The sequence below is a fragment of the Neisseria arctica genome (assembly GCF_022870905.1).
Classification (GTDB): Bacteria; Pseudomonadota; Gammaproteobacteria; order Burkholderiales; family Neisseriaceae; genus Neisseria; species Neisseria arctica.
The window spans coordinates 57,672-173,014 of record NZ_CP091510.1; the positions used below are offsets into that span (position 1 = coordinate 57,672).

Here is a 115,343-nt window from a genome sequence, read left to right on the forward strand (position 1 = left end):
ACAGATACCGGCTTGGAAAATTTTTTAGCAGTATTGGCCGAGCAGAAGCGTCTTCAGGTTTTGCCTGAAATTTATGCACAATACCAAGACCTAACCCTGGCATTAAACCGAACCAAACGTGCTATTATTTATAGTGCCTACCCTTTGGAAGCACAGCAATTAGCCGAATTAACAGCTGATTTGCAGCAACGTTTCAATACGGCACTTGAGGTTGGCACGGAAGTTGATCCGGAGTTGATCGGCGGTGTGAAGGTGGAAATCGGTGACCAGGTGTTGGACTTGTCGCTGCAAGGCAAATTACAAGCTTTGTATGCGGCTATGACAAATTAGGAGAGTTTTCATGCAGCTTAATCCTGCTGAAATTAGCGATTTGATTAAAGCCAAAATCGAAAATTTATCAGTTGATGCAGAAGTCCGCACTCGCGGTACCGTTATTTCTGTAACTGATGGTATTGTTCGTATTTACGGCTTATCAGACGTTATGCAAGGTGAAATGCTCGAATTCCCCGGCAATACTTTCGGCTTAGCCATGAACTTGGAGCGTGACTCCGTAGGCGCCGTTATATTGGGTGAGTATGAGCATATTAAAGAGGGCGATACAGTAACTTGTACCGGTCGTATCTTGGAAGTACCAATCGGTCGTGAACTGGTTGGTCGCGTTGTCGACGCATTGGGTCGTCCCATTGACGGTAAAGGCCCGATCAATACAGCACAAACTGCCCCGATTGAGAAAATCGCCCCGGGTGTAATCGCGCGTCAGTCAGTAGACCAGCCGATGCAAACCGGTTTGAAAGCGATTGATTCTATGGTGCCTATTGGCCGTGGTCAACGTGAGTTGATCATTGGTGACCGTCAAACTGGTAAAACCGCTGTGGCACTGGATGCGATCGTTAACCAAAAAGGTACCGGTGTTGTATGTATTTATGTTGCTGTTGGCCAAAAAGCTTCTTCAATCGCAAACGTAGTGCGTAAGCTGGAAGAGCATGGTGCCATGGAGCATACAATTGTTGTTGCTGCTACTGCATCAGAAGCTGCGGCTTTGCAATTTATTGCACCTTATGCCGGCTGTACCATGGGAGAATTCTTCCGTGACCGTGGTGAAGATGCTTTGATTGTATATGATGACTTGTCTAAGCAAGCTGTCGCATATCGTCAAATTTCTCTATTGCTGCGTCGTCCTCCTGGCCGTGAAGCATACCCTGGTGACGTTTTCTATTTGCACAGCCGCTTGCTAGAGCGTGCAGCACGTATTAATGCTGACGAAGTAGAGAAATTGACCAATGGCGAAGTAAAAGGTAAAACAGGTTCATTGACTGCATTACCGATTATTGAAACGCAAGCCGGTGATGTATCTGCATTCGTGCCGACCAACGTGATTTCTATTACCGACGGCCAGATCTTTTTGGAAACCGACTTGTTTAACTCGGGTATTCGCCCCGCTATCAATGCAGGTATTTCCGTATCTCGCGTAGGTGGCGCTGCACAAACTAAAGTCATCAAAAAACTGGGTGGTGGTATCCGGTTGGCATTGGCTCAATACCGTGAGTTGGCGGCATTCTCGCAATTTGCATCGGATTTGGACGAAGCAACCCGCAAACAGCTTCAGCATGGTGAAGTAGTAACCGAACTTATGAAGCAAAAGCAATTCAGCACATTGAATACTGCTGAAATGGCTTTGACTTTGTGGGCAATTAACAATGGTTCATATGCAGACGTACCTGTATCTAAGGCGCTGGCATTTGAGCGTGAGTTCCTCAGTTACGTACGTACCCAGCTGCCTGCAGTATTAGATGCAATCAATGCTTCGGGTGCGATGTCTGATGACAATGAAAAAGCCCTGACCGAAGCCATGAAAACTTTCAAAGCTTCTTATAGCTACCAAGCCTAAGAGCATTGATGAAAGGAGTCTGAAATGGCAGTAGGAAAAGAGATTCTCACCAAAATCCGTAGTGTTCAAAATACCCAAAAGATCACTAAAGCGATGCAGATGGTGTCAACCTCTAAAATGCGGAAGACTCAAGAGCGGATGCGCTTGGCGCGTCCGTATGCTGAAAAAGTACGCTCGGTAATGGGTCATTTGGCCCAAACCGACTCCGATCACGGCATCAAGCTGTTGGCGCCGCGCAAAAGTGTTAAGCGCGCAGGTTTCATTCTTATTACGACCGATAAAGGTTTATGTGGTGGTTTGAATGCAAACGTGTTGAAGAAATTCTTAGGTAAAGTACAGGAATATCATCAACAAGGCGTTGAAGTAGAAGTCGTATGTTTGGGTAGCAAAGGTTTGGCTGCATGCCAGCGCATTGGTATGAATGTGATTGCCAGTGCAACCAATTTGGGTGATACGCCTAAGTTGGAAATGCTGGTGGGCCCGCTTACAGAAATCTTTCAACGTTACGAAGATGAAAAACTTGATGTTATTCATCTGGTTTACTCTGGCTTTGTAAATACAATGCGCCAAGAGCCTCGTATGGAAGTATTACTGCCTATTGGTGCCGAAACATTGGAAGAGGGCAGCCTCAGCAATGAGTATAAATGGGACTATCGTTTCGAGCCCAGTGCAAGCACTGTGTTGGAATATTTGGTCCGCCGTTATTTAGAGTCTGTGGTATATCAGGCATTGAGCGACAATATGGCTTCTGAGCAGGCCGCACGTATGGTGGCAATGAAAGCAGCTACTGATAATGCGGGCAATGCAATTAAAGAGTTGCGCTTGGTATACAATAAATCGCGGCAAGCTGCGATTACCACAGAGTTGTCAGAAATTGTGGCAGGTGCCGCCGCTGTTTAAGGCGGGGCCTTGCACTTAAAATAGGATACGATAATGAGCCAAGGCAAAATCGTACAAATCATCGGTGCGGTAGTTGACGTGGAGTTTCCTCGTGATGCAATTCCGCGCGTATACGATGCTCTGAAATTAGTAGAAGGTGATTTGACGCTCGAAGTCCAACAATTGTTGGGTGATGGTGTGGTACGTACCATTGCAATGGGTAGTTCAGACGGCTTGAAACGTGGCATGGCTGTTGCTAATACTGGTGCGCCGATCACTGTACCTGTAGGTAAAGCTACTTTGGGTCGTATTATGGATGTGCTGGGTAACCCTGTTGATGAAGCAGGCCCGGTAAATTCTGAAAGCAAACGCGCTATCCATCAGGCCGCACCAAAGTTTGATGAACTTTCAGCAGCAACCGAATTGCTGGAAACAGGTATTAAGGTAATTGACTTATTATGCCCCTTCGCCAAAGGTGGTAAAGTAGGTCTGTTTGGTGGTGCCGGTGTAGGCAAAACCGTAAATATGATGGAATTGATCAATAACATCGCCAAAGCGCACAGTGGTTTGTCTGTGTTTGCTGGTGTAGGTGAGCGTACCCGTGAAGGTAATGACTTCTACCATGAAATGAAAGATTCCAACGTATTGGATAAAGTGGCCATGGTTTACGGTCAGATGAACGAACCTCCGGGTAACCGCTTGCGTGTTGCATTGACAGGTTTGACGATGGCCGAATATTTCCGCGATGAAAAAGACGAAAACGGTAAAGGCCGCGACGTATTATTCTTCGTAGATAATATTTACCGTTATACTTTGGCCGGTACCGAGGTTTCCGCACTGTTGGGCCGTATGCCTTCAGCAGTAGGTTATCAACCGACTTTGGCTGAAGAAATGGGTCGCTTGCAAGAACGGATTACCTCTACTCAAACCGGTTCTATTACTTCTATCCAAGCTGTATATGTTCCTGCGGATGACTTGACCGACCCGTCGCCGGCAACTACATTTGCCCACCTAGATGCTACAGTAGTATTGAGCCGTGATATTGCTTCTTTGGGTATTTACCCTGCTGTAGATCCGCTGGATTCTACTTCTCGTCAGCTGGATCCGATGGTGTTGGGTCAAGAGCATTATGATGTGGCTCGCGGCGTTCAATCTACTTTGCAAAAATACAAAGAATTGCGCGATATCATTGCAATTCTGGGCATGGATGAGTTGTCTGATGAGGACAAATTAACCGTAATGCGTGCACGTAAGATCCAACGCTTCTTGTCGCAACCGTTCCACGTTGCAGAGGTGTTTACTGGTTCTCCGGGTAAATACGTTCCATTACGTGACACCATTGCTGGCTTTAAAGCTATTCTGAGCGGTGAGTACGACCACTTGCCAGAACAAGCCTTCTATATGGTTGGCGGTATCGAAGAAGCCGTAGAGAAAGCAAAAACCATAAACTAAGGAGGTCGGCATGAGCATCATGCAAGTTGAGGTGGTTAGTAACGAGCAAAATATTTTCTCGGGCGAGGCATCTTTCGTTGTAGTGCCTACCGTGACTGGCGAGCTCGGTATTTACCCGCGACATGAGCCGATCATGAGTTTAGTACGTCCGGGTACTTTGCGTCTAACAGTACCCGGTTCAGCAGAGGAAGTATTAGTTGCAGTTTCCGGGGGAGTTTTGGAAGTGCAACCGAATAGACTGACTGTGTTAGCCGACGTGGCTGTACGTACTGCAGAAATGGATCAAGCGCGCGCTGAAGAGGCGAAGAAAGCGGCTGAAGCCAATATTGCTAAAGCCCAAGATGATGAGTCTTTGGCGAAAGCGCATGCGGCATTAGCAGCAGCAATTGCCCAGTTAAAAACGCTTGATTATATTCGCTCACAGAAAAACAAATAGTTGTTTGTTGATAAAAAGCACGGTTTTTACCGTGCTTTTTTATTTGAGCACGATTGATCAACGATATTTCCGGTTATGATGAACAATAGTTTTTGAGCTGATTCGGATAGGTCATAAATGAAAATTGTCAGCTTGTTATAAATTGGTCTAAGTAAGCTTAGGCATAGAATGTTTTAGCTACCCTTATTGATTTATTAATTATCGTGTAAAAATTGGGTACGGAGCTCGCTTATTACTTGTAAGTCGTAGAACATCATAGGGCTTACTCGTATTATGTATATTTGTTTTTTGGTAGCTATGATTTATGTTGCGAATATATTTAATCATCTAATATCATGAATATAATTTTTATTAGTATTGATATAGGGGCAACCAATTAGACAATGTAATTATTAAGATATTAGGCATAAAATATTAAATACATTTGGATTGTTATATATTGATTGCCGTGGCCGTCTGGAATTTCCAGACGGCTTTTATTTTTAGAGGGAATTGCCTACAAAGATAAGGAGGGGTGCGGTGTACGATTTGTTGGTTGTATAGGTAATATCGATAATGTATAGCTTATATTTGCAAGTGTTTAGGTAATTTCAATGGTTTTTCGGAGGTTTTATTAAATTTTATTTTAATAAATGAAAATAGCTGTATTTTATAAATTCAGATTGATAATAAAGAAATAAGATAAATTATTTAATAAATAAATTAATTATCAATAGGTTATTTATTATTGAGAGTTATTTTTGGTAAGTGAAATATTTTTGAATTTTTTTAAATAATTATATGACACCGATGTCATTTTTGTGATACGCTGCTGTTAATCTTATTCAATATAACTAATAGCTCATAAAAATGGTTACGATTTATGATGTTGCGCGCTTGGCAGGTGTTTCTCCTAAAACTGTTAGCAGGGTATTAAATCAAGATGCTGCAGTGCGTGATAAGACGCAGGCGTCAGTACGCCGGGCCATGGTTGAGCTTGGCTATATTCCTTCTTCCGCCGCTCGAACAATGCGCTCTAAAAATTCAGGTTTGGTTGGTTTGATTACAGGTGCGATTTCAAGGCCGTCCGAGGAAATTACCTCTGGTGGTTTGCCGGATATGTTTTTGATACAGGGTGCCCAAAAAGTAATGGCGGCTGCAGGTAAAATATTGATGATTGCCGATACGGGCGGGAAATCGGAGCAAGTCGAGCACTTAATCCGTACTTTTTTACAGTATCGGGCAGAAGGCATACTTTATGTAGCCGGTTCACACCAAAGGGTAGACTTGCCGAAAATTTCAGGCAAGTACCCAATTGTTCTATTGAACTGCTTCGATGATGAGGGAACTCCAGCGGTGATTCCCGATGACCGTTACGGTCAGTATCTGTTGACGCGCGAATTGTTAAACCAAGGGCACCGCCGCATTGCGTATTTGACTTTGCCGCCGGATGTTGTTGCAACCCGTTTGCGGGTGGCCGGCTACGGTGATGCTTTGCTTGAGGCTGGTATCGGGTCAGATGAGAGCCTGATTGTGGCAGGTTATCCTGATGCACAAAACCGTAGTGAGGATTTGCAGGCGGCAATTGAACGTGTTTTGTCGCTTGCGGAACCGCCTACGGTATTGTGCTGTGGTAATGATGAGATGGCTTTGCGGGCCTACGGTATTTTGCGTACACGTGGTTTGAAAGTTCCCGAAGATATCTCAATCACAGGTTATGACGATCAGAAGTCGATTACCGAAATGTTATTTCCGCCGTTAACTACGGCGGAGTTGCCTTATGTGCAAATGGGGGAGCAGGCAGCTGCTTTATTGCTGCAGCAAATACAAACCGAGACACCGGGTGCAGTTGGGCCCGTAGCTGTAAGAGGATCGGTAGTATGGCGGTCTTCTGTATTACCGAATGCGAAAGGCGGTAGCAGAACCGTAAAAGGTTAGGTCGGCCCGTATACTGTACAAGCCGAACCAATGCTTCAAGCAATTTGAGGAGAGTTATAAAATGAGAATCGATCAACGCCTAAGCATGACGCTGCGGCAGATTATGTTGATGAACTTTGGTTTTTTCGGTATTCAATATAGTTTCGGCTTGCAACAGACGGCTATCACGCCGGTATTCAGTTTTTTAAATGCAGATCCGGGTTCTATTCCGCTACTTCATATGGCAGGGCCTGTAACGGGCTTGATTGTACAGCCGATTATCGGCGCACTTAGCGACCGTACTTGGATTAACGGCCTGGGGCGGCGGCGGCCTTATTTTCTTATTGGCGCGATAGGTTGCAGTTTGTGTCTGTTTTTCTATCCGCATGTTACCGCGTTGTGGATGGCGGTTTTGCTGCTGTGGATGTTGGATATCAGTAACAACACTGCAATGGAGCCTTACCGCGCCTTTATCGCCGATAAGCTGCCTGCAAACCAACAGCCGACCGGTTTTTTGATGCAGAGTGTATTTACCGGGCTTGGTATCACTTTGGCCAATGTTTCCCTATATTTTTTCCAACAATTTATCGGGGGAACGACGGAATCCGGTATTCCTTATTGGGTATTCGGTTCATTCTATGTCGGCGCGGTTTGCTCGATTGGTTCTATTTTGATTTCCGTATTCACAACACCGGAAAACAAGCCTAGTGAAGAAGAATTAGCAGCTATGCGAGCCAAACCGAAGGGATTATTACCCGCTGTCAAAGAGATTGGAACCGCTATCAAAGAAATGCCCAAACCTTTGTGGCAGTTGGCTTCTGTATATTTGTTCCAGTGGTATGCGATGTTTATTTACTGGCAATATGTAACCCACAGTATTGCCAAATCGGTGTGGGGCGCTTTGCCTTCTGATAAGGTACTGTACGAACAGGCTGTGGGGTGGACCGGGTTAGTAAACGGTTTTTACAACATTGTTACTTTTATTTCTGCATTCGGTTTGATGTGGCTGGCGCGCAAATATCCGGCTAAAGTCGTACATGCTTTTGCGATTTCTCTGGCTGGTGCCGCACTGCTTATCTTCCCGCACATTACCAACAAATATCTGTTGTTTATTCCGATGATAGGTTTTGGTATAGCGTGGGCAAGTATTATGGCCGTGCCTTTCCTGATCGCCGTGGCAGAAGTGCCGAAAGAGCGTTATGGCGTATATATGGGCATCATCAATATGATGATTGTAATTCCTATGCTGATTGAAACCGTTACCTTTGGGTGGATTTACCGTCATCTCCTTGGTACCAACCCCACAAATGCGTTGATGTTCGCCGGTGTGCTGATGCTGATTGCGGCTATGGTAACCATGACGATACAAACACGTCAGAAAGCTGCCGCTGCATAATATTTTTGTAGATAGATATAAACAGGCCGTCTGAAAATTAATTTTCAGACGGCCTTTATCTAAGGGTAAGTTAAATTATGTTATAAATAGATTTTTTGTCGGTCTGCTTATGAAACCGCCAGTATCTATTTTCTCTCCTTCTTATTTTGCCGCTGCAATTGCCGCCGTGTTGGTTTCATACGGTAGTAGTGCGGTGATCATTTTTCAGGCGGCACAGGCATTGGGTGCCAGTGGTAGCCAAATTATTTCTTGGTTTACGGCCATTGCCTTGGCTTGCGGTGTGCTGACTTTAACACTAAGCCTGCGTTACCGTGTGCCGGTAATGATTGCATGGTGTACGCCCGGAGCAGCTGTGATGGCAGGTTTATCGGGTATCTCGCTGCCGCATGCGGTAACGGGCTTTATATTTGCCGGAGCTTTGATGTGGCTGGTATCGGCCAGTGGCTGGTTTGATCGTTTGGTACGGCTGGTACCACCGACCTTAGCTTCTGCAATGTTGGCCGGTATTCTGATGAATTTCGGCAGTCGTGTTTTTACTGCCATGCAGGGGCAAACTATTTTAGTGTTGTTGATGTTGGCGGTATATCTGTTGGCGAAAATCCGTATGCCGCGCTACAGTATTTTGCTTATGCTGCTGGTAGGGTTCGGTTATGCCGCTTGGCAGGGAATGATCAATACCCGGATGTTACAGTGGCAGCCGCCCGTGTTGGAGTGGGTAACGCCTGAGTTCCACTTCGGGCATATGATCAGTATCGGTTTGCCGCTTTTTATTGCCGCATTGGCGACGCAAAATTTGCCGGGAATGGCGATTTTACGCAGCTATGGTTATGACACACCAGCCAAACCCCTAATCAGCAGCAGTGCGGCGGCAACGACATTGTTGGCACCTTTGGGCGTATTTATGGTGAATTTGGCAGCCATCAGCTCGGCTATATGCATGGGTAGCGATGTGGATAAAGATCCTGCCAAACGTTATTTGGCTAATGTGTGGTTGGGAGTGCTATATTTGATTTTGGGCGCGGCAGGCGGTATGGTGGTGGCTTTGTTTAGTGCCTTGCCTCCTGAATTATTGGCTGCTTTGGCAGGTATTTCCATTTTCGGTACATTGTTGGCCAATTTGGTCGGTGCCTGGCAGGATGAAACTACGCGTGAGGCCTCTTTGATTACCATGCTTGCTTCTGCTTCGGGGATGACGCTTTTCGGTATCGGCAGCGCATTTTGGGGGCTGGTGTTGGGTGCGGCGGTTTACCATCTAAACCGCAAAACGGCGGTGCGTTAAGTTGGCTTTAAAATACGCGCGGGGCATGATCATTGAGGTTGGTTATGATTATGCAGGTTCTCGCCCGATAGCCTGGATAGGGTAAAAAAATATTACTTATAGTTATCCGAGGCCGTCTGAAACAGATTCAGACGGCCTCGGTTTTATACATGCACTATTAATAAAATTAGACCAATGGTTGTGGTTGAATAACTTTGATCATTATCACCTCAGGCTGGCCGGTGTTGTTTGCATAACATTCTTTTACCCATTTTGGCGAACATCTCCGGTATTTTATTGCCTGATAATTTTCATATAATTAAATGTTGCAGCAGGATTTATGCTCTTGAAACGATTTTCTTTGAAAAAAATCTTATTGTGTTTACTGGCCGTACCTTTATCGGCGGGGTTGCTCTTGTTTGCATGGGTGGTTTATACCGATGTCCGCCAAGCGCGCAAACCGGTAGAAGTATTGCACCATGCTGATTCGGCAGTGGTACTCAGTACGCTGGCTTATCCGGGCGGAAAACTCAATCCGTGTTTGGTTTCCCGCGTAGAGGCAGGCGTGGAGTTGTTGAAGGCGGGTAAAGTAGAGCGTCTGGTTATGTCGGGCGGCATGAGCCGGGATCATGTGGTCGGAGCCGAAGTGATGCGTGATTTGGCTGTGCGTATGGGAGTTTCTGCCGAAAAAATCAAAATGGAAACCCGCTCTTCTACCACTTATGAAAACATCCTATACAGTACGCCGCTGATTTGGGAGGATCACAGCGTAATACTGGTGAGTAACGGCTTTCATCTCAAACGTTCGCAGTGGTTGGCACGCGCGCAATGGCCCGGGAAGGATATCCAACTGTATTCCGGCAGTTATTGTTATCCCGATTTTCAAACCTATCTTTTTGACCTGACGCGAGAAGCTGCGGCAATTGTGAAAAACGGTTTATTGGGGCGTTATTGAACATGCCGTCTGAAAGCAGCTTGATGTATAATCAGCGGTTATTGCGACCTTTTGGCCTTATAGAAGGATATCCCACATGATCAATCCCATTTCCGCTTTATCACCGCTTGACGGCCGCTATGCCAAATCCGTAGAAAGTCTGCGTCCGATTTTTTCCGAATACGGCTTGATGAAAGCCCGTGTCAAAGTTGAATTAAGCTGGCTCAAGGCATTGGCTGCCGAGCCGAAAATTACCGAAGTGCCGGCATTCAGTGATTTCACCATTAAAGAAATCGATGAAGTGATTGCCGGTTTTTCATTGGAAGACGCTGCTGCGGTAAAAGCTATTGAGGCGACTACCAATCACGACGTTAAAGCGATTGAATACTGGTTGAAAGAGCGCTTTTCGGGTGTTCCCGAAGTGGCTGCCGTGAGTGAGTTCATCCATTTTGCCTGTACCAGCGAAGACATCAATAATCTGTCCCATGCTTTGATGCTGCAAGAAGCCCGTGAAACCGTATTGCTGCCGCAGTTGGGCGAAATTACCGGCAAGCTGACGCAAATGGCGCATGATTTGGCTACCGTGCCGATGATGAGCCGTACCCACGGTCAGCCCGCCACGCCAACCACGCTCGGTAAGGAAATCGCCAACGTAGTCTATCGTTTGCAGCGTCAAATCCAATCGCTTCAAGCACAAGAATTTTTGGGCAAAATCAATGGGGCGGTAGGCAACTATAATGCCCATATGGTGGCTTACCCCGATGTGGATTGGGAAGTGCATTGTCGTAATTTTGTAGAATCCGGTTTGGGTTTGACATTCAACCCTTACACTATCCAAATCGAGCCGCACGACTACATGGCCGAATTTTTCCAAACCCTCAGCCGCATCAACACGATTCTGATTGATTTCAACCGCGATGTTTGGGGCTATATCTCTTTGGGCTATTTCAAGCAGAAAGTCAAAGCGGGCGAGGTTGGCTCTTCTACCATGCCGCATAAAGTTAATCCGATTGACTTTGAAAACTCCGAAGGCAATTTGGGTATGGCCAATGCCGTATTGGGCTTTTTGGCGGAGAAACTGCCCGTTTCGCGCTGGCAGCGTGATTTGACCGACAGTACCGTTTTACGCAATATGGGCGTGGGTGTCGGTTACTCGGTGCTGGGGTTCGGCGCACATCTGCGCGGCTTGAACAAACTCGAGGCCAATCCCACCGCTTTGGTTGCCGATTTGGATGCCACTTGGGAGCTGTTGGCCGAGCCGATCCAAACCGTGATGCGCCGCTATGGTGTGGCCAATCCGTATGAAAAACTGAAAGACCTTACCCGCGGTAAAGACGGCATTACGCCCGAAGTGTTGAAAGTGTTTGTCGAATCGTTAGATATCCCGGCCGAAGCAAAAGCCGCATTATTGGCATTAACACCTGCGCTTTATGTGGGTAAAGCCGAAGAATTGGCAAAGCGTATTTAATGTTTGGTCATTAAAACAAGTGAAAATATGCCGTCTGAAAAATAATTTTCAGACGGCATATTTGTATGATAGCGCATACTACATTTCTACCGGATCAATATCCACCGACCACCGTATCTGAGAGCCTTTGTATTGTTGCAGCATTTGTACCCACAGGCTGACTGCTTGGTGAAGGGCTTTGCGGGAAGGGCTTTCCAAAAACAATTGGGCACGCTCCCGCTCGGCCAAGCGCGCCATACTCATCGGGACGGCGCCGAGTTGGGAAACCTCGGCAGGAAGCAGCGGGGCAAGGGTGTTTTTAATATCGTTCAGAAAGTCGGCGGCTTCTTGCATCTGCACGGCATCTGCACGAATAGCGGCTTGAAACCCGTGGGGCGGCATAGCGAACAGGCTGCGTTCGGCAAGCTCCTTGTCGGCGAAGTCGCGGTAGTTTTGCGAGCAAACGGCTTTGAAAACAGCGTGTTCGGGCAGTTGGGTTTGAATCAGCACTTTGCCTGCGGCTTCAGCTCTGCCTGCCCGTCCGGAAACTTGCATCAGTTCGGCAAACAGCCGCTCCGGTGCGCGAAAGTCCGCACTATACAGGCTGCCGTCCGCGTTTAATACGATTACCAAATTCAGTCGTGCGAAATCGTGGCCTTTGGCCAGCATTTGCGTACCGACCAGAATGTCGATTTCATTACCGGCAATACGCTGATAGAGAGACTGCCAATCGTTTTTATTGGCGGTACTGTCTCTATCCACCCGCTCAATAGCTGCCGAAGGCAGGGCGCGGCGCAAGGTTTCTTCGACACGTTGGGTGCCGTGGCCGACAGCAGTCAGGTCTTGGTTGCCGCATTCGGGACAGTGATGCGGTACGGCTTGGCGGTAATCACAATGATGGCAGCGTAATTGGCGTGCGCGCTGGTGTAAGACCATTTTTGCCGAACAGTGCGGACAGCCGAATGTATGGCCGCAGTCGCCGCAAAACAAAGCAGGGGCAAAGCCGCGACGGTTGAGGTAAACCAGTGACATCCCGCCTTGGCGGAAATTGTTTTGCAGCAACTTCAAAGCCGGCTCCGAAAAGCCGTTATCGAGTTTCAGACGGCGTACATCCAAAATCTGTACTTGCGGCGGTTGTGCCGCGTTGTGGGCGCGTTCGGCCAACTCAAGCAGACGGTAGTTGCCGTTTTGCGCCTTATGCCAACTCTCGAGAGAGGGGGTGGCACTGCCCAATACAATCGGGCAGCCTGCTTGTTGCGCCCGCCAAACCGCCAAATCACGGGCATGATAGCGCAATTCGTTATCTTGCTTGAACGAACCATCGTGTTCTTCGTCTACCACAATCAGGCCTAATTCTAGCAGCGGCGTGAATACTGCCAAGCGGGTACCGATAATCAGTTTGGCTTCGCCCGTGAGGGCGCGCAGATAGTCTTGCGTGCGCTTGCCTGCTGCGGTTTGGCTGTGCAGTACGGCTGTGGGTACTTCGCCGAAGCGTTGGGCCACCCGCTTGAGCAGTTGGGGGGTAAGGTTGATTTCGGGTAGCAGAAATAGAACTTGTTTGCCCAATGCCAGAATTTTTGCCATGGCATCGAAGTAAACTTCGGTTTTACCACTGCCTGTGATGCCGTAAAGTAAAAACGGCTGAAAACCGCCAAAAGCCGATTCAATGGCGTGGGCGGCTTGCTGTTGCGCCGGATTTAAGATGTGTGCAGACGGCTTGAGTGACGGTGTCTCCAGCGGTACCGATGTTATCCAGCCTTCCTTCTGCCATTGTGCCAGCAGTTTGCCCGCTTCCGAATGGATTTTTTTTAAGGCGGCGGTATCGGCGCTACCGTTTTGCAGGGCTTGCCATAGCGCGCGCTTTTTATGGTATCGGCCGGGCGGCGCTTCTTGGCGCCGGCCTGCTTCGTTAAGTGTGTAAAATACGGGCGGTTCAGGTTGGACTACGGCTTTGGTTTCTTTCAAACCTTGCGGTAGTGCGGCAAAAACGGCTTGCCCTGGCGGATAATGATAATAACGGGCAGTAAAGGCCAGCAGCTGTCGCCAGCTCTCAGGCAGTAAGGCTTCGTTTTCGAAGACTTCTTCTACCGCCAATATTTTTTCAGGCGGCAAATCACATTCGATACCGCTTGCCCAAACAATGCCAACCTGCCGCTTGTGGTTGAACCTGACGGCAACGCGCGTACCCGCCGCAAGGGTAACGGGGTGGCGGTAGGTGATAAGACCGCCGCCAAACGGGGTGTTGACGGCAATATGATGATAAATCATGTGGTTATACTTTATAGCGGCAGAAGCGTTTTATAGTTTCTTGAAATACGGATGGGGAAACGGGCAAATTTTATACGTTAAGGCTTGGTTGGCATGTATGGTTTTGAAGGCCGTCTGAAAGAATATGTTCGAATTATCTAAGTTACCGTATTTATCTGTAACGTTATTTCAGACGGTTTTTTATCTTGTGCTTATGTGTAGAGGCCGTCTGAACGTTTTCTGCAATTTTTTCGGGGTTGGCTATAGATATTATGATGCGTAATCATCCACACCATTGGTTTGGTAAGTTATCGATAATGCGGATATTTTTCAGACGGCCCCGATGTTTGCTACCAGCCTTGCGCCAGTTTGTCAGCCTCGGCCAAACGCTCGACCGTACCTACATCCAGCCACAAGCCGTGGTGGTGCTCGCCCGATACCAGCCCCTGATTCATGGCGTTACGCAGCAACGGAGCAAGCTTGGCAGCTTGGCGCGGCGGAGTGTCGGTAAATAAAGCCGGGCTGTATACGCCCATGCCGCTGAACGTTAGAGCTGTACCGCTGTCGCTGTGAGATAGGACACTGCCGTCTTCCTGTAGGGAAAAATCACCGTTCGGATTGTGTGGCGGATTGTCTACCAGCCATAAATGTGCTGATTTCCCTTGTTCCTGTAAAGCTTCTGCGGCAGAAAAAGCAGTGCTGAAATCAATGTCGGTCATCACATCGCCGTTAACCACCAAAAAAGGCGTATTTCCCAACAATGGTAAGGCGGTGGCAATACCGCCGGCGGTTTCAAGGCCGGTTTCGCCTTCGGGAGAATAAGTAATACTGAGGCCGTAGGAGCTGCCGTTGCCTAAAGCTTCTTCGATTTGGTAGCCCAGCCAAGCATGGTTGATGACGATTTCTTCGAACCCTGCGGCTTTCAGACGGCGCAGATGCCAACCGATGAGCGGTTCGCCGCCGGCTTTGAGCAGCGGTTTGGGGCAGCTGTCGGTCAGCGGGCGCATACGCTCTCCGCGACCGGCGGCCAAAATCATGGCTTTCATGGTGTCTCCGTAGGAAAAGGCGGGTTTGGATACCGCCTTTGGGGATTGCGAATCAGGCGTTTAATAAGTTTTCGTCAAGCTCGAGGTCTTCATTTTTATTGACGCGGATATCGCTTGATAACACTTTCTCGGCAATACTTTGCGCCTCTACCAGCGAGTGCATTTGGTAAGTGCCGCATTGGTATTCGTTGAGTTCGGGAATCTGGTTTTGGTTTTGCACGGCAAGTACGTCTTGCATCGAGGCACGCCATGCTTCGGCTACCCGGCTTTCTTCGGGTGTGCCGATCAGGCTCATATAAAAACCTGTGCGGCAGCCCATTGGCGAGATGTCGATGATTTCAACATCGCTGCTGTTGAGATGATCGCGCATAAAACCGGCAAACAGATGCTCTAAAGTATGAATGCCTTTTTCGGAGAGGATTTCTTGATTGGGCACGCAAAAACGCAAATCGTATACGGTAATGTTGTCACCCTTGGGTGTTTGCATGGTTTTGGCAATGCGGACGGCGGGAGCGTGCATACGGGTATGGTCTACTTTGAAGCTGTCTAGTAAGGGCATGGCTTTTCCTGTTTCGATAGGGTTGTGCGGGTATGTGCCGGCATTAGTTGCCGGTGCCCGTATCATAACATTTTTGCTTTTTAATGGGGTATGGGTGGTTTGCCCGTTATGCCGCAGGAGTGTTTGGAAGATACGCTTGCGGCAAAAGCGGAGCAAAGCTTGGGCGCTGGTATATAATGGCGGTTTTGCCGCAGTTTTAGCTGTGCGGCGGTTTTATTTGTTTATTTTCAAAGTGAACGTATGAATCTACTTGGTGCGCTGGCGAGAGTCGGCAGTTTGACTATGGTGTCGCGGATTTTGGGTTTTGTACGCGATACGATTATTGCCCGGGCGTTTGGTGCGGGCATGGCGACGGATGCTTTTTTTGTGGCGTTCAAATTGCCTAATCTGTTGCGTCGTGTATTTGCCGAAGGGGCGTTTTCACAGGCTTTTGTGCCGATTTTGGCCGAATATAAGCAAACCCGTTCCGAAGAGGCGACAAGGGCGTTCATACAGCATGTGGCGGGTATGCTGTCGTTTATTTTGGTGATTGTGACGGCTATCGGTATTCTGGCGGCACCTTGGGTAATTTATGCGTCTGCACCGGGTTTCCGTACAAACCCCGATAAGTTTGCTTTGTCGGTTGATCTGTTGCGCGTTACTTTCCCTTATATTTTCTTGATTTCTCTGTCGTCTTTTGTAGGGTCGGTATTGAATACTTATCATAAGTTCAGTATTCCTGCCTTTACGCCTACTTTTTTAAATATCTCTTTTATCGTATTTGCCCTGTGGTTTGCGCCGTATTTCGACCCGCCCGTGATGGCTCTGGCGTGGGCGGTATTTGTCGGCGGCGTGTTGCAGCTGGTGTTTCAACTGCCGTGGCTGTTCAAACTCGGTTTTTTGAAAATGCCCAAGCTGGATTTTAAAGATGCGGCGGTAAACCGCGTGATGAAACAGATGGCGCCGGCAATGCTGGGTGTGAGTGTGGCACAGATTTCTTTGGTGATTAACACTATTTTCGCTTCGTTTTTACAGTCGGGCAGCGTGTCATGGATGTATTATGCCGACCGTCTGATGGAGTTGCCGACCGGCGTGTTGGGCGTGGCTTTGGGTACGATTCTGCTGCCGACTTTATCCAAACACGTAGCCAGTGATAATACGAAAGAATTTTCGGCATTGCTCGATTGGGGTTTGCGGTTGTGTATGCTGTTGGCGATGCCGGCGGCTGTGGCCTTGGCGGTATTGGCGTTTCCGTTGGTGGCGACTTTGTTTATGTATCGTGAATTTACGCTCAATGATGCGGTGATGACGCAAAATGCGCTGATTGCTTATTCTTTCGGCTTGCTGGGTATGATTGTCGTGAAAGTATTGGCTCCGGGTTTCTATGCGCGCCAAAACATTAAAACCCCGGTAAAAGTAGCCATTTTTACTTTGGTGGTTACGCAGCTGATGAACTTGGCTTTTATCGGCCCTTTAAAACATGTCGGCCTGGCCTTGGCTATCGGTTTGGGTGCATGCTTGAATGCGGCATTATTATACGTATTGTTGCGTAAGCAAGGGTTATACCAGCCGGGAGCCGGTTGGGCAGTATTTTTGGTGAAACTACTTACTGCGCTTGCGATTATGGGTAGCGGCTTGTGGGCGGCACAAACCTACTTGCCGTTCCAGTGGGTGGGCGCACACGGTATGCAGAAGATGATACAACTTGGTGCTTTGGTTGTGTTGGGGATGGCGCTGTATTTCGGAGCCCTGTTTGCTTTCGGTTTTAGACCGCGCCATTTCAAACGCTCGGAAATGCAGTAATACTATCGGTATGAAAAAGGCCGTCTGAAAACAGTTTTCAGACGGCCTTGTTAGATTATCAGGGTTTTATAACACCATCTATAAGCAGTAGCCAAGTAATTGAATATTAAATAAACTGTATTTGTAACCATTCGGGCAGGATGCCGAAATCATTTTTATTGAAAAGGGCGATATATTGCCGGGCATATTTACCGGAATCGCTTCTAACGCATATTAAGCCTGCTATCGTTTATGGTTGCTGTTTGTAATTTTACGCTATTTCAAGATTCATCATTTTGAGGTCTTTATGACACTTCCCCGATTGTCGGCTACTTTTTTGATCGCATTACTGCCCGTCGGTTTTTTGATACTGATGGTGGTCGCGCCTTTGTTGGCATTGGCCGGTTACGGGCAGAGTGTGCCGGCTTGGCAAATGTTGGAAGACGATTATTTCCGTTGGCGGATCGGTTGGACGGTATTTCAGGCAGCCTTAACTTGTGGACTGACGGCAGTTTTGGGAATACCTGTGGCGTGGGTGTTGGCGCGCTTTCAATTTCGCGGGCGCAGCCTGGTTCTACGCTTATTGATGCTGCCTTTTGTGATGCCTACATTAGTGGCGGGTATGGGTGTATTGGCTTTGTTTGGCGCGCATGGTCTTTTATGGGCCGGCTGGCAGGATACGCCTTATTTATTGTTGTATGGCAATGTATTTTTTAATTTGCCGGTATTGGTGCGGGCTGCTTATCAGGGTTTTTTGCAAGTACCGGCAGAAAGGCTGCAAGCCGCGCGCGTACTTGGCGCAGGAACCTGGCAGCGTTTCGTATCGGTGGAGTGGCCGGTGTTGCAACCATGGTTGGCCGGCGGTACCTGCTTGGTTTTCCTCTATTGTTTTTCAGGCTTCGGGCTGGCTTTGTTGTTGGGCGGGAGTCGTTATACCACTGTAGAAGTGGAAATTTACCAGTTGATTGCTTATGAGTTGAATATTGCCGAAGCTTCGGTATTGGTATGGCTGGTGTTGGGGGTGACAGCTTTGGCCGGCGGGTTGTATGCGTGGATTAGCAGGCGTACGGCGTCCGGGAAAAGCATCCGTATATTGCAACCCGTTTCACCTCAAGGTTGGCGCCAGTGGTTGTTATTGGCAGCCGCATTAGGCATTTTGGCGGCTTGCTGCGTATTACCTTTGGCTGCCGTTGCTTTACAAGTATTCGGTGCTGGAGAATCGTGGGCGGTTTTATTGGAGGCTGAAACCTTACGTGCAGCATGGAATACCTTCCGCTTTACCCTTTCAGCCATGATATTGGCTGTAATATTGGGAGTGTTTCATGCTTGGTTGGCTAAAAGAGTCGTATGGGTGCGTGGCCTGACGTTTTTGCCTTTTATGGTATCGCCTGTTTGTGTGGCGTTCGGTATTTTGCTGCTGTATCCGCAGTGGACCGCTTCCTTACCGTTGTTGATCGCTACTTATGCTTTATTGGCTTATCCCTTTATCACTAAAGACGTTTTAGCCGCTTGGGACGGATTGCCGCTTCATTATGCCGCAGCCGCGCGAAGCATGGGGGCGAATCCGTTTCAGACGGCCTGGTTTGTTACTATTCCGCTACTGTTACCTGCTTTGCGCCGGGGACTGACTTTGGCGGCGGCTACCTGCATCGGAGAATTTGCCGCCACCTTGTTTCTCTCTCGCCCGGAATGGCAAACCCTTACAACGCTTATCTACTATTACTTAGGTACGGCAGGGGCGGATAATCATGACCGTGCGATGGTATTAACCTTATTCTTAATGCTTTTGGCATTGTTGGCATTTTTAGGCTTGGATGCGGCAGAAAAAAAGAATGGGGCCGTCTGAAAAAATAATAAAATTATGCTTGACTTTATACAATGTTTATTGTATATTTTCATTCTTCAGACGCGGGGTGGAGCAGCATGGTAGCTCGTCGGGCTCATAACCCGAAGGTCGTAGGTTCGAATCCTGCCCCCGCAACCAAATTTTTAAAACCCCAGAAGAAATTCTGGGGTTTTTTCTTTATTTGCTCTTCTGAGCAAACAATTTGATCATATGAGTGAGTCTGTATTAATGATGAGTTGTGTGCAGATTTTTTATCCGTGTCGGTATTTGCCGCTATTTTCAAAGTTTTTGCCACACTCTTTTGGATAAAGTCAGTATGATAGTTAATATTTTAATTTGCAAAACAAATTGATTTTTAACTTTTAATATTTTATTGCTAAATTTCGGTAGTTTATTGATAAACGGGTGAAATTTTCCATTGATAAGCAAAAGTATTCATCATATTATATGCCTGATGATAACCATAAAAATTGATAACATATTATGCCGAGTGCGATAATTGTCGAAGATGAAGTGCTGGCTTCCGAACGGTTACGGGTATTACTGGAAGAATGTAATGTTGTGTTGCTGAAGACTTTCTCACATGCGCGTCCGGCATTGGACTGGCTGAGCATGCATGAAGTTGATATCGTATTTGCCGATATCGGCTTACCCGAAATCGACGGCTTGGAGTTTATCGAAAGAATTAAACGACTGGCCAAAAAGCAGCCCGAAATTATTTTTACCACCGCCTATGAAGAACATGCGTTGAGGGCTTTTGAATTGGCTGCGGCAGATTATCTGTTGAAGCCTATCAAGCTCGCACGCCTGCAAACTGCATTATCACGTGTAAGCGAGCGGATACAAGAGCAGGTGGATGATTTTACCCATTTCAAAGTATTTAGCCGTGAGCGGATGGTGGAGATTCCTTGGCAACAGGCACGATATCTGTTGGCCGAGCAGAAAACTGTATTCCTTTTTACCGGTGACGGCCAATGCTATGAATTACCTAAAACACTGGTGTATTGGGAAGAACTCTTGGGTGAGAAAATTATCCGTATCCACCGTAACGCTTTAGTGTTCCGCCATACGCTTGACTGCTTGATCAGACTGGATGGTGGTGATGAAGAGGATACCAATGCCAGTTGGGCTGCCAAAGTATTGGATGTGCCGGAGCCTTTGGCCGTTAGCCGCAGACAGCTTTCGGCAATTCGTAGAATTCTGCGTCATGGCATGTAGGTTTGTTAAAGCCAAACCGATTGGGAAAAATTGTTTTAATACAACCTGATGAGACTGTTTGGGTACAGACCAAGAGGCCGTCTGAAAAATATCAGGTTAAGATTTAAATTGATTGAAATGCCGTTTGGAAAAATTTCAGACGGCATTTTTATTGGCTGCTGCAAGCGTAGGGTTAGAAAGCTCAGTGTGGCTCGTATGGTTGGGATTTGGTTACTTGGAGTTTAACTTCGAAAAATGTGTTGATGCTTGCTAAGAATAAAACCAATAAAAAAACGCCCGTAAGCTGCGGGCGTTTTTTTATTGGGCCAATAATTTACCAAATATCCGATTTGATTTTGCGTTTCAAACCGGGGTGTTCGGATAATTTGAATTCCGGCTCTTTACCCATTTTCAGCTTAGCCGTGTAGTCTTTCAACAAGAGGAATACCAAGGGTGAAAGTGCCAAAATGGCAACCAAGTTAATAACGGCCATGATACCCATGCTGAGGTCGGCCATATCCCATACCAAAGGTACGCTGTTTACCGAGCCGAAATATACCATTGTCAATACAATCATGCGGAAGACGGCCAAAGTCATTTTGCCGTTTTTAATGAATTGCATATTGGATTCGGCATAAGCATAGTTGCCGATAATAGAAGAAAAGGCGAATAAGAACAGTAAAACCGCCAAGAAGTCTGCTCCCCATGCCCCTACATGGCTGACGATAGCGGCTTGGGTTAGCTGTACGCCGCTCAGTTCGCTGGTGCCGTGTACATCGGAAAGCAGCAGGATAAACGCAGTACATGAGCATACGATCATGGTATCCACAAACACGCCCAGCATTTGGATCATACCTTGGGATACCGGATGTTTGACATCTGCCGCCGCTGCCGCATTCGGTGCCGAGCCCATACCGGCTTCGTTTGAAAACAGGCCGCGTTTAATCCCCAACATCATGGCTTGCGCCGCCGCCGCCCCTAAAAAGCCGCCTGCTGCCGCTTGGAAATCAAATGCTTTTGAGAAAATCAGGCTGATTACAGCAGGTACGGCCGATATGTTGGTAATAATCACATAAACCGCCATAATCAAATATAGCAGAGCCATGACAGGTACCACGGTTTCCGCGACTTTGGAAACACGACGGATACCGCCGAAAATAATCGGAGCGGTCAAAATCACTAAGCCAACACCGACCAAATGTTTGTTCCAGCCCCATGCAGCTTCGGTGGCGGCGACGATAGAGTTGGCCTGTACGGCATTGAAAACAAAGCCGAACGCCAAGATCAGGCTGAATGCGAAAACGATGCCCAACCAGTGCTGCTTCATACCTTGGGTAATATAATATGCCGGGCCGCCGCGGAACTGGCCGGTTTGCGGATCACGTATTTTAAACAGCTGGGCCAACGAAGATTCTGCGAATGCGGAACTCATACCGATAAGTGCGGTAATCCACATCCAGAAAACGGCACCCGGACCGCCGACTGAAACGGCAATCGCAACACCGGCGATATTGCCGACGCCTACGCGGCTGGCCAAGCCTGTTACGAAGGCTTGAAACGGGGTGATACCGCCTTTGTCTCCCCCCGCCGAACGACCGCCGAGCATTTCTTTAATACTGCGGCCGAACAGGCGGATTTGGACGATACCTGTTGCAAAGGTAAAAAATAGGCCGACACCGATCAGCAGATATACCAGACCGTTCCACAGCGGGCCGTTCAGGTCATTGATAAGTTCGTGAAATTGTTCCATGTTTGAGATAACTCCGATTCGGTTTTTGTCATTATGTAAAAAGAAAGGCGCTATTTTAATTCATAGGTAACAAAAAATATAATTTTTTTACAATTAAAATTACATAAGAATCATTTGCTTAATATTTTTCCAGGCGCGAATGTAAAGTAAGGAGAGAGGGTTTGGACTTAAAAATCAAACCGCTTCCAAAGCTTCGGCAATCCTTTCCGCCATTCGTTTGCTGGCACCGCGGTGCTTATTGATAAAGCTTTCGGCTTGTTCTTGATATGGGCGCATTTTTTCGGGATGGGCAAGCCAGTCGGATACGGTTTGCCGCCATTCTTCCGCATTAGGGATTTGTACGGCCGCACCGGCTGCTAATGCGCCCGAAGCCGCTTCGGTGAAATTGTAGGTTGAAGGGCCGAACAAGGTAGGTAATTTGCAGGCAATCGGTTCGATTATGTTCTGGCTGCCGGTGTTGACAAGGCTGCCGCCCACAAAAGCAATATCCGCCGCTAAATAATAAGCAAACATCTCCCCCATGCTGTCGCCGATCCATACTTGAGTATCTGCTGCAACCTTTTGCTCCTCACTACGTTTTTGGGTTCGGAAGCCATATCGTATTGCCGAATCATAGGCCGTCTGAAAACGCTCGGGGTGGCGGGGCACGATAACCAATAATGCATCGCCTTTATAGGAACGCCAGGCATTGAGAAGCAGCTCGGCCTCGTCTACGCCTTGATGGTCGCGGGTGCTGGCACATACCACTACAGGTCGCTCGCCGATGTGTTGGCGGAAAGTTTCGGCCAAATGAGACATTTCCAAGGGCGGGGTAATATCGTATTTGCTGTTGCCGCATACATGGACGTGGGAGGCGCCGATAAAGTGTAAGCGTTCGGCATCTGCGGCGGTTTGTGCATAGCAGCCGCTCAATCCTTTGAGAGCCGAGGCAACTAAAGGACGTATTTTCAAATAGCCTTGTTGGGATTTTTCCGACAAACGCGCATTGGCGAGAAATAGCGGAATATTCTCTTTACGGCAAGTATTCATCAGATTCGGCCAAATTTCTGTTTCCATCAGTATCCCGAAGCGCGGGCGGTGCTCATTAAGAAATTGGCGTACATAGGCAGGTTTGTCGTAAGGCAGGTAGCGGCATTGTGCATCCGGAAACAGATTTTGTGCGGTAGCTCTGCCTGTGGGAGTCATTTGAGTGAGCAAAAGGGGCGCATCGGGGAAATATTGCCGCAGTTCGGTGATTAAAGGTTGGGCAGCCCGCGTTTCACCAACGGATACGGCGTGAATCCAAATCGGATGAAGAACGGGATTGGCTAGAGGCTCTCCGAAGCGTTCGCCCCAATGTTCCAGATAAGCCGGGGCTTTTTTTGCGCGGCGGCGGAGATAGCGGCGGATCAGCGCAGGTGCGAAATACCATAGGGTACGGTAGAGGGTATGTAACATCATAGACACATAGGCCGTCTGAAAAAGATTTGGGTTATTGTAGCCGAATATGCCGGTTGCACATAACGTATCGGGAGAAACAGTGGTTAAAAGGTTGTTGTTGAGGTTGTGTAAAGCTTTTGCCCTTACTTTAACTTAATCCCGCTATGGTCTCAGGAATAGGCGCGGATAAGCGGTTTTATTTAACACCACTGCGGACATGATTTACGCCATGAAAACAGGGATTAACATATTTAATAGTTATTATCCGGTTATTGCGAATTACGCTTGTTTTTCCATATTTTTAATTTTAAGGAACAAATTTATGAAAAAAGTAACCGTTGTTTCAGGTGCCGTATTAATGGGCTTGGCTTTGGCTGCCTGCTCTTCCGACAAACCGCAACGAGAAGGTTTCAAACACGAGCAAGGCATGCACCATTTCGGTAAAGAAGCGAAGCGTGGTGATATGATGCGTGGCTTGCGTGATTTGAATCTGACTGATGAGCAAAAAGCCCAAATCAAAAAGATCATCGAGCAAAATCGCCCGCAGCATACACAGCCTGATCAAGCCCAACGCTCAGAGTTCCAAAATCAAATGGCCCAACGCCGGGCTGCCGAAAACAGCTTGATTACCAGCCCTACTTTCGATGAGGCGGCCGCCCGCGAATTGATTAGCCGGCACAGCCAACAGCATACCGAGCGTATGCAGCGCCAAAGCGAGATAGAATTGCAAAAACTCAAAACCCGTCACGCGATCATGCAAGTGTTAACTCCCGAGCAACGTCAACAATGGCTGGAAAAGCAAGAAAAAATGCGAGAAGGCCGTAAGCCGCGCTAAAATCCGTCATATATTCATATATAAATAAAAAGCCCGAAAAATATCAACTTCGGGCTTTAAGGCCGTCTGAAAGGTTATTTTCCGTTTTCAGACGGCCTGTCTGCTATCTGGCAACCGAATCTGCTACAATCATGCCTACTTAAAGGCATTAAAATTTTATGAATATTTTCTATGAAGAATCCGGCCAATTCAAAGTGGCCGCCATCGTACAAAAAAACGACTCAACCTATCAAGTAGATACACAGCACGGCAAACGTACCAAAGTTAAGGCAAACAACGTATTTGTCGAATTTGATACGCCTATGGCCGATTTTTTGGATAAAGCCCAAGCCGAAGCGGTCGAAATCGATACGGATTTACTCTGGGAAGTATGCGGCGAAGAAGAGTTTTCCGCCGAAGAGATCGCTACCGAATATTTTGGCCGCCGGCCTGGTAAAATCGAATTGGCCGCTACGCTTATCGCCCTTTATGCGGCGCCCATGTATTTCTACAAAAAGGCCAAAGGTGTTTTCAAAGCCGCACCGGAAGAAACCCTCAAGCAGGCATTGGCCGCCATCGAACGCAAAAAGCAGCAGGAAGCACAGGTAGAAGCTTGGGTAGAAACATTGCAGCAAGGCGGTTTGCCCGATGAAATAGCTGCCGACTTACGCACGATTCTCCATGCGCCCGACAAGCAGGCACTTACTTACAAAGCCTTTGCCAAGGCAGCTGATAATCTCAAACTTTCTCCGCTGGCATTGGCACGCCGTAACGGCGGAGTTGCCTCAATACCGCAATATTTGCGCGACGGCTTTGAAATGAAATATTTTCTACGTGGTACAGGCTTTGCCGATATTCCTGTTCCGCCGCTTGCAGAACTTCCGCAAGCAGACGTTGCCGCCTTTTCCATTGATGATGAGAGCACGACTGAAATAGACGACGCAATCAGCCTGACCGATTTAGGCAACGGCGGAAAAAGGGTAGGCATACATATTGCCGCTCCCGGTTTGGCAGTAGCGCGCGGCAGTGAAATGGAAAAAACCATTTTAAACCGTTTGAGTACGGTTTATTTCCCGGGCGACAAAATCACGATGTTGCCCGAAAACTGGATTACCGCCTTCAGCTTGGATGCCGGCGCGCACCGCCCGGCCGTCAGCATTTATTTTGATGTGGATGCCGAATTTAATCTGAGCGAACCCGAATGTAGAATCGAAGCCGTTTATATTGCCGAAAACTTGCGTATCCAAGCCATCGAGCCTCATTTCAACGCTCAAAACGGCTTAGAGGCCGGCAGTTCTCCTGCGTTTGCCCACCACAACGATTTGATCTGGTTGTATCAATTTGCCGTCGCCCTTCAAAAAGCACGCGGAAAATACGACCCCAACCGTGCTCCGCAATACGATTACAGCATTGATTTGGCAGACGACGGCACGGTATCAGTAAGCCGCCGCGAGCGCGGTTCGCCGATTGATACTTTGGTGAGCGAAATGATGATTTTGGCCAACAGTACGTGGGCGCAGATGCTGGATAGTGCCGGATTGCCCGGCTTATTCCGCGTACAGCCTGCGGGCAAAGTACGCATGAGTACCCAATCTGAACCGCATATCGGAATGGGCGTACAGCATTACGGCTGGTTTACCTCTCCCTTGCGCCGTGCCGCCGACTATATCAATCAAAAGCAGCTGACCAGCTTGATTCTGCCTGAAACCGAACCGCTTTTCCGTAATAATGATGCAGAGCTTTTTGCCGCTTTGCGCGACTTCGATACCGCCTATGCTGCTTATGCTGATTTCCAACGTCAGATGGAAAGCTACTGGAGTTTGGTGTATTTGGAACAGCAGAATCTTAAAGAGCTAACGGCAACTTTGTTGAAAGATGACTTGGTGCGTATCGAGGGATTGCCGATGGTAGCCCGTGCCACAGGTATTCCTTTTGACGCGCTGCCTAAATCGCAAATGAAGCTGGCGGTTGCCGAAGTGGATTCAGACAAACAGTTTGTCGCTTTAAACTATCTGAAAGCTGTTGCGCCGGTTGTGGTTTAAATCCTCGTCCAAGTAAAACATGCCGTCTGAAATTTTTCAGACGGCATGTTTTTTAGGTGTGGGAACACAATCAACAGTATCACGACTACATTCGGTTACAGATTCCGCTGCCGCTTTGACGACGCTTTGGTATAATGACCGCACACATATAGAGCGAGATCATATTCATGAGCGCATTTCCCGTTTTGGCCGTTACCAGCGGAGAACCGGCCGGTATTGGCCCGGATATCTGCTTGGATTTACCTGCTGCCGAGTTACCCTGCCGTTGCGTGGTATTGGGCGATATCCAATTGCTGAAAGCCCGGGCGCAAGCACTGGGCAAGGCTGTACAGATTATCGAATACCGTCCGGACTACACACCTGCACAAGATGAGCTGGAAGTATTGCATGTTCCCTTGGCCGCGCCTTGCGAAGCTGGGCAGCTCAATACCGCCAATGCCGCTTATGTGCTGCAATTGCTTGACCGTGCTTATGAAGGCATCGAAGCCGGCGAATTTGCCGCTATGGTTACCGCGCCGCTGCACAAAGGGATTATCAATGATGCAGGCGTGCCGTTTAGCGGTCATACCGAATACTTGGCCGAAAAAAGCGGAACAGGCCAAGTCGCCATGATGCTTGCGGGCGGCGGTTTGCGGGTGGCTTTGGTAACGACTCATCTGCCTCTGAAAGATGTTTCCGCCGCAATCGACCGCCCCTTGGTAGAATCGGTTGCACGTATTCTCGCTCAAGAATTACGCCGTAAATTCGGTATTGCCCGACCAAATATTTTGGTAACCGGTCTTAATCCCCATGCGGGAGAAGGCGGACATTTGGGCATGGAGGAAATCGAAGTCATTACGCCGGCGATTGAAAATCTGCGTGCAGAGGGTATGGATATCCATGGGCCGTATCCCGCCGATACCTTGTTCCAACCGTTTATGCTGAAAGGTGCCGATGCCGTGTTGGCGATGTATCACGATCAAGGCTTGCCGGTGTTGAAATATGCCAGCTTCGGCAAAGGTGTCAACATTACCTTAGGCTTGCCTTTTGTGAGAACCTCTGTCGACCACGGAACCGCTCTCACTTTGGCTGGTAGCGGTAAAGCTGATTCGGGCAGTCTGATTGTTGCGGTTGATACGGCTTTGGCAATGGCGCAACATTCGCAAAACGCCGTTTGAAAATGCCCGATTGTTAAAAAGCAGCCGTTAAACGGCTGCTTTTTAGTTTATGAATATGATTTCAGACGGCCTATCAAACAATTCACACCCGTACAGGCGTGTTTTCCGTTAACATAATATCCAAATGTAAATATAGCTGATTTTAAAGTAGAGGCGGAGTACATGATTTTACCCGCCCATCAGGAATAAGAATAAGGATAAACCATGGACAATAAACAAAAATTACAACAAGGCTTGCAGGAAATGGGGTTGAACCTCACGACTGCCCAGCAATTGTTGCTGCTTGAATATGTCGCACTTTTGAAAAAATGGAATAAAACCTACAACCTCACCGCACTGCGTGATGAAAACACCATGATCAGCCACCACATTCTCGACAGCCTCACGCTGCTGCGGTATGTGGAAAAAGCCGAAACTTTGATGGATGTCGGCTCAGGCGGCGGTATGCCCGGTATCCCGACGGCCATTTGCCGCCCTGATTTGCAGATTACCCTGTTGGATTCCAACACTAAAAAAACCACTTTTCTGCAACAAGCCGTGATTGAATTGGGTTTGAACAATGTAACCGTAGCCAGCGGCCGCGTAGAGGCCATGCATGATAAAAAAGTCGATGTGGTAACCAGCCGTGCTTTTGCAGAGTTGGCCGATTTCATTTCATTGACCAAGCATCTTTTGAACGAGAAGGGGTATTGGGCGGCCATGAAAGGCGTTTACCCTTATGAAGAGTTGGCGCATGTACCCGAAAGCGTCGAAGTGGTGAAAGTAGAGAAATTGAATGTTCCCCTGCTCAAAGCCGACCGCCATATGGTCGTTATGCAGCCCGTACGTTAACCGGCGATCTTTTTAAGAACAATTGAACATATTTTGTTTGCCGTATTTGTTTTTGCGGTTATAAACATACCGAATATGCCGTCTGAAAACTTCAGACGGCATATTATTTTGTACGGTGTGCTTTTTTAGTGGCAGTAACTTGTTTTTTAACCGGTCGTTAAGTAGCCGGCTGCGCTTATCTTTGCTTATGCCGCTCAGGGATAGATAAAACGCGTTACAATACGCTTTTGAGAAAGACACAACCCGATTTACCGTTATGACTGATCCTGTTTACATTCCCCTGCGCCTGCATACCGAGTTTTCTATTACCGACGGTACGGTACGTATCAAACAAGCCGTCAAAAAAGCGGCAGAATACGGCTTGCCCGCATTGGGTATCAGTGATCTGATGAATTTTTTCGGGTTGGTGAAATTCTATAAAGCCTGCCGCGGAGCGGGCATTAAGCCGATTGCGGCGGCTGATGTTTGGATTGAAAACCCAGATGCGCCGGATAAGCCTTTCCGAGCCATGTTGGTGGTGAAAAACGATGCGGGTTATCTGCGCTTGAGCGAGCTGTTGACGGCCGCCTATGTGGGTAAAGACCGCAATGTCGATCATACGGAGCTGCGCCAGCAGTGGTTGGCTGAGGGAGACAACAGCGGCTTGATTTGTTTGTCGGGCGCGCACTATGGCGAAGTAGGCATCAATCTGATGAACGGTCATGAAGCCAATGCCAAAGCGGCCGCCAAAAAGTATGCCGCGTGGTTTCCGGATGCTTTTTACCTTGAGCTTCAGCGTCTGCCCGAACGTCCGCAATGGGAAACATCGGTAGCGGGCAGCTTGGAAATTGCCGCCGAACTTGATTTGCCGGTAGTCGCCACTCACCCCACCCAATTTCTCGAGGCAGATGATTTTGAAGCTCATGAGGCACGGGTATGTATTGCTGGCGGTTGGGTGCTGGCCGATAAAAAACGCCCGAAAGAGTTCGTACCCGGGCAATATTTTGTTTCTCCGGAAACGATGGCCGAGCGTTTTGCCGATTTACCTGAAGCCTTGCAAAATTCGGTTGAGATTGCCAAACGCTGCAACATCCACATTACATTAGGTAAAAACTTTTTGCCGCAATTTCCCACGCCAGACGGTATGTCGTTGGATGACTATCTGACGCTGCTTTCCAATGAAGGTTTGCGCGAGCGGATGGAGGTGTTGTATCCCGATGAGGCCGAGCGTGCCGCCAAAATGCCCGAGTATCAGGAGCGTTTGGATTTTGAATTGCAAATCATCATCCAGATGGGTTTTCCGGGCTATTTCCTAATCGTACAAGACTTCATCAACTGGGCGAAAGAAAACGGCTGTCCGGTAGGGCCGGGGCGCGGTTCGGGAGCAGGTTCGCTAGTGGCGTACGCCCTGAAAATTACCGATCTTGATCCGTTGAAATACGCATTGCTGTTCGAGCGTTTTCTTAATCCGGAACGGGTTTCCATGCCCGACTTCGACGTCGATTTCTGCCAAAGCAACCGCGGGCGTGTTATCGAATATGTGCGTGAAAAATACGGAGCTGACGCGGTCAGCCAAATTGTTACTTTCGGTACGATGTCGTCTAAAGCCGTAATACGAGACGTCGGCCGTGTGTTGGAGCTGCCTTTCGGCCTGTGCGATAAACTTTCCAAACTGATTCCGCTTGAGGCCAACCGTCCCGTTAGTTTGGAAAAGGCGATGGAACTTGAGCCGGAAATCGGCCAGCTGATTGAAAACGAAGATGCCGGGCAGCTGATCGATTTGGCCAAACGCTTGGAAGATTTGACCCGCGGTTTGGGTATGCATGCCGGCGGTGTGTTGATCGCACCGGGTAAGATCTCTGATTTCAGCCCTGTTTATCAGGCAGACGAATCGGCTTCGCCCGTATCTATGTACGATAAGGGCGACGTGGAAGACGTCGGCCTGGTGAAGTTCGACTTTTTGGGTTTGCGCAACCTGACCATCATCGAAATGGCGCAAAACTTTATTGCCGAAACCTGCGGGCAAAAGGTTGATGTCAGCCATATTCCGCTGGATGATCCGGCCACATATAAAATCTTTTCCACGGCAAATACCACGGCGGTTTTCCAGTTTGAATCGACCGGTATGAAAAAAATGCTGCAAAAGGCCAAGCCGACCAAGTTTGAAGAGATTATTGCCTTTGTATCGCTTTACCGCCCGGGACCGATGGATCTGATTCCCGACTTTATCGACCGGATGCACGGTGCGAAATTCGAATACCTGCACCCCTTGCTGAGCGAAGTGCTGGAACCGACTTACGGCATTATGGTTTATCAAGAGCAGGTAATGCAGGCAGCCCAGGTATGCGGTGGGTATACTTTGGGTGGTGCTGATTTGCTGCGCCGCGCGATGGGTAAGAAAAAAGTCGAAGAAATGGTGAAACAGCGCGCTACTTTTGTAGCCGGTGCTGCGGAAAAAGGTATCAGCCAAGCCAAAGCCGATGAAATTTTCGACTATATGGAAAAATTCGCAGGCTACGGCTTTAACAAATCACACGCGGCGGCTTATTCTTTGGTGGCGTATCAGACGGCTTGGCTTAAAGCCCATTATCCCGCCGAATTTATGGCGGCTACCATGTCGAGCGAGTTGGACAATACCGACCAGCTCAAGCTGTTTTACGATGATGCCCGCGCCAACGGCATAGAGTTTCTACCGCCTGATATCAATGAATCGTTTTACCGTTTTACGCCCAACAACCAACGCCAAATCCGTTATGCACTCGGTGCGGTCAAAGGTACGGGCGAAGGAGCGGTGGAGGCGATTGTTGCAGCGCGCGAGAGCGGCGGACGCTTTACCGGATTATTGGACTTTTGCGAACGTGTAGGCAAAACACATATCAACAAACGCACCATCGAATCACTTATCCGCGCGGGTGCCTTCGACAGCATTGATCCTAACCGCGCCAAATTAATCGCCAATATCGATTTGGCTATCCACAATGCCGAACAACAGGCCGCCAATGCCAATCAGGGCGGACTATTCGACATGATGGACGATGTCATCGAACCATTGCAGCTTGAGGATGCGCCCGAGTGGAGCGAATCGGAAAAACTGGCCGAAGAAAAACAAGTGTTGGGCTTTTATTTTTCCGGCCATCCGTTCGGCCCGTTTGCCCAAGAGGTACGGCAGTTTGCTCCGGTTCGACTGAATAAGCTGAAACCGCAAGATCATGTGCGTGTGGCCGGTTTTGTTACTGCTGTGCGTACCATGATGGGCAAGCGAGGCAAAATTGCCTTTGCCACTTTGGAAGATCAAAGCGGACAAGTGGAGGTATTGGTAAGCGGGCAGGTGTTGGAAGAATATTCAGGCCGTCTGAAAGCCGACCAAGTATTGATTATGGAATGCAAAGTAAGCCGTGATGATTACAGCGGAGGCGATGCGTTGCGGATCATGGCCAATAATGTGATGACTTTGCAGGCTGCCCGTGAAAAATACGCCCGCAGCCTCAGTTTGAGCTTGCGGCCTGAACATGATATTCCCAAATTGGCAGATTTGCTCGGCGGCTATCGGGCTAGCGGTTCAGGCTCGATACCGTTGTATTTCAGTTATAGTAATGATGCCGCCAGCGGTGAGTTACATACTTCTCCGCAATGGCTGGTTAAGCCTGATATCGCTTTGTTTGATGCTTTGCAGCAGCTTTTGGGTGAACGGGCGATTCGTGTTAACTGGTAGTTTGCTCCATATGATTTGCAGATGATTTGATATTGGTAAATTAGACTAAAAAAGGCCGTCTGAAATTTTCAGACGGCCTTTTTAGACAAAAATGTTACAAAATATGTATAAAATGTCTAATTTTGTAGAAAATTAAAAAATAATCCGATATTATCAGACACTCTGTCAAAATAAGAATGGAAGGCGGTTTATGTCTGTTATCAACTCTTCTGAATCCGTGTCTACATGGCACTCTAAAATGCGGGCTATCGGCCCCGGTATTCTGATGGCCTCTGCTGCCGTCGGTGGTTCACATATTATTGCCTCTACCCAAGCGGGTGCGATATACGGTTGGCAGTTGGCGGTGATTATTATTTTGGTCAACTTGTTTAAATACCCGTTTTTCCACTTCGGCGCGCACTATACGCTAGACACGGGGAAAAGTCTTTTGGAAGGCTATAAAGAGAAAAACCCCCTTTATTTGTGGCTGTTTCTGATACTCAATTTATTTGCTACCGTGGTGAATATCGCCGGAGTGGGTTTGATTACGGCGGTTATTCTCAGTCTTGCCGTTCCCGGTATCTCTATGAATTTGCTTGCCGGCATTGTATTGGGTGTAACTTTACTGTTACTGCTGACAGGAAAATATGGAGCTTTGGACGGTTTGTCTAAGATTGTGATGGTTTCGTTGACGGCAGCCACGGTAACGGCTGTGATTGTAGCGGCAGTGAAAAGCGGCAACGTGCCTGCTGCCCCCGATTTTGTCGCCCCTTCGCCGTGGAATCTTGCCTCATTAGGTTTTATGATTGCTTTGATGGGTTGGATGCCCGCGCCGATCGAATTTTCTGCCATTAACTCACTGTGGGTAGTGGTTAAACGCAAGCTTGACCATGTATCTTACCGCGACGGCTTGTTTGACTTTAATGTAGGCTATATTGGTTCGGCAATTTTGGCGGTGATTTTTCTGGCATTGGGCGCGCTGGTACAGTTTGGTTCGGGCCAAGAAGTCAAAATGGCAGGGCCTGCTTATATCAGCCAACTGGTGGATATGTATGCCGCTACTATCGGTGAATGGTCGCGTTGGCTGGTGGTGTTTATCGCTTTTGCTTGCATGTTCGGCACAACGATTACTGCGGTAGACGGCTATTCGCGCGCAAATACCGAAGCAGTGCGCCTGCTGGCGGGAAGCAAGCAGTTTAGCACCCGTTCGCTGAAAATTTGGACGATACTCGGTTGTGTGGCGGGTATGGTGGTCATCCTGTTCTTCAAAGGCGCGTTGGCTCCCATGCTTAAGTTTGCCATGATCACCGCATTTTTGACGACCCCTGTTTTCGCTTGGTTGAATTTGATGTTGGCCCGAGATTCGGCACATAAAATCAGCTTTTCCCTGATGACGCTATCTTGGTTGGGTTTGTTTTACCTGGTGGGTTTTGCCGTATTGTTTTTATTACAGTTGGTAGGTTTGTTCGGTTGAAATCCCTGAAACCGGAATTAATATTTTGAGAATGCCGTCTGAAGCTTTTCAGACGGCATTCTTTGTTTGACAGTTGGAAAGTTAATAAATAGAGACAGTGATTGGTGAAGGTATCAGTTTGCTTCAGGATTTGTCGTATTCTCGGTACAAAAGCACGCCTATTTACATACATGATCGTATTTTTAAGTTAAAACGCCGTCTGAAAATTGGCCTGTTTTGCAGAATATTATTAAAATACAATCTTTACGCAGTGAAAGCCATTCCAACGTGGCGGCAATGGTTGTTTCGCCGGCCTGGTTGTATTACCTGGGCTTGATTGCAATTTCTTTAATATCTTGTTGATGATTTGAAGATGAGTACACCTTTCATCGAAATGTCTGATGTTGCCTTCGGCTACGGCAGCCGAACTATCCTAAACAATGTCAATTTCAGCATTGAACAGGGTAATTTTGCCGCTATTATGGGCGGATCGGGCAGCGGTAAAACCACTCTGATGCGGCTGATTACCGGCCAACTGCATCCGCAGCGCGGCAGGGTGTTGGTGGAAGGTAAAGATTTGGCGCGTCTGAACCCGGCAGAATTGTACGAGCACCGCCGCCGTATGGGCGTGTTGTTTCAGCATGGCGCTTTATTTACCGATTTATCAGTGTTTGATAACGTGGCATTTCCGATGCGCGAGCTTACTAAGCTGCCGGAACCCGTTATCCGTGATTTGGTTGTGTTGAAGCTCAATGCCGTCGGTTTGCGCGGGGTGGAAAAATTAATGCCCTCGGAGCTTTCGGGCGGTATGGCGCGCCGTGTGGCATTGGCGCGCACGATTGCCCTTGATCCCGAAATTATGCTGTATGACGAACCGTTTACCGGTTTGGATCCGATTTCTCTAGGCGTTATCGCCCATTTGATCAGCCGAATCAACAAAGCTTTGCGCTCTACCAGCGTTATGGTTACGCATGATATCGAGCAATCGCTGAAAATCGTGAACCAAGTGATTTTTCTGGCACACGGAGAAGTGGTGTTTTCCGGCAGCCCTGAAGAAATGCGCGAGTTGGATTCGCCATGGGTTAACCAGTTTGTCGGAGGTTTACCCAACGGGCCAGTGGCTTTCCGCTACCCTGCAGAAACCACGCTGCAGCAAGACTTGTTCGGAACACAATAAAACTTCAGGCGGCCTCATTTTTGAATGTGCATAAATTTTTAGAAGGCCGTTTGAACAGCAACAATCCTAATTTAAGCAAAATATGAATTTTATCCAAACCATCGGACAACGCAGCCTCGGTTTTATTCAGGAATTAGGCAGTGTTTGTTTGTTTCTTCTGCAGATTTTGGCGAAATCCGGCACCGTATTGACCCGGTTCCGCCTCTCGGTTCGCCAAATGTATTTTGCCGGCGTTTTGTCCGTATTGATTATCGCCGTATCGGGCTTGTTTGTCGGCATGGTATTGGGTTTGCAGGGCTATACCCAGCTGGCCAAGTTCAAATCCGCCGATATTTTAGGCTATATGGTAGCCGCCAGCTTATTGCGTGAACTGGGGCCGGTATTGGCGGCGATTTTATTTGCCAGTAGCGCGGGTGGGGCGATGACGAGTGAAATCGGCTTGATGAAAACCACCGAACAACTCGAGGCTATGAATGTGATGGCTGTAAATCCGGTTTCACGGGTGGTTGTACCGCGCTTTTGGGCAGGTGTGGTTTCCATGCCTTTGTTAGCCTCGGTATTTAATGTGGCCGGCATTTACGGTGCTTATTTGGTCGGAGTGCAGTGGTTAGGCTTGGACAGCGGTATTTTCTGGACACAAATGCAGAACAATATCAGCTTCGGCTATGATGTACTCAACGGCCTGATCAAATCGGTGTGTTTCGGTATTGCGGTTACTTTAATTGCCGTTTATCAGGGTTTTCACTGTGTACCGACTTCCGAAGGTATCCTACGGGCCAGCACCCGTACCGTGGTTTCTTCCGCGCTGACTGTGTTGGCAATCGATTTTATTTTAACGGCATTGATGTTTACCGAGTAAAACCATGAAGAAAAGTGTTTTGGAATTTTGGGTGGGTTTGTTTGTATTGCTGGGCGTAGCCGCGGTCGGCTTTTTATCGTTTCGCGTAGCCGGCGGTAGTGCGGTTGCCGGTTCGGGGCAGACTTATACGGTTTATGCCGAATTTACCGATATCGGCGGTTTGAAAGTAAAAGCGCCGGTAAAAGCAGCGGGTGTATTGGTCGGCCGGGTCGGCAGTATTGAGCTGGATCCTCAAACTTATCAAGCCAAAGTTAGCCTGAATTTAGACAAGAAATATCCGTTCAGTACCGATGTGTCGGCCCAAATTCTGACTTCCGGACTTTTGGGCGAACAATATATCGGTTTGCTGCAGGGTGGTGATCCCGAAAACTTGGCCGATGGAGATACCATCAGCATGACCAGTTCGGCAATGGTGTTGGAAAATCTGATCGGTAAATTCATGACCAGCTTTACCGAAAAAAATGCCAAGCCGTCTGAAACCGATACAACAAACGGTGCGGCTGAATAAGCCGTTCACACACTAAACGAGAAGGAATAAAAATGAAAAAATCTGCAATTATGAGCGCCTTGGGTATCGGCGTATTGAGTATCAGCATGGCGTTTGCGACACCTCAGCAGGCTGTCAGCCAAGTGCGTAATAACGCTACCGAAGTATTGAGCATTTTGAAAAATGCCAATGGCAGTAACGATGCCAGTATCCGCAAACAGGCCGAAAACTATGCAATGCCTTACTTTGATTTCCAACGTATGACTGCGTTGGCAGTCGGTAATCCTTGGCGTCAGGCCAGCAATGCCCAAAAACAGGCGTTGACCCGCGAGTTTCAAACTTTGCTGATCCGTACCTATTCAGGCACTATGCTGAAGTTCAAAAACTCAAAAGTTACCATCAAAGATAATCCGGTTGTTAACCGCGGCGGTAAAGAAGTTATCGTCCGCGCCGAAATCGTTGCAGCAGGTGGCGGTAAACCTGTAAATATGGATTTCACCACTTATCAAAGCGGCAACCGTTACCGCGTATATAATGTGGCGGTAGAAGGTGCCAGTTTGGTAACCGTATACCGCAACCAATTCGGTGAAACAATTAAAAATAAAGGTATCGACGGCTTGATTGCAGAGTTGCGTGCCAAAAACGGCAGCCGCTAAGCATGAAAAGCGAATTGCACGACAACATTATCCGGTTAAGCGGTGATATCACGGTGAAAACTGTTGATCAAGCCGCATTCGGCCGCTTTGAGCAGCAATGCCGCCAAAGCGGCCTTGCCGGCATCGACTTGGGCAAAGTGGAAAAGGCCGATTCTGCCTGTCTGTCGCTTTTGGTTGCAGCTTTGCGCCAAAACCGTAACCTTGTTTTCCATAACCTTCCTGCTTCGGTACAAGCATTGTCCGAACTTTACGAAATCCAAGAGCAGGTTCACGCATGAAAAAATCCACCTCAACCGCTTTGGCCGTGTTGGCTCTAGCCGCAGCTCAGCCCGCGCTGGCCCAAAGCAATCCTAATGATCCGTATGAAAGCTACAACCGTTTCATGTTTAAAGTTAATGATACGGCCGATCATTACGTACTCGCTCCTGTAGCCCGCGGTTACCGCACCGTTACGCCGAAGCCTGTCCGGATGGGCGTAACCAATTTTTTTGATAATTTGCGAGATGTCGTCAGCTTTGGCAGCAATGTGTTGAGGCTTGATATCAAGCGGGCAAGTGAAGATTTGGTGCGTGTGGGTATTAATACGACTTTTGGTTTGGGCGGTTTGATTAATATTGCCGATGCGGGAGAAATACCCAACAATAAAAATACCTTGGGCGACACATTTGCCTCTTGGGGGTGGAAAAAAAGCAATTACTTCGTTTATCCGTTGATGGGGCCTTCAACTGTACGCGACAGCCTTGGTTCCACCGTGGCCGGTGTTTATTCTCCTCAAACCGCTGTATTCGATACCAATGCAGCTCGTTGGGGTGCCGTCGCACTTAATGCCGTGAATACCCGTGAGCGGATTTTGGACTTAACCGATAGTTTGGATGAAGCCGCCATTGATAAGTACAGCTATACACGCGATCTGTATATGCGGATGCGTGCCCAACAGCTAGGTGTGCCGTTACCTCAAAACGAAGAGGACAATATCGATATAGATGAGTTGGTAGACAATCCCGAATCAGCCGCATCTTCCGAATCGGATGTGCCCGTTGGTGAGCAGGTGCCGACAACTGAAAAGACCGCCGAATCCGAAGTACAATCGTGGCATGAAAGCAGTCTGATTAATGATCAACATCTGTATGGCGCGGAACAAAACGGCATCATGACCGTTTGGCAAACTGATGAGCGGTTGGCTTTTTAAAACAGCTTGTAAAATAAAGAGTATGTATAGCTAAATTACCTTATTACCAGTTGTGCAGGATGCCGTCTGAACATTTTTCAGACGGCATATTTTCATTGTAGAAATAGACGACAGATATTTATTTGACAGCCAACCGCGCAAACAGATGACGCGCCGCTGTTTTCGCATTATTATCTTATCCGTGAACAACCCGTTCTGCCTGAAGGAGACGATTATGTATGAAGTTAACCGCAGCATGTTTTTGCTGATGCCGCTGGAACCGTTCTGGAACTGGCTGCAATCTTTGCCGGATATCGACCTTTCAGATATGTCGTTGGAAACATTGCAGGCAGATGCCAATGCTTATTTGGTGAATCCCTGTGATACGGCAGAAGAAGTATGGGCGGAAATCGAAGGCCGGTTCGAGGAAATTTTTGCTGCCGAATTGGCAGATTGGTGCGAAGATGAAAGCGAGTGGCCGGATTTGCATCCCGATATTTTCAATGAATGGTTTGATATCCAGCTCTCGACTATTATTACCGATTTGTCGACCGAGCCTTTGGAGCGTGAAACCTTCCAAGCCTTTACCCTGAATTGATAATTTTATGAGCAAAGAAACCATTATCCGAGTGCGCGGCTATCATATGGACGGTTACGGCCATGTAAATAATGCCCGCTATCTGGAATTTCTAGAAGAAGCCCGTTGGGCATATTTCGAGCAACACAACCTGCTGCCGCTTTTACAGGGTGAAATGATGGTGGTGGCGCGCGTGGATATCCGTTACCGCCGCCCGTCAACGGCAGGTGATGAGTTGCGGGTAGAAAGCCGCATTATCGGATTGGAACCGCGTCAGGTATTGTTGCAGCAAAATATTGTACTGACAGACAGCGGCAAAAACGTAGTCGAAGCAGAGCTGACTTTGGTTCCGGTGAGTAGCGAAACCGGCCGGGCAACCGATATGAACGAAAATTTATTCCAAGCATTGCAAAAACTAACTGATAACCAACCACCTGTATGAAAAAAGTATTGTTTCCCCTTGTGGCGCTCATCGTAGCCGCTTTATTAGCCGTTGTATTATGGCCGAAAAACCATCCGGCCCCCACTTTTTCATTGCAAAGTTTAGAAGGAAAAACGATAAGCAATGCCGATTTGCAGGGTAAGGTAACATTAATCAATTTTTGGTATCCTTCCTGCCCGGGCTGTGTCAGCGAAATGCCCAAACTGGTGAAAACCGCGCAGGATTATGCGGGTAAAGATTTTCAGATTTTGGCTATTTCCCAACCGTTTGACCCTTTAGATAGCGTTAAAAATTATGCTGCAAGCCGCGCATTACCATTTCAAGTGATGTACGATGAGGACGGTAGCGTAGGTAAAGCTTTCGGTACTCAGGTTTATCCTACTTCTGTGTTTGTCAACAAGCGGGGCGAGGTTTTGAAGACTTTTGTCGGCGAGCCTGATTTTGCCAAGTTGTATGAGGAAATCGATCGGGAATTGGCGAAGTAGTTTTGGTGGAACTTTGCAAAATCAGGTCGGGTATATGCCCGGCCTGATTTTTTATTGTGTATGGTTTACTACTAAATATAGGCTATGAGGTTTGTTTTTCTAGGACAAGCATAGCGGAGGTAGATGATAGTTTCATCTAAATAAATGCCGTTTGAAATTTTCAGACGGCATTTTATGATGGTAAGAGGGAAATTGGTTGTGGCTTAAAACACCAAATGTTTTAAATAATAAATTGCTATTAAGGGGGAATGGGTATATTTATCAAATCAAAAAGTTTCAGACGGCTATTTATATAAATAGCCGTCTGAAACTTTTTAGGCATACCGATACAAAGGTATTAATCTACTTGGGCAACGGTTACCGGAAGGTTGCGTACGGCTGCCAAGGTATTGCTGGCTTGCTGTTGTTGTTTGCGGAAGGCTGCCATATTGATTTGATCGAGCTTCGGTGTCGGTAGGGCAACAGTGGTTGGGTTGACCGGTTGGCCGTTGATTCGGGCTTCATAGTGTAGATGAGGGCCGGTGGAACGACCGGTGCTGCCGACATAACCGATGATTTCGCCGGCGCGTACTTTGCCGCTGGCAGTAGAAAATGCGCTCATGTGGGCATAGAGGGTTTCTACGCCGTTGCTATGGCGCAAAACAACAGTATTTCCGTAACCGCCCTGCCAGCCTTTGAAGGTTAATGTGCCGTCTGCCGGAGCCTTAATGGGTGTTCCGATTGGAGCGGCATAATCAATACCGGTATGCATTCTGACGGTGCGTAATACGGGATGGAAGCGAACGCCGTAAGGTGAGGAGATGCGGCTGTAGGCTACGGGCTGTACACTGAAGTTTTCTTTTTGCTGCAGCGCCTTACCATTTTGGTCGTAGTAACTGCCGCCTTGGTCATCTTCTTGACCGAAATAATAAGCCTGATAGGTTTTACCGTCTTTCACGATTTCGGCAGCCAAAATATCGCCGGTAGCCATCTCTTGGCCGCGGAAATAAAGGCTGTTGTAAAGCAAGCGGATGGTATCGCCGCTTTTGAGCGTGTTCAGATCAAAAAGATCAGCGAAAATCTCGCTTAAAGATTCGCGCACCTCCACCGGTATGCCGACTTGTGCCATCGCTCCGCGTGCAGAAGTACGGACAATCACCGAACGCAGTGAGGGCATGCTTTCCATCGGTAGTTCCGAAGCGGATGCCTGCCATTTGCCGTTTACTTTTTCGATGGCGACGAGGTTGCGCTCGCCGTTATCGTCGTCATTGAAAAACTGGATATCGGTAACGTCGCCGGTAGAGTCCAAACGCACACTAATGGTTTGGCCTGCACGCAGCTGCTTGAGTTTGGTGTCGACAGGGCTTTTGGCCAATACTTGTTTGATGCTGGCGGCGGGTACGTTGAGGCGGTTCAATACTTCGGTGAGCGTATCTCCGGGGCGGACGGCTTCTTCCGTCCAATAACTGCCCTGATAGGTTCCGGCGTCGACGAAAACAGCCGGAAGTTCTTCCACTACACGTTCAGCTTGGTAAAGGTTGGGTCGGGGCAACGGCTCGGTTACAGCGTAGGCTGTCATGATGCCGGATACGGGTAGCAAGATGCCTAGCAGCGACCAGCGTGTTGGTTTGTTATGCCAAAAGCGGCCTAAAAGATTAATCGTTTGTTTGGTCACTAAACTCTACTTCCATATTGGGCCGACGCGCAGGCAGCAGCAATACGGGCGGCGGGTGCGGGTCGGTTGGTTATGCGGCAGCACGATTTGAGAGGTGCTGCCAAGCGGAATCGGTGCCGTATGTTTCAAACGGCAAAAGCAGCCCGATAAATGGGCGGAGACTGCTATTATGGTGGCTATTGCCTTGATTTACACAGCAGTTTTCTGTTTTTTACATGAGTAAACAGTTTACCATAAAAGCTTAAGGCTGTATCGGAACAGCTCCTCAATGAAGCCTGATCCGTTAAATTCGACCTTCAAAACCGCAAGCGGTTCAGCGGTTTTTGCATAGGTGGTTTGCGGGAATGCGCGTAAAATAACTGCTTTGTTTACCAACGGTGGATATGTGATGCATCTGACGCTTGCTCTGCCTGCTTTGTGCCGGGATGGTTTGGAAAATGCGGGTGGTTTGGATTTGCCTGCTTTAAACAGTTTGTTGCGTTTTGGCAAATTTACCGCACATTCGGCTTTGCCGTCTGAATTTTATGCGAAATATTTGTGGCGGGGCAGTTTGCTGACTGCCGCCAAACAGTCGCTCGGATTGGATGTCGGGCAAGCTGCGGTGTTTGCCTCGCCGGTATGGCAGCAGATGGGTATGCATCACATGGATATGTTGGGAGGCGGGGCTGTCGGCATTAGTGAGGCGGAATCGGCAGAATTGATTGCGGATTTGAATGCGTTTTATCAGGCAGACGGCTGGTGTTTTTACGCATTGAGGCCGGATTGGTGGTTGTTAACTTTACCGCAAGAGCCGGATTGGTGTGTGGCTCCGCTTCCGGATGCTTTGGGGCAGAATGACGGCACGGTACGGGCAGAGGGCAAGGATGCGGCCCAATGGTTGCAAATGCAAACGGAAATGCAAATGTTGTTGCATAACCATGCACTCAATAATGTGCGTGCCAGAGAAGGATTACCGGCGATAAACGGAGTGTGGCTGTGGCAGGATCTTGCAGGTGCGCTGCCGCCTGAGTATCCGCTGTTGGGAAGTGACAGTATGTGGGCGCAATTTTATCCGGGGCAGCGTTTGGATGCGCCGTATGATTTGCAGGCGTGGTTTGCATATTTAGATGAGCAACCGGTTGCTGCTTCTCATAGCGTATTGTTTTTGGACGACTTGTCTGCCATGCGGGATACGGGTGATATTTGGTCCTATCAAAACTTATTGCTTGAGTGGGAACAACGTTTTTTTGCTCCGGCTTATGCGGCTTTGCAAACAGGCCGTCTGAAAAGTTTGCAGATTGCTACTGATGGTGTGTATGGCGGTGTGTTGTCGGTCGCGGCCAAACCCGGTTGGGCGTTTTGGAAGCGTAAAAAGATATTTTCGGGGCGTTTGGATTAATTGGAGGTATGGAAGTAAGTGGAGGTATGGAAGTAAGTGGCCTTGAATGTTGGAAACTAAGGCATCAAGGTTTATTTGAAAAATATCACCGTTAATTAATTTGTAAGAATATTGTGCCGTCTGAAATCGTTTTCAGACGGCATTTTATCGTTGAGGCATTTGATGCGGTTTCGCGCTACAATAGCGGATTGCTTAAATCCGCAGTTTCAAAGTTATTTTTATTTCATGTCTGTAAAAATCCAAACCCGTTCTTATAACCCTTCAGTGTGCCAAACATTAATTGATGCCGGTGCCGATCCGTTGATGGCGCGTTTGTGCGCAGCGCGTGATGTGGTGCATCCCGATGAGTTGCACGATAAACTCAGCGGCCTACTGCCTTATCAGAGTTTGAGCCAATGCACGGCTGCCGCAGAGCGTTTGGCCGATGCTATATTGAGGCGCGAAAAAATACTGATCGTGGCCGATTATGATGCCGACGGTGCAACGGCTTGCGCTGTCGGTATCAAGGGCTTGCAAAGCATGGGGGCGGTGGTGGACTTTTTGGTGCCTAACCGTTTCGAACACGGTTACGGTTTAACACCTGAAATTGCCGAACTGGCAGCCCGGCAAGGCGCGCAATTATTATTGACGGTGGATAACGGTATTGCCAGCTGTGCCGGTGTTGCCCGCGCGCAGGCTTTGGGAATGACGGTGATTGTTACCGACCACCATCTGCCGGCCGAGGCAGTACCCGATTGCATTACCGTGAACCCCAACCAGAGAGGCTGTACGTTTGCCAGCAAGAGTTTGGCAGGGGTAGGGGTGATTTTTTATGTATTGATGGCGCTTCGTGCCGAATTACGCAGCCGCGGTGTATTTGCGGTGGGTAAAGAGCCTAATTTGGGCGAATTGCTGGACTTGGTGGCATTGGGTACGGTGGCCGATGTGGTGCCGCTCGATCACAATAACCGTATTTTGGTATCGCAAGGGCTAAAGCGGATGCGCGCCGGAAAAATGTGCCCGGGTGTGCGGGCTTTGTTTGAGGTTGCCAAGCGTGACTGGTGCAAAGCCCAGCCGTTTGATATGGGCTTTGCTTTAGGGCCGCGTATCAATGCCGCCGGAAGATTGGATGATATGTCGGTAGGTATTGCCTGTTTGTTGGCGGAAGATAGCGAAACAGCGGCGGCGTTGGCGGCACAATTAAATGATTTGAATATGGAACGCCGTGAAATAGAGCAATCGATGCTGCAAGATGCGTTAAACGGTTTTCCTGAAATTCTACCTTCCGGGCAGAGCACGTTGGTAGCCTATCGTGATGACTTTCACCAAGGTGTAGTCGGGATTGTGGCAAGCCGTTTGAAAGACCGTTTTTACCGTCCGACAATTGTGTTCGCCCCAGCAGATAACGGAGAGGTGAGAGGATCGGGACGTTCGATTCCGAAACTGCATCTGCGCGACGCTTTGGATATCGTCAGCAAGCGTTACCCTGATTTGATTTTAAAGTTCGGCGGACACGCCATGGCGGCAGGATTGAGCATCCGTTATGAAAACGTAGCTCAGTTTCAGACGGCATTCGAAAAAGTGGTGGGCGAGCTGCTCAGCGAGGATGATTTGTCGCAAACCTTTATTACCGACGGCAGTTTGCCTGCTTCGGAAATTACGTTGGCGCAGGCACAGCATCTATCGATGCAGGTATGGGGACAGGGTTTTGCGCCTCCGAGTTTTACCGATGAATTTGCCGTTGTACGCCAGCAGGCGATGGGCGTGAATCATAAAAAAGTGTGGTTACAAAAAGAAGGTTATGAATTTGAAGCCATGTTTTGGCGTTGTACCGAAGAGATTCCCGAGCGTATCCGTACCGTGTACCGTCCGGTAGCGAATGAATGGCGTAACCAAATCGAATTGCAACTTTATATTGATTATTGGGAAGCCGCATAATTTGCTGTTTATACCGCATTCAATATAAAAAACGCCGTCTGAATATTTTCAGACGGCGTTTTTTATATGAGGCTTGAATCTTTATGATTTGGCCGGTTTGTTGCCGCAGCACATCAGCACGATGTAGCCGAGCAAACCGGAAACGGCAGAACCCAAGAACACACCGACCTTGCTGAAGTCTTGCAATTGTTGGCTTTCAAAGGCCAACAAGCCGATAAATAGACTCATGGTAAAACCGATACCGCACAGCAATGCCACGCCGTAAACCTGCATCCAAGTCGCACCTTCGGGTAATTTGGCCCAGCCGAGTTTGTTCAACAGCCAAACCGTACCGAAAATACCCAACTGTTTACCGATGAGCAAACCTAAAGCGATACCCAGTACTACGGGCTCGATTAGTACTGAAGCACTGAAACCTGCAAACGATACGCCTGCATTGGCAAAGCCAAACAGCGGCACAACCAAGAAAGATACCCAATTTTGCAAGCCGTGTTCCCACTTCAATAGTGGGGCTTCTTCGATACTGTCGTATATGCGTAGTGGAATGGTAAAGGCCAGCAATACTCCGGCTAAGGTCGCATGGATACCTGATTTTAGGATAAAGAACCACAGCAAAATACCCAGTAGCAGGTAGGGAGTGGTTTTTAAAACACCTTTCAAATTCAAGGCTGTCAATATTGCCAGTGTTACTGCGCCCAGTACCAAATACATCAGCGACAAATCGGCGGTATAAAACAGAGCGATGATCACAATGGCTGCCAAATCATCCATGATGGCCAATGCTGTTAGGAATATTTTCAACGATACAGGTACGCGCTTGCCTAAAAGTGCCAAAACACCTAAGGCAAAAGCAATATCCGTAGCTGCGGGAATCGCCCAACCGTTTGCCGCTTCTCCGCTGCCTGCATTGAATGCCAAATAAATCAGTGCAGGTACTGCCAAACCACCCATTGCCGCCAAGCCGGGCAACAGTCGTTTGCTGTTATTGTCCAGCTCGCCTTGTAAAAGCTCACGCTTTACTTCTAAACCGACATACAAAAAGAATACAGCCATTACGGCATCATTAATCCAATGTAAAACGCTTAAGCCTGCCACATAGCTTTCCAATACACCGAAATATACTGCTGCAGCCGGAGAGTTGGCAGCAATAATGCCCAGTAATGCCGCTACCATCAGCGTAATACCGGCAGCAGGCTCAGATTGGAAGAAGTGGACGAGTTTCTGCTTCATCTATTTTTATCTCTTTCTTGGTTGTTTGATTTTTAAAGATAATAACAGAAGATACTGAATTTTAAAAACGATTGGTATGAAAATATGGATTTTTGTCGGATTTTCTATTAAAGATGATAGCGGTAATATAGATCTTTAATATACCAAATTAATAATATACATTATATTAAATTCAATAATTAATTGCTTATATGATACATATTTTCATGGCATAAGTTTTCCGTTTATGTTTTAATGATGTCGGAATAAATATATTATTCTGGTTATTATTTAAATTTAAATTCCAATTAAAATGGTTTATTTGGAATTTAAATTTATTTTTTAGATATTAATCAGATAGTAAATAAATAAAATATTATCTTAGATACTTTAATTACTAGAATAATTACTTTATTGTTTTGATGCTCTTTGCTAATTTGAGCAGAAATAAAAACCATCACTTAATCACTGAATCACAGGGAAGAATGCGGCTACTGTTTTTTTAATTCAATTTAAAAATAGTAGCTGCTTTTATCGTGATCGGATGATACCGCCTGACGGCAGTCAGTAAGTTGAATGAGCTTACAAGACTTAAATACTTAAATAATGAAGTGGTTTTATTATCGTTACGAGGTTGGCATCTGAAATTGCATTATTTATCAACAATAAGGAAAGTATTATGTATTCAAAGCATATTTCTTCTACTTCATTGCGGGCTATCCATCGTAAAGAATTAGCAGTAATCTTGGCTGCCCTTTTTGCCGTTCCTTCGGCAGCAATGGCGGCCGGGGCAGAACAATATTTCAGCGTGTATAGCACCAACAGTAACGTTGAGTCACATGCCAACGCTACGGGCAATTATTCAGTGGCGGCCGGTACATGGTCAACTGCTTCTGGTCTTGCCGGTGTTGCGGTAGGCTCCCAGTCTTCTGCTACTAAAGAATCTACTATTGCTATCGGCGCACAAGCAAAGGCAACCGCTGTTTCGGCAACAGCAGTAGGCGAGCAGGCTAATGCATCTGGGGCAACTGCTACTGCCGTTGGCCGTCAAAGCACTGCAAGCGGTGGACAAAGCCTTGCAGCCGGTTCCGAATCTAAAGCTACAGGTCAACTCTCCACAGCCTTGGGAACTAATTCCCAGGCTTCTGGTAATCAATCAATTGCAGTTGGTGTGGCCACTCAAGCTGATTCGGATAATGCAACAGCCGTCGGGAATCAATCTAAAGCTACCGGTAAATCTGCATTGAGCCTGGGTTCTGCTTCTTCTGCTACCGGTGCTGTTTCAACTGCTGTGGGCTCTGAAGCCACGGCGTTAAACGGAGCTGATACTGCATTAGGTCGTAAAGCGACTGCCAGAGGTGGGCAAAGTACTGCTGTAGGTTCTGCTGCAGAGGCGAGCGGTGTTATGTCACTCAGCGCTGGCGCCGGTTCGAAAGCAACCGCTTCCCAAGCTGTTGCTTTGGGCCGTGGAGCAGTAGCAGACCAAGCAAGCTCCATTGCTTTGGGTTCGGCTTCTGAAACTGCGCCGGTAGTGCGTACTACCAGTGCTACGGTGAATGGTATTACATACAGTGGTTTTGCAGCTACAGCACCTAACTCTACCGTAAGCGTAGGCAAGGTAGGTGCCGAGCGTACCGTAACCAATGTGGCGGCAGGTCGCATCACGGCTGACAGCACTGATGCTATTAACGGCAGCCAGTTGTATTTGGTCGCGAACCAAGTGGGCAATAATGCAGCAAATATTAATCAAATCAACAACCGCATCGACGATATGGATGACGATTTGCGTGCCGGTATTGCCGGAGCAACTGCAATTGCATTCCTGCAACGCCCGAACGAAGCTGGCAAAAGCATGGTATCTGTAGGTGTCGGCGGTTATCGCGGTGAGCAGGCATTGGCTGTCGGTTACGCGCGTAATTCAGACAACAATAAATGGTCTACCAAAGCGGGTGTAGGCATCAACACCCAGCGCCACCTAAACTGGGGTGGCAGCGTTGGTTACCAGTGGTAAAACCGTAAAAGGCAGGCCATTTGATGCTGGTATTTTCAGACGGCCTGACGACACCGAATAAAGAAATTTAAGGATAAAATAATGAAACTGATTAAATTGATGCTACCTTTGGTTGCTGCTGCTACTTTGGCAGCCTGCGGAAATTTGAGCCATGTAAGCCGTGAAGGTACCACCGATAATCCCGTATGGCCTAGCCCTGAGAAAACCACTTTCCGTCATAACGGTACTCAAAATGGTTCTTGGCCGAATTGGGATAATGTGCGGATGATTGAATCGGGTATGAATAAAGACCAAATTTACGAATTGATCGGCCGTCCGCACTTCAAGGAGGGTTTGTACGGTGTGCACGAATGGGACTACCTATTCAACTATCGTGAAAACGGTGAGCATAAAACCTGCCAATACAAAATTTTGTTCGATAAAGACATGAATGCCCGTTCGTTCTTCTGGCTGCCTGAAGGTTGCGGTCCGAAACCTAAAGAAACGGTGCGTGAAGTTATCGTTCGTGAAATAGAAACTTCATCAAAACCGATCCGTCAATAAATAGGAAGGTTAATGTTGAAAAAAGCATTGTGGTTGATGCTATTAAGCCTGGGCGTTAGTGCCCGGGCTTTTGGTATTGAACAGCCGGCTTCAGGCGTGGTGGTAGATACCGGCCGGGCCGAGCTGTGTATGAAAGGGCAGTGCTATCCCGTGTTGGTCGGTGCAGCTACTCCCAAAGGTGATTTTCCTCTGCAATTAATACGAACCACCCGTAAAGGTTACGGGGGAGATGTATTGAAGTTTAAAGAAACAGAGAAATTTATTTTTGCGATACATCGTGTTTGGACGGGTAAACCGTCTGAGCGCAGGATGGAGCGGATTGTTTCTCCGAATGCTGAGGATCGTAAAATGACGAACGGCTGTATCAACGTAACAAGTGATGTATATGAGCTGCTAAAGGCTTATAAAAAAGTTACCATACGATAGTTCAGTACATAAAAAACAGGGCTTTGGGCCCTGTTTCTGTTTTGGTACGGTAGGCATCATCAATATACTAGTAGTGTATTGTTTTTGAAGTTTTTTAATTGGTTTAACAAGAAAAGCACAATACCGATAGTACTGTGCTTTGTGGGTAGAGTATAAGCAGAGATACGCTTGATTTTATTCTTCGTTGAGCAAACGTTCCACTTCTGCAATATAGCCTTTCATAGCATCTTCGGAAGACATTCCTTGCAGATTGCTCCAAGCTTCGTATTTCTTTTTAGCCACCAGATCGAACATGCCGGGTTTGTCGCCCTTCACATCACCTTCGGTAGCTTGTTTATAAAGCGAATAGAGTTTAAGCAGGGTAGCATTGTCGGGGCGTTCGGCCAAGCTGACGACATCGGCTTGGGCTTGTTCGAATTGTTGTTTCAAATCGCTCATGGCGTGGCTCCTGTTGTTGGTTGCTGCATGTTAAACATTGATACTTTTAGGCTTTGTATCATGTTTTCAGACGGCTCGGAAGTATTTTGATGGAGTGATTATTCGACTGTTGTCAAAGTTGCAGATACATGCGGTAGTTGATCAGTACCTCATTTTCCCGGGCAATATGGTTTTCACGGAGATTGACAAAACCGTGGCGTTGGAAAAATGGTAAGGCGGCTTTGGAAACATCCGCATACAGCTTGCCGCAACCTTCTTGTAGGGCCATTGTCGCAGCATGTTTGAGCATTACCGAAGCAATACCTTGTTGCTGGTGGTGAGGGTGGACATATAAGCAGTTGAGATAGCCGCCGGGCAGATATTCGAGCAAACCGACAGCCATACCGTCGCGTTCCGCCAATACGGGACGGGTGCGCGGTATACGTATTTTCCAAAACGGAGAAGTGCCGGCATCCCTTGTCCATGCGGCCTTTTCAGCTTCGGTATAGAGGCGCGGATCCACGGCATGGACGGCACAGTTGTAAATATCGGCTAATACGGCGGCATCGTTGAGGGTGGCGGTACGGAGTTTGACATTCATGGGTATTCCCTTAAGCGGATTTTCTCTGTGTGTGGTACGCCGAGTGTATTTTCAATTATCTTAAAAACAAACGGTATCTGGATTCAATCAGGGTTGCCGGGCAATAGGGCGGTGACCAGACGGTATATAGCCGGCTGAAGTACCGAAATGCAGAGAAACAGTGTAATCGTGTACAATAATAATGTTAAGTTTCTGCAAAGTGAAAATTTTAAAATAAAAACTGTTGTAAGGCAGTATAGGAAGATCATGAAACAATCTTTACAAAATTTGAAGCCGCTTGAAGCACTTTGGGTCGCGGTGTTGGTGATCTCGGTAGTCGGCGTAACCATGATAGGATTTGGTTGGATGCCGCATCTATCGATTATTTTGGTGTTGTGCGGCTTGATGGTTTATGGCCGTATCCGCGGTATCCGCTTCCAAGACATGCAACAGCAGATGGCTGCGGGCGTGATGTCGGGCATCGGTGCGATTTACCTGTTTTTCTTTATCGGGCTGTTGGTGTCCGCATTGATGATGGCGGGTACGATTCCGACTATTATGTATTACGGTTTCGACTTGATTTCTCCCCGTTATTATTATCTTTCGGCATTTCTGCTGACTTCGATAGTAGGCATTGCTATCGGCAGCAGTTTAACGACCTGCGCCACCTTGGGCGTGGCGTTTATCGGTATGAGCCAGGCATTCCAAGCTGATCCGGCGATTGCGGCGGGAGCGATTGTATCGGGTGCGTTTTTCGGCGATAAAATGTCGCCGCTTTCCGATACCACCGGTATTGCCGCATCGATTGTCGGTATTGACTTGTTTGAACATATCCGCAATATGATGTATACCACCGTGCCGGCATTTGCATTAACCGCTCTGTTTTTATGGCTGCTGGCCGGCAATACGGGCGGCAGTATTGACAGTATTACCTCCATTCAAAACCAATTGCAGCAAAGTGGTTTGGTACATTGGTATTCGTTGCTGCCTTTGGCGGTATTGTTGGTTTTGGCACTGCGTAAAGTAGGCGCGATTTATACGATTATGACCACCATTGCCGTCGCACTACCTTTAACTTATCTGCATAGCAAGCCGGGAGTAGGAGAGTTGGGCAACTGGTTTTTCAACGGTTATACACCTGCGGTAGATTTGGGCGACGTGGGCCGTTTGATTTCCCGCGGCGGTATCAGCAGTATGTTTTTCACTCAAACCATCGTAGTATTGGCTTTGAGTATGGGGGGTTTGCTGGCGGCATTGGGCGTATTACCCGCTTTGCTTGATGGTATCCGCCATTTGCTCCATAGTGCGGGCCGTGTAACTTTTGCCGCCGCTTCTACCGCTTTGGGCGTGAATATTTTGGTAGGCGAACAATATCTCAGCCTGCTGCTGGCCGGTGAAACCTTCAAGTCTGTTTACGACAAGCTCAATTTACATCCGCGCAATTTGTCGCGTACTTTGGAGGACGCGGGTACGGTGATTAACCCGCTGGTACCCTGGAGTGTGTGCGGTGTGTTTATCAGCCATGCTTTGGGCGTGCCGGTATTGGATTATTTGCCGTATGCGTTTTTCTGCTACTTATGCTTGTTATTGACTTTATTATTCGGTTTCAGCGGCATTACGCTTAGCCGTAAAGAAAATTGATGCAAGGCCGTCTGAAAAAACAAGTTTCAGACGGCCTCTTTAAACAGATTTGTTCACAATACGCCAAAATTTGGAAGAGAATTTTCCGGCAGATATACCTGGATTTTTATGTAAGGGAGACGCGTATGACTTACCAATACCGCCAACGCTTGCCCGATACACCGTTAGATATTATCGGTGATGTGCACGGCGAGGCTGATGCTTTGTTTGCCTTGCTGGATCATCTCGGCTATCGGGCAGACGGCAGCCATCCCGAAGGGCGGCGCTTGGTTTTTGTGGGCGACTTGTGCGACCGCGGCCCCGACAGCCCGCGTGTATTGGCTTGGTTCAAACAGGCACATGATGCAGGGTTTGCCTATATGGTGTTGGGTAATCATGAGCTCAATGCTTTGGTGGGCGACCCTAAAGACGGTTCGGGTTGGTATTTTGATGCCCGCCGTGAAAAAGATGATGTCCTATACGCACCGTGGCGAGTATTGCCCGAAGCCGAAAAGCCGGAATTGGCGGCATGGCTGGCACAGCAGCCGCTGGTGTTGGAACGGGAAGACTTGCGTATCGTACATGCGGCATGGCTGCCTGAAAGTATGGAAAGGCTGGAGGCCGCCGGAGGTGAGGATTTACGCACCCAGTACCGCCGCTATGATACCGAGTTGAATAATATCTTGGCTCAAGCTCCTTGGTACGGCGACTATTTGGCAGAACAGCAATGCTATGCCGAAGCCTGCGAAAATCCCGAAAAGCTACCGCCGCCGATGCCTGCAACGGCAGCTTACGAATTACAACGCAGCCGTCTTCACCCGATACGCGCGCTTACCAGTGGTGTAGAAGAACCGGCGAAGGCGCCGTTTTATGCCAGCGGACGTTGGCGTTTTACCGCGCGTTGTGCTTGGTGGCAAAACTATCACGAAGAAACACCGGTGGTAATTGGTCATTATTGGCGGCATTGGTATCCGAAAGCTCCCGATCCGCACCGTGAAAATCTGATGCCGTCTGAAAACAATGCTTGGCACGGTGTCCGCGGTAATGTGTACTGTATCGATTATTCAGTCGGTGCGCGCTGGCGAGACCGTAAAAACGGCACTGCGGCGGCAGACTCTGTATTCCGGCTTGCCGCACTGAGGTGGCCCGAGAAAACTTTGGTGTTTGATAACGGTGAAACCGCTCCCACACGTTAGCCACTAATGCCCATGCGGAAAACCGCTATATTTGAAATAAAAGGCCGTCTGAAAACCTTATTTCAGACGGCCTTTTATTTATTTTGCTTGGCTTTAGGGCAGCGAACCGTTGGTTTCGGTGCCTGTCATACGTTGTTGCAGAATAACGGCGATTTTTGCCATCAACACATCAATGGCGACATTATTTTGTTCGTCGCACGGAATAATAATATTGGCGTAACGTTTGGTCGGCTCAACGAATTGGTTGTGCATGGGGCGTACTTGGTTGATGTATTGGCCGACAACCGAGTCGATGGAACGCCCCCGCTCGACACAGTCGCGCTGCATACGGCGGATAAAGCGCAAATCGGCGTCGGTATCCACATAGATTTTAATATCCATCAGGCTGCGGATTTTTTCATCATAAAGAGACAAAATGCCCTCTAAAATAATCACATCTACCGGCGGTTGATGCTTGGTGTGGGCGGCACGGTTGTCGGCGGCGTAGTCGTATTGAGGCAACTCTACCGCTTTACGCTCGAGAAGTTGCATCAGTTGGCTGTAAAGTAAATCGTTGTCGAACGCGCAAGGATGGTCGTAATTCTGACGGCGGCGCACTTCGGGCGAGAGGTGCGATTGGTCGTTGTAGTAATAATCTTGTTCGATAATGGTGATCGGGTGGCCGCTGAAACGTTGGTAAAGTGCGCGGGAGACCGTGGTTTTGCCCGAGCCTGAACCGCCGGCGATGCCGATAATAATAGGTTTGTTCATAATAACAATACAGGGATAGGTGAAACGGAAATCCGCAGCGACTGCATAGGCCGTCTGAAAACGGGAGCGGTTTATCTGCCGCGGCAAATACGTTAGTATAACGGCTTTACAGGCAGATAGTCAGCCTGTTCTCGGGCTGTTTACGGGGGAATTTATGATAACGTGGGAAAAAACAGGCCGCTTGCTTTCCGATTTACTTATGCACAGCGAACTGATGCAGTCGCTGTTGTTAATCGTGGGTGTGTTGCTGGTACGCGCGGTAGTGGTGCATACCCATTTCCGCCGCCATCCCGAAATGGGTATCGAAGACAAACGCCGCTGGGTAGTGGTGAGCCGTAATTTGACGCTGATTTTATGTATTATCGGCCTGATAGGCGTGTGGGCGGCACAGATACAAACCTTGGCACTTTCTATGTTGGCGGTGGCCGCCGCCATCGTGTTGGCGACCAAAGAGCTGATTATGTGTTTGTTGGGCAGCTTGTTACGGGCCTTTACCAAACAATATTCGGTGGGTGATTATATCGAAGTGGGCGGCTTGCGCGGGCGGGTGGTTGATATTAACTTGCTTAATACTCTAATGATGCAAATCGGGCCGCATCCCTTGGTGGGGCAGCTTTCCGGTAAAACCGTATCGTTTCCCAACAGTTTACTGCTGTCACAACCGGTACAGCGCGATAATGTGTTGGGTGCATATGTGATTCATACGTTTGAGCTGCCTGTGCCGCTGAATCTGGATCCAGAGGCCGTTTCCCAGCCGATAACCGTTTCATTACAAAAAATGTGCGCGCCGTTTATTGAAAATGTCGAGCGGCATTTGGAGCAGGTGCAAACCCAAAAACTTTTCATCACGCCGGCCGCCCATCCGCGCATTACCTATGTTCCGCACGATGATAAAGTCTATCATCTGGTGGTACGCTTTGCCTGCCCGTTGCATAAGCGGCTGGAGATCCAACAAAATATTATTGACGAGTTTATGCGCGTACAACACGGTTTGATCAATTCGGATCACAACCGACCACTTTAGTATGACCATAAATCCGCTCTTAAAAACATGCCGTCTGAACAATTTTCAGACGGCATGTTTTTAATTGATTTAGTACAAAAAGCGGTATGGTTGGTAAAGAAAGTGGCAAAATCAACGTTATAATCATTCGATAATATTCAATAAGCCTGAACTTAAGGAGAAACTCATGGCGTTTAAAACAGATGCCGAGATTGCCCGTTCCGCCCAAATGCGCCCGATTGGCGAAATTGCCGCCGCTCTGGGTTTGCAGGCCGAACAATTCGAACCCTATGGCCGTTACAAGGCCAAAATAGATCCGCAGCATATTTTTTCACTGCCGCCTAAAAAAGGCCGTTTGATTTTGGTAACTGCCATCAATCCTACGCCAGCAGGAGAGGGTAAAACCACCGTTACCATTGGCTTGGCAGATGCGCTCAACCGTTTGGGCAAACAAGCTGTTGTCGCCATGCGCGAACCTTCGCTCGGACCGGTATTCGGTATCAAAGGAGGCGCGGCAGGCGGTGGTTATGCCCAAGTATTGCCAATGGAAGACATCAACCTGCATTTCACGGGTGATTTCCACGCTATTGGTGCTGCCAACAACTTGTTGGCAGCTATGCTCGACAACCATATCTATCAGGGCAATGCTCTGGATATCGACCCCAAGCGTGTATTGTGGCGGCGTGCTGTCGACATGAACGACCGCCAGTTACGGAATATTATCGGCGGTATGGGTAAGCCGACTGATGGGGTGATCCGCCCGGACGGATTCGATATTACGGTTGCTTCCGAAGTGATGGCGGTATTCTGCTTGGCCCGTGATTTGGCGGATTTGAAAAACCGTTTGGGTAATATTTTGGTAGCTTATACCAAAAGCGGCGAGGCGGTTTATGCCCGTGATTTGAAAGCTCACGGTGCGATGGCTGCTCTGTTGAAAGACGCATTAAAGCCGAATTTGGTACAAACCATCGAAGGTACGCCTGCTTTGGTACACGGCGGCCCGTTTGCCAATATTGCTCACGGCTGTAATTCGGTTATCGCTACCCGTGCGGCGTGCCATTTGGGTGATTATGTGGTAACCGAAGCGGGTTTCGGTGCCGATTTGGGTGCGGAAAAATTCTGCGATATCAAGTGCCGATTGGCAGGGCTGGTTCCTGATGCCACAGTCATTGTGGCAACCGTACGCGCTTTGAAATACAACGGCGGCGTTGAGCGTGCCAAGCTGGGCGAGGAAAATTTAGAGGCATTGGGACAAGGTATGCCCAACCTGCTGAAACACATCCGCAACCTGAAAGAAGTTTTCGGCCTGCCTGTCGTCGTGGCTTTAAACCGTTTTGTTTCCGATACCGAAGCAGAATTGGATTTGATTCGGCAGGCATGTGCCGAACATGGCGTATCGGTGGCTTTAACCGAAGTGTGGGAAAAAGGCGGTGCAGGTGGTGCTGATTTGGCTGAGGCGGTGTTGGCTGCTATTGCTTCGCAGCCCAAAGATTTCCGCTTTGCCTATGATGTTGAAGAACCGATTACCGATAAGATTCGTGCTATTGCACAAAAAATATATGGTGCGGCAGATGTTGATTTCAGCAGCGAAGCTTTGGCGGAAATAGAGAATCTGAAAAAGCTTGGTTTGGACAAGTTGCCTGTTTGCATGGCGAAAACGCAATATTCCCTCAGCGATGATCCCAAACGCTTGGGTGCGCCCGAGGGTTTCCGTATCCATGTCCGCAGTATCGGCGTGTCGGCAGGTGCGGGTTTTATCGTTGCCTTATGCGGCAATATGATGAAAATGCCTGGTTTGCCCAAAGTGCCTGCCGCCGAAAATATCGATGTGGATGCCGAAGGTAACATTCAGGGCTTGTTTTAAACGGCGGATGATTGGGTAGAAAAGCGATGAATGCCGCATTAATCAATGTCGAAGGGTTTGCTTTTATCCGTGCTGTGGTCGGATGGCTGCTGTTGGCGGCAATCAGCAGGCAAACTTGTAGGCAGGGTAGCTTTTTTCATGCTTATCCGCACATATTGGCTTTGTTTTCTACATTGGTTTGTATCAGTTTGATCAGAAATCCGCCGGTTTCCGAGATTGGGTTGTTCGGCGTATTTTTACTGTGTGCCGCTGCTTTGGTAGTAGGTTTTGTGCTTTCGTTGTTGCGGAAATAGTCTGATGATTTGTGAGAGGCCGTCTGAAACAGCACCGTAAAGGTGCTGTTTTTATTACGAGCAAGGTTTGAAAAAAGGTTTATAATATCAAGCAAAGCTGATTTCAGTGCTGCCTCGGGCAGCTTTTATATTTTAGGAACATTATGTCTGCCGCACTTGCTATCGATCATGCCGTCAAAACCTACCGTAATGGTTTTACTGCGCTTAAAGGTGTCAGTTTCGAGGTGGAAGAGGGTGAGTTTTTTGCCTTGTTGGGGCCTAACGGTGCCGGAAAAACCACTTTGATTTCCGCGATGGCGGGGTTGAACCGTCTGACTTCCGGAAGTATCCGAGTGATGGGGCATGACGTGGTGAAAGACGCGTATGCCGCCCGTATGAATTTGGGCGTAGTGCCGCAAGAGCTGGTGTTTGATCCTTTTTTCAGCGTGCGTGAAGCCTTGAAGTTCCAATCGGGTTACTTTGGATTGAAAAACAATGCTGCGTGGATAGACGAAGTGATTGAAAGCCTTGGCTTGGCAGATAAAGCCAATACCAATACTCGCAATCTTTCAGGCGGCATGAAGCGGCGGGTGATGGTCGCACAGGCTTTGGTACACCGTCCGCCCGTTATCGTATTGGACGAACCGACGGCCGGTGTAGATGTGGAGCTGCGACAAAGCCTGTGGGCGTTTATCCAAAGCCTGAATCGTCAAGGTCATACCATCATCCTGACTACCCATTACCTTGAAGAGGCGCAAAGCCTGTGTAGCCGTATCGCAATGATGAAACAGGGCGAATTGGTTGCTTTAGACGCTACGGAAAATTTATTGCATGCCGAAAAAGGCATACGCGTCGAGTTGTTGTTAAACGGCAGCCTGCCGGAGAATCTGCACCAATGGTTGGCCGGTACGGGGAAAGATGGCGTAGTGCCGCTTAAGCTGGATGATTACGAGCAGCTCGCTTTCGTGTTGCAAACTTTGAAATATGCCGGTATCGAAGTGAAACATATGGCATTGCCCGAAACCGATTTGGAAGACATTTTCGTGCAAATGATGCACAAATAAAGCCATATTACTCAAAAGTAAAAGGATTGCTCGGCCATGATAGGCTTTTATACCCTGTTTAAAAAAGAAGTTTTGCGTTTTTGGAAAGTAGGTTTCCAAACCTTGGCTGCACCGATGATTACCGCGCTACTGTATCAGCTGATTTTTTCCCATGCCGTCGGCAAATCGGTTGAGGTGCTGCCGGATGTATCATACAACGCCTTTCTGATTCCGGGTTTGGCGATGATGAGTATGACGCAAAACGCATTTGCCAACTCATCCAGTAGTCTGATCCAATCGCGTATTACAGGCAATTTGGTATTTATCCTGCTTCCTCCGCTTTCAGTGAGCGCATTCTTTTCGGCTTATGTGGGCGCAGCAGTGGTGCGCGGCGTGCTGGTCGGTTTGGGAGTGTTGGCCGCTACCGCCTGGTTCGGATTGCCATTGCCGCATAATATTTTATGGATTATCGCTTTTGCCTTACTCGGTTGTGCATTGATGGGAACGCTCGGTTTGTTGGCTGGCATCATAGCCGAAAAATTCGACCAGCTTGCCGCATTCCAAAATTTCCTGATTATGCCGCTTACATTCTTATCGGGTGTGTTTTATTCGATTAACAGTCTGCCGCCTTTTTGGCGGAGCCTTAGCCATTTAAATCCCGTGTTTTATATGATAGATGGCTTCCGTTACGGATTTTTCGGCGTAAGCGACACTTCGCCGTGGCTTTCTTTGGCCGTGGTCGGCGGCTTTACCGTGGCAGTGGCTGCGGGCGTATTGATGGTATTGAAATCAGGGTGGAAATTGCGCAACTAAACCAATTTTTTTGAAGGCCGTCTGAATTTTTCAGACGGCCTTTTCAGTAAGCGGCAGGCTGCCGTAGAAAATGTTTCATACCGCTGCCGCTTTATATTCCGATATTTGCCCTTATAATTTGAGAATCATTCTTTCAGACGTCAAGGCCGTCTGAACATATCTAGAGGAAACCGCATGAGCAACGTATTACTGAATCTGGCCGACGAGCCGCGTTACGATCAAATCCAAACCGCTGATATTCGCCCTGCAATGGAAACCGCGATGGCCGAGGCCAGAAGCGAAATCGCCGCCGTAAAAGCACAAACCGACATCACATGGAACAATACCGTTGAACGCTTGACCGATATTACCGAGCGGGTAGGCCGCATTTGGGGCGTGGTCGCTCATTTGAATTCGGTTGTCGATACGCCCGAGTTGCGTCAGGTGTACAACGAGCTTATGCCCGAAGTGACTGTGTTTTTTACCGAAATCAGCCAAGATATAGAGCTTTACGAGCGCTTCAAAACCATCAAAAACAGCCCTGAATTTGTATGCTTGGATGCAGCGCAACAAACCAAGCTCAATCACGATTTGCGCGATTTTATTTTGAGCGGTGCAGAGCTGCCTCCCGCCGAGCAGGCAGAGTTTGCCGCCTTGCAAACAGAGGGTGCGCAATTGGCTGCTAAATTTTCACAAAACGTACTTGATGCCACCGATGCCTTCGCCCTGTATTTCGAAGACGACAGCGAGCTGGGCGGTTTGACTGAAGAAGCTTTAGCCATGTTTGCCGCCGCCGCTCAAGCCGAGGGTAAAACCGGCTATAAGATCGGCCTGCAAATGCCGCATTACATTGCCGTGATGCAGTATGCCGATAACCGCAGTTTGCGCGAACAGATCTACCGTGCTTATGTAACCCGTGCCAGCGAATTGGGTGATGCGGTATACGACAATACCGAAAATATCAACCGACGCTTGGCACTGGCTTTGAAAGAGGCGCAATTATTGGGCTACCGTAATTATGCCGAGCTTTCATTAGCCACCAAAATGGCCGATACCCCAGAGCAAGTATTAGCCTTTTTGCGCGACTTGGCTGCCCGTGCCAAACCGTTTGCACAAAAAGACTTGGCTGAGCTAACCGAGTTCGCCCGAGAAAAATTGGGTATTGCCGATCCGCAGGCTTGGGACCTGACTTACGCCAGTGAGAAACTACGTCAGGCTAAATATGCTTTTAGTGAAACTGAGGTGAAAAAATACTTTCCCGTCGGCAAAGTATTGGCCGGACTTTTTGCCCGTATCAACCACCTCTACGGCGTTAATCTGATTGAAAAAACCGTTCCGGTATGGCATCCCGATGTGCGCTATTTTGAATTGGAAAAAGGCGGTTCGATTATCGGCGGCGTTTATATGGACTTGTACGCCCGCGAAGGTAAGCGTGGCGGTGCATGGATGAATGATTATCGGGGCCGACGCCGTTTTCCGGCAGGTGATAAGGCCGGACAAACCCAAACGCCGATTGCTTATTTGGTATGCAACTTCACGCCGCCCGTAGGCGGTAAAGAAGCCCGCCTGTCGCATGACGAAATCATCACCCTGTTCCATGAAACCGGCCACGGTTTGCATCATCTGCTTACCCAGGTTGATGAATTGGGCGTGAGCGGCATCAACGGCGTTGAATGGGATGCAGTGGAGTTGCCGAGCCAATTTATGGAAAACTTCGTGTGGGAATATGAAGTGTTGGCCGATATGTCGGCTCACGAAAGCAGCGGTGAGGTATTGCCGCGCAGCTTGTTCGACAAAATGGTTGCGGCTAAAAATTTCCAACGCGGAATGTTTATGGTTCGTCAGATGGAGTTTGCCTTGTTTGATATGCTGATTTACAGCGAAACCGAGGCAGGCCGTCTGAAACAATGGCAGCAAGTATTACAAAACGTGCGTAAAGAAGTTGCCGTGGTGCAACCGCCTGAATACAACCGCTTTGCCCACAGCTTCGGCCATATTTTTGCAGGTGGTTATGCTGCTGGTTATTACAGTTATTCATGGGCCGAAGTATTGAGTGCGGATGCTTATGCGGCTTTTGAAGAAAGCGATGATATTAAAGCTACCGGCAAACGTTTCTGGATGGAAATTCTTGCCGTGGGCGGTTCGCGCAGTGCGATGGAATCCTTTAAAGCATTCCGTGGCCGCGAACCTCGAATCGATGCACTATTGCGCCACAGCGGATTTGATAGCGAAGCCGCCTAAGTAGCTTGATGAATCAGGCCGTCTGAAAAGTATTCATTCCTTTCAGACGGTCTGTATTTTATTTGCGGCGGGTTTACGTTTAAAAATACAGAAAATAAAATACAGAAAAAGTGTTGACAGCTAAAAAAGGTTTCTGTATTATACGCGTCTTCGGGTCGTTAGCTCAGCTGGCAGAGCAGCGGACTTTTAATCCGTTGGTCGAAGGTTCGAATCCTTCACGACCCACCAGTTTTCAAAAAACCTAAACAGAGATGTTTAGGTTTTTTATTTTTAGATAAATTCATATTTTTATTTATGGGTTTTAGAATGTAAAAAAGCCAAGCATTTGCTTGGCTTTTTTGATATGGACTATTACCAATAGCCTAAGATTTTCCACCAAATACCGCCAATCACCACGAAAACCAGTAGATTGACAACACTCATGATAAAGCCTGCTTTCCACCATTCGGCCAAGGTAGTATAGCCCGATCCGAAAATCACAGGAGAGGTCCCCGTAGCGTAGTGGGTGAGTGTCATCATAATGCTGGAAGCGGCAGCCATCATCAGTGCAAAAAGCATGGGCGGGGCACCGAGGGAGATGCCCGCTACATAAAACGCACCGAGCATGGCCGTAATGTGGGCGGTCGTGCTGGCGAACATATAGTGGGCATACATATAGGCCAAGAGCAGTAATGCTGATGCGCCCATCCATCCCAAACCTAAGTGGCCGATACCGTTTTCAAGTAGGCCTGAGAACCAGCTGATCAGGCCGAGTTTGTTTAGGAAAGTGGCCATCATAACAAGGGCGGCAAACCATGTGATGGTATCCCATGCGCTTTTTTCTTTGAGGATATCGTCCCAAGTGAGTACACCGGAGAGCAGCAGTAGGGAAAGACCGATAAAGGCGGTAGTAGTGGCATCTACTTTCCACGCATCGCCTAAAATCAAGGCCGGAATGCCTGCCCATAGCAGCAGTAATACTACAAAAATGGCCAACATGATGATTTCGCCGCGGTTCATGGGGCCTTGTTCGGCCAGTTTTTCTCTAGCGAATTGGGCGGCATTGGGTGTCGCTTTGATTTCGGGCGGATAGACAAAATAGAGTACCAGCGGCATCAGCAGCATAGCGGCCAAGCCGGGTAGAAGCATGGCTAACGCCCATGTGCCCCAGCTGAGGTGGATATCGCTGTTGGTGGCTTTGGCGATGATATCGACTACTAGGGGGTTGGGTGCTGTGGCGGTGATGAACATGGCCGAAGTGATGGGGTTGCTGTGGTAGTTCACCAAAGCCAGATATTTACCGATACGGCCTTGCGTGCCTTTTTCCGGGTCGGAATCGTAGCTGGAGGCAATGGCTTTCATCACGGGGTGTATGATGCCGCCGCCGCGCGCGGTATTACTAGGGGTTACGGGAGCCAAAATCAACTCGGAAAGCGCTAGGCTGTAACCGATGCCCAAGGTGCGCTTGCCCCACATAGCGATAAAGTAATAGCCGATTCGTGCACCCAAGCCGGTTTTTAAAATACCGCGGGAAATCATAATGGCAATACCGATAAGCCAAATCAGCGGGCTGGAGAAGCTGGAAAGCGCGTCTTTCATTGCGTCGGCCGGCTTTTCACTGGTCACGCCGGTGAGTGCGACCAACATGATGGCGATAATTGAAATCGCTCCGATGGGCATGGCCTTGCCGATAATGGCCGCAATCACACCTACAAACATAGCCAATAAGTGCCATGCTTGAGGGCTTACGCCTTCGGGAACGGGTATAACAAACCATATCAGCAGCGCCAAGCCTACTGCGATGGCTGCGGGTATGGGTTTGAACCCCAGTTTGTTTTCCATTTTGCTGCTCCTTTTATTTGTGAAAACGGTTGATTATAAAATTGCCGCATCAGGTTTTATCTTAGCATTGACTACCTTTAATTTTATCTGACGCATCGCAAAAAATTCAGATTTAAGTACGTTGGAATGAGGTTGGCAAAAGAGTTTCAGACGGCCTACCGATTACTCCCCCCAACCTGCATTGCTGGATTCTAGAGCCGTCTGAAAAATACTCGGTAGAGATGAAAAACGTTACAATACGTATCATGAATACCAATCTTCTTTCCGGGTTAAATCCCGAACAACTTTCCGCCGTTACCTGGCCGCCGCAATCTGCACTGGTGCTGGCCGGAGCAGGTAGCGGCAAAACACGCGTGCTGACAACGCGTATTGCTTGGTTGTTGCAAAGTGGGCAGGCGAGCGTGCACAGTATTATGGCGGTTACCTTTACCAATAAGGCCGCCAAGGAAATGCAAATGCGTTTGGCCGCGATGACGCCGGTAAACGTACGCGCGATGTGGTTGGGGACGTTTCACGGTTTGTGCCATCGTTTTTTGCGTTTGCATCATAAAGATGCCGGGTTACCTTCGACCTTCCAGATTCTTGACAGCGGCGACCAGCTTTCTTTGATCAAACGCTTGCTGAAATCTTTGAATATTGCCGAGGAAATCATTGCACCGCGTTCGCTACAGGGTTTTATTAATGCGCAAAAGGAAAACGGTTTGCGCGCCGACGTCTTGCATGCCCCTGATCCGCATACCCAACGTATGATTGAGTGTTACGCCGAATACGACAAAATCTGCCGTCGCGAAGGTGTGGTTGATTTTGCCGAATTAATGTTGTGCAGTTATGAATTACTCCAGCGTAATGAGGTTTTACGTAACCATTACAGCCAGCGGTTTAATCATATCTTGGTGGATGAGTTTCAAGACACCAATAAGCTGCAATATGCTTGGTTAAAATTAATTGCAGGCGAACATGCCGCTGTGTTTGCCGTGGGAGACGACGACCAATCGATTTACCGCTTTCGTGGTGCCCATGTCGGTAATATGACTGCATTGATGCGTGAATTTTCAATTGATGAGCCGATTAAGCTTGAACAGAATTACCGTTCGGACGGCAACATCTTAACCGCTGCCAATGCCGTTATAGGTAATAATGCCGAGCGGTTGGGAAAAAATCTGCGTACCGATGCGGAAGACGGCGAAAAGCTGCGTTTTCATGCGGCACCTACCGATTTTGACGAAGCACAGTTTATTATCGATGAGGCAAAAGCCTTGCAGAGGGAAGGCTGGCCTTTGGATCAAATGGCGGTACTCTACCGCAGTAACGCCCAGTCGCGCGTGATTGAGCAGGCGCTTTTCCGTTCGGGTATGCCATATAAAATATACGGCGGTTTGCGCTTTTACGAGCGGCAGGAAATCAAACATGCTTTGGCTTATCTGCGCTTGGCAGTCAATCCCGATGACGACAATGCACTTCTGCGTGTGATCAATTTCCCGCCGCGCGGTATCGGCAGCCGTACGGTTGAAAACATTCAGGCAGCAGCCCGGGAACAGGGCGTGTCGTTATGGCAGGCGGCTTGTTCAATGGGGAGCAAAGCGGCCAAAGTAGCGGCATTCGTGCGCTTGATCGAAACATTACAGGCGCAAGCACCTACGGTACCTTTGCAGGAAATGTTGTTGGGAACGATTCACGAAAGCGGTTTGGCCGATTATTACAAAAACCAAAAAGGAGACCAGCAAGAACGGCTGGATAACCTAGAGGAATTGGTCAATGCGGCCGTGGCTTTCAAACCGCACGAAAGCAATTTTGAAATTTTGCCCGAAGGTGCGGAAGAAAATCCGCTGTTCCCTATATTGGCTTTCTTAAGTAATGCAGCTTTGGAATCAGGCGAAAATCAGGCCTCAGAAGGAGAGGAAGCTTTACAGCTGATGACTGTGCATGCGGCTAAGGGATTGGAATTTCAGGCAGTATTCCTAACCGGCTTGGAAGAAGGCTTATTTCCCAGTGAGTACAGCTTGGCTGAAAAAGGTGGTTTGGAAGAAGAACGCCGTTTAATGTATGTGGCCATTACGCGCGCGCGCAAACGCTTATATTTGAGTATGGCTCAACAGCGGCTACTACACGGGCAAACGCATTTCGGGGTACGTTCGCGCTTTGTTGATGAAATTCCGTCAAAAGTGCTGCATTATCTCACGGCATCGCCCAAGCAGTCTTATTATATAGGCGGCTCTGCCAAAGCCAACAAAGCATCAGAAACCAGATCTTATCAGACCGCTCAGGATTATGACGGTTTCCGTATCGGTCAAAATGTACGCCATGCCAAATTTGGTACGGGTGTTATCATCGAAGCATTAAATAAAGGTGAATCGGCACGCTTAACCATTAATTTCGGCAAAAACGGCATTAAAGAGCTGGATACGGCTTTTGCGAAATTAGAGGCCGTCTGAAAACCTGAACCAGATGGTTATTTGCCGGGTATAAAGAATTTTCAGACGGCCTTTTTCAACAGCTGCGGCTTGCCCTTTGGATTAAATAAATTTAAAATACCGATAGTTTGCTCTTAAGGGAGTAGCCATCCGCATATTTCAGATGTGCGGAGCCGTTATCAACATAATTGCCATAGGGCATGGTAACGGCATCTTGATACCGAGACAGGCAAGACTTAAGACACGCAGAGCCGCCGGTGGGCAGCGCCTGTTGTGTCTTTTTTGTTTGCCCACAGTTTTGAGTATTCGATTATGGAAGCTTTTTTTTCTTCAACGCTGGCGGTTGCCATTGCCGAAATCGGTGATAAAACCCAGCTTCTCGCATTATTTCTCGCCGCACGTTTTGCCCAAAAAAATGCCATTATCGCCGGTATTTTTATTGCTACTTTGCTCAATCATTTTGTTTCGGCGCTGTTAGGCACATGGCTGGCGCAGTTTCTATCACCCGATATGATGAAATGGATAGTCGGCATCAGTTTTATCGCCGTCGGCCTGTGGCTGCTGATACCCGATAAAGAAGATGAAACCGACAGTCGCTGGCTGAAATACGGTGCATTCTCAGCTACGCTGGTGTTGTTTTTCTTGGCTGAGATAGGCGATAAAACCCAAATCGCTACGGTATTGTTGGCCGCCAAATATCAAGATACCGTTGGTGTGGTTGCCGGTAGTGTGCTGGGTTTGATGTTGGTCACCGTACCGGTCGTATATGTAGGTGAAATGTTGATGAAGCGTATTCCGGCCAAAACTATCCGTTGGGCTGCTTGTGTATTGTTTTGTATATTGGGTGTGCTGACTTTGTCCGGAGGCGGAATCAGTTTGTGAGTATATGGAAGTGTCGTTCCGTTAATTTATTTTTCAAGCCGTCTGAAAAGTTTTCAGACGGCTTGTTTACTGATAAATAATAAAAAAGTAGAAAAATGGGGTTAATCGGTAAGCTTGGGCATAAAAATATCAGCTTGTTTAAAAAGCGACAGCTCTGCTGATTATAAATTATTACGGAAATAATATTTCAAAAAATATAAAATTTTAAAAATAAATTTTATATTTTTTATATTTTAAATATAATTAGCTAATTGGGTAAATGGCCTATTTAATCGAATAAGGCTAATATGCAAACTTTTCTCTGGGTGTTTACAGTTGGCCGTATGTTTGTGGAAAAATAAATTTTAGTAGAAATATTGCGCTTGATCACATATTGAAATCATATCTCCAACGGACTGTATTCCAGTTGTATATCCTATGGTTTTGCTTGATATTTCAGGCCATCTGAAAAGGGAATATTATTAAAAAGTTACTCAAAGAGGGAAATATGCAAACAAATGTTGCAAATCAGAAATCTACTTGGAGCAGCCGCTTGCGCGCGATGGGGCCGGGTATTTTGTTAGCCTCTGCTGCGGTTGGCGGTTCTCATCTGATCGCTTCTACACAGGCAGGCGCGCTTTACGGTTGGCAGCTGGCTATCGTTATTTTGTTGGTTAATGTATTGAAATATCCGTTTTTTTATTTCAGTACCCATTATACGTTAGATACCGGTAAAAGTTTGGTTGAAGGTTATGCCGAAAAAAGCCGTGTTTATATATGGATTTTTTTATTTTTGACGGTAGCTTCATCTACTATTAGCAGCGGTGCGGTAGCGTTAATTACGGCGGTTATCGTGAAAACGGCCATACCGGCTTTGCCTTTATCGGTCAATATGCTTGCGGTCGGCGTGATGCTGGCAACTTTGCTTGTACTCTTGCTGGGACATTACCGTGTCTTAGATGGTATTACCAAGCTGATCATGATCAGCTTAACTGTGGCTACCATTGCTGCGGCAATGATTGCTGCGAGCCGCGGCATGCAGATGGTGCCGGATTTTGTCGAACCTTCACCATGGAATATGGCTTCCCTAGCATTTATTATCGCATTAATGGGTTGGATGCCGGCGCCGCTTGAGGCGACCTCTATTAACTCGATGTGGGTAACGGCAAAACAAAAGTTAGATCCGACTAATTATAAAGATGCTATGTTCGACTTTAATATCGGATACGCGGTTTCAACTATTTTGGCTTTGATATTCTTGGCTCTTGGCGCACTGGTTCAATATGGTAATGGTGAAGCTGTCGAGATGGTTGGCGGTAAGTATATCGGGCAATTGATTGATATGTATGCGGCCACGATTGGAGAGTGGTCTCGGCTGTTGGTGGCTTTTATTGCTTTTGCCTGCATGTTTGGTACTACGCTCACTTTGTTAGACGGTTATGGCCGGGTGAATGCGGAAACCGTGCGCTTGCTATCGAAAAGTAAGCAGTATAGCAATTGTTCTGTCGTATTTTGGACCTGCTGGTCAGCTTTTTCCGGATTGGCGGTTATTTTATGGTTTAACAGTGCATTAGCAGAAATGCTGCGCTTTGCCATGATTTCAGCTTTCCTTAGTGCTCCCGTAATTGCGTGGTTAAATTATTCGCTGGTAAGAAGCACACACCGCCATGCCATTTCCGTACCGATGAATTTGCTGGCCGTTGCTGGTTTGGTTTATTTAATCGGTTTTACTGTGATTTTTGTTTTGAATATGGCCGGTATTTGGGTATAAATACCAGCCGGTTTTGAATTTATTTATTCCGCTCCGCATATCCATATTTTATTGAATATGCGGAGCGGAATTTTATGTCTATCTAAGTATTTGAATATTATTAAAAATTAATAAATTGTTAAGTTTACCTATACGCTTGTGAGATAGGCAAAAATATTTTTGATAGCGTTAAATCAAATGGCATAATAAGTGGCTGAAAGGTATTTTATTGTATTGAAAAATAAATTATTTTTATTTTTTCACTTGAGATTGGAATGCAATTTATAGTTAATATTGTTATTGTAGACAAAAAATAGCATACCGTTTATCATGAAATTCTACCGATTATTCTTAAGTCAATCTAAATATCTACCTAAGGGAAATGTCTTATGGCAGGATCGTATCAGATGTACCGCTGTGCGGTATTATCTACTTCTACCAGCTCGTTGGACAGTGTATTAGATCGCGACAGCCTGATTCAAATTTTGCGCTTAACCATCCGTACGGATACTGAATATGAGTATACCGACGGACTGGATTTGAAGCCCGATGAATTTTATCAATGGCAGTACCGTTATCCGAACCACATGCCCAATACATTCCCTCCTTCATACGAGTTGTTACGCCAAACTTTCCAGCATCTTAAAGCATTGGGCTATCATAGCGCGATTGTCACCACTTTGAGTAGCAAACTCAGCGAAACCTACCGCCGGGTTTGTCAAGTGGCAGCAGAGATGGCGGATGAGCTAGATATTTATGTATTTGATACAGGTATTACAGGTATGCCAGAAGGTTTTTTTGCACTTGAGGCGATGCGATTATTAAAAGAAGGTTATACGCCGCAAGAAGTTATTGCAAAATTGGAGCAGATGCGGCCTTGCGGAGAGATTATATTTAGTGTTCATTCGGTGAATCAGTTAGTCAACAGCGGCATTTTGGGTAAGATAGGCGCTGTGGTTGTCGGCTTGCTGAATTTAATGCCTGTTTTGCGTTTTCACAATAATACGCTTACCAAGGTTAAAACTGCTAACAACAGCGAAGATGTTTTAAATGCTACTGTAGAGGCGGTGGCTGCCCGTTTGCAAGGTGAGGATTTGAATAATTTGGTATTGTGCGGCATGTATGGTGGTAATCTTGATCTTTATAACCGCTTTGCAGCCAAACTACACCAAAAAACAGGCGTACATTTAACAGGTATTCCGATTTCACCGGTAGTGGGTGCTTATATCGGGCCTGATGCAGTAGGAGTGGGAATTGTGAAACGCAATGGCTGCACCGGTTAAACTGGTTTGGCTGAATTTAGGAGTCAAAATTAGAACACGCGGTTATAGCGTGTTTGGACTTTATATACCTTTCAAGCAGTTGTATTGAAGATTACTATATAATGCCGTCTGAAAAGTTTTCAGACGGCATTATTCATTAAGTAAAATAAATTCAAATGCTTATGAAGTATTTTTAACCTTCTTGGAAATGATAATGATATTTTCGGTAGGTTTGGGAAAAATTTTGCCATCTTAAATGAATTTTAAGATTTATATAAACCACATAGGCGGCTGTTGCCAATAGGATGAGACCATGCTCGAATTGAAACAGATCTGTAAGCGCTTCGGCAGCAAAATTGTATCCGACAATATCAGCTTGAGTGTGGCCTCCGGTTCGATACTGGCTATTTTAGGGCCTTCAGGCTGCGGTAAGTCTACATTGTTAAATATTGCAGCCGGCCTAGTAGAGCCTGATAGCGGTGAAGTATGGATAAACGGTGAAAATCGAACACACACGCCGCCTGAGAAACGCCGTGTTGCCTTGATGTTTCAAGATTATGCTTTGTTTCCCCATCTAAATGCCTGGCAAAATGTCGCTTTCGGTTTGAAAATGCAGGGTATTTCAAAAGAGGAAGCCAGAGTAAGGGCAGAAGAAGCATTGGCATCAGTAGGGTTGGCGGCCGAAACTGAAAGACAGGTAGATGCGCTCTCAGGAGGTGAAAAGCAGCGTGTAGCCTTAGCCCGAGCATTGGCGGTATCCCCGCAACTACTGCTGTTGGATGAACCGTTTTCCAGTCTAGATACAGGTTTGCGCCAACAATTGCGCGAACAAACCCAAGCGCAAATACGCAGGCAAAAAGTCCCTGCCATATTGGTAACGCACGATCCTGAAGAAGCTTTGGCTTTGGCGGATTATTTGGCATTGATGAATAAAGGCCGGCTTATACAATACGGCAAGCCGCAAGAAGTTTTACAACGCCCGGTGAATGCTTGGGTAGCCAAATTATTGGGTGCGGATAATGTCAATGAAACACGCTATATCCCGCAACATGCGCTGGTATTTAACCATGAAGAAGGGCAGCCAAGTGAGATTTTGCAAATTACCCCGAATGCCGACTACTGCCGATTGCTGTTGTTGCATCCCCAATATGGAGAAATAGTGCTGAATCTGGACTGGCAGAGGGTTGGGGGGAAGGATTTGAAGGTGGGAGAGATATGGAATATATTGATAAGTGCGAATCAGATTGCTTATTTTTAGAACAACACCATATTATATTGGTTTAAAAAATAATTATTAAAAACACCATGCCGTATGAATAAAACTTTATTCATACGGCATGGTGTTTTTAGGCTGTAGTATATAGGTTAATTACTTAGTCAGCAGAGCATGAAGTAGGCAGAATAGTGCTGTCTACGTTAGAACTACAGTTCCACTCACTCTTATTATCAGACTGATCTAAGGTATAAGTAACTGTTTTGCCGCTTAACTTCGCATTTACACCTTCGGTTTTGAAGGTAACTGTAACTGTGCAGCCGCCACTACCGTCATCAGCTGCAGTGCCACCTGCGGTAACTGAATCAACGTATTTACCAGTAATAGCGTCTTCAGCGGCAATGCCACCTTCCCCATTTGTTAAACAAGTATTATTTAGACCATAGTGTAATGCTATATCTTTTTTCACGCCGTCTGAAATACTTGGTGCTTCAGACCATTGGGCTTTTGCTGAATAGTCTTGGTACATTGGCAAGGCTACTACAGCCAAAATACCGATAATCGCTACAACGATCATCAATTCGATCAGAGTAAAACCTTTTTGGATTGCTTTCATTTTAAAACTCCAGTTTTGTTAAGTGATTAAACTTTTAGCTCGGTTGGCCGGGCTGTTATTATAAATATCCGTAATGTGCTTGGCCTGTTCAGGTTTAGCGGGTCATACAGTTTAGTAAGAGAAGGAATTTACAGCTTACACCAAACTATTTTGCTCGGTGGATGTGAGATATGTAGCATAGGGTGTGCCAAATATGGTGATAGATATGGGAATTTTTTTATACTATTGATTATTTTAATTTTATTTTTTAATTTTTAATGGTTTGCCTGGAATAACATTTTTTTTAAATGTATCCTAAGCAGGTATGTGCCGCTTTTTGTCAGAAATTGTTTTTTTCTTGTATTACACTTTTATGTCAAGTGCCGTTTTTTTTGTGAGAATATGCCACTTTTTGTCAGGAATTGTGTATTAGCTCTAATTGAAGCAGCTGCCGTTAAAAATAATCTCAAATTTGAAGCAATAATATTCAATGTTTTTTTATTAGTAGATGGCTTTTCAGTATTAAAGGCCGTCTGAAAAAATGGTAGATATTTTTAGCTTGAATTTTTAAGAATGGATTATGTGTTTTTCGTAAATAGAAATATAAAAATACCCGGCTAGGTATTTTTATATTTGGGCTCTAGGTAGATATGTAGGTTTTTAAGATGAAAACTTGAAATTAGATTTGATGTTTTAAATTAAAATGGTTTTGTTCGGATTTATTTTTGAAAAATAATCGTAATACCACTTATGTGATAAGTATGGTAAATATGTAACTATATGAAAAATAATATATTTTATTATTGCAAGGTTTCTATATTATCCTCTTGAGCTTCAACGGTATATTCTTCGTTCGCCCAGGATCCTAGATCAATAAGCTTGCAGCGCTGGCTGCAAAATGGGCGGTAGAGGCTTTCAGGAAGCCAAGCTACGGAGTTGCCGCAGGTTGGGCATTTAACGATCGGAAATTCTGTTTGTTTCATAATGGGTTTTAGTTTTTAAACTACAACAGGATCGAAACTCGACATAATCAGTTTGAAAGGAACATCTTCTGTAATAGGACGACCGCGGGCGCATTCTTGGGAAGCGGAAAGAAAGCGTATGTGGGTAAAATATTTATTGGCGGAAACTTCGGGTAGGGCGTGGCGGTTGGAGTCCAACTCAATGGTGAGCATATGGATATTTTGTGCCAAGCTGTTGTGCTGGTAGTTTCCACCTGTTGCAATACAATCTACGGCGCGCGTATTGCTGCGCAAGATATTCAATAATGTATTGATAGCGTGATAGGTAGGCATTAGGGTGGCAATCCAGCGGTGAAGATCGGCCAAACGGTATTCGAATGATTGCTGTTGCCAGAAATAGTAAGATGATAGGTCAAACGGGCTTGTGCCGCCCGGTACCAGCATACGCTGTTTGATAGCCATCAGCCACTCATTCTCACGTAAGTGTTGGCCAAATTTTTGTTGGATACCTTGTAAATTTTCCGCTACTTTTTGCAACTCTTCATGTCGCAAGGTAATTTCCGAGGCGGTTAATCTGCTTGAGGAAAGGAGTTTTTTTTGCCGTTCCAATTCTTGCAGTATATCAAGCTTGAGCTCTGCCCTAGCAGCACACTCCATAATTTCAAATAATGTGAAGAGAGCCAGATGGTGTGCCCATGGACCGTTATCGCGCTCACATTCAGCATGAAAACGGTTAAACAGATGCTCGATACGCAGAAAGCTGCGTACACGTTCGGAGAGTGGATGTTCGAAGCGAATCATGAAGTTTTTTGTTGTGAGTGGGAGAATATTTCTTGATAGTAGGTGTGTAGTCTTTGCACCTTATCGTTTAATATTTCAAGCGTGGTATTGTTGGCCAATACATCATCAGCCAATTTGTAACGTTGCCGACGGTTGGCTTGATTGGCCATTATACGGATGATTTCGTGTTCTGATAAGCCGCTCCGGCTGATGACGCGTTTGATTTGTATGCTTTCTTCAGCGTCTATTACCAAAATCCGCTGTACTAATGGCCAAAACAAAGGGTTTTCGATCAATTGGGGGATTTCGATAATACCGTAAACGGCTGCTGCTTGTTGCTGTTGTAAGCGGATATTATCCAAAATAAGCGGAAACATCAGAGCTTCAAGCTGCTTTTTTGCTTGTGGATTGTTGAATACTAAAGTTCTTAAGGCAGTACGGTTCAGACGGCCTGTTGTATCAAACATCTGATTGCCGAATAGGTTTCGTATTGGGATTAAGGCGGCGCCGTTTTCTGCAGTAAGACTGCGGCTGATATTATCTGCATCTATCAGCGGAACCCCAAGCTTGGAAAATAGTGCCGCTACGGCTGATTTGCCGCTGCCTATGCCGCCTGTAAGCCCTATCCAGTAAGTCATCCTGTAAATCCGGAGGAGCGCAACCACCATTCGATGGCTGTGTGTACTGGTTGGTTAAATATAAAAACCAACCAGCCTGCAATTGCCAAGCTTGGTCCGAAAGCAAAAGGTTGGCCTTTCGAAACACGCGTGATTAGTGCGCTGATAATGCCAATAAGCGCTGCTGAGAATACAATGACGGGTAAGACGCCTAAGCCCAGCCATGCGCCTAGTGCAGCCAATAATTTGAAATCACCGCCGCCTATACCGATTTTTCCGGTCGCTATTTTATATAGGTAGCACAGCAGCCATAAGCTCATATAACCTGTTACTGCCCCTAAAACTGAGGAGGTAAGGGGGATAAAAGCACCATTTAGGTTGAATAAAAGCCCAAGCCAAATGAGTGGCAGGGTCAGCTGATCCGGCAAATATTGGGTATCTGCATCAATAAAGGTTAGTGCTAATAAAAATGCAGTGAAAACCAAGCCGCCTAATGTGAGCCAACTCCAACCATATTGCCAAGCGACGGTGGCAAATAATGCGGCGGTTAACAATTCAACAAGCGGATAGCGTTTACTGATTGGTGTGTGGCAATGATGGCATTTTCCTTTCAGTAAAAGATAGCTGATAACGGGAATATTCTGCCAAGCTTTTACCGGTGAGGCACATTTAGGGCAGCGTGAGTCGGGCTTAATCAGATTAAAGGGTTGCCGTTCTTCATCGGTTAGAGGAATACTCAAATGCTCTTTTGCAAATGTAGTCCAGCTCTGCTCCATCATGATAGGGGTACGGTAAATCACAACATTCAAAAAACTTCCGACTAGCAGGCCGAATAGGGTTGCCAATGGGATGGCGAAAGGTGCAAAAGTTTGCCAATCCATATTAGCCCACCACGTTACCAAGATTAAATAACGGTAGATACATGGCAATCAGTATTACGCCGATAATTGAGCCTAACACGACCATAATAATAGGTTCCATCAGTGTAGATAATTGGCCGACCGCATTATCTACTTCATCTTCATAGAACTCAGCAGCTTTGTTCAACATATCATCAAGAGAGCCGGATTCTTCACCAATCGAAGCCATTTGTAATACCATGTTTGGAAAGAGGTCTGTGGCTTGCATGCTGGATGTAAGAGACAAACCTTGGTTAACTTTGGCACGAATATTTTGAGTTCCTTCTTCGTATAGAATATTACCGGCAGCCCCTGCTACAGAATCTAATGCTTCAACTAGTGGTACCCCTGCAGCGAAAAGAGTAGATGTAGTTCGTGCCCAACGTGCGATAGTCGCTTTTCGGACGATGATTCCGAAAATAGGTAAACGTAAAAGTAGGGTATCTACACGCTTTTGAAATGATGGTGAACGCTCATGAAATTTGTATAAAATAAATATACCTGCAATGATACCCAAAATGATTAACCAGCCATAGGCAACAAAAAAATCAGAAATAGACATCATAATCAATGTCAATCCGGGTAGCTCAGCTCCCATATTGCTATATATTTCTTTAAACGCTGGTAACACAAACATCATCATAATAATGATTAAGGCAATTGCAACCGTAACGACTGCAACAGGATAGGTAAGAGCACTTTTAACTTTACGTTTAATTGCTTGGGTTTTTTCTTTATATAAAGCCAATTTGTCCAGCAGGCCTTCCAACACCCCACCTGTTTCACCAGCCGCAATCAGATTACAGTAAAAACGGTCAAAATATTTCGGATGTTTGGCAAATGCACGGGATAATGAGCTGCCCTGCTCTACCTCTGCGCGTATCTGCATCAGCATTTGGGTCATTGCCGGGTTGGCATGGCCGCGTGCAACGATTTCAAAAGCCTGCATTAATGGCAGCCCGGCTTTCATCATGGTTGCCAATTGGCGGGTGAAAACGGTGATGTCTTCTTGCGTAATACGACGTTTTCTAACTTCTTTTACCTTACTGATACGGATAGGTTTGATGCCGCGGCGCTGAAGTTTTTTGCGTGCTTCATCCTCGTCTTTTGCAGCTACTTCACCGCGGACGAGTTGGTCGGTATGGGTGTTTTTCCCTTCAAAGCTAAAACGCTTTCCCTTGGTTCTGGCAGTAAAAATGCTGCTCTTTTTTTGGTTTTGACTCATTATTCAGCCTTTAATCGTTGGTATTTGCCAATACTTCTTCTAGTGAGGTCAGCCCTTGCATAACTTTTAATAAACCTGCATGGCGTAAGTCTACCATGCCTTGTTTATAAGCCATATTTTGGATATCAATTTCGGTGCCGTTTTCCATGATCACGCGTTGCATTTCTTCGGTGACCGGCATAACTTCATAGACGCCTACACGTCCTTTGAATCCTTTACCCCGGCAGCTGTCACAACCGACGGGGCGGTATAGCGTCCAATCTTTTGCAATATCCTCATCTGAAAAACCTGCTTTTTTCAGTGCCGGCAGCGGTGGACGCTCGGCAGGTGCTTTACAGTTTGGACATAAACGGCGTAGCAAGCGCTGTGCCATAATCAGGCTGACCGAACTGGCGATATTAAATGGGGCAACGCCCATATTGAGCATGCGGGACAAAGTGGCAGGGGCATTATTGGTGTGTAGGGTTGAGAATACCATGTGACCGGTTTGTGCGGCTTTAATGGCGATGTCGGCCGTTTCAAGGTCGCGGATCTCCCCTACCATGATAATGTCCGGATCTTGACGCAAGAATGCTTTCAGGGCAGCGGCAAAGGTAAGACCTTGTTTGTCATTTACGTTGACTTGGTTAATGCCGGGTAAATTAATTTCTGCCGGGTCTTCCGCCGTGGCAATGTTTACATTTTCGGTATTCAGAATATTCAGACAGGTATACAGTGAGACGGTTTTGCCCGAGCCTGTCGGACCGGTCACCAAAACCATGCCGTAGGGGCGGTGAATGGCATCGAGCAGTAATTCTTTTTGGAAAGGCTCGAAACCGAGTTGGTCGATATTTAGGGAGCCGGCATCTGAATTCAGAATCCGCATCACTACTTTTTCGCCAAACAAGGTGGGCAGTGTGCTGACACGGAAGTCAATCGGGCGGCCATGTTTGTGAAATGCGATTTGAATTCTACCGTCTTGCGGTACACGCTTTTCGGAAATATCGAGTCTTGCCATTACTTTGATGCGTGAAGCCAATTGTCCGCGTACGGCTACGGGAGGTTGGACTACTTCACGCAACTGCCCGTCTACGCGGAAACGTACGCGAGCCATTTGTTCGTAAAATTCAAAATGGATATCTGAAGCGCCGGCACTAAGGGCATCGGATAAGGTTTTGTGGATGAACCGGGCAATCGGACCATCTTCGGCTTCTTCGTTATCCACATACAGCATACCGCCCTGCTGGGCCGAATCCGATTGTTCTTTGCTGATTTCATTAAGGATGGCTGTTGACCTTTGTCCTAACCATTCGAGCAGGGTGCTGAGTTGATCGTCACGGACGATGACCAAATCTATTGATGTGCCTGAGGTGAAGGCGGCCTTTTGGAAGTTTTGAATTTGGGTGGGGTCGGAGACGGCTAAAAATACTTTCCGACCGCGGCGGAAAATCGGTATGCAGCGGTTCTGCAGCATTTGTTCTTCCGTCAACACATCGGTAAGGATATTGGTACGGGGAAAGTAGCGCAGATCCAACAGTGGATAGCTAAAAATGCGGGCTAATAATTCACCCAGTGCTTGGGGTGTGATGATGTGTTCATCGAAAAGCATGGGGATGATGTCTTTGTAATCATCCAATGCTTTTTGATAGCGCTCGATTTTATCGCCGGTCACGATCTGGCTTTGTACCAGTACTCTTAATAACCCAACACTCATTCTAGGTAACCTGTCTGTTTAGGCCCGAGTGGCTTCCGGTATTGCAATGGTGCCGTCGGATGTTTTGAAATTTAACTATCTAAAGGGTAACTATTATAAAGTAACTTGGGTGCGTATCCAAATACCATGTTGGTTTTTTACGCTTGGCTGCCGGCTTGCCGGTGGGGTGTGTTGGGTTACCGGACTATATGGCTTTGCAGTTTGGCGGAGTGATATGAGGCGCATTTGTTAATTTGATGGGGAGGAGTTGTTTTTGGCCTGTTCCTGTTCTGCTTTATAAGCGCGTAACCATTCAAGAGCGGCGGCTTTTTCTGATTCGGTACCGTATTTCAAATCGCGTTGGGCCCGTCGGTATGTTGCCCGTGCTTTGGCCTCTTCAACTTGTTGTGCTTGGTAGGTTTCTCTGTTTGCTGGTACGGTTCGTTGGGCTTGTTGTGCTTGAGCACGGGCCATGGCTTGGGCAATCAGGGCTGTGGGGTTAAAAGCGTTGGATGCGGGCGCGCTTGCAGTTTCTGTTGTTGTTTGGGTTTTAATTTTTGAAGCGGTTTCACGTTCGGCCAGATAAGTTTTGCGTTCGGCGGCATCGCGTATTTTGCGATCAGTGTGCCATTGGTATCGTGCTTGGGCATGTTCGGCAGCGGCAAACCGTGGATTGTTTTGTTGCGCTAGAGAACGCGAAATCGGTAGATGGGAGACTTGTACAGGCCGCATATGGATGCAATCGACGGGGCAGGCGGGAATACACAGGCGGCAGCCGGTACATTCTTCCGCCAGTACGGTATGCATTAATTTGGACGCACCCATAATGGCATCAACAGGGCAGGCGCGGATACATGCGGTACAGCCGATGCAAACGTTTTCATCTATCCAAGCAAGTGCGGGAGTTTGGATTTTCGCTGGAGTTTGTGGTTGGCGTTTGAGCAACTGCGATAGATCTTGCATGACGACTTCTCCGCCGGGCGCACATAGATGGATGTCGGCTTGATTGGCGACCAAAGCTTCTGCATAAGGCAGACAGCCTTGATAGCCGCATTCCCGGCATTGGGTTTGAGGCAGCAGGCGGTTGATGGTGTCGACATTGGTACTCATGGCGGAATATGCTTGGAAATCAAAAGCGCTGTATTCTAACAGATTGATGCAATGGTAAATAGTACATCGGACAATGCAATGCCGTCTGAAAAATTTCAGACGGCATTGATGTATGTGCGGGCTTTTTCCAATATATAGGAACGGATTTAATTGATGGTATATCCGCGCAAATACTGGCTGCGTTCGCGTGTCATACGGGTGTCGCATTGCAGCTGCATATATTCGGCCTGTAAGGTTGTATTGGCGGTTGCAGCGGCTTGGCGGCAGCTGTTATTTTTGCTTTGAATCCAGCTGCGCTGCTCGCTTAACAGGCTTTGTTGTACGGTAGGATCAATGCGGTTCCATAATGCGTTGATTTCATTATCGGCATTGCGGTTGTTGGTGCGGGCTTGCTCCAATTCGTTAGCCGAAAAGAGGATTTCTTCATTATTGGTAATAGCGGGGGTGAGCACTTCTGCAGGTTGGGTATTTTCAGTTCCGCTCATAACCGTACTGGCGGCATTATTATCCAGAATATCTTGGGGATCGAGTGATGGCGGAAGCTCTACCGGCGGTTGTTTCAGATAGTTAAGTGCATCAGCACGGTTAACGGGCTGGCCGTTTATGACAAGGATGTCTTTAATTCCGTATGGCATCAGGACTGCTGACAATAGCTGTGCGGTAGAGGTTAGATTGTTGTCGGTATAATTGACAGCTTTAAGTCCGTTATCTGTAACCGGCGTGTAGCTGATATTTTGTGTGAAGCGGCCGCTGCCATCGTATTGCAAGGTCGTTCCGGTGGTACGCTGTTGGATGATTTGGGGAATGGTTTGGTCGGGGTACAGCAGTGGGCTGTTGGTTTGAGTAGCGGTTAAATTACCTGCCGGAATCCGGATGTCCAGATTGGCTGTGCAGACTTGTGTACCGTTACGGTTTTCTTGTTTGGCGTTTTCAAGATTAATTAACAATTCGCTTGCCGCCGCAATCACTTTATCTGCATCGACAAATTGGCGGGTATCGTTTTGTGCGAAAGCACGGGCGTCTTGTTTGATAGTGTCTTGGATATTATTACGTACGTTTTGTATAACGGCCGGATCGTTACAGGCCAGTTGCGTAGTATTTTCTTCTGCTTTATCGCTACAGGCGCTTAATGTTGTTGCCATAAGTGCCAAGGTGAGCCATTTTTTTGAATGCATGATTCTGCCTTTGCGGTTGGTTTTATCTGTGTGCATCATAGCAAAAGGGCTTGGGCAGGGTAAAATTTTACCGCTTTTTTACAGGCTTTAGCGGTTGCATACGGATCAGGTATTTGTTTAGAGAAGTTGGAAATAAATATTTAGGCAACTGTTTAGATATTGGAAAAGCCGTCTGAAAATTTTCAGACGGCTTCTTGATTATAGAAAATTTATTTTCGTAGCGATCATATTTAAAGAAAAAGGGTAAAGCCGGCCTATCCTTTAAATACGGGTACCATCTCAAAGCGGCTTAATAATTGGGCCGCAACGTTTACTACGCCAAAGAGGAAAATCCACACGATCAATATATGGCCGCCGAAGACACGATAACCGGCAGTATTCGGAAAGCGGTTGCGTGCACGGTAAAGCAGCATGGCCGGAATAAATGCGGTCCAAACAGTAGCAGCCAGGCCGACATAGCCGATAACGGTTACGAAACCTGTAGGAAATGCCAAACAAGCGGCCAGTGGCGGTAAGAAAGTGAGGGCGGCTGTTTTGCTTCTTCCCGATAGAGTGTTGTTCCATTTGAACTTATCGGCAAGGTAGTCGAACAGGCCGAGGGTTACGCCGAGAAATGAAGTTGCAATCGCCAAATAGGCAAACAGTGTTAGCAAACTGCCCATATGGCCTATGGAGGCAAAGGGGGAAAGCGTTTCGATCAAGACTGAAACTTGCCCTTCGGCCGCAATAACGGGGCCAAACTCATTTCGCGGCAGGTTGCCGTGTATAGCCGCTTGCCAAAGAATATAGATAACCAATGCGATAAGTGTACCTATCCACAGAGCACGGGCTACTTTGGGTGCATCACCGTTAAAGTATTTGAGCAAACTTGATACATTACCGTGAAAGCCGAATGATGCCAGACAAACAGGCAGAGCCGCCGCCGCATAAATCCAATAACGGGTATTTTCGGCAGCTTGGGTATCGAATAAAACAGGGAGCTTGATGCTGCCGAGCAGGCCGCCGGTAGCCCAGAAAAAGGTGATTACCATGCCGCCGATCATGATGGCGGTAAGCCTGTCGACAACGCGGGTAGAAAGCCATACGCAAACAGCCAATATTAGAAAAAATACAAGTTGTCCTACAGGCAGGGCGACGGGGGTACCGAGAAAGTTACCCAAACCTTGTGCGGTAAGATCCCCGCCAACGAAAATATAGGCGTATGTCAGTAAATACAGCACGAAAGCAACGGCAATACCGTTAATAGTGTTCCATACCGGACCGAGTAAATCTTTGACCATCGTATCAAAGCTGGCGCCATGGGGGTAATGCGTATTGACTTCGAGTAGCATCAGCCCCGAAGAAAGCATGCAAAACCAAGTGTAAAACAATACAATTAACGAACCTGTGAACCAAATTCCCGCAGTGGCGGTAGGGTTGGCAAACATACCGGCACCGATAACGGTGCCGGCGATAATCAATGCGCCGCCGATAAGTGACGGATTTTTTGCAGACATGATTTCCTTTCCGAGTGGGCAAGTTTTTGAAATCCAAAAAATATATGGTCTAAACCATAATAAAATTGTTTTTGAATTTGCTGGTTATTTGGATTTACGGGATCTGATTATTATATTGCAATTAAGTCAGATGCCGTCTGAAAAGTTTCAGACGGCATCTACATCATAATTGGGCAAACTCCGGGAAGAAGCTGGGAATCTTTGACAAGATAGCAGTCGACTGCCTGTTTGAAATCAAATTAGCCGCGTCGCCAGCTGGTGCCTGTTGCGCTATCTTCCAAAATAATATTTTGCGCTTGCAGCAAATCGCGGATTCGGTCGGACTCGGCCCAGTTTTTTTCAGTGCGCGCCTGTTTGCGTTGGGCAATCAGTGCGTCAATTTCTTTGTTTGACAGGCCGTCTGAAGCTCCTCCTTGCAAAAACTCTTTAGGTTCACGCTGTAATAGTCCGATAATACCGCCCAAGGCTTTCAGACAACCTGCCAACTCGGCACTACCTGTTTTATTGGTTTCGTTAGCCAGCTCGAACAATACCGCCATAGCCTCTACCGTACCGAAATCATCATTCATAGCAGCAAAGAAGCGGCGGGTATAGTCGTTGGCATTTTCGTGAATATCAAATTCTACCGGGGGAGTATTTTTCAGCGTCGTGTAAAGTCGGGTGAGCGCGCCTTTAGCATCATCCAGATGGGCATCGGAGTAATTCAGCGGGCTGCGGTAGTGGGCGCGTAGGATAAAGAAGCGCACCACTTCGGCATCGTATTGCTTCAATACATCGCGAATGGTGAAGAAATTTCCCAAGGATTTAGACATTTTTTCGCCGTCTACACGGATAAAGCCATTGTGCAGCCAGTATTTCACATGGCTTTCAATGGTTTTTCCGGCGTGGCTGTGTCCGCAATGGCCGCCGTGTGCACCGCAGCTTTGGGCGATTTCGTTTTCATGATGCGGAAACTGCAAATCTGCTCCCCCCCCATGGATATCAAAAGTATCGCCGAACAATTCCTCACTCATGGCCGAACATTCGATATGCCAACCGGGGCGGCCTTTGCCCCAAGGGCTTTCCCAAAAGTCTGCCTCGTTGGGTTTGGCGGCCTTCCATAACACGAAATCTAAAGGATCGCGTTTGAAAGAATCGACCTCCACACGTTCACCGGCGCGCAAATCATCAAGCGATTTGCCCGAGAGTTGTCCGTAGGCAGGAAATTCGCGCACGGCGTAGTAAACATCGCCGTTGTCAGCGGCATAGGCTTTGCCGTTGGCAATCAAACGCTCGATCATGGAAATCATTTGTGTTACATGTTCGGTGGCTTTCGGCTCAACATCGGGGCGTAACACACCCAAAGCGGCGGCATCTTCATTCATCGCTTCGATGAATCGGGCGGTTAGTTCGGTAATGGTTTCGCCGTTGTCGGCGGCACGGGCGATGATTTTGTCATCGATGTCGGTAATGTTGCGGACATAAGTGAGCGGATAGCCGCTTTGTCGCAACCAACGCGCAATCATATCGAACACCACCATCACGCGGGCATGGCCTAAATGGCAATAGTCGTAAACGGTCATGCCGCAAACATACATACGCACGTTTGCGGGGTTGATGGGGGCAAAGGGTTCTTTTTGACGGGTTAGGGTGTTGTAGAGGTTTAGCATGGGTTCCTACAAATTTAAAATATTAACAATAGACTATCATTGCTGTTGCTTTTCAATGACATTATAGCGGTCTTGTGGTTACTTGCCGATAGATACACAAGCTATTCTTCCCTCCTAGAAGCTATATCCAGTTGGCTAATTAAAGCCATTCATTGGGCATTTATTTTATAATGATTTTTAGGGAGTGCATGAATAGCCAAATGGTTTTAATCACTATACCAATACCCAGCAACACAGTATCGCTTTTGGGTGCGTACGGTTTTTCGCTCCATTATGAATTTATATGGTGGAAGTTGAATAAAAATTGGTTTATAAAATCAGGAAATTTAACCGAATGAACGTGATAAACTTCTCTGTTGCTCTTCGTATTGTTGAAAGATATGGCTTTTTTGAGTTGTTGCTAATTCCTGCTTATAATTCTCTTCTTGCCCAATCTTTTGACTAGACCTCTCATTAAATTGAGCGACCTCTTCACTATGCTTTACAAGTATCTGTTGGGTATAGGAACCATCAGTATCACTAAGAAGGTTGTGCAGCATAACTGTGAGTTCGTCGTATCTGGATTGTGGAGCTTTTGCAGTTTGTATTGTTGAGTGGAGGGGGAGGAGAAAGTTTTGATCTTCATGTATTTCTGAAGTTATCTGTTCGTTAAATTCCTGATTAACGATCATTTGGGCAAGGTGAATTTGAGAGGTAGTTGAATCTGTAGAAACTTCCAAGAGCGCTTTGCTCTTCCAGATGGCTCCATTAATTTTGTCCTGAATGTATTGGATGCTTTTTCCTGATTTTTCCGCTTCTTTTTTAAACTCTGAACGGAATTCCATAATTAGTCTTTTGTTTTCGTTGGAAAATTTCTTATCTTGCTGGGAGAGTCCATTTTTTTCGAAATTGGAGAGACTGTGATCCATAAAGGCACCACTCACAGCAACCTGCCAAGGAGAATTAGGTATTGCTTTATTTATCCCTTCGCCATAGCCGCCACCATACAGAATCGCGCGCTCGGTATAATTTAGGTAATATTCTACCTTGCCTAGATGCGGACTGGCTGCACTGACAGGGTCGGTAGCACGGACGTGGTTGGTAATCAGAGCGGAGTTATTTTGCTTCCCATGCTTTTTTTCTTTTAAATCAGCTGCGCCGTAGGCATTAAATGTTTCGGTTTTATGGCCGTAATTATAACCGCACAATTGCGCCAAAGCGCCGCCCAGCGAATGGCCTGTCTGTAAGATGGCTGCACCTTGATACTCGGATTGACTCAAGGAGATTGCTATGTTTGTCAGCCTTTCGGCATCGGGATACTGGTTGTTGGCTTTATTGATTGCCATGCCTAGGTCGGTTAGGATATCGGCGGCCCGTGTTCCCTTTTCCGACAAAGTGCCGCGGTGTGTGACGATCAACTCATTGGTATCTTCTCGATGTAGAATGTAGCCATCGTAACCAGATTGAGTATGTAGGGTTTTGATGACTTTATATTGAATACCATCCAAGCCTACGATTTTTTGTTGTTCTTGCAGATTTTTATAGGCTAAGGCCGAGGCAGCCAAATAATTTTGCGTATTCATATTTACATTCTCCGGATTTCTAGTTCAACACGGAATGTGTTTGTTAAATCAATACCTCTCTGCTGAGCTTTTTCTGCCGTAATACCAACCGAAACGAGTCCTGTTTCACTATCATACCAATTTGCAATCGGATAATTTTGTTTTTGGTGATAATAAACCAGTTTTGCTGTTGCTCCTTTTTTTGATAGATTTTGTAATATTTCTTTATCAATGTCTTCTGAGAAATAGGTACTCTTTTTATTGTTATTAGCTCTAAAATTTAGAGAAATACCAAAATTTTCCCATAAACAAACTCCCTGTCCATAATAGTCTTCATTTAATGGTCTGTCTGTATAAAATACCCCTTTATAAACTGTATTGCTGATTTTTTGCAAAGCAAATTGAGGTTGATAAAGAATATAAGAGGTAGCTCCCGCTAAACGGTTGATGGTAATCATGCAGTTTCGTGCGGTATAATTTTCTACCAGCTCCACAATTTCAAACTCACCGGGTACGTCTTTAAATGTTACCGTTACTTCATGCTGTTGGTGTTTTTTTGGATTTTCTGTGACTACAGGGTCGCGTTCTGCTTTGGGTAGTCCGCGCAAATCATAAGCCGAATCAAACATTTTTCCGTTCTCCAAGTGGCAGGCTGTCAGTATGATTATCGAGCAGCTTATTAAAGCTAGCAATTTTTTCATTCCAAAATCCTTTCGTGATCGCAGGATCTAAGGGAGAGTTACTTTTTATGTGGAAGAAAAGTTGGTTACTCTCTATCTTGCGTACTAAATTTTTTCTAATTTTTATCAGAGTTGTAATTTTTTGTATAGTTTTTTTAATTCAGTTTTAATAAGTAGATCAAAAATAGCTTTTACTTCCATTTTAGTTTTGGCAGCATTGAGTTAGGAGGAAGAAAAAATGTTGTTATCTTTTATCGAAATGCTGTCGGACAGTATAATATGGATGTTTGTTTGAGAGGCTAGAGATGTTTATAACTTTCTCTCTAGGTCATTAACAGTGAATTGTTTGTGGGTAGATAAAATACATCATAGATTGATAATTTATCTACTTAGGTTGGCAGTTTTTATGCGAGCAATGATTTTTTAGATCGCTATTAGTTTTCAATAGCAGAATAGATATTTTGACCTGCTTCTAATGAAGTTCTATGTGGCGCATTAATATGGTTTAACCATACTTTAAGTAGGAATTATTGAGGCCATCTGAAAATAAGGGAAATTCTTTCAGATGGCCTGATATAAAAATTACTCTACCTTAAACACACTCGTATCCGTTTGTGATTGCTGATCGGCCATTTCAACCGCGGCGGCCGTTTTCTTAGCCTCGGCGGTTTCAGCTTCGATACGTTTTTTCTCCAGCAGATATTGGTTGATTTGCTGTACCAGCTCTTGCGTTCCCTGATGGGCGAGCGCGCTGATTTTGAAGAGGCGCGGGGTATTCATGTCGAATCCGAAGCGGTCGTCGGGAGCGGGGTAATCCCAGCCGATGGCTTCTAAAAATGCCGCTGCGCGCTCTTGGGCTTCTTCTTCATCGAGCATATCAAGCTTGTTTAATACCAGCCAGCGCGGTTTGCTGTACAGCTCTTCATCATATTTGTGCAATTCGTTCACAATAGCCAGTGCTTCTTCGGCAGGGTTGACGCTATCGTCAAACGGGGCCAAATCCACTACATGCAGCAGCAGGCCGGTACGGGACAGGTGCTTGAGGAATCTGTGTCCTAAGCCAGCCCCCTCTGCTGCGCCTTCAATCAGGCCGGGAATGTCGGCCATGACAAAGCTGTTGTTTTCGTCCATGCGTACCACGCCGAGGTTGGGATGCAGGGTGGTAAACGGATAGTCGGCCACTTTGGGGCGGGCAGCCGAAACGGCGCGTATCAATGTAGATTTACCGGCATTGGGCATACCTAGTAGGCCGACGTCGGCCAAGACTTTGAGTTCAAGCATCAGGGTGCGTGCTTCGCCTTCTTCGCCGGGGGTGGCGTGTTTGGGAGCGCGGTTGACTGATGATTTGAAGTGGATGTTGCCCAAGCCGCCTTTGCCGCCGCGTGCCAGACACACGCGTTGGCCGTGGTGGGTGAGATCGGCAACGATTTCGTCGGTATCAACGTCGCGGATTAGTGTGCCTACGGGCATGTGTAAGGTGATGTCTTCGGCACCGGCTCCGTAGCGGTCTGAACCGTGTCCTTTCTCACCGTTTTTGGCTTGGTAACGTTTGACGAAGCGGTATTCAACCAGGGTATTGATATTTTCATCGGCCAATGCCCAAACGCTACCGCCTTTGCCGCCGTCACCACCGTCAGGGCCGCCCCGAGGTACGAATTTCTCACGGCGGAAGCTTACGGCACCGTTACCGCCTTTGCCCGCTACTACTTCGATTTTAGCTTCATCGATAAATTTCATATTGTTCTCTGCAAGGCTTCAGACGGCCTTTGGGGTTGATGAGGCCGTCTGAAAAATAATTTGGAATGAATGTGATTATAAAGGATATGTTGTCAGGCCGTCTGAAAAAATTGGCCGCTTCTGTAAACGGAGGGTTTGCAGAAGCGGCGTTTTCAGGTCGATCGGGTGTTGGTTAGTCGAAACGGATAATGTATTTCAGCTCACCGCCCGAAGATGAGGTGCCGACACGGGCAATGGCTTGTATTGCACGGGTCAGTTGGTAAATCAGTTTGACCGATTGGTCGGCACTGGTGACGCCGTATTCATATCCGAGATACAACTCGTTGGTTAATTGTTTGCCAATGGTTAACACTTGCTCCGCAGGGTTGAGTTCTCCTGTTTGGGCATTACGTGTTCGTTGGCTGGTGAAGCCGAAGTCGTCTACTAAGCCGATGCGGTCGTTAATTTGCCCAGCTAAAAGCGCTCCGGCTGCTGCGGACAGAGTTGCTTCGTCACTATCGCTACCGCTGCTTGGGCGGTTGAGAATCAGCCAAGACAGTTTGTCTTTCTCACTCATCGGTTCATCGGCCACTAAGGTGATACGCGGGTTGTTGAGGCTACCCAATACTTCGATACCTGCACCTACCGGCGACATTCGGCGTTCGGCACGAATGTTGAGGTTGGGATCGGAAAGCGGGCCGACAAAAGAGATGTTACCTTTGCTAATTTCCAGATTTTGCCCGTAAGCTTTGTAGCGACCTTTGGTAACGCGTACTGTGCCTACACCCTGTACGTCCTGCCCGGGTTTGGCAGCAAGGTTGAGCTGCCCGCCTAGGGTAACGTCTAAGCCTTCGCCGCTAAAGCGCACTGAGTCGTTGAGATCAAGAGTCAGGTTCATGTTGATGGGGGTACTGGTGGCCGGGGCTTTGGGAGGTTCGCCTAAGACGACCACGTCATCTCCCAAGGTGGGCATACTGCCTTTTTGGAAGCTAAAGTAGCCTCGGTCGGCTTTTAAAGTGCCGGTAAGCAATACGCCGTCTTTTTCAGTATAAATGAGGCGGGTATCACCACTAAGCATTAGGCGGCGATTGGGTTGGTCGAGTGTTTGGTAACGGTCAAACAGGGCGGTAACATTGACTTGCGGAGAGTTTTGGTTCAGGCCTACATTGCCACTTAGGGTAACGGTACCGCCGCGTTGGAAGCGCAGGCTGTCGATCAACCATTTTTGTCCGCTAAGGCGGGAGCGCAAAGTGCCGTTGTCGAGGAACAGACCTATTTCCCGGTTTCGGTAATAAAGGTTATCGCCGTTAAGTGTGCCGTTTAATTGGGGTATTCCCAGTCGTCCGCTAATGGTTGCATTGCCGATCAAGCTGCCTTTCAGGCTTTGGCCGATGGGCAGCAGATTGCGGAAACGATCAAGATCGGGTGCATTGAGACGAATGCTGCCATTAACGGGGGCTTGGGTAATATCGTTGCCGAATTGTTGGCTGATAACCAGATTGCCGTTGAGGTTACCGTAAGCGGTGACACCGTCCAACGTGCTGTCGATTCGCCCGTTTTGGAAGCGGGTGTTGAGGGTCAGCGCGCCTAGGCCTAATGGTTGTCTGCGATGCGGCAGAATGATATCGCCGCTTTGACGGCGGATATTCAGGTAGCCGCGCGTATCTCTGCTGTAAGACAAATCCCAATCGCCGCTTAGAACCAAGTTATGCTCCAGAGGCGGGGTGTAAAAATTATGCAGCTCGGATATCGCCAAATTGTTGGCACTGCCTTTTGTGGAGATACCACTGCGTTTGTCCCATAGAAAGCTTTGCAGATTAAGGCTGCCGCCCATTGCGGCCCATCGTGCCGCACTCATGCTGACTCTCTCCGGACCGGCTTCCAGTGTCATGCGGTTTTGAAGTTTTAGGTTGAAGGCACCGCTGATATCAAGGATATCCAGTAGGCCTTTCCATTGGTTTTGGTTGTTCAAGCCACCTTTTGCATCAATATCCAGTTTATAGTTTTTGCCTGAAAGAGCCATGTTTCCGCTACCACGGATGGTATGGTTATGGCCTGTTCCTTTGATAGCAAGGTTAACGGTATCTACTGTGGTTGGCTGTGCTTGTCCGGGAATAATAATTTTATTGCCTTGGAGTTCGACATTTAGAGGCCGGTTGTAATCGGGAGAACCTTGCAGTTTGAAGTCTAAATTGTTGACTTGAAGGGTACTGCTTAAGCGAAGATTGCGTGCCTGACCGCTGAGATTGGCTTCTATTTTGGAAGGTTCTCCGGCAATGTAACCCCTAGCCGTGAGTAAGCCGTTTAGGCCGAAGCCGAATTTGTCTAAGTCTGGAGCATTGATGTCTAGGTTTAGGCGGTCACCTGCTTTGCCAAAGCTGCCATTTGTTTTAATACGGTTGCGCCCAAGCAGGATATCGGTAACGGCTTGTGATAAGTGTTGTTGCTGGTAAAGCACATCGGCACTGCCGCGCAGTGGTACGCCTGACAAAGTGCTCGGTCCGAATAACATTTTGCCGTTGAAAACTTGCTCGGCTAGTTCGCCGGTTAATTTGATATTGCCATTTACGCTGCCGGAAGGGAAATTGGGATGCAGTTTGTTGGGGTTGAAGTTGACGCTGTTAACGGTAACGTCTAAAAGTTGTTTTTGGAAAAGCTCCAACTTCCCGGCAAATTTCATTTCACCACCGCCTTTAGGTTGGATTTTTCCTTCTTTGATCAACAGTGTTTGTTGCCCTTGGCGGGTATCGGTTGAAATGCTCAGGATACCTGTACTTGTAGCTGTACCGCTGTCGATTTGCCAAGCGGTTTCAGGATTATCGAAACTGCCGGTTGTTTTGATACTGCCGTTTAAGTTGAGCGGGAATGTTTGTGCAAGGGCATCGGTACTGGCGATATTTGTCAGGGTGGCGGTCAGATCGATTGCTCTTTCATTGGTTTGAATTTTACCTGAGAGGTCTACTGTACCTTTTTGTAATAAGGCGGCTTTCGCTGAACTGATCGTGAGCAGGCCTTTGTTGTTTACGGTGAAATCAGCCAAGAGTGAGCGTACGGGAATTCCCTCTGTATCTACTGTGGCGGCTTGTTTGTTGGTCAAATCAATCGACCCTTCTAGTGCAATATCGTTGTTGATTACGGGTAAAAGGCTGGCGTTAAAAGTAAGGTCAGCCTTGGGTAGGGTCGACACAAAGGCACGAGGATTAATATTAACTCCTGTAATTTCAATACGTTCTATTTTATCGTTGAGTTGTGCTCCAAAGGGATGTACAACTGACTCTACCCAAAGACGTACATCTCCTCCCTCGATAGTGATATCGGTGGATACATCTTGCAGGGTGCCGTAAAGGCGTAGGGCGCTGTTGACAGGGGTATCGTCGAGAATGCCTTCGCCGTTGAGGATTGTGCTGATTTTGAAAGGCTTTTTGAGGGCTAGGGTGGATTCTCCATTGCCGTTGAGCCAAGGGGTTTGAATATCAGGTATGCGCAGGTGATGCAGCTGGTGGTTGTATTGGTATGACGCAAGCAGATGCTGTAGAAGCAGGGCTTGGTTTGAGCCGCTGGTAATTTTGCCCACTTCAATGCTGTCGATCGCTACTTCTATCGGTAGTTTGACACTTTCGGGCATTTTTGCCGGGGTGCTTTCTTTAGGCGGCGCATCTTTGGGTGCAATATGGATATCACCCAAAGCAATGCGGTTGATGTGCAGTTTTTTCTGCCATAGTTCTTTGGGCTGCCAAGCAAATACAATGCTAGAGATATCAAGATCGCTGCTTTCGGTTTCAATGCGCCATTTATCACCGTTGAAGCCTTTGAGGAATGTACCTTGTAGGTTTTCCGAGCGAATCTGTACGCCAAGCCATGAAGGCAGGGTATGGAGTCCGAAACGCAGTCCTGATTCGGTTGAGATCAGCCATCCAATGAAGCCGGCTAGCGATAATAAAACAACAAATACCGTAATTAGGATACGGCGCAGCCAATGTGTTTTTTTAGGCTGGGGGGCGTTTGCATTTTCGGGTGTTTCTGCCGGTGTTTCAGACGGCATAGTTAAGGTTTCTTGATTGGCATTCATATCTTAAAAGCGGGTTCCCAAGGAAATATGCCAGCGCAGTTTTTTATCGTTGTGCCCGTAGGCAATATCAAATGAGAAAGGAGCCACCGGGCTGAACCAGCGGACACCGATACCTGTACCGTGTTTTAATTCCATTTGTTTGAAATTTAATGCGGCATCGCCCATGTCATGGAATACGGCAGCGGAGAAGTTTTTGGTTACAGGGTATTGGTATTCCAAACTGGCAACGGCCACGGCGCGTTCGGGTAAAACCGAATTTCCGGGACCTTCCATGCCGATGCTGTCCAGTTCGTAACCACGAATACTGGTTGCGCCGCCGGTTCTAAACATCAGGCTTGATGGAACATTGCTGGTTTCTTTGGCATAAACATAGCCTGCTTGGCCCCGTACGACAAAAGTACCGATTTTGGTATTTTCAGGTGTGTAGTAATAGCCGGCGCGCACATTGCCCCGTGCCATCGTGGTGGAGGATAACAAAGTACCTAATGTTGCACCGATTTTCCCGTCTAAGTAATAGCCGTTGGCAGGGCGTAACTGGGTTTCGATATTTTGGCGCTTCCAAGAGGCAGTTAGCATCGTGGCATGGCTGCGGCCGAGATCGTAATTGCTATCTGGTACGCGGCGGCTTTCGGTAATGTATTCAATGCCGAGACGGGATTCGATGCCGTCACGGTCACGCACGCGCCAAATACCGCTGCTGAGGGTGTTTTTTTCAAGATTTTGGGTGGTAGAGCGGCTGTAGGCCACATTGGTCGTGTAGTAATGCCCGCGGTTATTGCGCGGTTGGCTGATACCGGCGGCAATGGTAGTTTCGTATTTATCGGTGTCTATGACGGCCGATCCGATATAGCCTCGGTTAAAGAGGTTGTAATGATCATAGCCGATGCGCCCTCCGGGACCGTATTCTGAATCATAGCGCAGGCCGAGCTCCAGTTTTTGGCGTTTGACTTCGGTAACGGCAACTTTCACGGGTACGCGGTCACCTTGTAAGTTATTAAAGTCGGCTTGTACGGAGGCACCTGAATAATGGCCGTCTTGCTCAAGTGCTTGCTGGTAGTCAAGTAGTTTGTCGAGATCATAAGGACTACCCGGCTGGAATTGTGCTAAGCCGCTTACTACACTTTCAGGATATCGTTTGGTACCGCTGATTTGGAAATCGCCAAAGTAAATCGGCTGTTTACTTTCAACAGTAATACTAAGGTCAGCTTGATTTTTATTCGGATCGATCGTGGCTTGAGAATGGCTGATGGTGGCCAACGGATATTTTTTACGGGTAACGGCTGCAAGTACGGCGGTCTTGCTGTTGTCCCACTCTGTTTGGGAAAAGGTATCCCCGACCGGAAGACTCCATCTGTTTGAGCCTTCTTTATAATAATTTGCAAGGTTTTCATCTTGCAGCACATCACCCAAGATGGCGATGTTGACATTTTCAACGGTAGTTTGCGGTCCGAGCTTGATGTTCACCGTATAGCCGCTGCCGGATGGAAAAACGGTTACTTGCGAATTGAAGTAACCGCGCGTACGCAGCATAGTCTGAATTTGCTGGGGTGCATCCTCTGCGAGAAAACCGATTTGTTCACGGTCTAATTCTTCTTCATATTGTTGGGTAATCAGAGGTAGATAAGTTGTAATAAAAGAGTGGATTTCTTCATTATCCACTTCAACTTTAACGGGATATTTTGGCTCTTTGGTTTTTTCTTCGGTATTGTCGGAAGTGGTGGCGGAATTGGAACCGGAGGAGGGAGATGCCGGTATGATATCTGCTGCAAATGTAGGTGTGCAGACCAAACTGAGAGCTGTGGGTAGAACGCTAAGCCAACGGTATTTCAGAGAAATTAAAGCCATACAAACAAGAGGGTTAAATACGGTTAGATATAAATTCTAACATTGTTTTTCGCTAATTGGCGCATTATGAGACGGAATAAATGATAAATAAATGATAAATTTTTTATAAACAGAAATTAGGTGAAGTGATTGTAATAGGTTATATTGAATATTAAATAATCGGTTTTACAAAATTTATCGTAATTTTAAGCGTAATATGAGTTTTTATTGGCATTATTTTAAAATGTGATGTAGATTGTTGGCGATTATTGCTGTTTTTGATAAATACCTGCCTTATTGGAGGTGTTTTATTTTAAAATGTTCCGTTTTTTTTAAATTATGTAAGGAGTTGTCATGGCGAACGGAAATCCGGTTATCGGTGTTTTCCAACGCGTCAGTCTGGTCAAGCAGATTGTGATCGGTTTGGTGTTGGGTATCTTGTTGGCTTGGTTATGGCCGGCGGGTGGTTTGGCCGTAGGCTTGTTGGGCAATTTGTTTGTAGGGGCGCTGAAAGCGGTTGCTCCCGTATTGGTATTCGTATTGGTGATAAGCGCGATTGCTCAGCATCAGCAAGGTAATGAAGCTTATATCAAACCGATTATCGTGTTGTATATTATCGGTACTTTTTTAGCTGCACTTTCGGCTGTGGCGGCCAGTTTCATGTTCCCGACCAATATTGTTTTGGTGCAGACGGATGCAGTCGACTTGGCCCCCCCTTCAGGTATCATTGAAGTATTGAAAACATTGCTGATGAATCTGGTGGCCAATCCGGTGAATGCAATTGCCAATGCCAACTATATCGGTATTTTGGCCTGGGCTTTAGTGATCGGAGCGGCCTTGCGCTATGCATCGGAGCAAACTCGGCTGGTGGTGGCTGATTTGGCAGATGCCATTTCTACAGTTGTAAAATGGGTCATTAGTTTTGCGCCTTTAGGTATTTTCGGCTTGGTAGCATCTACCATTGCGGAAACCGGTTTTCACGCTTTGGCAAGCTATGCCCGCTTGTTGGTGGTATTGGTGGGCTGTATGTTGTTTATTGCCTTGGTGGTTAATCCGATTATTGTATGGTGGAAAATCCGAAGCAATCCTTATCCGCTGGTCTTTACCTGTTTGCGTGAAAGCGGTGTGACGGCTTTCTTTACTCGCAGCTCTGCCGCAAATATTCCGGTGAATATGGCATTGGCTAAAAAGTTGAATCTGCACGAAGATACTTACTCAATCTCTATTCCTTTGGGTGCTACCATCAATATGGCGGGTGCCGCTATTACCATTACTGTTTTGGCATTGGCTGCCGCCCATACCGAAGGTATTGTGGTTGATTTTTGGATGGCAATGCTTTTGAGCTTGGTGGCAACGATTAGTGCGTGCGGCGCGTCAGGTGTGGCAGGCGGTTCATTGCTGTTGATTCCTTTGGCATGCAGTTTGTTCGGTATTTCAAATGACGTAGCGATGCAGGTGGTTGCCGTTGGTTTCATTATCGGTGTGGTGCAGGATTCTTGCGAAACTGCTTTGAACTCTTCTACCGACGTATTGTTTACCGCAGCCGCCGATATCGGGCGCCAACGCCAAGAAGGGAATTTGTAAGATTATACTTACACATATTTTAGTATTGTTTAAGGCCATCTGAAATTTTCAGACGGCCTTTTTCTATTGGGGCTGATATAAAATTATCATGTTCCGATTTCTTTTTGAAGGCGTCTTGCTATGTTTACCGTACAGCGTATTTATGATTTTGGTGACTACCCGGCTGGTGTGTGTGCGGTTTTTGTCGACCGCCTATATCCACGTGGTATTACTAAAGAAAGGATGGCGGGCGTGGTGTGGCTAAAAGATGTTGCGCCGTCTACCCAGCTGCGTAAGTGGTATCATGAAAAGCCGGAGGCGCACTATGCCGAATTCCGTGTGAAATATTTGGCGGAATTGGAGAGTAAGGAAGCCCGGCAAGCTATTCAGGAATTGAATGGACTATCGTCGATATATCCTGAAGTTCGTTTGCTCAGTGCCGTGAAGGAGCTGCGGCATTCGCACCTTACGGTATTACTGGAATATTTAGGAGAACCGTTTCAAACGGCTTCTTCGTGAGAGATTTTCTGAAAATATTTAGATATTTGTGGATATGCATAAATTGTTAAAGCCGTCTGAAAATTTTCAGACGGCTTTATTTCTTAAACTACACAGCTAGGATTTATGCATTACCTGCTTGTTCGGTTTGCTGGTACATAGCCTCGAAATTAATCGGAGCGAGTAACACCGGTGGGAAACCTGCACGGGTTACAGTGCTGGATACGGCTTCGCGGGCATAAGGGAACAGAATGTTCGGACAGGCAACCGCTAACAGTAATTTCACGTCTTCTTCAGGAATGTTGGCTAAACGGAAAATGCCGCTTTGGGTTACTTCGTTCAAGAACATAACACGTTCATCGGCCAATTTGGCGGTTACGGTTACGGTTACGTCTACATTGTAAAATTCATCTTCCAGCTTGGCACTTTCTGTGGTAACGCGCATATCTACTTCAGGTTCGCCGTTTTCCAAGAAAATACGCGGTGCGTGCGGTACTTCCAAGGACATGTCTTTTACGTATAGTTTTTCGATACTGAATACGGGTTGCAGTTCTTCGCTCATGAGGACTCTTTCTATCAAGGTTGTTAGGCTGCCGTATCAGCAGCGCAATGGAAATAAAAATTATCTGAAAAATACCTTGGTAAGGTTATTTTCCTGCCAGCAGATCTTGTAGTTCGCCTTTTTGATGCAGGTTATAAAGGTCGGTAAAGCCGCCAACGTGGGTATCGCCGATAAAAATCTGCGGTACGCTGCGTTGGCCGGTTATCTGCTGCATTTCGGCATATTTTTCAGGCGATTGGTCGACACGGATTTCTTCGATTTCGGTAATGCCTTGGGATTTTAAAAATTGTTTGGCCATGGTGCAATAAGGGCAGTATGGGCCGGTGTACATTTTAATCGCTTGCATAATCGAATACTCTTGGTGTGTCGGATTGTTATCGTTATACCTTTATATGAGGGTACGCGGCCAATTTGCAAGTGTACCGCGGAGCTTCTATGATTGCCGCTACCATAGCATAAATTTAAGATTACGGCATAACGGTAGTCTGGGCGGTTTGTAGCCATGTCGAAAGTAGGCTGTCCATTTCGCTTGGATAATTACCGGCCTGCTCGCTATTTACAATCAATACAATAGCCAGTGGATGTTCGCCTGAAGTTTGCGGTAAGCGGTAGCCGGCTAATGCCCGTACGTTTTTCAGGGTGCCGGTTTTGAGATGCAGCGATTGCGTTGCATTTTTAAAGCGGTTTTTCAAAGTCCCGTCGTATCCTCCTATTGGCAGGCTGTCTATAAATATTTTCTGAAAAGAGCTGTGGTAAGCCTGTGCAAGAATTTCTCCCATCATTCTGGCGCTGACGCGTTCGCGCCGAGATAAGCCAGAACCGTTTTCGAGTACCAGTGCTTCATCGTCGATATTGGCTTGTGCCAGCTGACGTCGGACTTCGGCTCGGGCATCTGCAACAGTATCACCCTGTTTCGAATGAAGATTGCCGAGTGTCAGAAAAATACTGCGGGCAATGATATTGTTGGAATTTTTATTCATGTCGGACAGTACGTCTGATAGCGGTTTGGAGTGGTTTACGGCCAAAGTTGTCGCATGCTTTGGAGTGATTCCGATGCGGAAGCTGCTGTTAATGGTTCCCCCGTTGGCACGCCATTGGTTGATAAAGCTGCGGGCGGCAAAATCGGTGCTATCGAGCATATTGACAAACATTTCCTGCCCTAAACAGGGTTCGGGAATGCGGCCTTCGGCAACCAGTGTGCCGTTTTGATATCGGGCATTGAGGTAACTTTTTAGAGAAGGGCAGCCTGCGGCAGAAGGGTAAAGGCCGATATTGTATTGTTGCGGTACTTCCGGGAGCGGAGGGTTCAAGGTAACGGTGGTGATGCCTTGCTCGTTGCGTTCAGGTTTGAGCCATACTACTTTGTAGGCCAGCATGTGCGGATCCGGCGGTGTGGCGAAAGTCTCGGCACTGTCAGCGTCGAAATCCTCCGCACTGCCGTTATTGCTCCAGATTTGGCGATCAAGCACCAATTGGCCCCTGATGTGTCGAATGCCGCGGGCGGCAAGCTGGCTCTGCACATCCAGTAAATCATTTTGATCCAAAACCGGGTTGCCGCTTCCTACCCAATATAAATCACCTTCGAGTATATGATTTTTCACCGGTGCATCACTTTTCCATTCGGTTTGCCAGCTGTAATCGCTTCCCAAGCTACGCAAAGCGGTAAATGTAGTGACTAGTTTCATTACGGAGGCCGGGTTTACGGCGGTATCGGCACGGTGCGATACCAATGCTTTGCCGGTCTGTAAATCCTGTATATACACGGAGACTTCTTCGGGAGGGATTTTGCCGAAATCAAATGCCCAAAGGTAAGGGCTGCAAAACAATACAATCAGTAAAAGGATACGGTGGTACATTTCAGACGGCCTTGAATGGACAAAGGGAGCTTTTTGCCCTTTAACAATGATAAGCGTAAACACTCCGGCTTTTTTTGCCAACGCTTTGCGACAAACGGTATGAATTTTTTGTAAAGGACGGCAGATCGTTTGCTATTTTAAAACGGCTATAGAAATGGTGTTGTGGCAGAACTGCCGGATTGCATACCGACTATCGTGCTTATATCTATGTAAACCTTGCCAATATTTGAAAATTTTGATACATTAGGCCGCTTGACTCTGAAGCATAGGCAAAATCCCTATGCCCGCTAAATCGAAAGGAAAATCATGAAACAAGGCATTCATCCGGATTACCACGATGTAAACGTAACTTGCTCTTGCGGCAACAAATTCGTTACCAAATCGGCTATGGCTAAAGAAAACTTCTCTATTGAGGTTTGCTCTGAATGCCATCCGTTCTACACCGGCCAACAAAAAATCGTTGACAGTACCGGTCGCGTGGACAAATTCAATCAAAAATTCGGCAATATGTTCAAACGTTAATCCGAACATTTTGCTTATTAAAAAAGGCTGCCACGGCAGCCTTTTTTATTTGTCTTGTCGTTAAACTTCGGAGCCGTCGTAAAATTTGATAAACTAGCCGTATGTTGACTTATACCCCGCCTGAATCTCGCGCCTCCCTCAAACCCCGTGAACAACCGTGGTTGTTGCTGTTGTTGGCTTTTGCCTGGTTGTGGCCCGGTGTGTTTTCTCATGATTTGTGGAATCCTGCCGAACCTGAAACATTTACTGCCTTGGCACAGTATATGCAGGGTGGCAATGCTTGGTTGCCGCAAGTATTCGATAAACCTGATTTCGGTATTCCTCCACCTTATTTATGGGTTGCGGGTGCATTTCATGCCTTGCTGTCGCCGCATATTGCCGATGCGTATTCCGCTAGCCGCTTCGCCAGTACGTTTTTTACGGCACTCGGGCTGGCCTGTTGCGGCATGGCGGGTTTCCGCTTTTTAGGGAAACACCAGGGGCGTAGTGTCGTTTTGATTCTGATTGGCTGTGTCGGCCTGATTACACCTGCCCATTTTCTTAATCCTTATTCGGTGGTTTTTGCGGCTTTGGGGATGTGCTTATATGGTTTTGCATTGGTACGAACCAAAGTGATTATGGCTTCATTGCTGTTGGGTGGGGGATGTGCTTTGTTGTCTGTTGCGGCAGGTTGGTTGTTACCGTTGGCAATGATCATCATGGCGTTTGCTTTAACGCTAAATCCGCAATGGCGTAATAAGCGGTACTATATTACGTTGATTGGATCTTTGTGCTTTGCATTGCCATTGATGCTGGTATATCCGTTTGCACTCTATAAAAGTAATCCGGCAGACTATCAATTATGGTTGGACCGATATGCTTTCGGATCATTTGGCGGTATACAAACATTCAGTTTGGGATTTTCTCTGCCTTATTATCTGAAAAACCTCCTTTGGTTTGCTTTTCCGGCATGGCCGCTGGCATTATGGACTTTCAGCCGTATAAAACTGCATGCTCACCAATGGGGTGTGCTGGTGTTGGTATGGTTGGGTATATTCGGGTTGCTGCTGGCGTTGGATCCGAGCCGGTTCCAAGGCTATCTGCTTTGGCTGCTGCCGCCTTTGGCTTTGGCCGGCGCGGCATGCTTGGATAATCTGCGACGCGGTGCGGCGGCATTTTTAAACTGGTTTGGCATTATGGCATTCGGTTTGCTGGCCCTTTTCTTGTGGATCGGTTTTTTTGCCATGAATTTCGGCTGGCCGGCCAAGCTTGCCGAGAGGTCACTGTATTTCAGCCCGTATTACACGCCTGATATCAATATTATGCCCATGGTCGTGGCGGTATCGTTTTCATTTGTGTGGATCTGGGCGATTACCCGCAAACATATCCGAGGCCGCCAAGCCGTAACCAATTGGGCGGCGGGGGTAACTCTGGTATGGGCACTTTTGATGACATTGTTTCTACCGTGGCTGGATGCCGCAAAAAGCCATGCGCCTGTGGTGGCTTTGATGGAGGCGGCTATGCCGTCTGAAAAACGGCAGGCCGTTTATTCAGGCAAAGAATGTATCAGTGTGGCTTCAAAAGCGGTTACTGCCCGCATCGCTTGGATGCAGTATAGTAAGTTGGCGTTGCAGACTGATAATGCCGACTGCCGCTACCGCCTCACCCAGCAGCCCTTGAATACCGTAGCCCCCGAGGGTTGGCATATGTTGTGGCAGGGTGCGCGGCCGCGTAATAAGCAAGAAGCGTTCGGGTTATTGGAAAAGAATCTTTGATTGGGCATTTTCTTCTACGGTGCGTATAGCAATCGGCCTATTTTTATAAAACTGCAGCCAAGGTCTTTTATCTTTCAGACGGCTTGGAAATAGATAAAATTATCTTGGCAAGATTATCGGAAAATTCGTATGAGCTCAGATACCCAAACACCAAATAATGTTGATAGCGGTGAGATCGACAAATTCAGCCAGTTGGCTCACAAATGGTGGGATGAAACCGGTGAATTTAAGCCTTTGCATGAGATTAATCCGCTACGCTTGGGTTATATAGACGAACACGGCCGCTTGGCGGGCAAAACCGTATTGGATGTGGGTTGCGGCGGCGGTATTTTGACCGAAAGCATGGCTAAATCGGGGGCGGCACATGTTACCGGTATCGATATGGCGGAAAAGTCGCTGAAAATTGCCAAATTACATGCGCTTGACCAGCAAGTCGACAATATCGCTTACCGCTGTGTGCGGGTAGAGGATTTGGCTGCAGAAGCACCGCATAGTTTTGATGTCGTGACCTGTATGGAAATGATGGAGCATGTTCCTGATCCGGCGGCCATCGTTGCTGCTTGCGCCCGCTTGGTGAAGCCGGACGGGGTAGTATTTTTTTCGACCATCAACCGTAATCCGAAGTCTTACGTGCATGCCATTGTCGGCGCGGAATATGTATTAGGTTTGGTACCGCGCGGCACGCATGATTGGCAGAAATTTATTACACCTGCGGAATTGGCACGTATGTGCCGTCAAGCAGGATTGGATATTATCGGCAGCAAAGGTTTGGGCTACAATTTGCTGACCAAAACCTATCATCTTACCGACAATACGGATGTGAACTACATGGTTGTTTGCAAACCTGCTTAAAATCTGTTCGTATTGATAAGTTGGCAGTATTGATATTGGGTAGAACTGGCAGCTATACAGGCCGTCTGAAAATTTTCAGACGGCCTGTATTTATTTTGTATCTATTAAGTTTTAAAGAGTATTTTGCTACACACCATTTTCCCCGGCGGCATAGTTTTATGTATGAAAAAAGCCGTCTGAAAAGTCAGGCGGCTTTTTTTACCTAGCTTTTTTATGCTGTTTTGTTGCGGTGGCGTATCCAACGATACAGTGGCAGCAATACCATAAGCAGAGACAAAGCCCATAATACTTGGGTAATCGGACCGTAGAACAAGATACCGATATCGCCTTGTGAAATTGACAAAGCCCGGCGCAGGCTGGATTCCATCAGTTCGCCCAATACGTAACCCAGAATCAGTGCAGAAAGCGGGAAATTAAGCTTGCGCAGCACATAACCGAGAATACCCAATCCAACCATCAGAATCAGGTCGAAGGTTGTGCTGTGGATAGCATATACCCCTACGAAGCTTACTGCGGCAATCGCCGGAATCAGAATATAGTTGGGCACATTCAACATACGGGCGAATAGGCCTACCAACGGGATATTTAGCAGCAGCAAAATAATATTGCCGACAAACAAAGAAGCAATCAAACCCCAAACGATATCGGGCTGTTCGCTGAAAAGTTGGGGGCCGGGGGTGATGTTATACAGTGTTAGCGCGCCCATCATAACTGCCGTAGTACCGGAGCCGGGTACACCCAATGTCAGCATCGGAATGAACGAACCGCAGGCCGAAGCATTGTTGGCGGCTTCAGGAGCAGCAATGCCGCGCAAGTCCCCTTCGCCGAACTTACCGTTTTTGCCGGCCAGTTTTTTCTCGTTGGTATAAGTCATCGCGCTGGCAATAGTCGCTCCCGCTCCCGGCAGAATACCGACTATGAAGCCGACAATACCGCTTCGAATCATCGCGCCGAAACTGAAGGCAAACTCTTTAAAGTTAAACAGGGAGCGCTTGCCTTGGCTGAGGATTTTTTGTCCGGTTGCAGTATGTTCTAGCATAATCAGGATTTCGCTGATGCTGAAAAAGCCGATCACGATGGTTGTAAACTGAATGCCGTCTGAAAGATTCACCGAATCAAAAGTAAAACGGTACACCCCTGTTACCGCATCTACACCGATAACGGCAAGGAAAAGGCCGATAAGGGCGGCTACGGCGGTTTTTACAGGTTGGTCTCCGACCAAACCGCTCAAGCAGGTAATGGCAAATACCATCAATACGAAATATTCGGCAGGCCCGAAAGCGATTGCCCAGTTGGCCAGCAGCGGGGCAAATAACACCACGCCTACGGTTGCAATGGTGCTGCCGGTAAAGGAGCTGACGGCTGATAACGACAGGGCGATACCAGCCTTACCTTGTTTGGCCAGCGGATAGCCGTCGAGTGTCGACATAATGGCGGCGGCATCCCCCGGTACATTGATTAGAATGGCCGAAATACGGCCCCCGTATTCACAGCCGAGATAAACCGCAGCCAAAAGAATCAATGCAGACTCGGGCGGCAGACCGAATGCATAGGCAAACGGCAGTAAAATAGCCACGCCGTTAATCGGCCCTAAGCCGGGTAGCATGCCGACAATTGTGCCGAGAAAAGCACCGATTAGTGCCAGCATCAGATTTTGCGGTTGCAGGGCGACCTCAAAACCGGACATCAGATAAGTCAGAATATCCATAAATCGTCCCTCCTTTTACATGCCAAAACCAGCAGGCAAAACAACATCGAGCAGGTTGTTGAATAAGAAAAACAAGCCGATACCCATTGCGACTCCGGAAACGATACAGGGTAGAGTTCTGCCGCCAAACAGTTTGCCTACCGCAAAAGCCATAAGCGCTGTAGCCAGCGGAAAGCCCAGCAATTCGAAAAAGACGGCATAAAGCAACATGGCCGCCAGACACAGTATCAGTTTGGTTATCAAGTTCGGCGTGTGGCTCTGATCGATTTTTTCCTGTTTGGGGCGCACGGCCAAAAACAGGGAACAGGCAGCCAGTAACGATAAAATCAATACGGGATAAGGACGCGGGCCGAGAGGATCATAAGCGATAGGTGCGGTATAACCCCATGCCAGCCATAAGAAAAACAGCGAAGCTACCAAGAGCAATGCTGCAAAAATACGTTCGGCTCTCATAAATTACGCTCCGAAAAGGTCGGTAATACAGGATATACGGCCGGTAATATCTTGATTACCGGCCGTATGCCGTCTGAAAACTAACCGCGATTATTTGGTTTCCAATTCAAATTCTTTTGAAAGCGCGCGCATTTGTTCGGTAGTTTTCACTACGTATTGGGTGAGTTCGTCGCCTGTCATAGAGAAGGGCAGCAGGTCGCGTTGGGCGCGTAATTGCTCAAATGCCGGATCTTTCAGCATGGCATCAAAGTGGGTTTTCCACCATTGGAACGATTCTTCACTAACTTTCGGACCCATGTAATAACCGCGTATTACCGGCCATTCGACATCGTAGCCTTGCTCTTTGGCAGTCGGAATATCTTTAAGCTTGCCTTCCAAGCGCTCGGGTGCGAATACTGCCAACACACGCACTTTGCCGGATTCTATATGCGGACCCATCTCGGCAATACCGGCACTGACAACACTGATGTGGTTGCCCAATACGGCGGTAACGGCTTCACCACCGCCTTCTAATGCCACGTATGTCATGTCTTTGGGATTAACGCCGGCAGCTTTGGCAACCATGGCTGTTTGCAGCCAGTCTTGTCCGCCCACGCTACCGCCTGCGCCGAAGCTGATTTTTTTAGGATCAGCTTTGAGTGCCTCAACCAAGTCTTTCAGATTTTTAAGCGGAGAATCGGCGTTAACGGCCACCATGCCGTAATCGGTTCCCACGGCAGCCAGCCAACGTACATCTTTTTCCGTATATTGGCCGAATTTGCCTTGGGCGAGATTCAGTAACGAACCGGTAGAGAATGCGACAATCGCATCATTATTGGCAGGGTCATTGGCAACGATTTTGTTATAGGCCACCGCTCCCACGCCGCCCGGCATATAGGTTACCCGCATAGGTTTGTCGAGTTGTTTGGTTTCTTTGAGACCGCTTTGCGCCAACTTACAGGTTAAGTCAAAACCGCCACCCGGTTTGGCAGGGGCGATACATTCGGGCTTGGACGGTTCGCCATTTTGGGCTGCCTGCTTACTGCAACCTCCTAATGCGAATATGGCGGCTAAAACAGTTATTGTGAGTTTTGAAAGTTTGTTCGGCATCTCTTTATCTCCTGATAGTTTGGTATTGGAATGGACTATATTTAAATTAAATACAGATTTAGTATCTGACTTGGAATCAATAAAATTAAGCAAAGTTCAGTTTATTGTCAAGAAATTTAAGATTTTGTAAATTATGGCGGAGGTTGTGGGGAACAATTAACTGTTAAATGCTTATTTAAAAACTAAAAAGAATAGTTGATAGGCAAATATTAGAAAATAACCATAAATATTTATTCTATATAAATAAAAGTAAGGAAAAGGCCGTCTGAAAATTTCAGACGGCCTTTTTTAATATTTATTTAATATATTATCGTATGTGTTAACGGTAAAGCGCGGAGCCGTTTTGTATGAACTCTACTGATTTTTCCTGCATCCCTTTTTGTGCCTCGGCATAATCGCGCACCTCCTGTGTGATTTTCATCGAACAGAATTTAGGGCCGCACATTGAGCAGAAGTGGGCGGTTTTTGCACCTTCGGCCGGCAATGTGGCGTCATGGAAGCTTTCGGCGCGTTCAGGATCGAGACTTAAGCGGAATTGATCGCGCCAGCGGAATTCGAAACGTGCTTTTGATAGGGCATTATCGCGCAGTTGCGCACCGGGCCAGCCTTTGGCCAAGTCGGCAGCGTGGGCAGCCAGTTTGTAAGTAATGATACCGGTGCGGACGTCTTCTTTATCGGGCAGTCCCAAATGTTCTTTAGGGGTGACGTAGCACAGCATGGCAGTGCCGTACCAGCCGATATTGGCTGCGCCGATGCCCGAAGTAATATGGTCGTAGCCGGGAGCAATGTCGGTAACTAATGGGCCGAGGGTGTAAAAGGGTGCTTCGAAGCAGTGTTGCAATTCTTCGGTCATGTTTTGTTTGACACGTTGTAATGGCACATGCCCGGGGCCTTCAATCATGACCTGGACATCATGTTGCCACGCTTTGGCAGTGAGTTCGCCCAGTGTGCGCAGCTCGCCGAATTGTGCTTCGTCGTTGGAATCAGCCACGCAGCCCGGACGCAGGCCGTCGCCGAGGCTGAACGACACGTCGTAAGCCTTCATGATTTCGCAAATTTCATCAAAATGCGTATAGAGGAAGTTCTCTTGATGGTGTGCCAAACACCATTTGGCCATAATCGAACCGCCGCGCGAAACGATACCGGTGAGACGGTTGGCAGTGAGCGGTACATAGCGCAGTAAAACACCGGCATGGATGGTGAAGTAGTCCACACCTTGCTCGGCTTGTTCGATTAAAGTGTCGCGGAACAATTCCCAGGTCAAATCTTCGGCTATACCGCCGGTTTTTTCTAATGCCTGATAAATCGGTACGGTACCAATGGGTACGGGTGAGTTACGGATAATCCATTCCCGGGTTTCGTGAATGTGCGCGCCCGTGGATAAATCCATGATGGTATCGGCACCCCAGCGTAATGCCCAAACCATTTTTTCCACTTCTTCGGTGAGAGAGGAGGTGACGGCGGAATTGCCCAAGTTGCCGTTGATTTTGACGCGGAAATTACGCCCGATAATCATTGGTTCCAATTCGGGGTGGTTGATATTGGCGGGGATAATCGCACGGCCTGCGGCTACTTCGGCGCGTACGAATTCGGGAGTGATTTGATCGGGGTGTTGCGGCAGATTGGCACCGAATGCCTCGCCTGCGTGTTGTTTGGTGATTTTGGCATAACGAGGGTCACGCCAGATTTGTTCGAGTTTGGATTGTTCGCGTAGGGCAACGAATTCCATTTCAGGCGTGATGATGCCGCGGCGGGCGTAGTGCATTTGAGTAACGTTATGTCCGGCTTTTGCGCGTAAAGGGCGGGTGATTTGGTTGAAGCGCAAATGGGCGGTTTTGGGATCGTGGGCGCGTTCTTGTCCGTATTCGCTGGAAAGCCCTGATAATTGCTCGGTATCACTGCGTTCCGTAATCCATGCACTGCGGATCTGCGGTAAGCCGTGCTTTAGATTGATGGCGGCAGAGGGATCACCGTAAAGTCCGCTGGTGTCGTAAACGGGGATAGGCGGATTGGTTTCGCGGCCGCGTTCGGTTACGGTGTCGTCTTGGCGGATTTCGCGTAGCGGCACTCGGATGTCGTTACGGCTTCCTTGCAAATAAATACGATCGGAATTGGGATAGGCAAAGCGGATCCCCAAATCTTGGCTCAGATTGTCTAATTGTTGTGATTCTGTGGGCTTGGCAGACATAAAAAACTCCTGTTTCTCTTTTGGATAAATAGAAACAGGAGCGTTGCAGATGTTTTCAGACGGCATAGAGAAAATGTATCAAAAGGCCGTCTGAAAAGAGTGGCAATTACGCTGAAACTTCCCACGCAAGTATTATCTTGTTCGGGTAATAAGGGTAACTCTCAGCCGCCCTCAGGCAGCACCCCTGTTTCGAGTGTTTTGATTAAAACACAGATTACAGGTAGTGGCAATAATTGAAGGTTTGCTTGAAATATCAGTAAAAACAATATTCGGTATTTAGGTTTTTATTGAAATAAAGTTTTTTAGTGGGTGTATTTAAATATGGTTGAAAACAGGGCTTTTGGGGGGCGTCAGAAAAGATTTTCAGAGGGTAAGCGGAAATTATCTCACTTGAAAAATATAGGAACCACACAGCCGATTTGTTGTTGCACGGTTTTGATTTATTTATATAATTTTTGACGGATACCCTGATGATATTTGCGATGGCTCAAGTTGGGTAATATTTTTGGGGGCTGTATTAGATTGGCAGTTATGTTACCCTTTAAAAATGAAGATAACACACTGTAAACTATCTAAAAAAGTACAAAAAAAGTTGCTTGAATTTTTTGTACTTGAGGTAACCGCCCGTTCTGCTGCCAATTTATTGGATATTAACCCCAATTCAGCAGCTCTGTTTTACCGTAAAATTCGCCAAGTCATTGCCTATCATTTAGAGCTTCAAGCTGATGAAATCTTTGATGGTTCAATCGAGCTTGATGAGAGTTATTTTGGTGGACAACGAAAAGGCAAACGCGGTCGCGGAGCGGCTGGGAAAGTAGCGGTATTTGGTATTTTGAAACGTCAAGGCAAGGTTTATACTGTTGTCGTTAAAAATACCAAACAAGATACTTTACTACCTGTTATTAAACGAAAAATAATGCCTGATAGCATTGTTTATACGGACTATTACAAAAGCTATGATGTGCTAGATGTGAGTGAATTTACGCATCACAGAATCAATCATTCAGAGCTTTTTGTCGACCGTCAAAACCATATCAACGGTATTGAAAACTTCTGGAATCAGGCAAAGCGCGTTCTACGAAAGTACAATGGAATTGACCGAAAATCTTTCCCTTTATTCTTGAAAGAATGCGAATTTCGTTTTAACTTTGGTACACCAAAAGAGCAACTTAAAATCTTGCGAATTTGGTGTGATATTTAAGGCTAATCTAATACAGCCCCTATTTTTGAAAGACATGCTTTGGTATTTAAAAACAAAAGGCCGTCTGAAGATTCTGGCGGCCTTTAATCTCTACTCTTTAATCTCTACAAAAAGTTATTCATCGCTTGCTTTGTCTTGGCTACTGCGGCGTGAAAATTGAATGCCGAGTTGTTTGAGTTTGCGGTAGAGATGTGTGCGTTCCAACCCTACTTTTTGAGCAACGCGGCTCATATTTTGCCCTTCTTGGGCAATATGATATTCGAAATACCGACGTTCTAATTCTTCACGCAGCTCTCGTAAGGGCATATTGAAATTGAATCCGCCCACTAATTCGGAAGCGGGATTGGCAGTAGTAAATTGCCCTAAAATATTGTATACGGCGCTTTCCTCTACTTCATCACCGTTACAAGTAAGAGCAAGGTTTTTCACAACGGTGCGCAGCTGTTCCAAATTGCCGGGCCAGTCATACTGGCGCAGGATATTGAGAGCGGCCGTACTGAATTTTACCATCGGGATTTTTTGGGTTTCGGCTAATTCGGTCAATATTTGGTTGACGAGAAATACGATGTCGTCGGGTTGGCTGCGCAATGGAGGAATGCTGATATGTAGCGCTGAAAGTGTTTCTAGCAGCTTACCGTCATGGTTGGGGTTTTCAGCCAACTCTTCGGGGGAACGGCTGCTGGCGCAAATAATCCGTACATTGTGGCGGTCAGCTTTGCTCAACAGGAAATTAATACCTTGTTGTATGTTTTTACTGTATTGGGCGATGTCACCTAGATACAAAATGCCGCCGGCAGCTTTTTGCAGTATTTCCAAAGGAATGTCTACAATGTGCTCGATTTTGCCCGGTTCAACCCATGCTGTGCCGTTCTTATGGAAATAACGTGCCACCAGTTCGAAAGGCGAACCGGTTTCTCCGGTAAGGAAAATGGCACCGTTTTGTTTGATGACTTGTTCTAACGAACGGTTGAGTTCTTGGATCACGGGGCTGTTGCCCAGCTTGTCAAGAGATAAGCCGGAGGCAGCCTGCATTTCACCGTATTTCAGGGCACGGTCAACAGTAGAGAGCAATTTTTGCAGGGAGATGGGTTTTTCCAAGAAATCCAATGCGCCGATCTTGGTGGCTTCGACGGCCGTATCAATACTGGCATGGCCGCTCATCATTACGACAGGCATATTCAGCTGGCCGTTTTTCGCCCATTCTTTCAATAGGGTAATACCGTCGCAGTCGGGCATCCAAATATCCAGCAATACCATTGCCGGGCGGGTTTGGTGGCGCAGGTGGCGTGCTTCTTCGGCATTTTCTGCCAAGGTAACGGTATAACCTTCATCCTGCAGGATTTCTGAAAGGAGGTCTCGTATACCGATTTCGTCATCTACAATTAATATGTCACTGCTTCGCATAAGTTTCTTCTACCAGTTCGGGTAAGGCTATTTTTACACATGCGCCGCCTTCAGTAGGATTACTCAAACTGATACGGCCGCAATGCTCTTCAATGATTTTTTTTACCACGGGCAAACCCAAGCCGGTGCCGGTGGGTTTGTCTGTCACATAGGGTTCAAAAGCATGCAGCAACATTTCTTTGCTGAAATGTTGGCCATTGTTACAGACTGTTATGATAACTTGTTTGTTCTCTGACCAGGTTTGGATTCGGGTATGCGGATCATCACTGTCTTCGGCAGCTTCGGCGGCATTTTTGAAGATATTATGTAACACCTGTCTAATGGCGCCGGTGTCAGCAGAAACCCATAACGGTATATTACTCAAGTTGGCAGAGAATGTACAAGAGCTACCCTCATAGAGCAACAAAACTTCTTCGATAATTTGATTTAGATTGAGTTTTTCGGGTTTGAGTGCCGGTGCGCGCGCATAATTCCGAAAAGCTTCTACCATTTCTTTAAGTGCTGCGACTTGTTTGACTATGGTGTCGGTCGAACGTTTCAAAATGTTTGCATCATGCTCGTCTAGTTTGTTATGCAATTTCCATGCCAATCTTTCGGCCGCCAATTGTATCGGTGTGAGCGGATTTCGGATTTCATGGGCGAGACGTTTGGCAACTTCCCCCCATGCCGCATCTTTTTGCGCACGCACGAGTGCGGTAATGTCATCAAATACCATTACAATTCCGTTGTCATTATTGTCCGGTAGTGTGGTGGCTTTGGCTAACAGGATACGGGTGCTGTCAGGGGCTGTATAGGTAAGCTCTACCGTTTCGCCTGAAGCGGTGGTACCGATGATGGTAGAGAATGTTTCTGCCAAAATTGCCTGCTGGGGTGACTGTTGGGGCCAATCGTGCCAATTGCTGCCCAAAAGATGTGCTAACGAAATACCTAAAATGTTTTCAGCACTTTTATTGTAGGTTTTCAGACGGCCTGAGTCGTCTGTAGTGATAACGCCTGTAGTCAGGCTTTCCAATACGCATTCCAAATAATGCCGGATTGCTTCTTGCTGGATGCGGTTACGTTCGCTGGCGGCTTGTGCGATGGTAAGCTGTTCTGTCATATGGTTGAACAGATGGGTCAGACGCCCCAGTTCGTCGTTGCGGAAAATAGGTCTTTTTTGACTGAAGTCACCTTGTGCTACGGCACGCGCCCCTTCGGCTAAGGAGATAATCGGTTCGACAAAGCGTCGGGCAAAATACAGAGCCCATACCAAGGCCAGCATAATCGCCAAGAGCGTGGCCATCAGCAAGGTAGCCAGAAAAAATGTTTGCAAGCCGCGTTTGGCATAGCTTAATTCGGCATATTTGGCGCGGGCGGCTTCAATAAGCATGGCATCTTTGGCCACATTAGCCGGAATAGGTTGGCGGAAAAACAATACTGATTGTTTGCCTACGCCGGGCAAAGGTAACCAGCCCTGGGCATAAAGTATATTATTGATGGTTTCGATGCTTCTTACCGAACCGGCTTGTTCAAGTAGGTTTAATAATGTGTCGTCTGTTACAGGAGCAGGTAAGCTTTGAGGGTTGATTTCGGTAGTGATACGCTTGGCAGTAGTATCGTAAATTACAAGTTGGCTGAACTCTCCCTCTTTGGCACTATCGCTTAGAATTTGCTTGAGGTTAGCGCCCAATGGTGCGCTGCTGATCAGGTTCACCTGAACCGCTGCAGCTTTGCGGACATTGTTGTCAAGAGCCAGGTTGAGGGCGGATTTACTCAGATTGAGACTTCGCTCGAGAGCCTCCTGTGTATCGTTGCCAAACCAAGAATCGATACTGTTGGAAATAAATTGGGCAGATACGCCGAATAGGAACAAGCCCGGTAGTACAGCTACTAATGTAAACATGCCGGCCAGCCGGCGGGCGATTTTAGAGCCTAAAATGCCATGTTGGTTGTCACGTAGCAGAAGCCAAACATAGCGTATCAAGATGCCCAATAAAAAAATGGTCAGCAGGGCACTGATTGTGATGATCCACCAGAAATAATCGGCTAATCTGCTGTTGTTTCCCGTAGCCAGGGTCAGGGTGTATAACAAGATAACGGCTAGTAAGCCGGCAATCAGCAGAAAGCGGCGCATCGGTTTATTCCTGTGTGATACTCAATGCTTTCCAACCTGAATCAAGTTGCCAGCTTCTTGAAGTTAGGGCATTGATTTGGAAGGGTTTGGGGAGTTGCGAGGTACTCAGGCTCAGTCGGATGTCGGCGCGCGCATCTTGAGCGGATACGCCTTGGAGACTGCCTTTGCCCATAACTTGCCAGTTGGCAATCGCACCGATACCGCGTAAGGCTGTGTCTAATGAATTGTATTCTGTGGAGAAGGTTCCGACACTTACTCGGTAGCGGTTGGTTAGGGGGTGATATGAGAGTTTGTATTGCACGCTGTTGTCGCTGCTTACCAATTGGCCAAGGCGGAAGCGATAGGCGGGAATAGTGGGTGCGGTCAGCTGATAGGTAAGGGTGAAGGTAAGTGGTACGCCTTGGGTTAATGCCTGTTTGAGCTGATCGGGTAATTCGGTGTTAAAGCGGCTGCTGATGGAAAGCTGGCCGCTGCCCGTAAGTTTGGCTTGTGCGCGGGTAACGGTAATCCCTTCCGCTGCCGCCTGAAAAGAGACGGCCAGCAGAATAATCTGAAGCAGGAGCCTACTGTTTCTGGATAAGCGCGTAATAAAAGCCATCTTGGTGGTGGTTAGGTAAGTACACATGCGTTTCGATACATTTCGCATCGGCATGACGGTTTAAAAAATTTTGTAATTGACGGCTATTTTCTTCTTCAAAAATAGAACAGGTTGCTAATAACATTCTGCCGTTTTTTGTCAGGGTTTGCCATAGGGCGTCTAATAATGTTTCTTGCTGGCGCGCAGTTTTTCCTGCATCTCCGGGGCGGCGGAGCCATTTTATATCCGGATTGCGACGGGCGACTCCCGAGGCAGTGCAGGGAACATCAGCCAATATGGCATCAAATTTTTCACCATCATACCATGTGTCCAGGTTTTGTGCGTCGGCACAGATAAGTTTGGCATTTTTAAAGCCTAAACGCTCAAGATTGCTTTCTACCCGGGATAACCGTACGGAATCTATGTCGAGAGCCGTGATATTGCAGTCCGCCAATTCGAGCAGGTGGCCGGTTTTGCCTCCGGGTGCAGCACAGGCATCAAGAATACGTTCACCGTTTTTCGGGTTGAGCAGGTGGGCTGCTTTTTGCGCACCGAAATCCTGAACGGATACGAGGCCGTCTGAAAAACCGGGAATGCGTCCGACTGGTAGTGCTTCGGCCAGTTTGACGGCATATTCATCCAATACTTTGGCTTGGATGCCTGCTTCGGCAAGTTTTTCAGTATATGCTTCGGCATTACTGTGGCGACGGTTAACGCGTAAGGTCATCGGCGGGTGTGCTTGCAGGGCGGTGGTGATATTGTGCCAATGCTTTGGGTAATGTTGTTGTAGATAGGCAATCCACCAAGCGGGCAGGTTGTGTTTGGCGACATCGTCTTTTTTGCATGTCGCAGCCAGCTTTTCGCGCTCGCGTAAAAAGCGCCGCAAGATGGCATTGGCAAATGAGCGGAATTGTCCTTTGCCGATTTTGGCAATACTTTCCACGGCTTCATTAACGACGGCATGAGGCGCATTACGGGTATAGTGCAGTTGGTACATGGCGGCCAAAAGCAGGCTTTCGAGCGGCTGGTGGGTAATGGGTTTGTTGAGCATTTGCGCCAACATGAAACGCAGGCTGCCCGCATACCTCTGTACGCCGTAGGCAATATCTTGTAAAGCGCCGCTTTCCTGTGCGCTTAGATCGGGGTGGGCGGCACGTATTTCGGATAAGGTGTCTTGCAGGTTACGTCCTTCGGCAACAGCAGTGATGCTTTGTGCCGCCAGTTGCTGGGCCAGTGCCATACTCATAATTGTGTGCCTTTTTCAATCGTACGCCCTGCTGCAAAGGCGGAAATGTTCATGCGTTTACTACCCGCAGGCTGCAATTCTGTAATTTTCAGTGAGTTTTCACCGCAGGCAATAATCAGGCCGTCTGAATTAAATGCTAAAACTTCACCGGCTTTTCCGTTTTGTGCGGCGACTTCGGCTTGCCAAATTTTCAGTGGTTTGCCTTGGTAATCAATCCAGGCGACAGGAACGGGATTAAATGCACGGATTTTACGTGCGATGGTTTCGGCCGGCTCATGCCAATTGATTTTAGCATCTTCTTTGCTTAACTTTTGAGCATAGGTAATGCCTTGTTCGGCTTGCGGAATGCTTTTCAGGCGGCCTTCTTTCTGTAATTGTTGTAAATCAGCAACGATTGCATGAGCACCAATTTGCGCTAATGCATCATGTACTTCTGTTGCGGTGTCGGTATCGCCGATGGTGTAACGGTGTTCGCTAATCACGGCGCCTGTATCTAATCCGACATCCATCTGCATGATACAGACGCCGGTTTCTGTATCTCCTGCTTCGATAGCGCGTTGGATAGGTGCGGCACCGCGCCAACGGGGCAGTAGCGAGGCATGGATGTTCAGGCAGCCGTGCGGGGGAATATTTAAGACGGCTTCGGGCAAGATAAGGCCGTAGGCGGCAACAACCATTATGTCGGCATTTTGCTCTCGTAGCAGATTTTGCGCTTCTTCGTTACGTAAGGAGGCAGGCTGGGCAACCTTAAGCCCAAGTTCGAGGGCGGCTTGTTTGACAGGGCTGGCCTGTAGTTGCATGCCGCGGCCTTTAGGACGGTCGGGCTGGGTAAGAACCAGAGGAATTTCAAAACCTGCGGCAGCAATGGCCTTCAGGGCGTGGGCAGCGAAGTCGGGTGTACCTGCGAATATTACTTTCATATTTGGAGGGCCGTCTGAAAAATCGGTTAGAGATCGTGTTTGGCACGTTTTTTTAATTTGGTTTTGATACGGTTTTGTTTGAGGTTGGAAAGGTACTCGACAAATACCCGTCCCATCAGGTGGTCGAGTTCATGCTGGATGCAGATGGCGAGCAACCCGTCGGCTTCGAGAGTGAATTTTTCACCATTTTCATTGAGTGCCTCAACGGTTACGCGTTCGGCGCGAGTTACGATGTCGTAAATGCCGGGGACTGAAAGACAGCCTTCTTCATAAGTGGTTTCGCCGTCTTTGTGGGTAATGACGGGGTTGATAAATACGCGCGGTTCGCTGTGGTCTTCGGTTAAATCCATGACAACTACGCGTTCGTGTACATCGACTTGGGTAGCGGCTAAACCTATGCCATGAGAGGCATACATGGTTTCAAACATATCAGCAACCAAAGTTTTGATGCGGTCGTCGATTTCAGTTACCGGTTTGGCTACGGTATGCAAGCGTTCGTCGGGGTATTTTAAGATATTTAATAAAGCCATAATATTCTCATTTAAGGTGTTGCGTGCGTGGCAATTGTCGGGTTTTAAAGGCCGTCTGAAAATACTTTAAGTTATGATGACAAGTATTTTCAGTGTTAGAATACGATATTCCCGCCGAAATTTCTCAGCAGCTCGGATTCGGCGTAATTTTGTAATTTTAATGATGACAGTTTGATTGTTTTCAAGGGGAACGTCATGCAGAAACGTATTATAACCTTGCTTTGTGCTGTTGGCTTGGCAATTTCCATGCCTGTGTCGGCCGCCGAACTAAAAATCCGCCCTGATGCTCCGACCCGCTATACGGTAAAACCGGGTGATACTTTGTGGGGAATCTCGGGGCGTTATCTTTATACGCCGTGGCAATGGAACAAGCTTTGGGGTGCTAACCGCAGTGAAATCCGCAACCCTCATCGGATTTATCCTGGTCAAGTATTGGTATTGCAATATGTAAACGGTCAGCCGCGCCTAGGCTTTGACAGCGCATCTTATTCCGATGGTATTCCAACTGTAAAACTAACACCGCGTGTTCGCGAGATGTCGGCGGGTTACGGCATCCAAACGGTTAATGTTAATTTATACCGTATTTTTATGCAGCATCCGCAAGTGATTCCGCAAATGCAAACCCAAGATGCGCCGCGTTTGATTGAAGGTCCGGATAACCGTATGCTCTATAGCAGGGGAGACCGTGTCTATGCTTACGGGGTGAAAGAGCCGGGCCGTTATTTGGTATACCGCGCACGTAAAGATATTTTGGATCCGGAAACACAAAAATATCTTGGGCAGGAGGTGGTATTTAGCGGTATTGTCAGCACCCTGCCTTATACGAACAGCGCTTTGGAAACCCGTAGCGAAAAAGATACGGCCTATCTTTCTGAAAACGAATACTATACCCGAGTACATCCTTTAGTGAAGGTACCAACCCAAACTGCGCAACCGATGGTGGTGGAAGAGGCGGTATCTGAAATACGCAAAGGTGATTTTCTATTGAAAATGACTGACGAAGGCGATAGTTTCCAAATGATGCCGCATGCCCCCGAGCAGCCGGTTGATGCGCGTGTGGTGTCTATTTTTGACGGTATCGGCGAAGCGGGGCAGTTCCAAACGATCACGCTCAATCGCGGTGAGGCCGACGGTTTGGATAAGGGAACGGTTTTGAGTCTTTATAAGCGTGGCCGTCAAGTGAAATTGGATTTGGAAGAAAACGCCAAAGGGCGCCGAAGCGTTGCAAAATATGTGTCGATTCCCGCTGAAGAGGTTGGTTTGGCGATGGTATACCGAACCGGCGAAAACTTGGCCTCCGCTATTATTTTAGAAACCAAAACCAACATCAGTATTGGTGATGTGGTGGCCGAGCCGGGTCGGGATTTGGACAATATGTTACAAGATGGCCGTCATGTGAAAAACGAGCCGCAAGAATCACATAGTTACGAATACAACCAATACAATATTAAAAGCAATATTCGTTCGGATTAATTAGTTTGTAATACGAAAGGCCGTCTGAAATTCAGACGGCCTTTTTTATTTACATTCACTACGCATATTTAAAGTATAATATAACTTTAGTTATATATGACAAATAAATAAAAATCCATGTACTATTTCATAATAGTTATTTGATTTTTTTAAATATAATTTAAATTATTGGTTGTTGGTAGATATAGGGGAATATTATCGAACCTTGGCGGATATATTTATTCTGAATGAACCAGCAATTTTTGATAATTAAATGTTAAAAAATAATACTTGGGGAAAAGTATGGATCTTATGGAACGGGAATCGTGGGTAAGATTGGCGCTCACTCCTTACATAGGAGCGGAGCGCTTTTTGGCTTTACTTAAGCGTTTTGGAAGTGCTTCTGCTGCTTTGTCCGCACCATTGGTCCAAGTGCGCGATATTTTGAATCATAGGTTGGCCGAGCAAGCATGGGATGATGCGCAGGGGAAAGCACAAAGGGCGGCAGAAGCCGCTTTAAAGTGGGAAGATCAGGATGGATGCCGTTTAATGCTGCTATGCGACGAAGATTACCCGTCAATTTTGACTGAAGGGATTACTCCTCCTCCTTTACTTTTCTTGCGGGGAAACCAGGATTATTTGCATTGTTCTGCGGTAGCCATTGTCGGCAGCCGCCATGCGACACCTCAGGCCATAAGGATTGCGCGTGATTTTGCCGAAGAATTGAGCGGTTGCGGTGTTGTTGTGGTATCAGGTATGGCAGCGGGGATTGATACTGCCGCGCATCAGGGGGCACTTAAACGGAGCGGCGGTACGATAGCCATATGGGGCACAGGTATGGATTTCATCTATCCGCGTAGTAATCAGGCTTTGGCTTATCAAATAGCCGAGCAGGGATTAATTATCAGTGAGTTTCCGCTAGGTACACGTTCTCTTGCCGGGAATTTCCCGCGTCGTAATCGTATTATCGCCGCTTTGGCACAGGCAACATTGGTTGTGGAGGCGGCTCCCGAATCAGGTTCGTTGATCACCGCACGTTTGGCGGCAGAAATGGGGAGGGAGGTAATGGCCGTTCCAGGTTCAATTGATAATCCCCGCAGCAAAGGTTGTCATAAGCTGATTAAAGAGGGTGCTAAATTAGTAGAGTGTTTAGATGATATTGTGCAAGAGTGCCCCCGGCTGTTGCAAAAACAGCTGATGTCATCATATTCTATATATAAGCAAAGCTACAGCGAAACAGAATCGGCTGTGCAGCAACCATCTAGTGTATCGACACCTAGTCCTGCATCAATTAATGTAGAAATGAATTCTAAGGCTGATGCACTATTGGATGCTATGGGTTATGATGCAGTCCATCCCGATAGTTTGGCACTGGCAACAAG

At 47.3% G+C, this 115,343-nt stretch carries 96 protein-coding genes, 2 tRNA genes and 2 riboswitches (2 of these 100 cut by a window edge); of the genes, 56 read left to right on the forward strand and 42 right to left on the reverse strand.

The genetic code is table 11. The features are described from left to right. From LVJ86_RS00250 to purB, 10 genes are all read left to right on the forward strand, one after another. A protein-coding gene (locus tag LVJ86_RS00250) for a F0F1 ATP synthase subunit delta (protein WP_047760802.1) crosses the window boundary here: on the forward strand, positions 1-330 show its 3' portion. 204 nt of this gene lie to the left of the window's left edge; only the last 330 of its 534 coding nucleotides appear in the window; its start codon lies beyond the left edge, outside the window; it ends in the stop codon at positions 328-330. A 10-nt stretch (positions 331-340) separates the two neighbouring features. Beyond that, positions 341-1,888: a F0F1 ATP synthase subunit alpha gene (atpA, locus tag LVJ86_RS00255; RefSeq protein ID WP_047760803.1), complete on the forward strand. Its 1,548-nt coding sequence runs from the start codon at positions 341-343 to the stop codon at positions 1,886-1,888. Positions 1,889-1,912: 24 nt separating this feature from the next. Next, positions 1,913-2,788, forward strand: a complete 876-nt coding sequence (gene atpG, locus LVJ86_RS00260) for a F0F1 ATP synthase subunit gamma (RefSeq protein WP_047760804.1) — start codon at positions 1,913-1,915, stop codon at positions 2,786-2,788. Between the two features lie 33 nt (positions 2,789-2,821). After that, positions 2,822-4,219: a F0F1 ATP synthase subunit beta gene (gene atpD / locus LVJ86_RS00265; RefSeq protein ID WP_047760805.1), complete on the forward strand. Its 1,398-nt coding sequence runs from the start codon at positions 2,822-2,824 to the stop codon at positions 4,217-4,219. Between the two features lie 10 nt (positions 4,220-4,229). Beyond that, the gene (locus LVJ86_RS00270) at positions 4,230-4,655 is read left to right on the forward strand and encodes a F0F1 ATP synthase subunit epsilon (protein WP_047760806.1); all 426 of its coding nucleotides are present in this window, start codon (positions 4,230-4,232) and stop codon (positions 4,653-4,655) included. 849 nt (positions 4,656-5,504) lie between these two features. After that, entirely contained in the window at positions 5,505-6,572 is a 1,068-nt protein-coding gene (locus LVJ86_RS00275; RefSeq protein WP_047760807.1) for a LacI family DNA-binding transcriptional regulator, read from the forward strand. 61 nt (positions 6,573-6,633) lie between these two features. Then, on the forward strand, positions 6,634-7,947 hold the full coding sequence (locus LVJ86_RS00280) for an MFS transporter (protein ID WP_047760808.1): 1,314 nt from the start codon (positions 6,634-6,636) through the stop codon (positions 7,945-7,947). A gap of 109 nt (positions 7,948-8,056) precedes the next feature. After that, positions 8,057-9,226, forward strand: coding sequence for a benzoate/H(+) symporter BenE family transporter (locus tag LVJ86_RS00285; RefSeq protein ID WP_047760809.1), 1,170 nt, complete (start codon positions 8,057-8,059; stop codon positions 9,224-9,226). Between the two features lie 325 nt (positions 9,227-9,551). Next, positions 9,552-10,160 (forward strand): YdcF family protein, encoded by a 609-nt coding sequence (locus LVJ86_RS00290; RefSeq protein WP_161796053.1) that lies wholly within the window; start codon positions 9,552-9,554, stop codon positions 10,158-10,160. Positions 10,161-10,236: 76 nt separating this feature from the next. Then, positions 10,237-11,607: an adenylosuccinate lyase gene (gene purB, locus LVJ86_RS00295; protein ID WP_047760811.1), complete on the forward strand. Its 1,371-nt coding sequence runs from the start codon at positions 10,237-10,239 to the stop codon at positions 11,605-11,607. Between the two features lie 78 nt (positions 11,608-11,685). Here the strand turns inward: purB and LVJ86_RS00300 are convergent, their stop codons facing one another. From LVJ86_RS00300 to luxS, 3 genes are all read right to left on the reverse strand, one after another. Beyond that, positions 11,686-13,854, reverse strand: coding sequence for a primosomal protein N' (locus tag LVJ86_RS00300; RefSeq protein ID WP_047760812.1), 2,169 nt, complete (start codon positions 13,852-13,854; stop codon positions 11,686-11,688). A 329-nt stretch (positions 13,855-14,183) separates the two neighbouring features. Further along, on the reverse strand, positions 14,184-14,879 hold the full coding sequence (gene murU, locus LVJ86_RS00305) for an N-acetylmuramate alpha-1-phosphate uridylyltransferase MurU (RefSeq protein ID WP_047760813.1): 696 nt from the start codon (positions 14,877-14,879) through the stop codon (positions 14,184-14,186). A 52-nt stretch (positions 14,880-14,931) separates the two neighbouring features. After that, positions 14,932-15,438, reverse strand: coding sequence for an S-ribosylhomocysteine lyase (gene luxS, locus LVJ86_RS00310; protein WP_047760814.1), 507 nt, complete (start codon positions 15,436-15,438; stop codon positions 14,932-14,934). Positions 15,439-15,678: 240 nt separating this feature from the next. Here luxS and murJ point away from each other — a divergent pair, with 240 nt between their 5' ends. The 4 genes from murJ to LVJ86_RS00330 all read left to right on the forward strand — a co-directional run bounded on the left by murJ (position 15,679) and on the right by LVJ86_RS00330 (position 20,263). Further along, positions 15,679-17,220, forward strand: a complete 1,542-nt coding sequence (murJ, locus tag LVJ86_RS00315; protein ID WP_047760816.1) for a murein biosynthesis integral membrane protein MurJ — start codon at positions 15,679-15,681, stop codon at positions 17,218-17,220. 286 nt (positions 17,221-17,506) lie between these two features. Further along, entirely contained in the window at positions 17,507-19,045 is a 1,539-nt protein-coding gene (locus LVJ86_RS00320) for an ABC transporter permease (RefSeq protein WP_047760817.1), read from the forward strand. 61 nt (positions 19,046-19,106) lie between these two features. Further along, positions 19,107-19,183 (forward strand) — tRNA-Met (locus LVJ86_RS00325). Between the two features lie 345 nt (positions 19,184-19,528). Then, positions 19,529-20,263 carry a LytR/AlgR family response regulator transcription factor gene (locus tag LVJ86_RS00330; RefSeq protein WP_047760818.1) on the forward strand — a complete coding sequence of 245 codons (735 nt, stop codon included), beginning with the start codon at positions 19,529-19,531 and terminating at the stop codon, positions 20,261-20,263. Positions 20,264-20,576: 313 nt separating this feature from the next. Here LVJ86_RS00330 and LVJ86_RS00335 read toward each other — a convergent pair whose 3' ends face one another. Next, complete coding sequence (locus LVJ86_RS00335; protein WP_047760819.1) at positions 20,577-21,992, reverse strand: alanine/glycine:cation symporter family protein; 1,416 nt, start codon at positions 21,990-21,992, stop codon at positions 20,577-20,579. Positions 21,993-22,166: 174 nt separating this feature from the next. Next, on the reverse strand, positions 22,167-23,429 hold the full coding sequence (gene waaA / locus LVJ86_RS00340) for a lipid IV(A) 3-deoxy-D-manno-octulosonic acid transferase (RefSeq protein ID WP_047760880.1): 1,263 nt from the start codon (positions 23,427-23,429) through the stop codon (positions 22,167-22,169). A gap of 304 nt (positions 23,430-23,733) precedes the next feature. On the opposite strand from waaA, the gene LVJ86_RS00345 reads away from it, so the two are divergent. The 15 genes from LVJ86_RS00345 (at position 23,734) to LVJ86_RS00415 (ending at position 39,229) form a co-directional block, all read left to right on the forward strand. After that, positions 23,734-24,246, forward strand: a complete 513-nt coding sequence (locus LVJ86_RS00345; RefSeq protein WP_047760820.1) for a Spy/CpxP family protein refolding chaperone — start codon at positions 23,734-23,736, stop codon at positions 24,244-24,246. Positions 24,247-24,404: 158 nt separating this feature from the next. Continuing rightward, positions 24,405-26,267: a ribonuclease catalytic domain-containing protein gene (locus tag LVJ86_RS00350; RefSeq protein ID WP_047760821.1), complete on the forward strand. Its 1,863-nt coding sequence runs from the start codon at positions 24,405-24,407 to the stop codon at positions 26,265-26,267. Between the two features lie 167 nt (positions 26,268-26,434). Continuing rightward, positions 26,435-27,424, forward strand: coding sequence for a 4-hydroxythreonine-4-phosphate dehydrogenase PdxA (gene pdxA / locus LVJ86_RS00355; RefSeq protein ID WP_047760822.1), 990 nt, complete (start codon positions 26,435-26,437; stop codon positions 27,422-27,424). 204 nt (positions 27,425-27,628) lie between these two features. After that, complete coding sequence (gene rsmG / locus LVJ86_RS00360; RefSeq protein ID WP_047760823.1) at positions 27,629-28,255, forward strand: 16S rRNA (guanine(527)-N(7))-methyltransferase RsmG; 627 nt, start codon at positions 27,629-27,631, stop codon at positions 28,253-28,255. A 256-nt stretch (positions 28,256-28,511) separates the two neighbouring features. Then, positions 28,512-31,946: a DNA polymerase III subunit alpha gene (dnaE, locus tag LVJ86_RS00365; RefSeq protein ID WP_047760824.1), complete on the forward strand. Its 3,435-nt coding sequence runs from the start codon at positions 28,512-28,514 to the stop codon at positions 31,944-31,946. 190 nt (positions 31,947-32,136) lie between these two features. Next, positions 32,137-33,399, forward strand: a complete 1,263-nt coding sequence (locus tag LVJ86_RS00370) for an NRAMP family divalent metal transporter (protein WP_047760825.1) — start codon at positions 32,137-32,139, stop codon at positions 33,397-33,399. 352 nt (positions 33,400-33,751) lie between these two features. Next, positions 33,752-34,555, forward strand: coding sequence for an ABC transporter ATP-binding protein (locus LVJ86_RS00375; RefSeq protein WP_047760826.1), 804 nt, complete (start codon positions 33,752-33,754; stop codon positions 34,553-34,555). 82 nt (positions 34,556-34,637) lie between these two features. Further along, positions 34,638-35,414, forward strand: a complete 777-nt coding sequence (mlaE, locus tag LVJ86_RS00380; RefSeq protein WP_047760827.1) for a lipid asymmetry maintenance ABC transporter permease subunit MlaE — start codon at positions 34,638-34,640, stop codon at positions 35,412-35,414. A 4-nt stretch (positions 35,415-35,418) separates the two neighbouring features. Further along, positions 35,419-35,922, forward strand: coding sequence for an outer membrane lipid asymmetry maintenance protein MlaD (gene mlaD / locus LVJ86_RS00385; protein WP_047760828.1), 504 nt, complete (start codon positions 35,419-35,421; stop codon positions 35,920-35,922). Between the two features lie 32 nt (positions 35,923-35,954). Continuing rightward, positions 35,955-36,557 (forward strand): MlaC/ttg2D family ABC transporter substrate-binding protein, encoded by a 603-nt coding sequence (locus LVJ86_RS00390; RefSeq protein ID WP_047760829.1) that lies wholly within the window; start codon positions 35,955-35,957, stop codon positions 36,555-36,557. A gap of 2 nt (positions 36,558-36,559) precedes the next feature. After that, complete coding sequence (locus tag LVJ86_RS00395) at positions 36,560-36,835, forward strand: STAS domain-containing protein (protein ID WP_047760830.1); 276 nt, start codon at positions 36,560-36,562, stop codon at positions 36,833-36,835. After that, a complete protein-coding gene (locus LVJ86_RS00400) occupies positions 36,832-37,746 on the forward strand; it encodes an MlaA family lipoprotein (protein WP_082131250.1) in 915 nt (304 codons plus the stop codon). The genes LVJ86_RS00395 and LVJ86_RS00400 overlap by 4 nt, the downstream gene beginning before the upstream one ends. Before the next feature lie 214 nt (positions 37,747-37,960). Beyond that, positions 37,961-38,323, forward strand: coding sequence for a hypothetical protein (locus LVJ86_RS00405; protein WP_047760831.1), 363 nt, complete (start codon positions 37,961-37,963; stop codon positions 38,321-38,323). A 7-nt stretch (positions 38,324-38,330) separates the two neighbouring features. Continuing rightward, complete coding sequence (locus LVJ86_RS00410; protein ID WP_047760832.1) at positions 38,331-38,744, forward strand: acyl-CoA thioesterase; 414 nt, start codon at positions 38,331-38,333, stop codon at positions 38,742-38,744. After that, a complete protein-coding gene (locus LVJ86_RS00415; protein ID WP_047760833.1) occupies positions 38,741-39,229 on the forward strand; it encodes a peroxiredoxin family protein in 489 nt (162 codons plus the stop codon). Before LVJ86_RS00410 ends, LVJ86_RS00415 begins: the two co-directional genes overlap by 4 nt. A 337-nt stretch (positions 39,230-39,566) precedes the next feature. On the opposite strand, the gene LVJ86_RS00420 is transcribed toward LVJ86_RS00415, so the two are convergent. Both LVJ86_RS00420 and LVJ86_RS11015 read right to left on the reverse strand, forming a co-directional pair. Continuing rightward, positions 39,567-40,883, reverse strand: coding sequence for a M23 family metallopeptidase (locus LVJ86_RS00420; RefSeq protein ID WP_047760834.1), 1,317 nt, complete (start codon positions 40,881-40,883; stop codon positions 39,567-39,569). Positions 40,884-40,889: 6 nt separating this feature from the next. Further along, complete coding sequence (locus LVJ86_RS11015; protein ID WP_280520228.1) at positions 40,890-41,012, reverse strand: hypothetical protein; 123 nt, start codon at positions 41,010-41,012, stop codon at positions 40,890-40,892. A 259-nt stretch (positions 41,013-41,271) separates the two neighbouring features. Between LVJ86_RS11015 and LVJ86_RS00425 the strand changes: the two genes are divergently transcribed. Together LVJ86_RS00425 and recJ are read left to right on the forward strand one after the other, a co-directional pair. Continuing rightward, positions 41,272-42,261 (forward strand): hypothetical protein, encoded by a 990-nt coding sequence (locus tag LVJ86_RS00425; protein WP_047760835.1) that lies wholly within the window; start codon positions 41,272-41,274, stop codon positions 42,259-42,261. A gap of 225 nt (positions 42,262-42,486) precedes the next feature. Further along, complete coding sequence (recJ, locus tag LVJ86_RS00430; protein ID WP_047760882.1) at positions 42,487-44,178, forward strand: single-stranded-DNA-specific exonuclease RecJ; 1,692 nt, start codon at positions 42,487-42,489, stop codon at positions 44,176-44,178. An 81-nt stretch (positions 44,179-44,259) separates the two neighbouring features. Here the strand turns inward: recJ and nhaA are convergent, their stop codons facing one another. After that, positions 44,260-45,408 (reverse strand): Na+/H+ antiporter NhaA, encoded by a 1,149-nt coding sequence (gene nhaA / locus LVJ86_RS00435; protein ID WP_047760836.1) that lies wholly within the window; start codon positions 45,406-45,408, stop codon positions 44,260-44,262. Positions 45,409-46,066: 658 nt separating this feature from the next. On the opposite strand from nhaA, the gene LVJ86_RS00440 reads away from it, so the two are divergent. The 3 genes from LVJ86_RS00440 to LVJ86_RS00450 all read left to right on the forward strand — a co-directional run bounded on the left by LVJ86_RS00440 (position 46,067) and on the right by LVJ86_RS00450 (position 48,367). Then, a complete protein-coding gene (locus LVJ86_RS00440; protein ID WP_047760837.1) occupies positions 46,067-47,398 on the forward strand; it encodes a YadA-like family protein in 1,332 nt (443 codons plus the stop codon). 81 nt (positions 47,399-47,479) lie between these two features. After that, positions 47,480-47,941 (forward strand): outer membrane protein assembly factor BamE, encoded by a 462-nt coding sequence (locus LVJ86_RS00445; protein WP_047760838.1) that lies wholly within the window; start codon positions 47,480-47,482, stop codon positions 47,939-47,941. A 12-nt stretch (positions 47,942-47,953) separates the two neighbouring features. Beyond that, positions 47,954-48,367 carry a hypothetical protein gene (locus LVJ86_RS00450; RefSeq protein WP_047760839.1) on the forward strand — a complete coding sequence of 138 codons (414 nt, stop codon included), beginning with the start codon at positions 47,954-47,956 and terminating at the stop codon, positions 48,365-48,367. 174 nt (positions 48,368-48,541) lie between these two features. Here LVJ86_RS00450 and LVJ86_RS00455 read toward each other — a convergent pair whose 3' ends face one another. Together LVJ86_RS00455 and LVJ86_RS00460 are read right to left on the reverse strand one after the other, a co-directional pair. Then, complete coding sequence (locus LVJ86_RS00455; protein ID WP_047760840.1) at positions 48,542-48,805, reverse strand: acyl-CoA-binding protein; 264 nt, start codon at positions 48,803-48,805, stop codon at positions 48,542-48,544. A 112-nt stretch (positions 48,806-48,917) separates the two neighbouring features. Further along, entirely contained in the window at positions 48,918-49,385 is a 468-nt protein-coding gene (locus LVJ86_RS00460) for a GNAT family N-acetyltransferase (protein WP_047760841.1), read from the reverse strand. 246 nt (positions 49,386-49,631) lie between these two features. Between LVJ86_RS00460 and nhaC the strand changes: the two genes are divergently transcribed. Next, entirely contained in the window at positions 49,632-51,005 is a 1,374-nt protein-coding gene (nhaC, locus tag LVJ86_RS00465; RefSeq protein ID WP_047760842.1) for a Na+/H+ antiporter NhaC, read from the forward strand. A gap of 125 nt (positions 51,006-51,130) precedes the next feature. After that, a complete protein-coding gene (locus LVJ86_RS00470; protein WP_047760883.1) occupies positions 51,131-52,180 on the forward strand; it encodes a metallophosphoesterase in 1,050 nt (349 codons plus the stop codon). A 93-nt stretch (positions 52,181-52,273) separates the two neighbouring features. On the opposite strand, the gene udk is transcribed toward LVJ86_RS00470, so the two are convergent. Next, positions 52,274-52,930, reverse strand: a complete 657-nt coding sequence (gene udk, locus LVJ86_RS00475) for a uridine kinase (RefSeq protein ID WP_047760843.1) — start codon at positions 52,928-52,930, stop codon at positions 52,274-52,276. 154 nt (positions 52,931-53,084) lie between these two features. On the opposite strand from udk, the gene LVJ86_RS00480 reads away from it, so the two are divergent. The 7 genes from LVJ86_RS00480 (at position 53,085) to LVJ86_RS00510 (ending at position 60,373) form a co-directional block, all read left to right on the forward strand. Then, the gene (locus LVJ86_RS00480; RefSeq protein WP_047760844.1) at positions 53,085-53,954 is read left to right on the forward strand and encodes a mechanosensitive ion channel family protein; all 870 of its coding nucleotides are present in this window, start codon (positions 53,085-53,087) and stop codon (positions 53,952-53,954) included. A gap of 166 nt (positions 53,955-54,120) precedes the next feature. Further along, positions 54,121-55,797 (forward strand): formate--tetrahydrofolate ligase, encoded by a 1,677-nt coding sequence (locus LVJ86_RS00485; RefSeq protein WP_047760845.1) that lies wholly within the window; start codon positions 54,121-54,123, stop codon positions 55,795-55,797. A gap of 26 nt (positions 55,798-55,823) precedes the next feature. After that, the gene (locus LVJ86_RS00490; protein ID WP_047760846.1) at positions 55,824-56,090 is read left to right on the forward strand and encodes a hypothetical protein; all 267 of its coding nucleotides are present in this window, start codon (positions 55,824-55,826) and stop codon (positions 56,088-56,090) included. 143 nt (positions 56,091-56,233) lie between these two features. Continuing rightward, positions 56,234-57,133, forward strand: a complete 900-nt coding sequence (locus tag LVJ86_RS00495; RefSeq protein ID WP_047760847.1) for an ABC transporter ATP-binding protein — start codon at positions 56,234-56,236, stop codon at positions 57,131-57,133. Between the two features lie 36 nt (positions 57,134-57,169). Beyond that, positions 57,170-57,925 (forward strand): ABC transporter permease, encoded by a 756-nt coding sequence (locus LVJ86_RS00500; RefSeq protein WP_047760848.1) that lies wholly within the window; start codon positions 57,170-57,172, stop codon positions 57,923-57,925. A gap of 174 nt (positions 57,926-58,099) precedes the next feature. After that, complete coding sequence (locus tag LVJ86_RS00505; protein WP_047760849.1) at positions 58,100-60,145, forward strand: M3 family metallopeptidase; 2,046 nt, start codon at positions 58,100-58,102, stop codon at positions 60,143-60,145. 152 nt (positions 60,146-60,297) lie between these two features. Further along, positions 60,298-60,373: transfer RNA gene (locus LVJ86_RS00510), tRNA-Lys, on the forward strand. Positions 60,374-60,496: 123 nt separating this feature from the next. On the opposite strand, the gene LVJ86_RS00515 is transcribed toward LVJ86_RS00510, so the two are convergent. Together LVJ86_RS00515 and LVJ86_RS11020 are read right to left on the reverse strand one after the other, a co-directional pair. Beyond that, the gene (locus tag LVJ86_RS00515; protein WP_047760884.1) at positions 60,497-61,954 is read right to left on the reverse strand and encodes a DASS family sodium-coupled anion symporter; all 1,458 of its coding nucleotides are present in this window, start codon (positions 61,952-61,954) and stop codon (positions 60,497-60,499) included. 124 nt (positions 61,955-62,078) lie between these two features. Further along, positions 62,079-62,213, reverse strand: a complete 135-nt coding sequence (locus LVJ86_RS11020) for a hypothetical protein (RefSeq protein ID WP_268777696.1) — start codon at positions 62,211-62,213, stop codon at positions 62,079-62,081. Here LVJ86_RS11020 and LVJ86_RS00520 point away from each other — a divergent pair. From LVJ86_RS00520 to LVJ86_RS00540, 5 genes are all read left to right on the forward strand, one after another. Then, on the forward strand, positions 62,212-64,398 hold the full coding sequence (locus tag LVJ86_RS00520; RefSeq protein ID WP_047760885.1) for a UvrD-helicase domain-containing protein: 2,187 nt from the start codon (positions 62,212-62,214) through the stop codon (positions 64,396-64,398). The two genes, LVJ86_RS11020 and LVJ86_RS00520, sit on opposite strands and share 2 nt — an antisense overlap. 112 nt (positions 64,399-64,510) lie before the next feature. Then, a riboswitch (yybP-ykoY riboswitch) is annotated at positions 64,511-64,681 on the forward strand. Between the two features lie 8 nt (positions 64,682-64,689). Next, positions 64,690-65,259: a TMEM165/GDT1 family protein gene (locus tag LVJ86_RS00525; RefSeq protein WP_047760886.1), complete on the forward strand. Its 570-nt coding sequence runs from the start codon at positions 64,690-64,692 to the stop codon at positions 65,257-65,259. 487 nt (positions 65,260-65,746) lie between these two features. Next, a complete protein-coding gene (locus LVJ86_RS00530; protein ID WP_047760850.1) occupies positions 65,747-67,009 on the forward strand; it encodes an NRAMP family divalent metal transporter in 1,263 nt (420 codons plus the stop codon). Positions 67,010-67,377: 368 nt separating this feature from the next. Then, positions 67,378-68,271, forward strand: a complete 894-nt coding sequence (locus LVJ86_RS00535) for a DegV family protein (RefSeq protein ID WP_047760851.1) — start codon at positions 67,378-67,380, stop codon at positions 68,269-68,271. A 292-nt stretch (positions 68,272-68,563) separates the two neighbouring features. After that, positions 68,564-69,508, forward strand: a complete 945-nt coding sequence (locus LVJ86_RS00540; RefSeq protein ID WP_047760852.1) for an ABC transporter ATP-binding protein — start codon at positions 68,564-68,566, stop codon at positions 69,506-69,508. A gap of 115 nt (positions 69,509-69,623) precedes the next feature. Here LVJ86_RS00540 and LVJ86_RS00545 read toward each other — a convergent pair whose 3' ends face one another. The 16 genes from LVJ86_RS00545 to LVJ86_RS00625 all read right to left on the reverse strand — a co-directional run bounded on the left by LVJ86_RS00545 (position 69,624) and on the right by LVJ86_RS00625 (position 91,494). Further along, a complete protein-coding gene (locus LVJ86_RS00545) occupies positions 69,624-70,079 on the reverse strand; it encodes a pilin (RefSeq protein WP_047760853.1) in 456 nt (151 codons plus the stop codon). 779 nt (positions 70,080-70,858) lie between these two features. After that, positions 70,859-71,041 carry a DNA gyrase inhibitor YacG gene (gene yacG / locus LVJ86_RS00555; RefSeq protein ID WP_047760854.1) on the reverse strand — a complete coding sequence of 61 codons (183 nt, stop codon included), beginning with the start codon at positions 71,039-71,041 and terminating at the stop codon, positions 70,859-70,861. 15 nt (positions 71,042-71,056) lie between these two features. Continuing rightward, the gene (gene zapD, locus LVJ86_RS00560) at positions 71,057-71,821 is read right to left on the reverse strand and encodes a cell division protein ZapD (protein WP_047760855.1); all 765 of its coding nucleotides are present in this window, start codon (positions 71,819-71,821) and stop codon (positions 71,057-71,059) included. Next, complete coding sequence (gene coaE, locus LVJ86_RS00565; protein ID WP_047760856.1) at positions 71,818-72,438, reverse strand: dephospho-CoA kinase; 621 nt, start codon at positions 72,436-72,438, stop codon at positions 71,818-71,820. The genes zapD and coaE overlap by 4 nt, the downstream gene beginning before the upstream one ends. Further along, on the reverse strand, positions 72,435-73,298 hold the full coding sequence (locus tag LVJ86_RS00570) for a prepilin peptidase (protein WP_047760857.1): 864 nt from the start codon (positions 73,296-73,298) through the stop codon (positions 72,435-72,437). Before LVJ86_RS00570 ends, coaE begins: the two co-directional genes overlap by 4 nt. A gap of 1 nt (position 73,299) precedes the next feature. Beyond that, a complete protein-coding gene (locus LVJ86_RS00575; protein ID WP_047760858.1) occupies positions 73,300-74,541 on the reverse strand; it encodes a type II secretion system F family protein in 1,242 nt (413 codons plus the stop codon). Positions 74,542-74,551: 10 nt separating this feature from the next. After that, positions 74,552-76,234 (reverse strand): type IV-A pilus assembly ATPase PilB, encoded by a 1,683-nt coding sequence (gene pilB, locus LVJ86_RS00580; RefSeq protein WP_047760859.1) that lies wholly within the window; start codon positions 76,232-76,234, stop codon positions 74,552-74,554. 228 nt (positions 76,235-76,462) lie between these two features. Next, positions 76,463-77,530: an RnfABCDGE type electron transport complex subunit B gene (locus LVJ86_RS00585; protein ID WP_082131251.1), complete on the reverse strand. Its 1,068-nt coding sequence runs from the start codon at positions 77,528-77,530 to the stop codon at positions 76,463-76,465. After that, complete coding sequence (locus LVJ86_RS00590) at positions 77,470-78,498, reverse strand: lysozyme inhibitor LprI family protein (RefSeq protein WP_047760887.1); 1,029 nt, start codon at positions 78,496-78,498, stop codon at positions 77,470-77,472. Before LVJ86_RS00590 ends, LVJ86_RS00585 begins: the two co-directional genes overlap by 61 nt. A 254-nt stretch (positions 78,499-78,752) precedes the next feature. Beyond that, entirely contained in the window at positions 78,753-79,994 is a 1,242-nt protein-coding gene (locus tag LVJ86_RS00595) for an aromatic amino acid transporter (RefSeq protein WP_047760861.1), read from the reverse strand. Between the two features lie 239 nt (positions 79,995-80,233). Continuing rightward, positions 80,234-81,643 carry a cysteine--tRNA ligase gene (gene cysS / locus LVJ86_RS00600; RefSeq protein WP_047760862.1) on the reverse strand — a complete coding sequence of 470 codons (1,410 nt, stop codon included), beginning with the start codon at positions 81,641-81,643 and terminating at the stop codon, positions 80,234-80,236. A 326-nt stretch (positions 81,644-81,969) separates the two neighbouring features. After that, complete coding sequence (locus tag LVJ86_RS00605; RefSeq protein WP_053008327.1) at positions 81,970-83,205, reverse strand: Tle-like phospholipase domain-containing protein; 1,236 nt, start codon at positions 83,203-83,205, stop codon at positions 81,970-81,972. Positions 83,206-83,207: 2 nt separating this feature from the next. Next, entirely contained in the window at positions 83,208-83,885 is a 678-nt protein-coding gene (locus LVJ86_RS00610) for a hypothetical protein (RefSeq protein ID WP_152667041.1), read from the reverse strand. A gap of 561 nt (positions 83,886-84,446) precedes the next feature. Further along, entirely contained in the window at positions 84,447-85,601 is a 1,155-nt protein-coding gene (obgE, locus tag LVJ86_RS00615) for a GTPase ObgE (protein ID WP_047760863.1), read from the reverse strand. Between the two features lie 172 nt (positions 85,602-85,773). After that, complete coding sequence (locus LVJ86_RS00620; protein ID WP_047760864.1) at positions 85,774-89,649, reverse strand: translocation/assembly module TamB domain-containing protein; 3,876 nt, start codon at positions 89,647-89,649, stop codon at positions 85,774-85,776. 3 nt (positions 89,650-89,652) lie between these two features. Beyond that, entirely contained in the window at positions 89,653-91,494 is a 1,842-nt protein-coding gene (locus LVJ86_RS00625) for an autotransporter assembly complex protein TamA (RefSeq protein ID WP_047760865.1), read from the reverse strand. A 333-nt stretch (positions 91,495-91,827) separates the two neighbouring features. Here LVJ86_RS00625 and sstT point away from each other — a divergent pair, with 333 nt between their 5' ends. Then, on the forward strand, positions 91,828-93,057 hold the full coding sequence (gene sstT, locus LVJ86_RS00630; protein ID WP_047760866.1) for a serine/threonine transporter SstT: 1,230 nt from the start codon (positions 91,828-91,830) through the stop codon (positions 93,055-93,057). Between the two features lie 120 nt (positions 93,058-93,177). Further along, complete coding sequence (locus tag LVJ86_RS00635; RefSeq protein ID WP_047760867.1) at positions 93,178-93,555, forward strand: DUF488 domain-containing protein; 378 nt, start codon at positions 93,178-93,180, stop codon at positions 93,553-93,555. A gap of 103 nt (positions 93,556-93,658) precedes the next feature. Here LVJ86_RS00635 and secB read toward each other — a convergent pair whose 3' ends face one another. The 3 genes from secB to dacB all read right to left on the reverse strand — a co-directional run bounded on the left by secB (position 93,659) and on the right by dacB (position 95,952). After that, entirely contained in the window at positions 93,659-94,096 is a 438-nt protein-coding gene (gene secB / locus LVJ86_RS00640) for a protein-export chaperone SecB (protein ID WP_047760868.1), read from the reverse strand. 85 nt (positions 94,097-94,181) lie between these two features. Next, positions 94,182-94,442 carry a glutaredoxin 3 gene (grxC, locus tag LVJ86_RS00645; protein WP_047760869.1) on the reverse strand — a complete coding sequence of 87 codons (261 nt, stop codon included), beginning with the start codon at positions 94,440-94,442 and terminating at the stop codon, positions 94,182-94,184. 121 nt (positions 94,443-94,563) lie between these two features. Then, a complete protein-coding gene (gene dacB, locus LVJ86_RS00650; protein WP_047760870.1) occupies positions 94,564-95,952 on the reverse strand; it encodes a D-alanyl-D-alanine carboxypeptidase/D-alanyl-D-alanine endopeptidase in 1,389 nt (462 codons plus the stop codon). A gap of 306 nt (positions 95,953-96,258) precedes the next feature. Here dacB and rpmE point away from each other — a divergent pair, with 306 nt between their 5' ends. From rpmE to ubiG, 3 genes are all read left to right on the forward strand, one after another. Then, a complete protein-coding gene (gene rpmE, locus LVJ86_RS00655) occupies positions 96,259-96,474 on the forward strand; it encodes a 50S ribosomal protein L31 (protein WP_047760871.1) in 216 nt (71 codons plus the stop codon). Between the two features lie 101 nt (positions 96,475-96,575). Beyond that, a complete protein-coding gene (locus LVJ86_RS00660) occupies positions 96,576-98,228 on the forward strand; it encodes an ArnT family glycosyltransferase (protein WP_047760872.1) in 1,653 nt (550 codons plus the stop codon). A 129-nt stretch (positions 98,229-98,357) separates the two neighbouring features. Beyond that, positions 98,358-99,080 (forward strand): bifunctional 2-polyprenyl-6-hydroxyphenol methylase/3-demethylubiquinol 3-O-methyltransferase UbiG, encoded by a 723-nt coding sequence (gene ubiG / locus LVJ86_RS00665; protein ID WP_047760873.1) that lies wholly within the window; start codon positions 98,358-98,360, stop codon positions 99,078-99,080. Positions 99,081-99,291: 211 nt separating this feature from the next. Here ubiG and LVJ86_RS00670 read toward each other — a convergent pair whose 3' ends face one another. From LVJ86_RS00670 to thiC, 4 genes are all read right to left on the reverse strand, one after another. Beyond that, on the reverse strand, positions 99,292-100,788 hold the full coding sequence (locus tag LVJ86_RS00670; protein ID WP_047760875.1) for a tripartite tricarboxylate transporter permease: 1,497 nt from the start codon (positions 100,786-100,788) through the stop codon (positions 99,292-99,294). Positions 100,789-100,803: 15 nt separating this feature from the next. Further along, positions 100,804-101,241, reverse strand: a complete 438-nt coding sequence (locus LVJ86_RS00675; RefSeq protein WP_047760876.1) for a tripartite tricarboxylate transporter TctB family protein — start codon at positions 101,239-101,241, stop codon at positions 100,804-100,806. A 90-nt stretch (positions 101,242-101,331) separates the two neighbouring features. Beyond that, positions 101,332-102,330, reverse strand: coding sequence for a Bug family tripartite tricarboxylate transporter substrate binding protein (locus tag LVJ86_RS00680; RefSeq protein WP_047760877.1), 999 nt, complete (start codon positions 102,328-102,330; stop codon positions 101,332-101,334). Positions 102,331-102,649: 319 nt separating this feature from the next. Further along, entirely contained in the window at positions 102,650-104,518 is a 1,869-nt protein-coding gene (gene thiC, locus LVJ86_RS00685; protein WP_047760878.1) for a phosphomethylpyrimidine synthase ThiC, read from the reverse strand. A gap of 101 nt (positions 104,519-104,619) precedes the next feature. Continuing rightward, positions 104,620-104,714, reverse strand: a riboswitch (TPP riboswitch). Positions 104,715-105,065: 351 nt separating this feature from the next. Here thiC and LVJ86_RS00690 point away from each other — a divergent pair. Then, positions 105,066-105,719 carry an IS1595 family transposase gene (locus tag LVJ86_RS00690; RefSeq protein ID WP_244702571.1) on the forward strand — a complete coding sequence of 218 codons (654 nt, stop codon included), beginning with the start codon at positions 105,066-105,068 and terminating at the stop codon, positions 105,717-105,719. Between the two features lie 114 nt (positions 105,720-105,833). On the opposite strand, the gene LVJ86_RS00695 is transcribed toward LVJ86_RS00690, so the two are convergent. Genes LVJ86_RS00695 through def form a run of 6 tightly spaced genes read right to left on the reverse strand, consistent with a single transcriptional unit; the run spans position 105,834 to position 112,509 of the window. Next, on the reverse strand, positions 105,834-107,123 hold the full coding sequence (locus LVJ86_RS00695) for a sigma-54-dependent transcriptional regulator (RefSeq protein WP_047761911.1): 1,290 nt from the start codon (positions 107,121-107,123) through the stop codon (positions 105,834-105,836). Beyond that, on the reverse strand, positions 107,110-109,236 hold the full coding sequence (locus tag LVJ86_RS00700; protein WP_047761912.1) for a sensor histidine kinase: 2,127 nt from the start codon (positions 109,234-109,236) through the stop codon (positions 107,110-107,112). Before LVJ86_RS00700 ends, LVJ86_RS00695 begins: the two co-directional genes overlap by 14 nt. Before the next feature lie 4 nt (positions 109,237-109,240). Next, on the reverse strand, positions 109,241-109,834 hold the full coding sequence (locus tag LVJ86_RS00705; protein ID WP_047761913.1) for a DUF4390 domain-containing protein: 594 nt from the start codon (positions 109,832-109,834) through the stop codon (positions 109,241-109,243). Then, the gene (gene rsmB / locus LVJ86_RS00710; RefSeq protein WP_047761914.1) at positions 109,800-111,059 is read right to left on the reverse strand and encodes a 16S rRNA (cytosine(967)-C(5))-methyltransferase RsmB; all 1,260 of its coding nucleotides are present in this window, start codon (positions 111,057-111,059) and stop codon (positions 109,800-109,802) included. The genes LVJ86_RS00705 and rsmB overlap by 35 nt, the downstream gene beginning before the upstream one ends. Continuing rightward, the gene (fmt, locus tag LVJ86_RS00715) at positions 111,056-111,979 is read right to left on the reverse strand and encodes a methionyl-tRNA formyltransferase (protein ID WP_047761915.1); all 924 of its coding nucleotides are present in this window, start codon (positions 111,977-111,979) and stop codon (positions 111,056-111,058) included. Before fmt ends, rsmB begins: the two co-directional genes overlap by 4 nt. A 26-nt stretch (positions 111,980-112,005) precedes the next feature. Beyond that, on the reverse strand, positions 112,006-112,509 hold the full coding sequence (gene def / locus LVJ86_RS00720; RefSeq protein ID WP_047761916.1) for a peptide deformylase: 504 nt from the start codon (positions 112,507-112,509) through the stop codon (positions 112,006-112,008). 195 nt (positions 112,510-112,704) lie between these two features. On the opposite strand from def, the gene LVJ86_RS00725 reads away from it, so the two are divergent. Further along, positions 112,705-113,982 carry a LysM peptidoglycan-binding domain-containing protein gene (locus LVJ86_RS00725; protein WP_047761917.1) on the forward strand — a complete coding sequence of 426 codons (1,278 nt, stop codon included), beginning with the start codon at positions 112,705-112,707 and terminating at the stop codon, positions 113,980-113,982. Between the two features lie 282 nt (positions 113,983-114,264). After that, a protein-coding gene (gene dprA / locus LVJ86_RS00730) for a DNA-processing protein DprA (protein ID WP_047761918.1) crosses the window boundary here: on the forward strand, positions 114,265-115,343 show its 5' portion. The gene runs 106 nt beyond the window's last position; only the first 1,079 of its 1,185 coding nucleotides appear in the window; the start codon lies at positions 114,265-114,267; its stop codon lies off the right edge, out of view.

Excerpts from the sequence above, each read along its gene's own strand:
- atpA (WP_047760803.1), top strand. The coding sequence starts at position 341 with ATGCAGCTTAATCCTGCTGAAATTAGCGATTTGATTAAAGCCAAAATC.
- atpG (WP_047760804.1), top strand. The coding sequence starts at position 1,913 with ATGGCAGTAGGAAAAGAGATTCTCACCAAAATCCGTAGTGTTCAAAAT.
- atpD (WP_047760805.1), top strand. The coding sequence starts at position 2,822 with ATGAGCCAAGGCAAAATCGTACAAATCATCGGTGCGGTAGTTGACGTG.
- LVJ86_RS00270 (WP_047760806.1), top strand. The coding sequence starts at position 4,230 with ATGAGCATCATGCAAGTTGAGGTGGTTAGTAACGAGCAAAATATTTTC.
- LVJ86_RS00275 (WP_047760807.1), top strand. The coding sequence starts at position 5,505 with ATGGTTACGATTTATGATGTTGCGCGCTTGGCAGGTGTTTCTCCTAAA.
- LVJ86_RS00280 (WP_047760808.1), top strand. The coding sequence starts at position 6,634 with ATGAGAATCGATCAACGCCTAAGCATGACGCTGCGGCAGATTATGTTG.
- LVJ86_RS00285 (WP_047760809.1), top strand. The coding sequence starts at position 8,057 with ATGAAACCGCCAGTATCTATTTTCTCTCCTTCTTATTTTGCCGCTGCA.
- purB (WP_047760811.1), top strand. The coding sequence starts at position 10,237 with ATGATCAATCCCATTTCCGCTTTATCACCGCTTGACGGCCGCTATGCC.
- LVJ86_RS00300 (WP_047760812.1), bottom strand. The coding sequence starts at position 13,854 with ATGATTTATCATCATATTGCCGTCAACACCCCGTTTGGCGGCGGTCTT.
- murU (WP_047760813.1), bottom strand. The coding sequence starts at position 14,879 with ATGAAAGCCATGATTTTGGCCGCCGGTCGCGGAGAGCGTATGCGCCCG.
- luxS (WP_047760814.1), bottom strand. The coding sequence starts at position 15,438 with ATGCCCTTACTAGACAGCTTCAAAGTAGACCATACCCGTATGCACGCT.
- murJ (WP_047760816.1), top strand. The coding sequence starts at position 15,679 with ATGAATCTACTTGGTGCGCTGGCGAGAGTCGGCAGTTTGACTATGGTG.
- LVJ86_RS00320 (WP_047760817.1), top strand. The coding sequence starts at position 17,507 with ATGACACTTCCCCGATTGTCGGCTACTTTTTTGATCGCATTACTGCCC.
- LVJ86_RS00330 (WP_047760818.1), top strand. The coding sequence starts at position 19,529 with ATGCCGAGTGCGATAATTGTCGAAGATGAAGTGCTGGCTTCCGAACGG.
- LVJ86_RS00335 (WP_047760819.1), bottom strand. The coding sequence starts at position 21,992 with ATGGAACAATTTCACGAACTTATCAATGACCTGAACGGCCCGCTGTGG.
- waaA (WP_047760880.1), bottom strand. The coding sequence starts at position 23,429 with ATGTTACATACCCTCTACCGTACCCTATGGTATTTCGCACCTGCGCTG.
- LVJ86_RS00345 (WP_047760820.1), top strand. The coding sequence starts at position 23,734 with ATGAAAAAAGTAACCGTTGTTTCAGGTGCCGTATTAATGGGCTTGGCT.
- LVJ86_RS00350 (WP_047760821.1), top strand. The coding sequence starts at position 24,405 with ATGAATATTTTCTATGAAGAATCCGGCCAATTCAAAGTGGCCGCCATC.
- pdxA (WP_047760822.1), top strand. The coding sequence starts at position 26,435 with ATGAGCGCATTTCCCGTTTTGGCCGTTACCAGCGGAGAACCGGCCGGT.
- rsmG (WP_047760823.1), top strand. The coding sequence starts at position 27,629 with ATGGACAATAAACAAAAATTACAACAAGGCTTGCAGGAAATGGGGTTG.
- dnaE (WP_047760824.1), top strand. The coding sequence starts at position 28,512 with ATGACTGATCCTGTTTACATTCCCCTGCGCCTGCATACCGAGTTTTCT.
- LVJ86_RS00370 (WP_047760825.1), top strand. The coding sequence starts at position 32,137 with ATGTCTGTTATCAACTCTTCTGAATCCGTGTCTACATGGCACTCTAAA.
- LVJ86_RS00375 (WP_047760826.1), top strand. The coding sequence starts at position 33,752 with ATGAGTACACCTTTCATCGAAATGTCTGATGTTGCCTTCGGCTACGGC.
- mlaE (WP_047760827.1), top strand. The coding sequence starts at position 34,638 with ATGAATTTTATCCAAACCATCGGACAACGCAGCCTCGGTTTTATTCAG.
- mlaD (WP_047760828.1), top strand. The coding sequence starts at position 35,419 with ATGAAGAAAAGTGTTTTGGAATTTTGGGTGGGTTTGTTTGTATTGCTG.
- LVJ86_RS00390 (WP_047760829.1), top strand. The coding sequence starts at position 35,955 with ATGAAAAAATCTGCAATTATGAGCGCCTTGGGTATCGGCGTATTGAGT.
- LVJ86_RS00395 (WP_047760830.1), top strand. The coding sequence starts at position 36,560 with ATGAAAAGCGAATTGCACGACAACATTATCCGGTTAAGCGGTGATATC.
- LVJ86_RS00400 (WP_082131250.1), top strand. The coding sequence starts at position 36,832 with ATGAAAAAATCCACCTCAACCGCTTTGGCCGTGTTGGCTCTAGCCGCA.
- LVJ86_RS00405 (WP_047760831.1), top strand. The coding sequence starts at position 37,961 with ATGTATGAAGTTAACCGCAGCATGTTTTTGCTGATGCCGCTGGAACCG.
- LVJ86_RS00410 (WP_047760832.1), top strand. The coding sequence starts at position 38,331 with ATGAGCAAAGAAACCATTATCCGAGTGCGCGGCTATCATATGGACGGT.
- LVJ86_RS00415 (WP_047760833.1), top strand. The coding sequence starts at position 38,741 with ATGAAAAAAGTATTGTTTCCCCTTGTGGCGCTCATCGTAGCCGCTTTA.
- LVJ86_RS00425 (WP_047760835.1), top strand. The coding sequence starts at position 41,272 with ATGCATCTGACGCTTGCTCTGCCTGCTTTGTGCCGGGATGGTTTGGAA.
- recJ (WP_047760882.1), top strand. The coding sequence starts at position 42,487 with ATGTCTGTAAAAATCCAAACCCGTTCTTATAACCCTTCAGTGTGCCAA.
- nhaA (WP_047760836.1), bottom strand. The coding sequence starts at position 45,408 with ATGAAGCAGAAACTCGTCCACTTCTTCCAATCTGAGCCTGCTGCCGGT.
- LVJ86_RS00440 (WP_047760837.1), top strand. The coding sequence starts at position 46,067 with ATGTATTCAAAGCATATTTCTTCTACTTCATTGCGGGCTATCCATCGT.
- LVJ86_RS00445 (WP_047760838.1), top strand. The coding sequence starts at position 47,480 with ATGAAACTGATTAAATTGATGCTACCTTTGGTTGCTGCTGCTACTTTG.
- LVJ86_RS00450 (WP_047760839.1), top strand. The coding sequence starts at position 47,954 with ATGTTGAAAAAAGCATTGTGGTTGATGCTATTAAGCCTGGGCGTTAGT.
- LVJ86_RS00455 (WP_047760840.1), bottom strand. The coding sequence starts at position 48,805 with ATGAGCGATTTGAAACAACAATTCGAACAAGCCCAAGCCGATGTCGTC.
- LVJ86_RS00460 (WP_047760841.1), bottom strand. The coding sequence starts at position 49,385 with ATGAATGTCAAACTCCGTACCGCCACCCTCAACGATGCCGCCGTATTA.
- nhaC (WP_047760842.1), top strand. The coding sequence starts at position 49,632 with ATGAAACAATCTTTACAAAATTTGAAGCCGCTTGAAGCACTTTGGGTC.
- LVJ86_RS00470 (WP_047760883.1), top strand. The coding sequence starts at position 51,131 with ATGACTTACCAATACCGCCAACGCTTGCCCGATACACCGTTAGATATT.
- udk (WP_047760843.1), bottom strand. The coding sequence starts at position 52,930 with ATGAACAAACCTATTATTATCGGCATCGCCGGCGGTTCAGGCTCGGGC.
- LVJ86_RS00480 (WP_047760844.1), top strand. The coding sequence starts at position 53,085 with ATGATAACGTGGGAAAAAACAGGCCGCTTGCTTTCCGATTTACTTATG.
- LVJ86_RS00485 (WP_047760845.1), top strand. The coding sequence starts at position 54,121 with ATGGCGTTTAAAACAGATGCCGAGATTGCCCGTTCCGCCCAAATGCGC.
- LVJ86_RS00490 (WP_047760846.1), top strand. The coding sequence starts at position 55,824 with ATGAATGCCGCATTAATCAATGTCGAAGGGTTTGCTTTTATCCGTGCT.
- LVJ86_RS00495 (WP_047760847.1), top strand. The coding sequence starts at position 56,234 with ATGTCTGCCGCACTTGCTATCGATCATGCCGTCAAAACCTACCGTAAT.
- LVJ86_RS00500 (WP_047760848.1), top strand. The coding sequence starts at position 57,170 with ATGATAGGCTTTTATACCCTGTTTAAAAAAGAAGTTTTGCGTTTTTGG.
- LVJ86_RS00505 (WP_047760849.1), top strand. The coding sequence starts at position 58,100 with ATGAGCAACGTATTACTGAATCTGGCCGACGAGCCGCGTTACGATCAA.
- LVJ86_RS00520 (WP_047760885.1), top strand. The coding sequence starts at position 62,212 with ATGAATACCAATCTTCTTTCCGGGTTAAATCCCGAACAACTTTCCGCC.
- LVJ86_RS11020 (WP_268777696.1), bottom strand. The coding sequence starts at position 62,213 with ATGATACGTATTGTAACGTTTTTCATCTCTACCGAGTATTTTTCAGAC.
- LVJ86_RS00525 (WP_047760886.1), top strand. The coding sequence starts at position 64,690 with ATGGAAGCTTTTTTTTCTTCAACGCTGGCGGTTGCCATTGCCGAAATC.
- LVJ86_RS00530 (WP_047760850.1), top strand. The coding sequence starts at position 65,747 with ATGCAAACAAATGTTGCAAATCAGAAATCTACTTGGAGCAGCCGCTTG.
- LVJ86_RS00535 (WP_047760851.1), top strand. The coding sequence starts at position 67,378 with ATGGCAGGATCGTATCAGATGTACCGCTGTGCGGTATTATCTACTTCT.
- LVJ86_RS00540 (WP_047760852.1), top strand. The coding sequence starts at position 68,564 with ATGCTCGAATTGAAACAGATCTGTAAGCGCTTCGGCAGCAAAATTGTA.
- LVJ86_RS00545 (WP_047760853.1), bottom strand. The coding sequence starts at position 70,079 with ATGAAAGCAATCCAAAAAGGTTTTACTCTGATCGAATTGATGATCGTT.
- yacG (WP_047760854.1), bottom strand. The coding sequence starts at position 71,041 with ATGAAACAAACAGAATTTCCGATCGTTAAATGCCCAACCTGCGGCAAC.
- zapD (WP_047760855.1), bottom strand. The coding sequence starts at position 71,821 with ATGATTCGCTTCGAACATCCACTCTCCGAACGTGTACGCAGCTTTCTG.
- coaE (WP_047760856.1), bottom strand. The coding sequence starts at position 72,438 with ATGACTTACTGGATAGGGCTTACAGGCGGCATAGGCAGCGGCAAATCA.
- LVJ86_RS00570 (WP_047760857.1), bottom strand. The coding sequence starts at position 73,298 with ATGGATTGGCAAACTTTTGCACCTTTCGCCATCCCATTGGCAACCCTA.
- LVJ86_RS00575 (WP_047760858.1), bottom strand. The coding sequence starts at position 74,541 with ATGAGTCAAAACCAAAAAAAGAGCAGCATTTTTACTGCCAGAACCAAG.
- pilB (WP_047760859.1), bottom strand. The coding sequence starts at position 76,234 with ATGAGTGTTGGGTTATTAAGAGTACTGGTACAAAGCCAGATCGTGACC.
- LVJ86_RS00585 (WP_082131251.1), bottom strand. The coding sequence starts at position 77,530 with ATGCGACACCCGTATGACACGCGAACGCAGCCAGTATTTGCGCGGATA.
- LVJ86_RS00590 (WP_047760887.1), bottom strand. The coding sequence starts at position 78,498 with ATGCATTCAAAAAAATGGCTCACCTTGGCACTTATGGCAACAACATTA.
- LVJ86_RS00595 (WP_047760861.1), bottom strand. The coding sequence starts at position 79,994 with ATGTCTGCAAAAAATCCGTCACTTATCGGCGGCGCATTGATTATCGCC.
- cysS (WP_047760862.1), bottom strand. The coding sequence starts at position 81,643 with ATGCTAAACCTCTACAACACCCTAACCCGTCAAAAAGAACCCTTTGCC.
- LVJ86_RS00605 (WP_053008327.1), bottom strand. The coding sequence starts at position 83,205 with ATGAATACGCAAAATTATTTGGCTGCCTCGGCCTTAGCCTATAAAAAT.
- LVJ86_RS00610 (WP_152667041.1), bottom strand. The coding sequence starts at position 83,885 with ATGAAAAAATTGCTAGCTTTAATAAGCTGCTCGATAATCATACTGACA.
- obgE (WP_047760863.1), bottom strand. The coding sequence starts at position 85,601 with ATGAAATTTATCGATGAAGCTAAAATCGAAGTAGTAGCGGGCAAAGGC.
- LVJ86_RS00620 (WP_047760864.1), bottom strand. The coding sequence starts at position 89,649 with ATGAATGCCAATCAAGAAACCTTAACTATGCCGTCTGAAACACCGGCA.
- LVJ86_RS00625 (WP_047760865.1), bottom strand. The coding sequence starts at position 91,494 with ATGGCTTTAATTTCTCTGAAATACCGTTGGCTTAGCGTTCTACCCACA.
- sstT (WP_047760866.1), top strand. The coding sequence starts at position 91,828 with ATGGCGAACGGAAATCCGGTTATCGGTGTTTTCCAACGCGTCAGTCTG.
- LVJ86_RS00635 (WP_047760867.1), top strand. The coding sequence starts at position 93,178 with ATGTTTACCGTACAGCGTATTTATGATTTTGGTGACTACCCGGCTGGT.
- secB (WP_047760868.1), bottom strand. The coding sequence starts at position 94,096 with ATGAGCGAAGAACTGCAACCCGTATTCAGTATCGAAAAACTATACGTA.
- grxC (WP_047760869.1), bottom strand. The coding sequence starts at position 94,442 with ATGCAAGCGATTAAAATGTACACCGGCCCATACTGCCCTTATTGCACC.
- dacB (WP_047760870.1), bottom strand. The coding sequence starts at position 95,952 with ATGTACCACCGTATCCTTTTACTGATTGTATTGTTTTGCAGCCCTTAC.
- rpmE (WP_047760871.1), top strand. The coding sequence starts at position 96,259 with ATGAAACAAGGCATTCATCCGGATTACCACGATGTAAACGTAACTTGC.
- LVJ86_RS00660 (WP_047760872.1), top strand. The coding sequence starts at position 96,576 with ATGTTGACTTATACCCCGCCTGAATCTCGCGCCTCCCTCAAACCCCGT.
- ubiG (WP_047760873.1), top strand. The coding sequence starts at position 98,358 with ATGAGCTCAGATACCCAAACACCAAATAATGTTGATAGCGGTGAGATC.
- LVJ86_RS00670 (WP_047760875.1), bottom strand. The coding sequence starts at position 100,788 with ATGGATATTCTGACTTATCTGATGTCCGGTTTTGAGGTCGCCCTGCAA.
- LVJ86_RS00675 (WP_047760876.1), bottom strand. The coding sequence starts at position 101,241 with ATGAGAGCCGAACGTATTTTTGCAGCATTGCTCTTGGTAGCTTCGCTG.
- LVJ86_RS00680 (WP_047760877.1), bottom strand. The coding sequence starts at position 102,330 with ATGCCGAACAAACTTTCAAAACTCACAATAACTGTTTTAGCCGCCATA.
- thiC (WP_047760878.1), bottom strand. The coding sequence starts at position 104,518 with ATGTCTGCCAAGCCCACAGAATCACAACAATTAGACAATCTGAGCCAA.
- LVJ86_RS00690 (WP_244702571.1), top strand. The coding sequence starts at position 105,066 with ATGAAGATAACACACTGTAAACTATCTAAAAAAGTACAAAAAAAGTTG.
- LVJ86_RS00695 (WP_047761911.1), bottom strand. The coding sequence starts at position 107,123 with ATGCGAAGCAGTGACATATTAATTGTAGATGACGAAATCGGTATACGA.
- LVJ86_RS00700 (WP_047761912.1), bottom strand. The coding sequence starts at position 109,236 with ATGCGCCGCTTTCTGCTGATTGCCGGCTTACTAGCCGTTATCTTGTTA.
- LVJ86_RS00705 (WP_047761913.1), bottom strand. The coding sequence starts at position 109,834 with ATGGCTTTTATTACGCGCTTATCCAGAAACAGTAGGCTCCTGCTTCAG.
- rsmB (WP_047761914.1), bottom strand. The coding sequence starts at position 111,059 with ATGAGTATGGCACTGGCCCAGCAACTGGCGGCACAAAGCATCACTGCT.
- fmt (WP_047761915.1), bottom strand. The coding sequence starts at position 111,979 with ATGAAAGTAATATTCGCAGGTACACCCGACTTCGCTGCCCACGCCCTG.
- def (WP_047761916.1), bottom strand. The coding sequence starts at position 112,509 with ATGGCTTTATTAAATATCTTAAAATACCCCGACGAACGCTTGCATACC.
- LVJ86_RS00725 (WP_047761917.1), top strand. The coding sequence starts at position 112,705 with ATGCAGAAACGTATTATAACCTTGCTTTGTGCTGTTGGCTTGGCAATT.